The organism is Marinomonas sp. ATLA20 (genome assembly GCF_057180105.1).
In genome coordinates, this window is the sequence record NZ_JBXUKU010000004.1 from 173,015 (window position 1) to 288,357 (window position 115,343).

At 43.1% G+C, this 115,343-nt stretch carries 97 protein-coding genes and 1 pseudogene (2 of these 98 running past the window's edge); 57 read left to right on the top strand and 41 right to left on the bottom strand.

The genetic code is table 11. From position 1 onward, the window contains the following. The 4 genes from AC2A4J_RS08850 to AC2A4J_RS08865 form a co-directional block, all read left to right on the top strand. Positions 1–1,205 carry the 3' portion of a tripartite tricarboxylate transporter permease gene (locus AC2A4J_RS08850; protein ID WP_484175715.1) on the top strand. The gene continues 301 nt to the left of window position 1, outside the view, so only the last 1,205 of its 1,506 coding nucleotides appear in the window; the start codon falls outside the window, past its left edge; its stop codon occupies positions 1,203–1,205. A gap of 159 nt (positions 1,206–1,364) precedes the next feature. Further along, positions 1,365–2,288 carry a LysR family transcriptional regulator gene (locus AC2A4J_RS08855; RefSeq protein ID WP_484175716.1) on the top strand — a complete coding sequence of 308 codons (924 nt, stop codon included), beginning with the start codon at positions 1,365–1,367 and terminating at the stop codon, positions 2,286–2,288. Positions 2,289–2,634: 346 nt separating this feature from the next. Next, positions 2,635–3,981, top strand: coding sequence for a pyridoxal phosphate-dependent decarboxylase family protein (locus tag AC2A4J_RS08860; RefSeq protein WP_484175717.1), 1,347 nt, complete (start codon positions 2,635–2,637; stop codon positions 3,979–3,981). Between the two features lie 180 nt (positions 3,982–4,161). Next, a complete protein-coding gene (locus tag AC2A4J_RS08865) occupies positions 4,162–5,169 on the top strand; it encodes an MsnO8 family LLM class oxidoreductase (RefSeq protein WP_484175718.1) in 1,008 nt (335 codons plus the stop codon). A 105-nt stretch (positions 5,170–5,274) separates the two neighbouring features. On the opposite strand, the gene hpaR is transcribed toward AC2A4J_RS08865, so the two are convergent. The 4 genes from hpaR to AC2A4J_RS08885 all read right to left on the bottom strand — a co-directional run bounded on the left by hpaR (position 5,275) and on the right by AC2A4J_RS08885 (position 9,225). Beyond that, on the bottom strand, positions 5,275–5,697 hold the full coding sequence (hpaR, locus tag AC2A4J_RS08870; protein WP_484175719.1) for a homoprotocatechuate degradation operon regulator HpaR: 423 nt from the start codon (positions 5,695–5,697) through the stop codon (positions 5,275–5,277). An 88-nt stretch (positions 5,698–5,785) separates the two neighbouring features. Further along, positions 5,786–6,940: an MFS transporter gene (locus AC2A4J_RS08875; RefSeq protein ID WP_484175720.1), complete on the bottom strand. Its 1,155-nt coding sequence runs from the start codon at positions 6,938–6,940 to the stop codon at positions 5,786–5,788. A gap of 112 nt (positions 6,941–7,052) precedes the next feature. After that, positions 7,053–7,967 carry a p-hydroxyphenylacetate 3-hydroxylase reductase component gene (locus AC2A4J_RS08880; RefSeq protein WP_484175721.1) on the bottom strand — a complete coding sequence of 305 codons (915 nt, stop codon included), beginning with the start codon at positions 7,965–7,967 and terminating at the stop codon, positions 7,053–7,055. 88 nt (positions 7,968–8,055) lie between these two features. After that, positions 8,056–9,225 carry a p-hydroxyphenylacetate 3-hydroxylase oxygenase component gene (locus tag AC2A4J_RS08885; RefSeq protein WP_484175722.1) on the bottom strand — a complete coding sequence of 390 codons (1,170 nt, stop codon included), beginning with the start codon at positions 9,223–9,225 and terminating at the stop codon, positions 8,056–8,058. A gap of 372 nt (positions 9,226–9,597) precedes the next feature. On the opposite strand from AC2A4J_RS08885, the gene AC2A4J_RS08890 reads away from it, so the two are divergent. The 6 genes and pseudogenes from AC2A4J_RS08890 to AC2A4J_RS08915 form a co-directional block, all read left to right on the top strand. Then, positions 9,598–10,554 (top strand): tripartite tricarboxylate transporter substrate binding protein, encoded by a 957-nt coding sequence (locus AC2A4J_RS08890; protein WP_484175723.1) that lies wholly within the window; start codon positions 9,598–9,600, stop codon positions 10,552–10,554. A gap of 52 nt (positions 10,555–10,606) precedes the next feature. Further along, positions 10,607–11,965, top strand: coding sequence for an aldehyde dehydrogenase family protein (locus AC2A4J_RS08895; protein ID WP_484175724.1), 1,359 nt, complete (start codon positions 10,607–10,609; stop codon positions 11,963–11,965). A gap of 245 nt (positions 11,966–12,210) precedes the next feature. Beyond that, positions 12,211–12,723, top strand: coding sequence for a universal stress protein (locus AC2A4J_RS08900; RefSeq protein WP_255825701.1), 513 nt, complete (start codon positions 12,211–12,213; stop codon positions 12,721–12,723). Next, a complete protein-coding gene (locus AC2A4J_RS08905) occupies positions 12,713–13,240 on the top strand; it encodes a hypothetical protein (protein ID WP_255825700.1) in 528 nt (175 codons plus the stop codon). Before AC2A4J_RS08900 ends, AC2A4J_RS08905 begins: the two co-directional genes overlap by 11 nt. 8 nt (positions 13,241–13,248) lie before the next feature. Then, entirely contained in the window at positions 13,249–14,733 is a 1,485-nt protein-coding gene (locus AC2A4J_RS08910) for a tripartite tricarboxylate transporter permease (protein ID WP_255825699.1), read from the top strand. Between the two features lie 465 nt (positions 14,734–15,198). Continuing rightward, positions 15,199–15,912 (top strand): annotated as a pseudogene (locus tag AC2A4J_RS08915) (methyl-accepting chemotaxis protein); the annotation flags it as partial. A 7-nt stretch (positions 15,913–15,919) separates the two neighbouring features. Here AC2A4J_RS08915 and AC2A4J_RS08920 read toward each other — a convergent pair. The 8 genes from AC2A4J_RS08920 to AC2A4J_RS08955 all read right to left on the bottom strand — a co-directional run bounded on the left by AC2A4J_RS08920 (position 15,920) and on the right by AC2A4J_RS08955 (position 23,069). Further along, positions 15,920–17,098, bottom strand: coding sequence for a multidrug effflux MFS transporter (locus tag AC2A4J_RS08920; RefSeq protein WP_484175725.1), 1,179 nt, complete (start codon positions 17,096–17,098; stop codon positions 15,920–15,922). 30 nt (positions 17,099–17,128) lie between these two features. Beyond that, on the bottom strand, positions 17,129–17,545 hold the full coding sequence (locus AC2A4J_RS08925) for a GlcG/HbpS family heme-binding protein (RefSeq protein WP_484175726.1): 417 nt from the start codon (positions 17,543–17,545) through the stop codon (positions 17,129–17,131). Positions 17,546–17,977: 432 nt separating this feature from the next. Next, entirely contained in the window at positions 17,978–18,880 is a 903-nt protein-coding gene (locus tag AC2A4J_RS08930; RefSeq protein WP_484175727.1) for a helix-turn-helix domain-containing protein, read from the bottom strand. 218 nt (positions 18,881–19,098) lie between these two features. After that, complete coding sequence (hpaI, locus tag AC2A4J_RS08935; RefSeq protein WP_255825668.1) at positions 19,099–19,905, bottom strand: 4-hydroxy-2-oxoheptanedioate aldolase; 807 nt, start codon at positions 19,903–19,905, stop codon at positions 19,099–19,101. A gap of 9 nt (positions 19,906–19,914) precedes the next feature. Next, entirely contained in the window at positions 19,915–20,718 is an 804-nt protein-coding gene (hpaH, locus tag AC2A4J_RS08940) for a 2-oxo-hept-4-ene-1,7-dioate hydratase (protein WP_255825667.1), read from the bottom strand. Between the two features lie 13 nt (positions 20,719–20,731). Further along, entirely contained in the window at positions 20,732–21,493 is a 762-nt protein-coding gene (locus AC2A4J_RS08945; protein WP_255825666.1) for a fumarylacetoacetate hydrolase family protein, read from the bottom strand. 9 nt (positions 21,494–21,502) lie between these two features. Continuing rightward, positions 21,503–22,267 (bottom strand): fumarylacetoacetate hydrolase family protein, encoded by a 765-nt coding sequence (locus AC2A4J_RS08950; protein ID WP_484175728.1) that lies wholly within the window; start codon positions 22,265–22,267, stop codon positions 21,503–21,505. Between the two features lie 49 nt (positions 22,268–22,316). After that, complete coding sequence (locus AC2A4J_RS08955) at positions 22,317–23,069, bottom strand: LuxR C-terminal-related transcriptional regulator (RefSeq protein ID WP_484175729.1); 753 nt, start codon at positions 23,067–23,069, stop codon at positions 22,317–22,319. 250 nt (positions 23,070–23,319) lie between these two features. Here AC2A4J_RS08955 and hpaE point away from each other — a divergent pair, with 250 nt between their 5' ends. From hpaE to mdoH, 11 genes are all read left to right on the top strand, one after another. Next, positions 23,320–24,783, top strand: coding sequence for a 5-carboxymethyl-2-hydroxymuconate semialdehyde dehydrogenase (gene hpaE / locus AC2A4J_RS08960; protein WP_255825663.1), 1,464 nt, complete (start codon positions 23,320–23,322; stop codon positions 24,781–24,783). A 50-nt stretch (positions 24,784–24,833) separates the two neighbouring features. Next, positions 24,834–25,214, top strand: a complete 381-nt coding sequence (locus tag AC2A4J_RS08965) for a 5-carboxymethyl-2-hydroxymuconate Delta-isomerase (RefSeq protein WP_110573270.1) — start codon at positions 24,834–24,836, stop codon at positions 25,212–25,214. Between the two features lie 54 nt (positions 25,215–25,268). After that, positions 25,269–26,291, top strand: coding sequence for a TRAP transporter substrate-binding protein (locus AC2A4J_RS08970; protein ID WP_484175730.1), 1,023 nt, complete (start codon positions 25,269–25,271; stop codon positions 26,289–26,291). 2 nt (positions 26,292–26,293) lie between these two features. Further along, positions 26,294–26,815, top strand: a complete 522-nt coding sequence (locus AC2A4J_RS08975; protein ID WP_484175731.1) for a TRAP transporter small permease — start codon at positions 26,294–26,296, stop codon at positions 26,813–26,815. Then, positions 26,812–28,140, top strand: coding sequence for a TRAP transporter large permease (locus AC2A4J_RS08980; RefSeq protein ID WP_484175732.1), 1,329 nt, complete (start codon positions 26,812–26,814; stop codon positions 28,138–28,140). The genes AC2A4J_RS08975 and AC2A4J_RS08980 overlap by 4 nt, the downstream gene beginning before the upstream one ends. 21 nt (positions 28,141–28,161) lie before the next feature. Beyond that, entirely contained in the window at positions 28,162–29,091 is a 930-nt protein-coding gene (hpaD, locus tag AC2A4J_RS08985) for a 3,4-dihydroxyphenylacetate 2,3-dioxygenase (RefSeq protein ID WP_255825658.1), read from the top strand. 409 nt (positions 29,092–29,500) lie between these two features. After that, complete coding sequence (locus AC2A4J_RS08990) at positions 29,501–30,640, top strand: ornithine cyclodeaminase family protein (RefSeq protein WP_255825657.1); 1,140 nt, start codon at positions 29,501–29,503, stop codon at positions 30,638–30,640. Between the two features lie 43 nt (positions 30,641–30,683). Beyond that, on the top strand, positions 30,684–31,103 hold the full coding sequence (locus AC2A4J_RS08995) for a Rid family hydrolase (RefSeq protein WP_255825656.1): 420 nt from the start codon (positions 30,684–30,686) through the stop codon (positions 31,101–31,103). Positions 31,104–31,165: 62 nt separating this feature from the next. Continuing rightward, positions 31,166–32,458: an NAD(P)/FAD-dependent oxidoreductase gene (locus AC2A4J_RS09000; RefSeq protein WP_484175733.1), complete on the top strand. Its 1,293-nt coding sequence runs from the start codon at positions 31,166–31,168 to the stop codon at positions 32,456–32,458. A gap of 685 nt (positions 32,459–33,143) precedes the next feature. After that, positions 33,144–34,751 carry a glucan biosynthesis protein G gene (locus tag AC2A4J_RS09005; RefSeq protein ID WP_484175734.1) on the top strand — a complete coding sequence of 536 codons (1,608 nt, stop codon included), beginning with the start codon at positions 33,144–33,146 and terminating at the stop codon, positions 34,749–34,751. Between the two features lie 2 nt (positions 34,752–34,753). Next, positions 34,754–36,907: a glucans biosynthesis glucosyltransferase MdoH gene (gene mdoH / locus AC2A4J_RS09010; protein WP_484175735.1), complete on the top strand. Its 2,154-nt coding sequence runs from the start codon at positions 34,754–34,756 to the stop codon at positions 36,905–36,907. A 1-nt stretch (position 36,908) separates the two neighbouring features. Here mdoH and AC2A4J_RS09015 read toward each other — a convergent pair whose 3' ends face one another. The 5 genes from AC2A4J_RS09015 to AC2A4J_RS09035 form a co-directional block, all read right to left on the bottom strand. Further along, a complete protein-coding gene (locus AC2A4J_RS09015; RefSeq protein WP_484175736.1) occupies positions 36,909–37,610 on the bottom strand; it encodes a phosphoglycolate phosphatase in 702 nt (233 codons plus the stop codon). A gap of 96 nt (positions 37,611–37,706) precedes the next feature. Further along, positions 37,707–38,825 carry an iron-containing alcohol dehydrogenase gene (locus AC2A4J_RS09020; RefSeq protein ID WP_484175737.1) on the bottom strand — a complete coding sequence of 373 codons (1,119 nt, stop codon included), beginning with the start codon at positions 38,823–38,825 and terminating at the stop codon, positions 37,707–37,709. Positions 38,826–38,848: 23 nt separating this feature from the next. Beyond that, the gene (locus AC2A4J_RS09025; RefSeq protein WP_484175738.1) at positions 38,849–39,754 is read right to left on the bottom strand and encodes a dihydrodipicolinate synthase family protein; all 906 of its coding nucleotides are present in this window, start codon (positions 39,752–39,754) and stop codon (positions 38,849–38,851) included. Then, positions 39,751–40,695, bottom strand: coding sequence for a 4-hydroxythreonine-4-phosphate dehydrogenase PdxA (gene pdxA, locus AC2A4J_RS09030; RefSeq protein ID WP_484175739.1), 945 nt, complete (start codon positions 40,693–40,695; stop codon positions 39,751–39,753). The genes AC2A4J_RS09025 and pdxA overlap by 4 nt, the downstream gene beginning before the upstream one ends. Further along, on the bottom strand, positions 40,692–41,831 hold the full coding sequence (locus AC2A4J_RS09035; protein WP_484175740.1) for a sialidase family protein: 1,140 nt from the start codon (positions 41,829–41,831) through the stop codon (positions 40,692–40,694). Before AC2A4J_RS09035 ends, pdxA begins: the two co-directional genes overlap by 4 nt. A 330-nt stretch (positions 41,832–42,161) precedes the next feature. Here AC2A4J_RS09035 and AC2A4J_RS09040 point away from each other — a divergent pair, with 330 nt between their 5' ends. The 8 genes from AC2A4J_RS09040 to AC2A4J_RS09075 all read left to right on the top strand — a co-directional run bounded on the left by AC2A4J_RS09040 (position 42,162) and on the right by AC2A4J_RS09075 (position 50,845). Further along, complete coding sequence (locus tag AC2A4J_RS09040; protein ID WP_484175741.1) at positions 42,162–43,676, top strand: ABC transporter substrate-binding protein; 1,515 nt, start codon at positions 42,162–42,164, stop codon at positions 43,674–43,676. Positions 43,677–43,758: 82 nt separating this feature from the next. Further along, on the top strand, positions 43,759–44,673 hold the full coding sequence (locus tag AC2A4J_RS09045) for an ABC transporter permease (protein WP_484175742.1): 915 nt from the start codon (positions 43,759–43,761) through the stop codon (positions 44,671–44,673). A 10-nt stretch (positions 44,674–44,683) separates the two neighbouring features. Beyond that, positions 44,684–45,622 carry an ABC transporter permease gene (locus tag AC2A4J_RS09050; protein ID WP_484175743.1) on the top strand — a complete coding sequence of 313 codons (939 nt, stop codon included), beginning with the start codon at positions 44,684–44,686 and terminating at the stop codon, positions 45,620–45,622. Next, a complete protein-coding gene (locus tag AC2A4J_RS09055; RefSeq protein ID WP_484175744.1) occupies positions 45,615–47,237 on the top strand; it encodes an ABC transporter ATP-binding protein in 1,623 nt (540 codons plus the stop codon). The genes AC2A4J_RS09050 and AC2A4J_RS09055 overlap by 8 nt, the downstream gene beginning before the upstream one ends. A gap of 28 nt (positions 47,238–47,265) precedes the next feature. Further along, positions 47,266–47,946, top strand: coding sequence for an SDR family NAD(P)-dependent oxidoreductase (locus AC2A4J_RS09060; RefSeq protein WP_484175745.1), 681 nt, complete (start codon positions 47,266–47,268; stop codon positions 47,944–47,946). A 54-nt stretch (positions 47,947–48,000) separates the two neighbouring features. Then, on the top strand, positions 48,001–48,996 hold the full coding sequence (locus AC2A4J_RS09065; protein WP_484175746.1) for a four-carbon acid sugar kinase family protein: 996 nt from the start codon (positions 48,001–48,003) through the stop codon (positions 48,994–48,996). Positions 48,997–49,019: 23 nt separating this feature from the next. Then, positions 49,020–49,727: a FadR/GntR family transcriptional regulator gene (locus AC2A4J_RS09070; RefSeq protein ID WP_484175747.1), complete on the top strand. Its 708-nt coding sequence runs from the start codon at positions 49,020–49,022 to the stop codon at positions 49,725–49,727. Positions 49,728–49,876: 149 nt separating this feature from the next. After that, on the top strand, positions 49,877–50,845 hold the full coding sequence (locus AC2A4J_RS09075) for a calcium/sodium antiporter (RefSeq protein ID WP_484175748.1): 969 nt from the start codon (positions 49,877–49,879) through the stop codon (positions 50,843–50,845). Between the two features lie 97 nt (positions 50,846–50,942). Here the strand turns inward: AC2A4J_RS09075 and AC2A4J_RS09080 are convergent, their stop codons facing one another. Continuing rightward, positions 50,943–51,359, bottom strand: coding sequence for a VF530 family protein (locus tag AC2A4J_RS09080; protein ID WP_484175749.1), 417 nt, complete (start codon positions 51,357–51,359; stop codon positions 50,943–50,945). A 290-nt stretch (positions 51,360–51,649) separates the two neighbouring features. Between AC2A4J_RS09080 and AC2A4J_RS09085 the strand changes: the two genes are divergently transcribed. After that, complete coding sequence (locus AC2A4J_RS09085; RefSeq protein WP_484175750.1) at positions 51,650–52,423, top strand: cupin domain-containing protein; 774 nt, start codon at positions 51,650–51,652, stop codon at positions 52,421–52,423. A 66-nt stretch (positions 52,424–52,489) separates the two neighbouring features. Here AC2A4J_RS09085 and AC2A4J_RS09090 read toward each other — a convergent pair whose 3' ends face one another. Both AC2A4J_RS09090 and AC2A4J_RS09095 read right to left on the bottom strand, forming a co-directional pair. Beyond that, a complete protein-coding gene (locus AC2A4J_RS09090) occupies positions 52,490–53,353 on the bottom strand; it encodes a GNAT family N-acetyltransferase (RefSeq protein ID WP_484175751.1) in 864 nt (287 codons plus the stop codon). A 317-nt stretch (positions 53,354–53,670) separates the two neighbouring features. Continuing rightward, complete coding sequence (locus tag AC2A4J_RS09095; RefSeq protein WP_484175752.1) at positions 53,671–54,549, bottom strand: GNAT family N-acetyltransferase; 879 nt, start codon at positions 54,547–54,549, stop codon at positions 53,671–53,673. Positions 54,550–54,871: 322 nt separating this feature from the next. On the opposite strand from AC2A4J_RS09095, the gene AC2A4J_RS09100 reads away from it, so the two are divergent. The 8 genes from AC2A4J_RS09100 (at position 54,872) to AC2A4J_RS09135 (ending at position 64,549) form a co-directional block, all read left to right on the top strand. After that, positions 54,872–56,350, top strand: a complete 1,479-nt coding sequence (locus tag AC2A4J_RS09100) for an aldehyde dehydrogenase family protein (protein ID WP_484175753.1) — start codon at positions 54,872–54,874, stop codon at positions 56,348–56,350. Positions 56,351–56,604: 254 nt separating this feature from the next. After that, positions 56,605–57,273: a haloacid dehalogenase type II gene (locus AC2A4J_RS09105; protein ID WP_484175754.1), complete on the top strand. Its 669-nt coding sequence runs from the start codon at positions 56,605–56,607 to the stop codon at positions 57,271–57,273. Between the two features lie 36 nt (positions 57,274–57,309). Continuing rightward, entirely contained in the window at positions 57,310–58,587 is a 1,278-nt protein-coding gene (locus AC2A4J_RS09110; RefSeq protein WP_484175755.1) for an NAD(P)/FAD-dependent oxidoreductase, read from the top strand. A 150-nt stretch (positions 58,588–58,737) separates the two neighbouring features. After that, on the top strand, positions 58,738–60,348 hold the full coding sequence (locus AC2A4J_RS09115) for an ABC transporter substrate-binding protein (protein ID WP_484175756.1): 1,611 nt from the start codon (positions 58,738–58,740) through the stop codon (positions 60,346–60,348). 77 nt (positions 60,349–60,425) lie between these two features. Further along, positions 60,426–61,379, top strand: a complete 954-nt coding sequence (locus AC2A4J_RS09120) for an ABC transporter permease (RefSeq protein WP_484175757.1) — start codon at positions 60,426–60,428, stop codon at positions 61,377–61,379. Next, complete coding sequence (locus tag AC2A4J_RS09125) at positions 61,376–62,245, top strand: ABC transporter permease (protein WP_484175758.1); 870 nt, start codon at positions 61,376–61,378, stop codon at positions 62,243–62,245. The genes AC2A4J_RS09120 and AC2A4J_RS09125 overlap by 4 nt, the downstream gene beginning before the upstream one ends. 11 nt (positions 62,246–62,256) lie before the next feature. Continuing rightward, the gene (locus tag AC2A4J_RS09130; RefSeq protein WP_484175759.1) at positions 62,257–64,095 is read left to right on the top strand and encodes an ABC transporter ATP-binding protein; all 1,839 of its coding nucleotides are present in this window, start codon (positions 62,257–62,259) and stop codon (positions 64,093–64,095) included. Between the two features lie 55 nt (positions 64,096–64,150). Beyond that, positions 64,151–64,549: a helix-turn-helix domain-containing protein gene (locus AC2A4J_RS09135; protein WP_484175760.1), complete on the top strand. Its 399-nt coding sequence runs from the start codon at positions 64,151–64,153 to the stop codon at positions 64,547–64,549. A gap of 144 nt (positions 64,550–64,693) precedes the next feature. On the opposite strand, the gene AC2A4J_RS09140 is transcribed toward AC2A4J_RS09135, so the two are convergent. The 5 genes from AC2A4J_RS09140 to AC2A4J_RS09160 all read right to left on the bottom strand — a co-directional run bounded on the left by AC2A4J_RS09140 (position 64,694) and on the right by AC2A4J_RS09160 (position 70,756). Beyond that, positions 64,694–66,019, bottom strand: a complete 1,326-nt coding sequence (locus tag AC2A4J_RS09140) for an NAD(P)/FAD-dependent oxidoreductase (RefSeq protein ID WP_484175761.1) — start codon at positions 66,017–66,019, stop codon at positions 64,694–64,696. A 77-nt stretch (positions 66,020–66,096) separates the two neighbouring features. Then, positions 66,097–67,089: a M14 family metallopeptidase gene (locus tag AC2A4J_RS09145; protein WP_484175762.1), complete on the bottom strand. Its 993-nt coding sequence runs from the start codon at positions 67,087–67,089 to the stop codon at positions 66,097–66,099. A 17-nt stretch (positions 67,090–67,106) separates the two neighbouring features. Next, on the bottom strand, positions 67,107–68,588 hold the full coding sequence (locus tag AC2A4J_RS09150) for an NAD-dependent succinate-semialdehyde dehydrogenase (protein WP_484175763.1): 1,482 nt from the start codon (positions 68,586–68,588) through the stop codon (positions 67,107–67,109). A 168-nt stretch (positions 68,589–68,756) separates the two neighbouring features. After that, positions 68,757–69,251, bottom strand: a complete 495-nt coding sequence (locus AC2A4J_RS09155; protein ID WP_484175764.1) for an Lrp/AsnC family transcriptional regulator — start codon at positions 69,249–69,251, stop codon at positions 68,757–68,759. Positions 69,252–69,373: 122 nt separating this feature from the next. Then, positions 69,374–70,756, bottom strand: coding sequence for an aminotransferase class III-fold pyridoxal phosphate-dependent enzyme (locus AC2A4J_RS09160; RefSeq protein WP_484175765.1), 1,383 nt, complete (start codon positions 70,754–70,756; stop codon positions 69,374–69,376). Positions 70,757–71,020: 264 nt separating this feature from the next. Between AC2A4J_RS09160 and AC2A4J_RS09165 the strand changes: the two genes are divergently transcribed. Then, complete coding sequence (locus AC2A4J_RS09165) at positions 71,021–71,953, top strand: 2-hydroxyacid dehydrogenase (protein WP_484175766.1); 933 nt, start codon at positions 71,021–71,023, stop codon at positions 71,951–71,953. Positions 71,954–71,989: 36 nt separating this feature from the next. Further along, positions 71,990–73,546 (top strand): NAD(P)H-hydrate dehydratase, encoded by a 1,557-nt coding sequence (locus AC2A4J_RS09170; protein ID WP_484175767.1) that lies wholly within the window; start codon positions 71,990–71,992, stop codon positions 73,544–73,546. 106 nt (positions 73,547–73,652) lie between these two features. Here AC2A4J_RS09170 and fdhA read toward each other — a convergent pair whose 3' ends face one another. Both fdhA and AC2A4J_RS09180 read right to left on the bottom strand, forming a co-directional pair. Then, positions 73,653–74,846, bottom strand: coding sequence for a formaldehyde dehydrogenase, glutathione-independent (fdhA, locus tag AC2A4J_RS09175; RefSeq protein WP_484175768.1), 1,194 nt, complete (start codon positions 74,844–74,846; stop codon positions 73,653–73,655). Positions 74,847–75,072: 226 nt separating this feature from the next. Then, positions 75,073–75,987, bottom strand: coding sequence for a LysR family transcriptional regulator (locus AC2A4J_RS09180; protein ID WP_110571614.1), 915 nt, complete (start codon positions 75,985–75,987; stop codon positions 75,073–75,075). 213 nt (positions 75,988–76,200) lie between these two features. On the opposite strand from AC2A4J_RS09180, the gene AC2A4J_RS09185 reads away from it, so the two are divergent. From AC2A4J_RS09185 to AC2A4J_RS09215, 7 genes are all read left to right on the top strand, one after another. Continuing rightward, the gene (locus AC2A4J_RS09185; RefSeq protein ID WP_484175769.1) at positions 76,201–76,350 is read left to right on the top strand and encodes a hypothetical protein; all 150 of its coding nucleotides are present in this window, start codon (positions 76,201–76,203) and stop codon (positions 76,348–76,350) included. A gap of 144 nt (positions 76,351–76,494) precedes the next feature. After that, on the top strand, positions 76,495–77,652 hold the full coding sequence (locus AC2A4J_RS09190; protein ID WP_484175770.1) for an alpha/beta hydrolase family protein: 1,158 nt from the start codon (positions 76,495–76,497) through the stop codon (positions 77,650–77,652). A gap of 21 nt (positions 77,653–77,673) precedes the next feature. Next, positions 77,674–78,627, top strand: coding sequence for a VOC family protein (locus AC2A4J_RS09195; protein WP_484175771.1), 954 nt, complete (start codon positions 77,674–77,676; stop codon positions 78,625–78,627). Positions 78,628–78,872: 245 nt separating this feature from the next. Continuing rightward, on the top strand, positions 78,873–80,027 hold the full coding sequence (locus tag AC2A4J_RS09200; RefSeq protein WP_484175772.1) for an MFS transporter: 1,155 nt from the start codon (positions 78,873–78,875) through the stop codon (positions 80,025–80,027). Between the two features lie 43 nt (positions 80,028–80,070). Continuing rightward, complete coding sequence (locus AC2A4J_RS09205; RefSeq protein ID WP_484175773.1) at positions 80,071–80,445, top strand: Rieske (2Fe-2S) protein; 375 nt, start codon at positions 80,071–80,073, stop codon at positions 80,443–80,445. Positions 80,446–80,480: 35 nt separating this feature from the next. Continuing rightward, positions 80,481–81,611: an FAD-dependent oxidoreductase gene (locus AC2A4J_RS09210; RefSeq protein WP_484175774.1), complete on the top strand. Its 1,131-nt coding sequence runs from the start codon at positions 80,481–80,483 to the stop codon at positions 81,609–81,611. 113 nt (positions 81,612–81,724) lie between these two features. Then, entirely contained in the window at positions 81,725–82,720 is a 996-nt protein-coding gene (locus AC2A4J_RS09215; RefSeq protein ID WP_484175775.1) for a fumarylacetoacetate hydrolase family protein, read from the top strand. An 89-nt stretch (positions 82,721–82,809) separates the two neighbouring features. On the opposite strand, the gene AC2A4J_RS09220 is transcribed toward AC2A4J_RS09215, so the two are convergent. The 3 genes from AC2A4J_RS09220 to AC2A4J_RS09230 form a co-directional block, all read right to left on the bottom strand. After that, positions 82,810–83,595 carry a cyclase family protein gene (locus tag AC2A4J_RS09220; protein ID WP_484175776.1) on the bottom strand — a complete coding sequence of 262 codons (786 nt, stop codon included), beginning with the start codon at positions 83,593–83,595 and terminating at the stop codon, positions 82,810–82,812. A 247-nt stretch (positions 83,596–83,842) separates the two neighbouring features. Continuing rightward, complete coding sequence (locus AC2A4J_RS09225) at positions 83,843–86,107, bottom strand: glycoside hydrolase family 3 protein (protein ID WP_484175777.1); 2,265 nt, start codon at positions 86,105–86,107, stop codon at positions 83,843–83,845. Positions 86,108–86,142: 35 nt separating this feature from the next. Continuing rightward, complete coding sequence (locus AC2A4J_RS09230) at positions 86,143–87,438, bottom strand: hypothetical protein (RefSeq protein ID WP_484175778.1); 1,296 nt, start codon at positions 87,436–87,438, stop codon at positions 86,143–86,145. A gap of 509 nt (positions 87,439–87,947) precedes the next feature. Between AC2A4J_RS09230 and AC2A4J_RS09235 the strand changes: the two genes are divergently transcribed. Continuing rightward, a complete protein-coding gene (locus AC2A4J_RS09235; RefSeq protein ID WP_484175779.1) occupies positions 87,948–88,853 on the top strand; it encodes a LysR family transcriptional regulator in 906 nt (301 codons plus the stop codon). 497 nt (positions 88,854–89,350) lie between these two features. Continuing rightward, a complete protein-coding gene (locus AC2A4J_RS09240) occupies positions 89,351–92,041 on the top strand; it encodes a glycoside hydrolase family 2 protein (RefSeq protein ID WP_484175780.1) in 2,691 nt (896 codons plus the stop codon). 112 nt (positions 92,042–92,153) lie between these two features. On the opposite strand, the gene AC2A4J_RS09245 is transcribed toward AC2A4J_RS09240, so the two are convergent. After that, positions 92,154–93,065: a LysR family transcriptional regulator gene (locus tag AC2A4J_RS09245; protein ID WP_484175781.1), complete on the bottom strand. Its 912-nt coding sequence runs from the start codon at positions 93,063–93,065 to the stop codon at positions 92,154–92,156. A gap of 126 nt (positions 93,066–93,191) precedes the next feature. Here AC2A4J_RS09245 and AC2A4J_RS09250 point away from each other — a divergent pair, with 126 nt between their 5' ends. The 5 genes from AC2A4J_RS09250 (at position 93,192) to AC2A4J_RS09270 (ending at position 98,557) form a co-directional block, all read left to right on the top strand. Further along, the gene (locus AC2A4J_RS09250) at positions 93,192–93,896 is read left to right on the top strand and encodes a CoA transferase subunit A (protein WP_484175782.1); all 705 of its coding nucleotides are present in this window, start codon (positions 93,192–93,194) and stop codon (positions 93,894–93,896) included. A 17-nt stretch (positions 93,897–93,913) separates the two neighbouring features. After that, positions 93,914–94,573 (top strand): CoA transferase subunit B, encoded by a 660-nt coding sequence (locus tag AC2A4J_RS09255; protein ID WP_484175783.1) that lies wholly within the window; start codon positions 93,914–93,916, stop codon positions 94,571–94,573. 21 nt (positions 94,574–94,594) lie between these two features. After that, entirely contained in the window at positions 94,595–95,770 is a 1,176-nt protein-coding gene (locus tag AC2A4J_RS09260; RefSeq protein ID WP_484175784.1) for an acetyl-CoA C-acetyltransferase, read from the top strand. A gap of 123 nt (positions 95,771–95,893) precedes the next feature. Beyond that, positions 95,894–97,267, top strand: coding sequence for a short-chain fatty acid transporter (locus AC2A4J_RS09265; protein WP_484175785.1), 1,374 nt, complete (start codon positions 95,894–95,896; stop codon positions 97,265–97,267). A 231-nt stretch (positions 97,268–97,498) separates the two neighbouring features. Then, complete coding sequence (locus AC2A4J_RS09270; protein WP_484175786.1) at positions 97,499–98,557, top strand: lipid A deacylase LpxR family protein; 1,059 nt, start codon at positions 97,499–97,501, stop codon at positions 98,555–98,557. A gap of 68 nt (positions 98,558–98,625) precedes the next feature. On the opposite strand, the gene AC2A4J_RS09275 is transcribed toward AC2A4J_RS09270, so the two are convergent. Together AC2A4J_RS09275 and AC2A4J_RS09280 are read right to left on the bottom strand one after the other, a co-directional pair. Next, positions 98,626–99,246, bottom strand: coding sequence for a DsbA family protein (locus AC2A4J_RS09275; RefSeq protein WP_484175787.1), 621 nt, complete (start codon positions 99,244–99,246; stop codon positions 98,626–98,628). Next, entirely contained in the window at positions 99,240–100,106 is an 867-nt protein-coding gene (locus tag AC2A4J_RS09280; protein ID WP_484175788.1) for an MBL fold metallo-hydrolase, read from the bottom strand. Before AC2A4J_RS09280 ends, AC2A4J_RS09275 begins: the two co-directional genes overlap by 7 nt. Before the next feature lie 120 nt (positions 100,107–100,226). On the opposite strand from AC2A4J_RS09280, the gene AC2A4J_RS09285 reads away from it, so the two are divergent. After that, positions 100,227–101,126, top strand: a complete 900-nt coding sequence (locus AC2A4J_RS09285) for a LysR family transcriptional regulator (RefSeq protein ID WP_484175789.1) — start codon at positions 100,227–100,229, stop codon at positions 101,124–101,126. Between the two features lie 299 nt (positions 101,127–101,425). On the opposite strand, the gene AC2A4J_RS09290 is transcribed toward AC2A4J_RS09285, so the two are convergent. The 6 genes from AC2A4J_RS09290 to maiA all read right to left on the bottom strand — a co-directional run bounded on the left by AC2A4J_RS09290 (position 101,426) and on the right by maiA (position 106,743). Next, on the bottom strand, positions 101,426–102,694 hold the full coding sequence (locus AC2A4J_RS09290; RefSeq protein ID WP_484175790.1) for a TRAP transporter large permease: 1,269 nt from the start codon (positions 102,692–102,694) through the stop codon (positions 101,426–101,428). Beyond that, positions 102,688–103,212 carry a TRAP transporter small permease gene (locus AC2A4J_RS09295; RefSeq protein WP_484175791.1) on the bottom strand — a complete coding sequence of 175 codons (525 nt, stop codon included), beginning with the start codon at positions 103,210–103,212 and terminating at the stop codon, positions 102,688–102,690. Before AC2A4J_RS09295 ends, AC2A4J_RS09290 begins: the two co-directional genes overlap by 7 nt. A gap of 64 nt (positions 103,213–103,276) precedes the next feature. After that, on the bottom strand, positions 103,277–104,263 hold the full coding sequence (locus AC2A4J_RS09300) for a TRAP transporter substrate-binding protein (protein ID WP_484175792.1): 987 nt from the start codon (positions 104,261–104,263) through the stop codon (positions 103,277–103,279). Between the two features lie 35 nt (positions 104,264–104,298). Further along, positions 104,299–104,997 (bottom strand): fumarylacetoacetate hydrolase family protein, encoded by a 699-nt coding sequence (locus AC2A4J_RS09305; RefSeq protein ID WP_484175793.1) that lies wholly within the window; start codon positions 104,995–104,997, stop codon positions 104,299–104,301. 30 nt (positions 104,998–105,027) lie between these two features. Further along, the gene (locus tag AC2A4J_RS09310) at positions 105,028–106,074 is read right to left on the bottom strand and encodes a cupin domain-containing protein (protein ID WP_484175794.1); all 1,047 of its coding nucleotides are present in this window, start codon (positions 106,072–106,074) and stop codon (positions 105,028–105,030) included. A gap of 27 nt (positions 106,075–106,101) precedes the next feature. Then, positions 106,102–106,743: a maleylacetoacetate isomerase gene (maiA, locus tag AC2A4J_RS09315; protein WP_484175795.1), complete on the bottom strand. Its 642-nt coding sequence runs from the start codon at positions 106,741–106,743 to the stop codon at positions 106,102–106,104. 142 nt (positions 106,744–106,885) lie between these two features. On the opposite strand from maiA, the gene AC2A4J_RS09320 reads away from it, so the two are divergent. After that, entirely contained in the window at positions 106,886–107,818 is a 933-nt protein-coding gene (locus AC2A4J_RS09320; RefSeq protein ID WP_484175796.1) for a LysR family transcriptional regulator, read from the top strand. Between the two features lie 104 nt (positions 107,819–107,922). Here the strand turns inward: AC2A4J_RS09320 and AC2A4J_RS09325 are convergent, their stop codons facing one another. Together AC2A4J_RS09325 and AC2A4J_RS09330 are read right to left on the bottom strand one after the other, a co-directional pair. Beyond that, positions 107,923–108,777: an inositol monophosphatase family protein gene (locus AC2A4J_RS09325; RefSeq protein ID WP_484175797.1), complete on the bottom strand. Its 855-nt coding sequence runs from the start codon at positions 108,775–108,777 to the stop codon at positions 107,923–107,925. Positions 108,778–108,879: 102 nt separating this feature from the next. Continuing rightward, positions 108,880–110,001: a LuxR family transcriptional regulator gene (locus AC2A4J_RS09330; RefSeq protein ID WP_484175798.1), complete on the bottom strand. Its 1,122-nt coding sequence runs from the start codon at positions 109,999–110,001 to the stop codon at positions 108,880–108,882. A gap of 142 nt (positions 110,002–110,143) precedes the next feature. On the opposite strand from AC2A4J_RS09330, the gene AC2A4J_RS09335 reads away from it, so the two are divergent. Then, positions 110,144–115,343, top strand: the start of a protein-coding gene (locus AC2A4J_RS09335; RefSeq protein ID WP_484175799.1) for a beta strand repeat-containing protein. Its footprint extends 6,401 nt past the window's final position; only the first 5,200 of its 11,601 coding nucleotides appear in the window; the start codon lies at positions 110,144–110,146; its stop codon lies off the right edge, out of view.

The following is a 115,343-nucleotide window of genomic DNA, read 5'->3' on the forward strand; positions in this document are numbered from 1 at the left end:
CGAAAAAGGGGAAGCCACTTAAAGCGTTAAAAATGTCGCTCTATTCCTCGGTTAGCGGTGATACGCTGAGTGATCTGGTTTTGATTACCGTGGCAGCGCCGTTGGCGGTTGTCGCATTAAAGATGGGGCCAGTTGAGATTTTTGCGCTGATAATTATGGCTTTTGCGCTGATCTCTGGACTGATTGGTGCATCGGTGACAAAGGGCATCATTGCGACCGCTTTGGGGTTGCTTGTCTCGACGGTTGGTCTTGACCCAGAGCACTCGACACCTCGATTCTTGTTTGGCTTTACTGATTTGTATGGCGGTTTTCCTATTTCATCGGTTGCGATTGGGTCGTTGGCGGTATCTGTCATTATCGCTCGCCTTGCTGGAATGTCTGGTGGAATGCGGCCCGCATTGCATATTCCCCGAAATCAGACCGATGATCAAAAACGGGTGAGTTTGGCTGAATATTTATCTTGTCGTTTTGTGTTGTTGCGTGGCGCACTGATAGGAATCTGTATCGGCATTGTACCGGGGATTGGGTCGACCGCGGCCGCTTTTATGAGCTATGCCTCGACGAAACAAGCGGCTAAAGATCCTGAAAGCTTTGGTAAAGGGGATCTTCGCGGTATTGCAGCGACAGAGTCGGCCAATTCGGCTGTTGGTGGCGCCAGTTTGATCCCATTACTAACGCTGGGTATACCGGGGAGCGTCTCGGCTGCTTTGCTTATCGGTGCCTTTATGATTCAAGGATTACAGCCTGGGCCGTTATTGTTCGAAGAGCAGGGGCAACTCGTCTACGGATTATTTGGCGCCATGATGATAGCTAACGTTTGTAACCTTATTTTTGGATTATTTGGACTGCGCTTATGGGCAAAATTGATTACGGCCCCTGAGTCGATAGTGTTTTCAAGTGGGCTTGTGCTATGCATGGTTGGGGTTTATCTGTCTACTGGTGGTATGTTCGGTGTCTATGTCATGCTGATGTTTGCCGCAATAGGTATGATAATGAACGCATTGAACTATCCGATCGTCATTTTTGTCATTGCCTATTTTCTCGGACCGCGGTTTGAACTTGCCTTAGGCCAAACTGCGACTATTCTTCGTGGGGATATCACGAATCTCATTAATCATCCGATTGCTGCTGCCTTGTTGCTTATGTCAGTTTTTTCAATTTACTGGTTAGGAATTAGATCCTCAGTTAAGAGTGGGAAGCAATAAGAAGACAATAAAAGCTAAAATTGAGTTTAATCGGAATTGAAGTTCAGGGTACTTTCTATCAGTGTAAAAGGCGTTTTTAATGTGTTTTGGTATCAAGTGGTTTCGCTATAGGCAAAGTGATATTGTTAAGCCTTATTTCTTTTTCGGAAAGAGAGTTTTATGGAGCGCTTAAACCTCAACCTGTTGCGAGCTTTAGCCGTATTGTTAGAACAGCGTAATGTGACGGGCGCTGCAAAAACCTTACATCTGACACAGTCTGCCATTAGTCGACAATTAGCTCAGTTACGGGAGTATTTTGGCGACCCACTGTTGGTAAGAGAAGGCAATGACTATTTGCTCACGGCGAGAGCTCAGCAACTCAAGCCGAGATTGCAAGACCTTCTTAATCAGATTGATAATTTACGTCAACAGGAAGCCTTTGACCCTTCTTTGTGCCAGCGACGTTTTACGTTTGCTTGTACAGATTATGTGGCTAATTTCATTTTTCCCGACATCTTGTCTTCTTTGCATCAACAACCTAATCAAATCGATTTAACCTTTAAAACGTGGCAATCCGATTGGTTAGACAGTCTAGGATCAAAACCAATTGATTTTGTCGCTACCATGATTAATCAAGTACCGGATAATCTTTATGGTATTCATTTAGGCCGAGACGAACCTGCTTTGTTGCTGCGTAAAGATCACCCATTATTACAAAAAAGTGATCTTAGTCTAGAACAGCTGCTAGCGTATCCGTTTGTTAGTATTACCATTGGTGGCGATAAGGATAGTTTCTTTGATATAGAGCTAAGTCGCTTGCATAAACAAAGGCGCATTGCGTTTGAAGTGCCTTTTTATACGTCCGCTTTTAAGGTGATCGCAAGTACGGATATGTTGTTGGTCGCACCTAAGCACATAGCGTTAAGGGCTGGTGAAATTTATGACTTAACCCATTTAAGTTTGCCAATGGATAATATCCCTGAGCATAATTACTACGTGCTATGGCATAGTATTCACCAACATGACAGTGCTCACCGATGGCTGAGAGAAATTATTGCGGATCAGTTATCTCGCTCTATTTACTCCCCTAGAGGCATGTCCTAATTTTGACTTATTGACCTCTCAATAAGTTATTCTCTTTTCTTTCATACCAAACTGATTGTCGGCGTTGCCTTTCCATTACACTGCCATTTCTCAAAGCTCGGTTTTTAAGTCTGTGAGATTAAAAAAAACCGATAGCAAACTCGACTAATAGTTTGATTTCTATAAAACCTTATTAATGTCTATGGGGTATGATTTTTCTGCATAGAACGCTTGAGCATGACTCATTTCTCAGATGACCCGCACAGACTTACCCTTAATATTCTTCCTCATCATACCTGGTCGTTTGACCTTTCAATATGGCAGATACTGCACCTGCTAGTATCGCAACAAGATTATAGGGAACAACATGACGATAGAAACTAACAGTATTGGGCTATTAGAAAAAGCGGTGCATAAATTAGCTGAGGGCTACACCGACTTGCCGGAATTCCAGACGGAGTATGACCAAAAACGTGCAGAAGATGTTTTGTTATTGGCAGCAGAGAAAATGTGGGATAACTATCCTTACCCGCATCCACTTTATGCAGGACAAATGCTGAAGCCTCCTCATCCTGTTGCGCGCATGGCTTACATGATGGCCATGTGGATCAATCCAAATAATCATGCCTTAGATGGCGGTAAAGCCAGTTCGGCAATGGAGAAGGAAGCCGTTGCTGGGATCGCCAAGATGTTTGGTTGGCAAGACTATATAGGGCATCTCACTGGCGGTGGTACGCTGGCTAACTTAGAAGCGTTATGGGTGGCTAATCAGATACATCCAGGTAAGAAAATTGTTGCTTCACAACAGGCGCACTATACCCATAATCGTATTTGTGGCGTACTACAAATTCCTTTCGAGGCGATCGCAGTAGACGACAAAGCTCGTATGGATGTTGTCGCTCTCGAGAAAAAGCTAAAACAGGGAGATATTGGTACCGTTGTAGTGACGCTAGGTACCACGGCAGTGGGTTCGGTTGATCCGCTACCAGAAATACTGGCATTACAAGATAAGTACGACTTTAGAATACATATTGATTCGGCTTACGGCGGTTATTACAAGCTGGTGGATACCTTGCCGTCTAATGTGTGTGATGCGTTTGCACTTACTCATTGTGTTGATTCTATTGTGATTGATCCTCATAAACATGGGCTTCAGCCTTATGGGTGTGGTTGTGTCATATTCAAAGACCCAGAGGTGGGACGTTTTTATAAACACGATTCACCTTATACTTACTTTAGTTCAGACGAACTTCATTTAGGTGAAATCAGTCTCGAATGTTCTCGTGCAGGTGCTTCAGCTGTTGCATTATGGACAACCATGCAAATGTTTCCACTGCAGGCTGGTAGTGAGTTTGCTAATGGTTTGGCGAGTTGTCGTCGCGCTGCGGAGGCGCTTTTTTCTCGCTTAGCACAGGATGATCGCTTCATTACGCCGCTTGTACCAGATATGGATATTGTGATGTGGGCACCAAAAGCGATGAGTACGAGTGAAATATCACGCTTATCTGATCAGACATTTCATGCCGCAGAAAAACAGCACTTGTATTTGGCTACTTTTAGTTTTCCATCTTATTTGATAAAAAAAGCATACCCAGATGTGGTTGTTGATAGTGAATATACGACTTGTCTACGTTCCTCTTTGATGAAACCTGAGCATGAGGATTGGTTAGATCTAATTTGGTCTATTCTAGATAAAGTTCAGAACGAACTATAACCTGCAAAATAGGTTTAAATGGCGTACAGGTGGCTGTGCTTTTAAGCATAGTCACCATCTTTAATCAGCAGGTAGCCTGCAGCTTGAAATACAGCTCGGCATTTAGTTACCAACAAATCTTCATCGATTAAAATAAATAAGTTAACATGTTAATTATATTCTTAATGATGAGAGCGACCTATGAAGATAAAATTATCGGTTGTGGACCAAACGCCAGTCCACGGTTCCCATAGCAAAAGTGACGCCCCTTTACTAACGGTCGAGTTGGCAAAATTATGTGATGAGTTGAATTATCACCGTTACTGGGTAGCAGAACATCATGACAGTGTGCACTTTGCAAATCCTTGCCCTGAAATTTTAGTCGCGCATTTGGCCAGTATCACGCAGCGAATGAAGATAGGTAGCGGTGGCGTGATGCTGTCTAATTACAGTCCGTTAAAAGTGGCTGAGTGCTTTTCTATGCTGGCATCACTTTTTCCTGGTCGTATAGATCTTGGTGTTGGGCGTGCTCCTGGTGGTTCCGCTATAACATCGGCCGCTTTAGCTTTTCCTAATAAAGCCTCTAATGGTCAGTTTTATGCAGAACAAGCGGATTTACTAGAAAGTTTTATTCATGGTTCTTTTAAGGAGGGGCATCCTTTTAGCACGATACATGTAATGCCCGAAGTGCAAGATGTACCAGATTTATGGATGCTAGGATCAAGTGGCGGTAGTGCTGAGTTGGCAGGGCAATTAGGCTATCATTTGGCTTTGGCACGATTTATTGATTCTGAAAACTGTCATCCACGTATTTTTGACGCTCATCAGAAAGCATGGCAACAGGCAGGGCATGAGCGAGCATTACAAAGGATGTTGGCCATTGCTTGTATTTGTGCAGAAACAGAAGAGGAAGCAAAACTTCGAGCAGGCACCGCCGTGTATCGTAAATTTGCTACTCAAATCGGCGAGCGGGAAGACTTTTTAACACCAGCTCAAGTGCGAGATAGATATCATGCCATGCCCGCTTCTCATCAAGCTATGTTTGATCATATTGAGGCCAGTTATACGATAGGCACATCAGAGCAGTGTTGGGCCGAAATGGAATCTCTGGCTGAGACATTTAACACTGATGAAATTTCTCTTGTTACCGTGACACATAGTCAAGCGGATCGTTTAGATAGTTACCGATTATTATCGAAGAATTTGTAAGCTTTAACACTCAAAAGGCAGTGCAAATGAAATAGGCTGAGAGATTGCCTATTTCATTGCGATTGAAGATCTATGTCACCATAAGCGTATGCTGAATAAAAAATATTAACTCTCTAAAGCAATAATATCGCTCAACAACCGACTGAGTTCTTTAAGCTTATCTTCTCCCAGTTTGTCTTTGAGCCGTTGGTAAGCCGCATCCACTTCAGGGCGGAATTCTTTGACAACTTTGTTGGCTTTAGGGGTTAGCGAAAGCAAGGATATGCGCTGATCAGTAGGGGATTTTTTGCGTTTTATAAAACCATCATCTTCAAAGCGCGTAATAATGCGCGTCAAACTAGGGCTAAGAATACAGCACAAATGCGCCAGTTGTTTTGCTTCTAATTCTTCATGATCATTTAAAACACGTAAGACTCGCCATTGTTGCTCAGTAAAGCCTGCTTTTTGGAGCACAGGCCTAAAAAAAGTCATGGATGATTCACGTGCTCTTAATAATTGCAGTGTCAGAGAGTCTTCTAATCTTTTCATGTAATCTCATTCATTCCTAAAAATATTATCTTAAAGTATCAAATGCGCTTTCTAAATAGAATGCTAGCGCATGGCGCCGAGGCTATTGCTATTTCATGGTTCTGGTATTGTTATGGGTAACGGTTGCTAAAAGTGTACAGCCTAAGATGGCAAAGGCAATCATATGGGGATGCAGGTCAATCAACAGAGGAACGACTTGAGCAAAGATTGCCCCAAAACTTAATTGAAGAAATCCAAGTAATCCTGCCGCCATACCAGCTAATTCATTCGCTGTTCCTATCGCCGCACTTTGGTAGCTTGGCTGGCTTATACCACGACCTAATGTAATGACAGACATGGGTAAAAAAAGCGTCGCAAAACTCATTGGTAAGCTTATTTGCAGTACCAATAGAGTACCCGCTCCAAAAATACATAGGCTGTTTCCAAGTAGGATTGATTTATCCAATGAAAGCGGTTTATTTAATAATGTACTTAGATAGCCGCCGAGCATAAAGGCGCCCGATACCAGCATGAACCAATAGCCATAAGCTAGGCTATTTTCGCTCAAATCTTTGGTTAGATAGGGGGAGGCACTGATGAATAGATAAAAACAAAGTGCGATAAGTGTGTTGGCAATGGCGTAACGGTTAAATGTTGGCTGACGAATTAGGCTCATATAATGATGGAGCATCATTGTAAGCGGTAGCTTTGTTGGCTTTTGGAGCTCTGGTTTAATTAATTTGAGGCTAAGTAGTAATAAAACAGTACCTTGAATAGCTGAAAATGCAAAGATCGCTTGCCAGCCTATATGAGTATTTAATGAGCTACCAATTAATGGCGCAATACTTTGCGATAACGCTATGGCCATTACCACATAGCCCATTTGCTGCGAAGCGAGCTTCTCTCCTGAACTGGCAACGAGTAACGCTCTTGCCATCGCCATGCTAAATGCGCCGCCAATACCTTGTAAAACCCGCCCAAGCAGCATAAAAAATAACTGGTCTGTTGCTAATGCAATCAATCCACCCACAACAAAGGTGCATATTCCTAATAGTATGGTAGATCGGTTTCCCAGCCTGGCAATGACGGCGCCCACTGAGAATTGCCCTAAAGCAAGGGCGGCTAGATAGAGTGAGTAATTTAATTGTACTGTTGATGAGTCAATGTCAAGTTGCTGCGCAATGGCAGGTAAAGCCGGCAACATAGCGTTAAGTGCGATAGGGCTGCACATGGCCAATAAAATAAAATAGGGGATGGGAATCATTGGTACAATTAATAACTTAACTTGTTAAATAAAAAGTTATTATACATACATAAAAAAATCCCACGAGGGGATTTTTTCACATTTGCCTTAAAGGTCAATGAACTCTAGTTAATTAAGACAGTTTTTTTAGTAATTGATGTAACTGAAGTTTAAAACTGTTTAATTCGTCTTCTTTCAGGTTGGCAAAGATATCGGCTTGTTGTTGGTCTGATATCGCCCACAAGCGCTCAGCCATCTCTTGGCCTTTTTTAGTAAGTTCAAGGTCGCTGTTAATCAGCTCAAAGCCTTTTAGGCTTTCAACACCGTCGATGACATCAACCGATGGAATAGTTACCAAGTTAGTTAAATCATCAATGGTGATTCCGGCCGTGTCACTTAAGACAAGTAGCAATCGAGCTTCACTGGTGCTTAGTCCTGTTGAAGATTGCTTTGGCAGATAGTTCTCTTGGACTTTTTGCAGCACTTTGTGCATCAGATAAATAGCACTGTCATGCAAACGCGCCAGTGTTTTATCTGATGCGACATTTTGAGCCGGTGTTTTAGCCCCTGTAAAAGGAATCGCACCAGCATAACTGCCTTGTACGTAAAGTAACGGTGCGCGGCCAAAGTTTTCAAACGCAACGACTTTACCAATCATGATCCAATGATCACCACCGTCGACAACTTGGTATTTTTCACATTGAAAGTTAGCCGCTGTGTTTGTTAGCAGTGGTGCACCACCGATACCATCTAGTGTCTTAATATTGGCAAATTTATCGTCGCTTGGTTTGGCGAAATTATTGGATAAATCAATTTGATCTGCCGCTAAAATATTGACAGAAAAATGGTCTGCATTTTCAAATATGGCATAACTGCTTGATGTTTTAACGATGCTCCATAGCACAAGAGGAGGATCAAGGGAGACAGAATTAAAACTGTTAGCCGTTACGCCAACTTGTGTTCCATCAGAGGATTTTGCGGTAATCACTGTCACGCCTGTGGCAAAATTGCCAAGGCAGCGGCGGAATTCTTTAGGGTCGAAGCTCATAATATTCTCTCTTATTCTTATGTGTATTACTGGGCTAGTCATGAATCTCCATGGCTAGCACCTTTTATCTATATATTGAGGCGATTTGTTACAGTAGAGATGGATCGGGTTCTAGGCCCATCAATTCACGTCCAAAGATTTGCGCACAAACGTCGTAATCGGTGTAAGCGTGGGCGCCTGTGATGTGACTATCGCGGAATAGACGCTGCGCTTCTTTATCCAGATACCAATGACTCGCGCCCATGCTGCTGAATAAACGATCTACTGCATCAATACACATTTTCACCACATAGGCTTGGTTGGTTCGCCATTCTGCTAATTTTGCTCGATCAGGGTATTGATGAGCTTCAGCGTATTCGGCATGTTCATCCCATGTTTTTTCCAGAAAAGCTCGAGCTGCCATGACTTGATGAGTCGATTCAGCAATTCGTAGTAGCGCTGGTGTCGCTGTACCCACTTTGGCGCCTGTATAGGCACGAATTCGACCTTGAGTTGCTTCTTTAAATGCTTCTAGCATGCGCTCTGCGATACCTAAGCTGATCGCAGAGAAGCCAGATGCAAAGTATGGTCGGTAAGGGGCGTAAAAAATCTTACTATCTGGGTATAAGCCAAAGCCGCCAGACTTTCCTTCCATCATGTCTTTGGCTTTTTGAATTCTGTGTTCTGGTACAAATTTGTCACGTATAACGAGTGTTTTAGTGCCGCTGCCCTTCATTGCGGCGGCATACCAATCATCGTCGATACTGTAGTCAGTCGCAGGAATTAGTGCAAAGCAATGGTCCTTTTTGCCTTCTTTGTTTTCTCTTAGAAAGCCACAAAGCGCCCATTGGGCGTGTTCACAGCCGCTGCTCCAACGCATATCCCCCGTAAAAATAACACCGCCATCAGTTTCTTGATATTTGCCAAAAGGGGCAATGCTGCTACTGGCCAACATATCGGGATCGTCTTGCCAAACATCGTCTTGTGCCTGTTTAGGAAACAAGGCAATTTGATGGCTGTGAGTGCAAAGTAAGCTAAACGCCCAAGCCGTGCTCGCGCACGCCCCAGCAAGTGCCGCAATACAGTCGCCAAACTCTGGTAAGGAGTTCTCATAACCACCATAGACTTTAGGCAGAAAGGCTTTGTGTAATCCTACTTTTTTGAGCAGTTCAATATTTTCAGTAGGTACTTTTCTAAGATCTTCCGCTTTGTCTGCATTGCTAGCGATTTCAGGAAGTACTTTTTTTAGCTCTTCCAATAATGGATTTTGACGTTTCATGTGATGTGTCCTCTTATTTTTTTTGTATCGAGTTTTTACAGTATTGATATTTGATGTTTTTTAAGGAATGTGTTTTTCAGGCAAAACTTAGGACTTTTCTAGAAAAAGGGGAAAGAGGGCTTTTATAGTGATTCATAAAAAGTGCAATAAATAATTAAAAAACACTTGAATTTAGTGAACATGTTAACTAATTTAGAGGTAGAGCAAGGTCACAAAATAATGAATATACGACTAAGCTAAGTTGTTCACGTTTCAATGCAAGGCCTGCTTAAATTGTTAAACGATAGGGATAAAAATATCCCTATCGGGACATAGAAGGTGCTTGCTTGAGGGTGTAGGTTTGATCTGTATTACTAAAAAGGAACGATAAAAATGAAAAAACAAATATATTTTGCTCTAAAAGCGCTAGTCGCTTCAACCTTAGTTATTTCTTCATTGGCAAGTACGGCGACGTTCGCGGCAGACTACCCGAATCGACCGGTTAAATTCATCGTTCCATTTCCTCCTGGTGATTTGGAAGATGTTTTGACACGCGTTATTGCTGAAGAAATGTCGAAAGAAACTGGCGTACCAGCGACTGTGGTTAACAAACCGGGTGGCGGTGGCGTACTTGGTGCAACAACAGTGGCACAATCTCGTCCTGATGGTAGTGTGATTGGTTCTTTTGTGGTGGATCTAGTAACAAGCCAAGTCGTAGGTGGGAATGCTCCGTACGCTGCTGATGCGTTTGTTCCAGTTGGGATTTTTCTAGATTATCCATTTGTTCTAGCCGTTAAATCGGATGCGCCATACAGCACATTGCCGGAGTTGGCTGAGTATGCCAAAACACATGATGTGTCTTTAGGCCACTTTGGTTATGAAGCGACGCCAACGGCTGTTACTTTTCAAGCTGCGAAAAAATTAGGGTTTAAATTTGCCTCCGATTCAGCCTTTGATGCATTAGATTGTTCTGCATTAGCCAATGGCGATGCTGATGTTATCAATACAACGACACAACAAATTCTTCCTTGCTTGGATTCAAAAGACGTGAAGGTTTTAACTTCTTTCACATTCCAACGTCTGTCTATTTTACCAGATGTACCAACTTTGAATGAAGTAGCGGGTATTTCTCAAACCCTATGGAATGGTTTGTTTGTGAAAAAAGGCACTCCGCAACCTATTATCGACAAAATTGCGGCTATTGCCGAGACGGCTCTTCAGTCACCTGAAGTGCTGAAACTGCAAGAAAATACAGGTGCGAGTGTGTACTGGACAAATGCGAAAAACGCACAAAAATTGATCGAACTTGACTTCGAAAATGCGAAAAAATTAATAGCCGAGAATAAATAGTTATTAATTTATTGCACATCGTATTGCTCAAAATAAAAAGAATGGTGGAAACATGGCTTTAGATATTATTAATCCAGCGACTAAGCAAACGTATAAGTCTATTCAGACTTCAACGGCAGATGACGTAAACAGTGCTGTTGAAAACGCTAAGATTGCTTTTAAGCAGTGGAGTGCGAAATCTCACGAAGAGCGTACAGCAGCCTTACATAATGTTGCTAATGCCATTGAGGCGGCAGCGCCTGAGCTGGCTGCAATCATTACAGCAGAGCAAGGAAAGCCATTGTTTCTTGCTCAGTTTGAAGTGGGCGGTGCTGTGGGATGGACTCACTACAACGCAGATTTAACACTCGAACCAGAAGTGCTGGAAGACAGTGAAGAGCGTCGTGTTGAGGTGCATCGTATGCCCGTTGGTGTCGTTGCCTCCATCACGCCTTGGAACTGGCCTTTAATGATTGCCATTTGGCATATCATGCCAGCCCTTCGTGCGGGCAATAGCGTGGTGATTAAGCCTTCTTCTTTGACGCCCATTAATACACTTCGTTTAGTCGATATTATTAATGAGCACACAATACCAAACTTAGTACAGTGTGTTATCGGTGAAAGAGAAGTTGGCGAACCTTTGGTATCGCATCCTGATGTTAAAAAAGTGGTCTTTACTGGTTCAACACCGGTAGGTAAGCGTATTGCTTCTTTGGTTGCCGGTGACCTGAAAAAGGTAACACTGGAACTGGGTGGTAATGATGCTGGGATTGTTTTAGAAAATGCCAATGTTGAGAAGATTGCTGAAAAGATTTTCATGACTTCTTTTGTCAATATGGGGCAAACATGCGCTTGTTTAAAACGCCTCTATGTCCACCGTTCTAAATATGAAGCTTTATGCGATGCTTTAGTAAAAATAGCCGCGGCGCAAGTTGTTGGTGATGGTACGCAAGAAGGCGTGACTTTTGGGCCTGTGCAAAACGTAAATCAGTATGAAAAGGTGAAAGCTATGATTGCTGATGCACGTGAATCTGGGGCTGAGGTTATTGCCGCAGATTTACCGTCTGGCTTAGATGGGTATTTTATTGCGCCTACCATTATTAAAGACCCACAACACAGTATTGATGTGGTTTGTCATGAACAATTTGGTCCGGTGCTTCCTGTTATTCCTTACGATGATCTTAACGAGGTTATGTCAAAAGCTATTCACGAAGAGTTTGCTTTAGGTGGCTCTGTGTGGGGGGAGCCTTGCGCTGAACTAGATTGGGTTGTTGATCAGCTTGATTCAGGGACGGTATGGGTAAATAACCATGCAGAAGTGCTACCTCACGTCCCTTTTGGTGGTAATAAATCATCTGGATTGGGCGTCGAGTTTGGTATGGAGGGGTTGTTAGAGAACACGGTTCGTAAGGTTGTTAACCGAGCGAAGTAAGTTCTTACGCTGAAATATAGCCATGGTTTAGATGGCTATATTTCGGAAGACCTTTGCATGACTACAGCGCTCACCAATACTTTGTTAAAAACAGACTTTAGATGTGTATTGATAAATCATGAACTCGGCCTCGGCTATCTGCGTCGCCTTAATAACTATATTCATGTAGTTATCTGCTTTTTCGTCTGTTTTATCTCTTCTTGGTTATGCTCGTGACATTGTGAAAGGCCTCTTGGAGTCCATAAATGCGAAATATTTTATATGCATCTGATTTAGAACAAGGGAGTCGAGTCGTACTGCGCGCAGCGTTAGAACAGGCTGCTTGCTCTAACGGCAAGATCTTTTTCCTGCATGTTTCTGATCAGTTTCACCGTGGTAATGATGACTCTTTTGTGGGGTTCAAATTAAAGAAAGCGCATGATGCGCATTTGGAATCGTTGAAAGACGAGATACGAACTTATATGAAGCTGCGAATCCATAATTTCGTTGCTGAAGAGTTGAGTGATATTGAATTCAGTGAAGACAGCATTGACGTTGTGGTTCGTTTTGGCGACCCAGCTAAAAAAATTGTCGACACGATAAAAGATGTTGAGGCGAGCATGGTTGTAATGGGGGATCGTCGTGTCAATGCTTTGTCTCGTATGTTCCTAGGCTCAACGGCGCAAAAAGTTATTCATAATACGACCGTGCCTGTTTTGATCGTGCCTATCTCTAATACTGTTGTTAGTAAAAAAGAGGGGGGTAAAAATGGAATATGAGCACCGTAAATCCAAACTGTTTTTTCTGGTCATAACCATCGTTAGTGTCTATTTAATTTTTACTTATCAAAGCCATACTCTCGAAATTAAACGTGATCATGGTTGGTATACCCAGCCGTATGTCGCACCTTTATTTGGCTTGGGCATATTAGCTTTCTTTTCTTTTATCAAACTCATGTTGGTGATTAGGCCGATAGAGGGAGAAAAAAGCTTGCTGGAAAGCTTTGTAGAAAGCCTAAGCTATTACCGTATGGTTGTTATTACTGGCATTCTTTTCTTTGTTTATGTCAACGCTATTACGATCCTTGGCTTTACTCTATCAACTCTGTTGTTTGTTTTGTCTATTGTTTGGCTTAGTCGTCTAATGTCGCGAATTTGGGTGCTGAACACCTTTATTGCTGTCGCATTAATTGTCCTAATCTTTAGAGTTGGGGTAAATATCTGGATTCCAGACGTGCTTTTGTATGAAACGCTATTCAGCGGTGAAACCCTTTGGTTTATGAATAAATACTTTTAGAGATTTTTATGGATTTAATAGCATTAGGTATCAATGAAGTATTTGGTAACGGCGTCATATGGGCTGTTATTATCGGTGCCCTTATTGGTGTCACTATCGGCTCCATTCCCGGGCTAGAACCCGCTGGTGTAATGGCGATATTGTTGCCTTTAACTTTTACAATGGAGCCATTGTTTGGTGTGACATTATTGTTAGGGGTTTATGGTGGTGCTTGGTATGGCGGCGCTATCCCTGCCATATTAATGAATACACCAGGAACGCCGGTGGCTGTTCTTACCACTTATGATGGTTATCCCATGGCCAAACGTGGGGAAGGCAAAAAGGCGTTATCGATTGCCTATACGTCTTCATTTTTTGGTGGAATCGTCAGTGTTCTATCGTTAGTGTTTTTTGCACCGACTTTGTCTCAGGTCGCGACGCTATTTGGTAGCGCAGAATTTGCCATGCTGGCATTACTTGGGATGGTGTTTGTCGTGCTAGCGCACAATAAATATGCCCTTGAAGCTGCCGCTATGATTGGTCTTGGTATGTTTTTAGGTTCGGTTGGTATTGATCGATCTTTTAATACTCAAGTTTACACTTTTGATCAACCTTGGCTGTTAGCTGGGGTGCCATTAGTCCCCGCAGTGATTGGCCTTTTTGCTATGTCGCAAGCGTATGTACTGATTTCTGCAAAAGGTAATGACTCTTTCAAAACGAAATTAGAGGGATCTGGGCGTTTTGAAGGCTTTTTTGTTTTGATGCGCAATAAAGTGACGGCAATACGTTCGGCAATTTTAGGGGTCGTGATGGGGCTATTGCCAGGCGTTGGCGAATTTGGATCCCAGTTCTTTTCCTATACTTTGGCACAGAAGTTTTCGAAGAATCCTGATGAATTCGGTAAAGGCGCTGAGGCAGGCATCGTCGCTTCAGAAACGTCAAATAATGCGGTAACAGCGTCTGTCTTGGTGCCTTTGTTAGCATTTGGTATTCCTGCTGATGCTTTAATGGCGATGCTACTGTCGGTATTTATGGTTCATAACTATACGCCAGGTCCAAGATTATTTACTGAACACCCTGAATTTATTTCCGGTCTGTATGTGGCTTTGTTCGTGATGAATATTTTTATCTTCATCTACTTAACTTTTGCTTCGAGGTTTATCGTAAATATTACTCGGATTCGTGGCCGTTTTATTGGTGCACTGATTTTTGTTCTCGGTTTCCTAGGGGCTTACAGTCAGAATTATCAGTTTACAGATGCCTTTATTGCACTCGGGTTCTCAGTGATTGGTTATATTATGAAAAGAAATAATATCCCTGCTGTGCCTATTATTTTAGGTTTGGTGTTGGGGCCAGTGTTCTTAAATCGCATGCGTCAGGCTTTAGGTGTATCTAATGGCAGTTTTGATGTCTTTTTAGATCGTCCAATTGCATTGACTTTATTTAGTGTGACTCTTTTATCTATTTTTGTATTTACTTATAGCAAAATTAGAGAAAAGCGTCGTGTAGCTTGATCATTAATATTCATAGGGTTTCAATTTAGGTTGAGGCCCTTTTTTATGGAAGTGGTTATGTTTGCTTTTAAAAATTCGAAAATAATAACAGAACAAAAGAACATCATTTTCTCATTAGAAAATAAAAACCAGCAACTTCAGTCACTAATGGATCAGCAGGACGCTAAAATAACGTTATTGGAAGAACAGTTATCTTCTCAAGGAAATACAGGGAATGGCTTAGACTTTACTACAAATTTATTAAGTGGAATGAGTGGGCTTTTAGTGCCTATTACGCAAATAGTGAATCAGGTATCTGAAGAGCTATTTGAACCAATGAGTAAAGTTGAAGAAGTCAAAAGTGAAAATCAAAAGAGTAATTTAGAGCTGAATAAACTTTGTGAAGCAACCAAGCTTATGTCTGAAGACGCAGAAAAAAGCTTAGTCGAAGTGCTAACCTTGCGAAGTTTAGCGACTGAGATCGATAGTTTTGCAGAGGTGATTAATAAAATATCTCAACAGACTAACTTGTTAGCACTGAATGCGGCTATTGAAGCGGCTCGCGCTGGTGAATATGGTCGCGGCTTTGCCGTCGTAGCTGATGAAGTGAGAGGATTGGCGAGTCGTGCAAGAGAGTCCAGCGATGAAATTTCGACACTGGTGCAGCGTATTCAAACCACAACCGCAGAAGTCGATCGACGAATTCAGGTGTTAAATGAAGGCATTAATTTACACCATGAGCATTCCGTTAATATCCAGTCAAACATGGCCAAAACCAATACTACTTCTGAGCTCATTATTTCGGCGGCTTACAAAGCGATGCTGTACGGGCATGGATCGACTTCATTGTTTGAATTAGTAAATTTAAAAGATGCTTGGATTTCATCGTGGTTAAATGGGCAGCAAGTTAATAGTGATGTACTTGATATAAATAAAACCGTCTTCGCTGAGTGGTATATACATGGCGACGATGATGATTTTAATTATCGAAGTCATGACGCCTTTAAAGCCATTGAAGCTCCGTTATTTCGCCTATTTGAACTTGGTGAAAACTTACTGAAGAACACCTCGAGACAAGACTATGAGGCTGCAGAACCGCTTATTGATGAGATAAATAGCGCCATTCAAGAAATTGAAGTGGGCTTAGTAAAGGTTCAGCGTCATCTCTTAAGCTGCATCGAAAATCTATTGGATGCATAGCACAGTATTAACGGCTTATTTTGGTGCTCAAATACAGTAGTGTGCAAAGGGTGCCACAGCAGGCCATGATGATTAAAAGGCTTGCTGGCGTTCCATTGAATAATAAGCTTGCCACATAACTAATGAAGCTTCCCATCGCAAATTGAGCAGCTATTAATAGCCCAGATACTGTACCTGCTTTTTCTGGTAGTAATTCAAATAAGGTGGCTAAGCTGTTTGCACCAATCGCGCCTGTGACACTGATATAAAGCATGGTAGCGATGACAAATAAGAGAATGGATGCCCCATTAAAGCCATACATTCCCCAAATGATCAGTGTCGCCATAAAAGAGATAGCAACCGCTACGTTTAATGCGACGCTGACACTATAACGTTTACTGAGATATGAGTTGAGTAAAGTGGCGATAATGATAGCGACAATATTGGCGGAAAATAACATCGCATAATGGGTTTCTGAAAGGTGAAAGTACTCGATATACACAAAAGCGGATGTTGCGATGAAGGCAAACATTCCCGCGAATGAAAAAGCGTTGGTCAGTACATATTGGACCAACAATGGTGCGCGCAGGCAGTCAATGTAGTTGTTACAATAATGACGCAAACTTGGCTTTATCGTTGAGCTGTGCTTTGTTTCTGGTAATAACAACGCGCTGCCAATAAAGGCGATCATTGAGAACAAGGCTAAGAAATAAAAGATCCAACGCCATTCAAAATAGCTAACAATGTAAGCTCCGAGTATGGGCGATACCAGCATGACCATCATTGAAATGATATGCATGTGTGAAAGGATATTGGCTGCTCGCTTTAATTCATACAAGTCTCTCACTAACGCTCTACCCAGAACGGCCGCTGCCGCTCCTCCTAATGATTGTAAGAAACGAAACAAAATCAGGCTCTCGCCTGTCGATGCCATGGCGCAACCAATACTACTCAAAAAATAAAACCCTATCCCAATTAAGAGTAAGCGTTTTCGGCCTAGCATATCGGATAAAGGGCCAAAAATGAGCATGCCGATTGCCATTCCAAGTAAAAATACCGTGATCGTTGTTTGTATTAGTTGATCTGTAGTGCCTAAGTTATTAGCGATAGTTGGTAAACTTGGTAAATACATATCGATAGAAAGCGGCCCAAACGCGACCAAATAGCCAAGCAATGGGATGGTTAATTTACTCAACGCTGAGGTCATGGAAGCTCCTATTTAAATAAGCTTTTTTGGCTAGTTTAGGTTGGTGATTGCTGCGTTCGCACAGTCAATATCTTGCTGTTCACTGCCACCCGAAATCCCAATAGCACCAACCAGACAACCATCAAGTAAAATAGGTAATCCGCCACCTAAAAAGGTGAAATTTGGCTCGCTTTGTAAGGCAAGTAAGGTGTTATTTCTCTGTGCGAGTCGGGTTTGCCATTCTTTGGTTGGTATGCCAAATGAAACAGAAGTGATGGCTTTTTTATGGGAAATGTCTTGCGATAAAAGCGGTGCTTTGTTCATGGCGACACTCGCTAGGCTACGACCTGAAGTGTCGACAACAGTGATGCAAATATGGATATCAATTTGCTCCGCATGATCGATGGCAGCACGACAAAGCTGCAGTGTTGCGAGAGTGGTTAAATCCTGTTTTGTAATAGTGTTCATGATCATCTGCCTACCTAGTAGAAAATATGACTTATAGCAGCCTTGTTGCTAAGCATAGGAATAAGATTAATTATTAACATGTTAAGTATTTTTATTGAATGTTTCTAGCTGTTTTTTATAAATATCACACTAATGATTTTTATATATGGCTTGTTGTTGCTTGGGTCTAGGGAAGGTGCGAATAAGTCTACTAAGCCTCAGTCTTTCAGAGAAATCGTCAAATAAGGCGCGACTCTGAAGGAATGTAGGTACCTTTCAAAGAGTCGCAACGACATGTGGTGTTTGCTCTGAAAGACCCGAAGGGCATGCTCTAAAAGCCTGTATTCTTTGTTGAGCACCTCGAAAATAGAACCACTATTCACATTCGGCACTCGCCTCGAACAACAGGCTTTTATCCACATGCTGAGACAAGAGGACTTGTTCGCACCTTCCCTAGGTTGCTTTTCTGTATTGCTTTCGAAAATCCGAAGGGCTCAGACCAGTATTTTTTAAAAAGAATCGAGAGAAATAAGAAGGATCGATATAACCTAAAGTGTACGCTATTTCAGTGAGGTTTTTATTCGTGTGAGTCAATAAACGTTTGGCTTCTAGCAATACGCGGCCGTTGATCATTTTCTTGGGGCTTAGTTTGGTTATTTTGTTACACAAGTAATTCAGCCTACTTTCATTGATTTGTAAGGATTGGCAATAGAACTGAATGTTTTTTTCCGTTAAAAAATGGTGTTCGAGTAATGTGCTGAACTCTCTAAAACAGAGTATTTCAGATTGGTTGTGTTGCTTTTGCGGTTGCTCAGTACCTGAGAGTCTAAGCATACAGATCAGAATTAGCTTAACAATGGCTTCGATACTGTCCCGTTGATATAGCGCAGATCGACTCCATTCTAACTTCAGTATTTCAAACAGGTTTAACAATTGTTCCCAATGTCGCAGCTCGGGTTTAATGTCTTTTTGCTGATCGATATGAAAGGGCATCAGTAGTGAGTTGTGATTACTGTATGCGTTGAGTTCAGCCATGATTTTTTGTAGGTGGGTATTGTGAATCGTGATGACATAGCCAGGAGCTGTTGGCTCTGTTAGAAACGCATGCGGTGTTGCTGGAGGCGTATAGAAGGCGGCGCAGCCTTTTGTCTCATAAACATTTTGATCAATATTAAACAAAGTATTGCCGGAGCGAATTAGGTGTATTTGGCAATATTCTGCGTGCAGATGCATGGGCATATCGCGCCCAAAAAAGTCAGCCATTTTGCCAAGAACATCAAAATGGATAGTGGCGTCCTTGTAGGCGACATCATAGTCTTGGCCAATCGTGATATTGGGGATCCACTCTTCTTTCATTGAGTTAGGTTCTTTGTTGTTTGTGAGCGATTGGAGTTTCTTCAGCTGTTAATGTTTTAAAGCATACATTGAAATATTAAAAGAGAGCGTTATGCGATGTCACGATAAAAAAAGCCCGACATGTGAGTAGACATCATGCCGGGCAAAGTTAGGGTGACCAAAGATAAAACTTCTAAACTAACAGGCATAAAAGCACTAGTTTAGATTACAAGCAGCATTTAATAGACGGATGCTGTTGTTTCTTCATGGGAATGTTGTTCAGGTTTGAACTCATTCACCAAAGCTTTAGTACTGTTCATTAATAAACCAGTATCACTGCCAACGGCGACAAATAAAGCACCAAGCGATAGATAGCGTTTCGCTTGTTGTTTGTCCGCCATTAAAATGCCTGGGGCTTTTCCTGCCGCAATGATTTTTGCAATGCTCTGCTCGATCACTTTAACCACTTCAGGGTGGTTAGGCTGACCAATATAGCCAAGCGATGCACTAAGGTCGGCAGGTCCAATAAAGACACCGTCTACCCCATCTACAGCAAGAATATTATCCAGTTCTTCGATAGCTCGAAGTGACTCGATTTGAACCAGTACGCAAATTTCATCGTTCGCTGTCGTCAAATAGTCGGGCGTTCTATTGAACTGCGAGGCACGTGCTAATGCACTGCCAACACCACGAATACCGGCGGGTGGATAGCGTGTTGCTTTGACTATCTCCAGCGCTTGCTCAGCATTATCTACCATAGGTGCTAGGACAGTTTGCACACCAAGATCAAGTATTTGCTTAAGCGCGACATGATCCGCCCATGCAGGACGAACAATTGGGTGGCTGGCAAATGGCGCTATGGCTTGCAGTTGCCCAACCATAGTTTGCAAGGTGTTTGGTGCGTGCTCTCCGTCGATCAATAGCCAATCAAATCCTGCGCTCGCAATAAGTTCTGCGGTGTAGTTGTTGGCTAAGCCAAGCCATAGACCAATCTGTGGCTGTTGGCTTTTGAGGGCCGCTTTAAAAGTGTTTTTAGGGGCAGACATGTCTATCTCCTAAGCAAAATGACAAGACACTGAACCAAGTGGACCATAGTCCACGTTAAATGTATCGCCTTTACGTGCTGCAATCGGGCGAGTAAAAGAGCCGCCAAGGATGATTTGTCCTGGCTCAAGTTCAACATCAAACGGCGCGAGTTTATTGGCTAACCATGCGACGCCATTAGCTGGGTGATTGAGTACACCTGCAGCCACACCTGTTTCCTCAATAATGCCGTTACGTTGCATAATGGCTGACGCCCAACGTAAATCCATTTCATCTATTTTGATCGGGCGTCCACCTAAGATAATCGCAGCGTTGGCGGCATTATCGGCAATGGTGTCGAAGACTTTGCGTGGGCGTTTGCTTTCTGGGTCGATAGATTGACTACGTGCATCAATCAGCTCAAGTGCAGGAATAACATAATCTGTTGCGTTATAAACATCGAAAATCGTGCAGTTTGGTCCTTTCAAAGGCTTTTTTAAAACGAAGGCTAATTCGACTTCAATACGCGGTACAATAAACTTGTCCGTTTCAATTTCACAGCCATCGTAATACAGCATGTCATCAAGCAAGGTGCCGTAATCTGGCTCATCAATTTGTGAGCTCATTTGCATCGCACGAGATGTTAAGCCAATCTTATGACCAATTATCTTGCGACCTTCATTTAATTTCATTTGTACCCATTCGCGTTGAATGGCGTACGCATCATCAAATGTTATATCTGGATAATCTAGTGATATTTGACGAATTTGAACGCGTTCTTTTTCAGCCTGATTAAGCTTGTTAGCACAAGCCGTAATAATATCGTTTGAAAGCATGCTACACCCTTATTTAAATTGTTTTTAGGTATTCTGATTCAGAAATAATGGTGTTTTTTAGAACACCAACGCCTTCTACTTCTGTGGTTACAACGTCACCAGGCTTTACATCGGCTAGACCTTCCGGTGTCCCTGTGAAGATCATATCGCCTGGGGTTAATGTCATAATGTCGCTTAAGTAAGCAATCAGATGAGGAATATTAAATACTAAATCCTTGGTGTTCCCTTCTTGCTTCAGCTCACCATTAATATAAGTGCGCAGCATCAAGTTATGAGGGTCTTTAATGTCTTTGGCATCAACGAGATATGGCCCAATTGGTGTGCAAGTGTCACGACTTTTTACGCGCAGGTTAGGGCGGTAGTAATTTTCTAAATAGTCGCGAATAGCGTAGTCGTTACCTACTGTGTAACCGCCAACGTAGTCCATGGCGTCTTCTTTGGAGACGTTTTTGGCTTCTTTGCCGATGACGACAACCAATTCACATTCATAGTGCATGTAATCGACGTTATCAGGACGGTAGGTGTTTTGATCGTGGCCAATTAGCGAGTTTTTATTTTTCAAAAAGACTAAAGGTTCTTCTGGTGCTTTGAAGGAGAGTTCAGCAGCATGGTCGGCATAGTTGATGGCCAAAACGAACATTTTACCTTCGCAAGGTGGTAACCATGTAAATGAACCATCTGCCAAAACGTCACCTTGTTGAGTAACGACTTGATCTTGTTCGTTGATGGTGACATCTAATGTTTTATTGTTAAAAAGTATACGCGCGCTTTTCATGACTGCTTCCTATTCTTGTTCCACTGGATTGGCTAGACGGCCGACGCCTTCGATATCTATCATGACACTGTCACCAGGCTTGATTTCTAATTCCGGTGTGCGCTCGGGCGTACCCGCGATGATGATATCTCCCGCTTCCAGCGTCATAAAACTGCTGATATAGCTCACTATCTCTTCAACCGAATGGATCAATTGATCGGTATTTGTCTCGTGCACTAACGCGTCATTCACAAAGGTCTTGATACTTAAATTATTAGGATGACTGACCGCTGTTTTGTCTACTGTCCATGGACCCATAGGGCAGAAAGTATCGCGGCATTTTGCTTTTACCGCGGGGCGATAGAAGGAGGTTTCAGCCAAGCTCACTTCGTTAACAACGGTAAAACCTTGAACAAAATCTAGAGAGTCACTGGCATTGACGCGAGTTGCTGTCTTGCCAATGACGATACCTAACGAAGGGCCAGCATAGATAGCGCCTTTGTCAGTGGGAACCTTGATGCTGCTTGCATATCCGATATGAGTATTATCGGTTTTAATGTGTAAAACAGGCGTTTTAGGAGGGTGAATATGTGGCTTTTCGTTGAACGCTTGCTCCAAAGACTTGGCTAGCGCTTTATTGTTTAGAGCGACGCCTATTACACTGCCAGATGTTGGTGGGAGTATGGTGTCATCTAATCTAATTTCAAAGCTGGCATTCGCTGTTTTGGATACCACTTCATTTGATTCTTTTTGTCTGTAATGAAACATTTTTTTCTTACCAAATGTAGTTAACATGTTAACTATAGTTCCGTAAAAAACATTCCTTGTCAATACACTGTCGATTTTATTGGATGAATTTTCGGAATAGCTCGGCTTGAGATTTGATTTTGAGTTTACGATAGATGTTCTTGCGATGGTTCTTAACCGTTCCTTCCGAAACAAAGCATTTGTCCGCAATAGAAGCCGAAGATAGCCCGGTTAAAATAAGCTCAACGATCTCTTTTTCTCGTTTGGTGAGGTTGTGATATTCAAACATAGAGCGGCGAGTATCTAGGTTTTCATGTTCAATCGCTTGGTTTTGTTGTAACTGTCTCCCAACTCGCTCATGGGTCAAAATAGCCGCTTTAATAGAGTTAATGCAAGGGATTAGCTCTCGGTTGACCGCTTGAATGGAAGAGCCGTTGTCTTTTGTTGAATAGACGATGCAGATTTTTGTGTCATCGTTTGTGCCGATCACAATGTTCGTCTCATTGCACCAACCTAATCGTTGATAAAACGTATCGTAGTAAATGGAGTCACGAAAATCATCGTTAACAAGACTGTCTAATGTAAAGAGTTCGGTTGGATCTTTATCACCGCAGATCATGTCATAGACAGGATCTAGTAAGTACGCTGACTGACAATACACTTCGTCAATTTCTGACATTGGATAGCCACCTAAGAAAACAGGGTGATGTGTTTTCGAATAACTAACAATTCTGATGTTAGATATGGGGTCTAGCGCTTTGATTGAATAGGCGACTTGATCATAGAAGTGATGCTGACCAATGCCATTGATAAGAGAAGGCAAAGTGTCATAAAGGCTTGAATTTAGCATGTTATGCGCTCCCGTTTATTGTCAGTTATTTGATAGGGCACAGAAGGATAATTCCACATCTGTACTAAAAGTCAATTGATGCAAAAGATATTCCACATGTACCTATCTCTGTCTTTTTTTAATTAAATGCCTTTCATTGTTGGTAAGTGTGCTTGACATACTATACATGTTAAGTTTAATTTATTTAACATGTTAACTAAATCGATGTCGAGACATTCTCGTTCGGTTCCTTATCAGAAGAGAGAAAAAAATGATTAAGAACTTGATAAACGGCAAATGGGTTGAGAGTAAAGAAACTTTTCAGACTTTTAATCCAGCTACAGGTGAAGTATTGGCTGAAGTAGCTCACGCATCCGATGAGCAGGTGGCTGAAGCGGTTCAAGCAGCCAAAGATGCCTTTCCAGCTTGGGCGGCTATGCCCATTGCAAAGCGCTCAAAAATCATTGAAAAGTTAGGCGACCTTATTGCTGAAAACGTAGAAGAAATCGCTCGACTCGAAACAGCAGACACTGGTTTACCTCTATACCAGACGCTAAATGCATTGATTCCACGTTCATCGAATAACTTCTATTTCTTCGCTGATAAAGCTAAGCAGATGAATGGTCATACGTACCCAGTTGACGACCAAATGTTGAACTACACCTTATATCAACCAACCGGTGTGTGTGCGTTGATTTCGCCATGGAACGTACCTTTCATGACGGGAACATGGAAAACAGCGCCTGCCCTAGCGTTAGGTAACACAGTGGTAATGAAGCAGTCTGAATTGTCTCCGTTGACAACAGACTTCCTAGGCCGTTTGTCCATCGAAGCAGGCGTGCCACCAGGTGTTTTCAATATTGTGCACGGTATGGGTGCAACCACAGGTAACGCCATCATCACCAACGACGATGTGGATGCGATTTCTTTCACTGGTGGAACGTCAACAGGCAAACATATCATAGCTAATGCTGGCCTAAAGAAATTCTCTATGGAGTTGGGTGGCAAATCGCCGGTGATGATCTTTGAAGATTGTGACTACGAACGTGCTATGGACGCAGCGGTATTTGGCATTTTCTCGATCAATGGCGAGCGTTGCACAGCAGGTTCTCGTATTTTCGTACAAAAAGGCATTTACGATAAGTTCGCGACGGAGTTTGCTGAGCGAGCTAGCAAAATCAGAGTCGGCGATCCGACGGATCTGAATACGCAAGTAGGTTCTTTGATCAGCCAACAACACTTTGACAAGGTGACAGGCTACATTCGTATCGGTATGGAAGAGGGGGCGACATTGATCGCAGGTGGTCCAGATAAGCCTGTGGATGAGTTACCAGATCATCTGAAAGGTGGACACTTTGTCCGCCCAACCGTATTCCGTGATGTGACCAATGACATGCGAATCGCACGTGAAGAAATTTTTGGACCGGTTGCTGTATTGATTCCGTTTGAAGATGAAGCCGATGTGGTCGCTATGGCGAACGACAACGAATACGGTCTAGCGTCTTATCTATGGACGCAAGATGTTGGCAAGGTTCATCGTATCGCGCAAAAAGTAGACGCAGGCATGATGTTTGTGAATTCGCAAAACGTACGTGATCTTCGCACTCCATTTGGTGGTAAGAAAGCGTCAGGTACAGGCCGCGAAGGTGGTGATTACAGCTTCGAAGTCTTCTGCGAACCGAAGAATGTTTGTATCAGTATGGGCTCACACCACATTCCAAAATGGGGTGTGTAGTTTAAACATCGGCGGGGGCGCGATGCCCTCGCACTTGTTGGAGCATTCTTATGCCACATTTTGTTTTTGAATATTCAGCCAATCTCGAAGAGCGTTTAGATTTTCAGCCAGTGTTTAAAGCACTGCATGAATACATTGTTTCAACTGGGCACTTTCCTCTTGGTGGTGTGCGTAGTCGAGCGATTTGTTGTGATCACTTTCGTGTAGCGGATGGTCGAGACGATTTCGCCTTGATCAATTTAAATTTAAAAATAGGTCACGGACGCAGTATGGAAGTGCGTCAAGAAGTGGCAGAAAAGGTATTTGCTATCTTTTGCGAATGGATGAAACCGATCACGGATAACAGTTATTGCCAGATCTCTTTTGAACTGACGGAACTGGATCCGGTTCTTAAATTTAATAAGAACAATATTCATGCTCTTTTTAAGTAGAGCGTGATTGAGTAAATAACGATTTCAAATAATTATAAATAGAGGGTAATCGTGATGAGCCTTAAAAAGATTTTTTCTATTGCTGTAGCGGCCACTTTGTCCAGTATGACGTTTGCGGAAACGATCCGTGTTGCTAGCTGGCTTCCGCCGACTAATCCAATGAACCAAGTGGTTATTCCTGCTTGGGGAAAAGCCATTTCTGATGCCACTGACGGACGTATCAATGTCGAAATCGTCTATGGCCTAGGTCACCCTAAAACAATGTGGAATTTGGTTGAAGACGGAATAGTGGATGCGAGTTATAGCTACCATGGTTACGTTCCAGGGCGTTTTGAATTACCACAAGTTGTAGAGCAACCAGGGTTAGGCACTAATGCAGAGGCAGCTTCTTATGCATTGTGGACGACTTATGAAACGTTTTTTTCTGAATCTCATGAGTTTGATGGTCTGAAACTACTGGCCTTATTTACTCATGGCCCGGGTCAAATTCACTCAAATTTTCCGGTCAATTCCATTGATGATCTTAAAGATAAAAAGATCCGTATCGGTGGCGGTGTGCAAAGTATTATTGCTGAAAAATTTCATGTGACGCCAGTCGGTGCGCCTGCACCAAAAGTTTACGAGATGATGCAACAGGGTGTCATTGATGGTGCATTTTTACCTGCTGTAGAGCAAAAAGTGCTGCGTCTATCCGAAGTGACTAAGTATTTGACCATTTTCCCTGATGGTCTCTACATGGGCAGCTTTTCTATGTTCATGAACCCAGATGTGTTTGAAGATTTAGATAAAGAAGATCAAAAAGCAATTAATGATGCGTCAGGTGAAGTCTTATCTGTGCTAGCGGGTAAAGCGTGGGATGCAAGTGATGCGGCAGGGGTAGAATCGGCGCGTGAAAATGGCGTTACAGTCACTACTTTGTCTCCCAATGATAAGCTTGTGAAAGATGTTCAAGCCACTTTGTCTGATGCTAGTGCGAGCTGGATAAAAACCGCTGATGACAAAGGTTATAACGGCAGTAACGCGTTGAAATACCTTCGTGATACAGCTCATCAGTACGCAGCTAAGCATGGAGAATAGCCATGTGGTTATCTGCGATGGTTAATAAACACCATAGAGAATTCGGGCTGGTTAAATGGCTGGCTTTTGCTCTTGAAGTGGTATCGTCATTGGTATTACTAGCTTTGATGTTATTGACTTGTTCTGACGTGATTGGACGTTACGTATTTAACAACTCTATAAATGGTACAACAGAGCTAACTGAGTTGGCTCTTTGTATTATTGTGTTTTGTCAGCTGCCTATCGTAACGCTTACTAGTGCTCATGTGGTGGTGGATATTCTGGATCGTATATTACCGGCAATATTTATGAGAATAAGCGGTTTAGCTATTAATTTAGCGATTGCAGCAGGTTTTTTCTTTGTGGCAGAGCGTGTCTGGTTTCAAGCTGCTAGGTCATTACGTCGCGGTGTGATGACGGAATTTTTGCATATCCCTGTGGCGTATTTTATCCAGTTTATTTCTATCATGATGTTTGTGACTGCCGTGATTCTTATGCTGAAAGCTTTTTATACTGTGTTTTCAAAAGTGGAGGTGTCTGAGTGATTATTTCTGCTTTTGGTTTTGCCATTCTGCTTGTGCTCATTCTCATTTTTAGAATGCCTATCGCCTTTGCTATGGGAACGGTTGGCATTGTTGGGTTTGGTTATTTGCAAGGTTTGAGTTTCGATAATCTGTTTGATTTTCGTTGGACCGGAGCTTTAGCCCTTGCGACAAACCGTATTATCGATACTTCACAAGAATATGGGTTGTCTGTCATACCGCTGTTCATCTTGATGGGCAACTTTGTGACGAAAGCAAACTTATCGGGTGAATTATATAAAGCGTCCAATGCGTTTTTGGGGCATCGTAAGGGTGGTCTAGCAATGGCAACGATTGTGGCTTGCGGTGGTTTTTCGGCGATTTGTGGTTCGAGTTTAGCAACATCAGCAACTATGGCAAAAGTCGCTATGCCGCCGATGAGAAAATATGGCTACAGTGACGGCTTAGCCAGCGCTTCTATTGCAGCGGGTTCTACACTCGGTATTTTGATTCCGCCTAGTGTTATTTTGTTGATGTATGGGTTGTTAACCGAGACCAGTATTCGAGAGCTATTTGCCGCTGGTTTTTTACCAGGAATACTTGGGATTTTGTTGTATTTGGTTGCGGTAAGGTATGTGGTTTGGCGTCACCCAGAAAAAGGGCCGAGTGCTGAGCGTACCGGTCTTGCTGAACGTATTCAGGCGTTAAAAAATGTCTGGGGCGTTTTAGTCTTATTCTTGGTTGTAATGGGTGGGATTTATCTTGGTGTCTTCACGCCTTCAGAAGCGGCAGGTGTTGGCGCAGGAGGGGCTTTTTTAATTGCTCTAATGCGCAAATCACTGACTGTAGAGGCGATTTTTCATGCCTTAATTGATACAGGTAGAACCACAGCCATGTTGTTTTCGGTATTAATCGGCGCCTTAATCTTTTCTGATTTTATTACCATTGCCGGTTTGCCCGCAGAATTACTGGCCTTTGTACAAAGTTTTAACCTTTCTGCATTTGGTGTCATTTTAATTATTATCGCTATTTATTTAGTACTGGGAATGGTGTTTGAAAGTTTATCAATGATTCTTTTGACGGTTCCTATTTTTTATCCTTTGGTACAAAGCCTAGGTTTTGATTTGGTCTGGTTTGGCATCGTGGTGGTTGTGGTGACAGAAATCAGTCTTATTACGCCGCCAGTAGGGATGAATGTATTTGTGTTGAGCGCTGTATTAAAAGATGTAAAAGCCGGAACGATCTTTAAAGGCATTACGCCATTTTGGTGTGCCGATATGGTCCGACTTGGCTTAATTGTGGTCTTTTCATCTGTCGCTCTTTTCCTACCAGAACTGTTATATAGATAAACACTATTTTGGAGATTTACTATGGGTAAGTTAGCTCTTGCTGCAAAAATAACACATGTGCCATCTATGTATCTTTCGGAGCTTGATGGCCCTCAAAAAGGCTTTCGTCAGGCCGCTATAGACGGTCACCTTGAAATTTCAAAGCGCTGTCGTGAACTTGGAGTGGATACCATTGTTGTATTTGATACACATTGGTTGGTTAATGCGAACTATCACATTAACTGTGCGCCACACTGGGAAGGGGTTTATACCAGTAATGAACTGCCACACTTCATTAATAATATGCCATACAGCCTCGATGGTAACCCAGAGTTAGGTCGTATCATTGCTAAGGTGTGTAATGAACAGGGTGTTGAAACCATGGCGCACGATGCGACGACATTAGCGCCTGAATACGGCGCGCTAGTGCCAATGCGTTATATGAATCCAGACCAGCATTTCAAGTGTATATCCGTCTCGGCGTTATTAACGGTTCATTACTTAAATGATTCGGCGCGTTTGGGATGGGCTATCCGTGAGGCGATTGAAAAACACTACGACGGTACTGTCGCTATTTTGGCCAGTGGCTCGTTATCCCATCGTTTTGCTCAAAACGGTCAAGCGCCAGGTTTCTCTACCAAAGTATGGAGCCCATTTCTTGAGAGCCTAGATCACCGAGTCGTTGAAATGTGGGAAAACGCAGAGTGGAAAACATTCTGTGAGATGCTTCCTGAATACGCGGCAAAAGGCCATGGAGAAGGATTCATGCATGATACGGCTATGTTGCTAGGGGCGCTCGGTTGGTCGGATTACGATCAAAAAGTGGAGGTTATCACGCCTTACTTTGGTAGCTCTGGCACGGGACAAATTAACGCTATTTTCCCTGTGTCTCCGCAAACTGGCGATGCAGTCCCAAAACCTCAAGCTTCTGTGGAAAATGGTACTTTTGTTTATGGCGCTAGCCGTCTGTAAGAAAAATCCGCTTTAAATGGCTGAATCGAAGTGTCGATCAGCCATTTTTTTGCTGTGGAGCGTATCGTTATTCTAAAGAGCATCGTGGTATTCGTGAAATCGACTCAAATGTCCCTAAGGGGATATATAAACAGTGTTTTTTTGTAGATACGATAAAAATGTTTCGTTTTATCTTCTTTCAGGAGAAGGCGTTTAAATAACCCAAGATAGATAATGCTAGGTAAGGTTTGGTGTTTATTTAAAAGGGAGTTGACGCCATATTAATAATAAATTCTGTCGTGCGATGTAATCTTAATATTGTGGTGATAAGTGGACGCATTTATTTAGTTTAATCACTCGATCTATTTATTCTTCGAAGACGTCATTATTAATATAAAAAATATAAACCATTTTTAGAGTAGGCAGCACTATGAGCGAGAATACTAAAATCGATTTTATTTATCTTTCTGAACCAGACATGATTAAAGCTGGCGTAACGGATATGCCGAGTTGCGTGGATACCATGGAGGAGATGTTTGGACTTTTGTATACGGGCGATTACCGTATGGCAGGCCCCAATAATGATTCGCATGGTGCGATGATTACGTTTCCTGATGAATCCCCTTTTCCTACTATGCCAAAACCAACGGCTGATCGTCGTTTGATGGCGATGCCTGCTTATCTTGGCGGAAATTTTCAGACCTCTGGTGTTAAGTGGTATGGATCAAACATCGCCAATCGAGAGAAAGGTTTACCTCGTTCTATCTTGATGATGATTTTGAATGATATCGATACTGGGGCGCCTTTGGCTTACATGTCCGCTAACTTGCTGTCTGCTTACCGAACGGGGGCTATTCCTGGTGTGGGTGCGCGTTATCTTGCTCGTAAAGATTCAAAAGTCATTGGCTTACTGGGTCCTGGTGTTATGGGTAAGACCACAGTGGCGGCTTTTATCGCCGCGTGTCCTCAAGTTGATACGATTAAAGTGAAAGGTCGTGGGCAGAAAAATCTAGATAGCTTTATTAATTGGGTCAAAGACACCTTCCCTCAGGTCACAACGATTCAAGTAGTGGACAGTGTTGAAGCGGTGGTTCGTGATTCAGACTTGGTTACTTACTGTAATTCTGGCGAAGTGGGTGATCCGTCAACGTACCCAATTGTTAAGCGTGAATGGGTTAAACCAGGGGCTTTTTTAGCGATGCCAGCGAGCTGTAGTTTAGATGATGGCATGGAGCAAAAAGATGTTCGTAAAGTCCTTGATAACACCGGCTTGTATGAGGCGTGGTACGAAGAAGTTCCGAAACCGGCTCATCATGTTATTCCGCTTGTTGGCGTGCGCTGTATGGACATGATTGCTGAAGGCAAGCTGACGCATGATGATATTGAAGACCTTGGCAAAATTGTATATGGCGACTCTCCAGCTCGTCAGAATGATGAAGAGATCATTGTTTTATCTGTTGGCGGTATGCCGGTAGAAGACGTGGCTTGGGCAACCGTGGTTTATCGTAATGCTATCGAAAAAGGCATTGGGGTTTCACTGAACCTTTGGGATGTTCCAGCATTACGTTAATCGGAAATATTTTATTCTCAGTTTAAATATTAGGTAAGACAAAATGGTTAAAATTATTAAAGCAAAGACAGACTCCATATTCGAAGAAAAAGCGAGTTATTCTCGTGTTGTGTCGGTAGATAATTGGATTTATGTGTCGAATAGCGCGGGTCGAAATCCTCAAACAAAAGAAATTCCCGAAGATGTGCTTGATCAGTTAGATCAGGTTTTTAGCAACATCGAATTAGCCTTGAAAGCCGTTGATTCTTGCCTTGAGGACATTGTTGTTTCTCGTGTCTTTATCCAAGACCCAGCAGACACTCCAAAGGTTATGGATGCCATTGGACAAAAATTCAAAGGGGTGAATCCAGCTTCGACTGTGACCTGTCCTCCTCTGGGTTCAACGGTATATAAAGTGGAGCTAGAAGTTACTGCTTATCGCGGTGCGTCCACTGCCAATGTTGAAAACATTACTATCGGTTAATAAATGTGCATTAGGGGGATAGAAAAAAACATCTATCTTCCCTAAATCTTCAGGAAAAAATCATGACAAAAACACTCGAAAGGGTTGAGACTCAAGATCAGCTACCGGACTCAACCAGCGTTGTCATTATCGGAGGTGGCATTGTTGGTCTGACCGCTGCTCTGGCTTTGGCGGAGCGCAATATTCCTGTTGTACTTTTGGAAAAAGGGCATGTGGCTGGTGAACAATCTTCACGAAATTTAGGCTGGATTCGTAAAACCAATCGTCATTTACATGATGTTCCATTAGCGCAAGCCGCGGATCGACTTTGGGCAGAGATGCCAAGCCGAGTAGGGCAGGATGTTGGCTACAAACAAGCCGGTATTATGTTTCTGGCAAAAACAGCAGCGCAGCTTGCCATGCACCAAGGTTGGTTAAAGTCGGTTGAGTCGCTTTCGTTAGATTCTAGGATGGTCAGCCCTGAAGAAATCGAAGAGCTGGTTCCTGGTGGTAAAGGGAGCTGGCTTGGTGGTATTTACACGCCTTCTGATGGTAACGCTGAACCTTCTATTGCTGCTTCGGCTATCGCTAAAGCTGCGATTAAAAAAGGCGCGATAATCGTTCAACAATGCGCAGTACGAACCTTGTCGACTGACGGTGGAAAAGTAACGGGCGTAGTAACAGAAAAAGGGGCGATTCGCTGCGAGCAAGTGCTGCTAGCGGGCGGTGCTTGGTCTCGACGCTTCTTAGGTAATCTTGGTATTTCATTTCCGACACTGCCTTTAATTTGTTCTGTGTTACTAACGAAACCTATGGACGGGCCAACGGATATTGCGGTGGGCGGGCCAGATTTTTCTTTCCGAAAACACCAAGATGGCGGCTATATCATTACGCAGCGAGGCAAACTTGATGCTCCGGTGACACTTGATCATCTGTTAATTGGTCATAAATATCTTGATCAACTTCGTACTCAACGTAGTTTTTTAAATATTTCTATGGGAAGTTATTTCTTTAAAGACTTGGGCTTATCTCGTCGTTGGAATGCAAAAAATCGCACACCTTTCGAAAAAGTCAGAACCAATGACCCAGAATTTAATGCGGACTTGAATCAGCAAGCTTTAAATAATCTTAGACAGGCTTGGCCCATTTTTGAAAAAGCAGAAATTGCCGAAGCATGGGCTGGAATTATTGATGTCACACCAGATTCTAATCCGGTGATTGATCAGGTTAAATCTATTCCTGGCTTAACCGTCGCAACGGGCTTTTCAGGGCATGGATTTGGCACTGGGCCAGCGGCTGGACAATTAGCGGCCGATTTAATGTCAGGCGTAGAACCTATTATCGATCCAAGCCCTTATCGGTTTGATCGACTTTAGACAGAATACGTTCAGCGTCCGTCTCTTTTATAAATTGTCATTATAAAAAATGGAATGCTCTATACTGAGCATTCCATTTTTTTATGATCTAATCTAACTTCTAGTTAATCAAAAATAGCGACAGCGCTATAAAACCATTTCAGGTAAGTTTCCGAGATATTTTTTGTCAATTCCGTGTTTGTCATAGAGTGAGCTTCCCTCGACAATAGCGCTGTAGATTTTCTTGTGATTTTTTAAGCTATAGTGGCTTTTGACGCTGGTAAAGGTGGATTGATGTATGAAAGTGCATGAGTTAATTCAGCGCTTTATGTAGACACTGAATGAGCCTGTCTTGAACTTTGGCTTTGATTTACCTGCTTTTTCCTCACATTCACCGAATTTTGAATAGCCATCTCTCGCTATTGAATTCGAACATATTGATAGTACGTTGTTCAATAACAGTTAGGACTTTCGAATTCAATGAAGTGTACTTTTATTGCTCTATAATTGGGTAAAAGGCTATCTTTAATGGTAATGAGTCACATTAAACTTCCCTAAGCACAATCTCTCCTTAATTCTTATGAATTCCTCCGACTTTGTAGGCTTAATCTCTCGTGAGTTTACTTATATTATTAGTGTCAAATTTATGACGTCATCCTTATGTTGAGGATTGGTTGAATCCAATTAAGCAACGAGAGAGCTTCTTTTGAAACTATTTTTTACTTCTTTATCTCATGTGCGTGCCAATTCCTTTTGGCTGATAAAACAATCTTTATTTGCGTCTCTATTAATTAACTTAATGGGGTATGCACAAGCGGAAGAGTCGGATGTTAAGATCGATTCTGTTCCTGTGGCTGAAAGCGTTCAATTGGAGCAAGAGTCAAAAGGGTATGCTTTTTCAAATCAGACGGTTATTGAGCTGGCGGAAAAATTGGCCCAATCCCCAATGAAGCCAGCCGAGAAAGCGCCGCCAGCGTTGACAGATATGGATTACCCAACTTATCGACAAATTAATTTCCAGCAAAACCAAGCTGTGTGGGGAAACACGCCAACAAAATTTTCCGTCCAACTGTTCGCTCCCGGTTTTATCTTTAAAGATTTGGTCTCTATTGATGTGGTGGAAAACGGCCGTGCTTTTCCTTTGAATGTGTCGTCGGATTCCTTTACTACACCTAATGCCGAGATTAGTAAGTTGATATCTCAGGTTGGTAAATACGCAGGTTTACGTTTGCACTACCCGATTAATAACGCAGATACCAATGATGAATTTGTTGTTTTTCAAGGGGCGAGCTATTTCCGTGCGATTTCCAAAGGTCAGTCTTATGGTTTGTCGGCCCGTGGTTTGGCGGTAGATGTTGCCCAACCTAAAGGTGAAGAGTTCCCAATGTTCAAACAGTTTTGGATTGAGCGCCCATCTTCAAGCCAAGATGCCATTGTTGTTCATGCACTACTAGACAGTAAAAGCGTTACAGGGGCTTATCGTTTCGGTATTTATCCTGGAAAGCCAACTCATATCGATGTAAAAGCTACCTTGTTTCCGCGAGTAGATTTGAACAATGTCGGTATTGCTCCTCTAACGTCTATGTTCATGTACAACAGTTCGTTGGATGCTTCTGATATACCGGATTATCGTACTGCGGTTCATGATTCGGATGGATTACAGATTTTAACAGGCAAAGATGAGATGCTTTGGCGTCCTCTGAATAACCCAAAATCGCTACAAATAAGCGCTTTTAGCGATACCTCTCCAAAAGGTTTTGGCCTGATTCAGCGTCATCGTAAGTTCGAGGATTATCAAGATCTAGAAGCCAGCTACCACACTCGTCCTTCTGCTTGGATTAAACCAATGAATGACTGGGGCGCTGGGCATGTAGAACTGGTGGAAATTCCGTCTAACGCCGAGACCAATGACAATATTGTTGCTTATTGGCAGCCTAAAGAGGGGCTTAAGAAGGGCGAATCATACACTTATAAATATTTGATGACTTGGTCTAACGATACGCCTGTGTCATTGGATTACCCTCGTGTGGTCCGTAGCGCCAAAGGGGTGAAGTTGTTCAAGACAAACCCAGAGGTGGTGATTGATTTCAATAAAATGCCGGATGTTAATGTCGATGATCTGACAATTGATGCCAGTATTAGCAAAGGAAAAATTCTCGAAGCGATAGCTGTCAAAAATCCTCATAAAAAAGGTGTCCGTGTTTACGTCTCTTTTGATCCTCAAGATACGGATTTGGCTGAGTTAAGAGTTCAACTTAAACAGGGAGATACCGCCGTTGCACCGACTTGGCTGTATCGTTGGATGAAGGAATAATCATGTTATTAAAGGATAGCGCTACAAAATTGGCATTGCCGCAAACTTCACCGTTGGATATGCCTCGTCATACTGTTGATGAAGCCCCTCAAGTTCGTAAAAAAAGACTGCAAGGGTTTGCAATAACAACGCTGCTTTCGCGCTTGTTTGTTTTAGTGATAACTGCTGGATTGTCTTGGTATGGCGCCACTGAAATGTACAGTGTGCTGAATACCAATGCGATTGCGGGTCTACAGTGGGCGTTCTTGGTATTATTTTGTATCAACTTTACGTGGATTTCCTTTGCGTTTTCCCAAGCGACACTGGGGTTGCTTTTTCAGCTATGGCCCTTTTCACACACTCGAAAAGAGCAAGAGGTAGAAGGCGTTACGGCTATTTTATTGCCTGTCTATAACGAAGATCCTTTGCGTATTCGTGCCAATATCCAAGCCATGCAAGAAGACCTGATGAAACAGGCTCCAGGCAAATTTGCATTCTTTATTTTAAGTGATACTAACAGAGCGGATGCTTGGATTGCGGAGGAGCAAGCGTTTCGTCCTTTGCTAAATGATGATGCGGCGGCTTGTCCTATTTATTATCGTCGTCGTTATAACAATGCTGAACGTAAGGCAGGTAACATTGCAGAATGGGTGACCGGTTACGGCGGTGATTATGAATGCATGATAGTGCTGGACGCGGATAGTTTGATGGGCGCGGATTGCTTGATCTCACTGACCCGTCGGATGGCGGCAGAACCAGGTTTGGGTTTAATTCAAACTTTACCAACCATCATTCGTGCCAACACATTATATAGTCGTATTCAGCAGTTTGCTAACCATTGCTTTGGTCCTATTTATGCCTCTGGTTTAGCGGCTTGGCATGGTTACTCTTCTAACTTCTGGGGACATAACGCCATTATTCGCACCAAAGCCTTTGCCGATGCGTGTGGTTTGCCTGTTTTAGAAGGCAAAGCGCCTTTCGGTGGTCATGTAATGAGTCATGACTTTATGGAGGCGGCATTATTGCGTCGTGCGGGTTGGGGCGTGCGTTTTGATACCGACTTAAAAGCGTCTTATGAAGAAGCGCCACCATCGCTGGTGGATGTGATAGTGCGTGATCGTCGCTGGTGTCAGGGTAACTTGCAGCACAAAGCCTTTGTATTCGCGAGAGGCTTCCACTTTGCAACTCGCTTGCATTTGATGTCCGGCATCATGTCTTACCTAAGCGCCGTTTTTTGGCTGATGTTGATAGTGGTTGGTTTTGCCTTGGCGGTTCAGGCCTATTTTGTTCGCCCTGAGTATTTTGCTAATCCATCCTTGTTTCCAACTTGGCCGGTATTTGATTTTGAAAAAGCGCGGTCTTTGTTTGTTTTGTCTATGGCCTTGGTGCTAGCCCCTAAAGTGTATGGTTGGTTAGCGGCCATGTTGAACTTCCGTCGTTGCATGCAATTTGGCGGGCCCATATTACTGACTTTCAGTACTTTGATAGAAACCGTGTTGTCGGCGTTGTATGCGCCGATTCTGATGTTGTCTCAATTCCAAGTTGTCTATGATGTCTTTAAAGGCCGCGACAGTGGTTGGAAACCTCAATCTCGTGACGATGGCGCAACGTCTTGGAAAGTCGCTGCTCGAGCGCACTGCAGCCATACTTTGCTGGGTATTGGGCTTGCTGGTGGTGCTTTATTCTTAAGTAAGGAGCTTTTTTACTGGTCCTTGCCAATTAGTTTTGGCTTAATCTTGTCTATTCCTTTGTCATGGTTAAGTGGTGGTGCAAAACGCGGTAATGTGATTCATCACCTAGGCTTGATGCGTGCACCGGAAGAGAAACGTCCTCACCCAATTATTGATATGCAAAGTCGCTATGATGCCTCACAAAGTGAATTAAGCTTTGATAGCGCTGCATCTTCTCTAAAGCGATTGTCATCTGATTCGGCGTTGTTTTACTGGCATTTAGCTCAAATGCCAGAAGATGAACCAAACAAAGAATTTTGCCGCGCATGGATATGTGCCGAATGGCAGATCATCAACAGCGACAACATTCAAAGCTTGCTAGATCATCTTAATGAAAAAGAGTGTCTTGCTATCTTGCAACACCGAGAGCTGATGGCAGCAATGGAAAAATACTTGCCAGAAGATAAGCAGCTAAGCGAACAGACAGAAGAGTTGGTGTTGGCTTAGGCTAGGTTGGTGCTTTTTTGTTTAAGACCAACTCTGCTAAATCGTCAATAAGTAGGTAAGCGCCAAGCTCTTCTAAGTTTGTATTGTGGTTATAGCCGTATGTTACTAGTGCGCTTTTAATACCAGCGGAGCTGGCGGCTTGAAAGTCAGTAATGGAGTCTCCAACCATTAAGGCGTTGTCTGGATGGACATTAAAATAGTCTAAACAGTGATTGATTGGCATAGGTGAGGGCTTCTTTTCTGTGAGTGTATCGCCCCCTACCATAAGATGAAAGTAATGGGATAGACCAAAATGATCCATGAGTGGTTTTACAAAAGCACTTGGTTTATTGGTGATTAGAGCAAGGTAGATATTTTGTTCATTAAGCGTTTTTAGGATGTATTCAACGTTAGAGTAAAGTGTAGCGTTAATGGCAAAGTTGTCTTCGTAGTGCTTTAAAAAAGCCTCATACAGTGGCTTGTATTTTGTATCTTCTAATTTAGCCCATTCTTGTGTTTTTTTTACTAGATGACTAGAACCTAATCCAATCCAACGCCTAACTTGATCTAACCCCGCTGGCTTGGTGTTGAATTCTTTTAGACTGCTATCTATGGCGTGAGCGATAGAGGGGGCGCTGTCCACCAGTGTCCCATCTAGATCAAAACAAACAAGCTGAGGCGGTTTGCCATTGCAGAGGGTTTCTATTAGGAGGTGGTTGTTCATTGGAAAGTGTTCCTGGGTAAGGCTGAAGATAGATAAGAAAACATAAAAACTTCAGGAAAAAATGCTTTTGGCTGAAGTTTTTATGTATTTGGTTATTTAAAAAGCCGCTTTGTAAATTTCCAGAATATTATCCGGTGTCATGGCTTTAGGGTTGTTATCCATTAAACGTCTTATTGCATAGGCTTCTTCTGCGTAGTTGAATAGTGATTCAGCTAGAGCGCCATGTTTTGATAGGCGCATTTCAATGCCCAGGTCAGTGCAGAAATCATAAGTCGCTTGTAAAACAGCGTTGGGGGTATTGGATTGCTGTAGTCCTAAGGCCGCTAATATTTCCGCTGTTTTCTCCGGTTTTACATCAGTATTAAATGCAAGTACATGTGGAAAAATGATCGCATTCGCTAATCCATGAGGTAAATGAAGTTGGGTAGATAGCGGGTATGCTAAAGCGTGTCCAGCAGCCGTGTTAACGGGTCCTAAACAGATGCCGCCATAATAGCTAGCAAGCATCATTCCTTCTCTGGCTTGTGTATCTTTGCCATCATTGACGGCTCGTTTTAGATATTGACCTACCAGTTTTATTCCCATGCGAGCGTAGTCATCTATCATGTTGTGGGAGTGAATATTGGTGAATGCCTCAACACAATGAGCCATGGCGTCTACTCCAGTTGCTGCTGTGACAGCTGGTGGAACGGAATAGGTAAGAGTGGGGTCAAGAATAGCTATGTCAGCTCTCATATGTCCGCTTTCAACCGCCATTTTTGCGTTTGTTTTTGAGTTTGTCACTAAGGCTCTAATGCCTGATTCCGACCCTGTGCCCGCGGTGGTAGGGATTTGGATTAATGTCGATAGTTTTTTGTTAACTTTATTGGGGCCAACCACTTCTTCTAAGGTTTGTTTTCTATCCCAAAGAACCGCAGCTAGTTTTGCTAAGTCCATGACTGAGCCACCACCAAGGCCAATGATGACGTCTGGTTTTAATTCAGCGGCAAGATCTAAAATAGCGTTTAAAGCCAATTCATTTGGTTCTGCTGGTGTGTCTTCAAAGACAGTTAGTGCCCCTTTTATACCTAATCGAGAGGTGTGATTGACTATAGGTTTGGCAGTTATGACTAATACGCTTTTGTTTCCAATCCAGTCGCCCACTTGAGTGATGGTGTCTGCGCCAACTTCAAGGCGAGAGGGCTGATGTATCGTGATTGTTCTTGATATATTCATGTCGGATTCCTCTAGATGGGTTGTTAGCTATCTAGCTTTGCCATCTGTTCCCATATATGTGCTTGTTGTTGTTTTGTTAGTGGTACCAAGGGGGCGCGTACATTGAGCCAGTCAAGGTTGTCTCTTGCCTTGGCAACCATGGTTTTTATTGTTGGCAATTGGACATAGCTATTTGACAGGGTTCGCCATTGATTAATTCGTTCTTGGGCTGCTTCAACCACAGCCGTTGCTGAAGCGTCAGACCAATTGTCGAAGACGACTCGTAAAGAGTCGGAGCGAAGGTTGGATGTTGCAGTGATACTGCCAGCACCGCCGGCTTCAAGTAGTGGTTTTAGTAATGGGTCGGCACCTGCTAAAACAGAGAAGTTATCAAATCGATTGACCATGGCCTTCATGTTCTCGATGTCACCAGAGCTGTCTTTTATGCCAAGAATGGTGTCGCCGAATTCCGCAATAAGTCTTTCAATAAGATCATGAGAGAGCGGAATTTGAGTGACTTGAGGAATGTGGTAAAGGATGACTTTAAGTTTTGGGTCATTTACACCTTCAATGACATCGCTATAAAAACGAAAAAGTCCTTCGTCAGAAACGCCTTTGTAATAGTAAGGGGGCAGTAAAACGCATGCCTTCGCACCAGCGTCGACAGCGTGAGAGGTTAGCTCTATAGTTTCAGGAACTGAGCATGCAGAAGTTCCTGGTAAGAGCTGGTTTCCAGTAATGCCTGCGTCCCTTACCGCGTCAACAAGTGCCATACGCTCTTTTGCAGAATAGTTATTGGCTTCGCCTGTGGTACCTAGAATGGCAACACCATGGGCACCTTCGCTAATAAGGGCTTTACAATGTTCTGCAAAAAGATCAAGGCGTACTTTGCCTGATGCATTTATTGGCGTTGTTGCGGCGCAGTATACGCCAGTAATTGGGTGTTTCATTGTTTTCCTCCTGCAACGAGCTTTCTTGCGTAAGCAATAGCAGATAATAGATTCTCGTGATTGGCGATGCCTTTTCCTGCTATATCGAAAGCCGTGCCGTGATCGACGGACGTTCTGTCAATGGGAAGACCGACAGATACGTTTACTGCAGTGTCAAAAGCGACGAGTTTAACGGGGATGTGCCCTTGGTCATGATAATTGGCAACGACGAGGTCAAAGGCGCCACTGTAAGCTCGGAAAAAAACGGAGTCTGCTGGAATTGGACCAGAAACATCCATGCCTTCTTCTCGTGCTTTCATTATGCCCGGGAGAATGATTTCTTCGTCTTCTTTACCAAAGAGACCACCTTCACCACAGTGCGGATTGAGACCTGCAACAGCAATTCTTGGTTTAGATATACCAATACGCTGAAGATGTTCATAGCCAGCTTTTATCGTGTCATAAACGCGTTCTGAAGTTGTCTTGTTGATTGCGTCTTGCAATGAAACATGAGTTGAGGTGTGAATGACTTTTAGTCTATCTGAGGCCAAAATCATCCAGGCTTTCCCTTTGGTTAAGTGGGCAAGTAATCCTGTGTGGCCATCATGGTGGTGGCCAGCCATATTTAGTGCGGCTTTGTTTATGGGTGCGGTTACAATGCAGCCAATTTCTTTGGCTCCTGAATCTTTTACCGCTCGTTCTATGAAGCGATATGCCGCTTCCCCGGCTCTTGCATCTAGTTTCCCTAATTCAAGAGGGGCGCCGTCAAAGTCGATATCAACGACTGTCATGTCTTTTTCTGGATCAATTGGGCTGGAGATAATCCTTGCTACATTTTTAAGAGTAGCAAGGTTGCCGTATACGCGAGTAGCTTGGCGCTCTTCAGTGCTCATGTCTTCAAAGGCTTTTAGAATGATTTCTGGTCCGACGCCAGCCGGATCTCCCATAGTGATACCAATCATTTTTGTGCTCCAATTTGGTTGGGGGTGAGTCGAACATGGGCAATTGCTCGGCGATGTAAAGTGAAGGCGACATCGATGCCACCCTCGGGGTTTTCTATTATTGCTGGGTAAGACAGTTCTTGGTTTTGTCCATCGATGCTGTCGTTGCTTAAACATTTTCCTGTGCTGTTTGCTACAGTGATTTGGATAGGGAAGCTGTCGCCATTGTCTTCAGATATTGCAACTATTAATGGGGCTCTAGGGACTCCCCATACGACTTCACATCCACCTTCAGCTTCTGGCCGAGCATCGTCACCAAGTTCATCATATAAAGATTCGCGTCGATCTGAGGACATATTCTTGTTTATGGGGTTGCAACATATTGCGAGTCGCCTGTCTTTTAAGCGGATGGCAGCGATAGAGGAGTTATTGTTTGGTAAATCGGTCGCAACAGGGATAGACCAGCTTTCTCCACCGTCCTTACTTTCAGTGCGATAAATGTAATCGGCTTGCCTACGTCTGAAAAAAGCAATGAAATGATCAATATGTTCAGTAGGAACAATGGTCATGTGAACGCAACCGATGGAATCTGGTACTGGAACTATGCGCCAGTTAGCACCGTTGTTTGAGCTAATCGCGACAGACGCTGTGTCGTGTCGACCTGTCCATTTTGCTCCATTTTTTGGGGTGCAATGAAATAAAGGAAGGAGCCAGGCGCCATCTTTTCGGATGACTGGCGTTGCGCGAACAAATGTTCCTTTTGGAAGGGATAGTTCGTTTGGTTCTTGTCCTATTTCACGCATCTGGACAGCGCATTGATCTTGGTTTCCGCCAGGTTGTGCCGTGTGAATGAGTAAGGTGCTTTGTTTGTTTGGTCGGAATATTATTGGGTTTTGCTCAGATCTATCAGGATCGTTCGTTAAAGCTTCGGCATCAGACCATTTGTTTTTTTCTAAAGTGCTTCTATAAATCACAATGTCGGATTTGCCTTCTAAACTTCCTCCAAACCAGACGCATTCAAGATCACCCTTATTGTCATGGCTTAAAAAGGCTGCATGGTTTTGAATGGCTGGGGAGTGCAGGATGGCTTGTGTACCATCAAATTCTCCTGTCATGGCTCTTTCTATTTCGCTGGGGCTGGTAGGGAAAACGCTCATTGAATGTCTCCAGATTTGTTTTTGTTTGATCGCAATAATTTACTTTGTTTTTATTGTTGTCAAGTTGTTAGTTTTTTGTATTTTGTGTGTTGTAAATTAATATTTATTTTAAGTTGTTGTTTTTTATTTGATTATTAATATATTTTTTCAACTTTATTTTTTATTTAAAAAATATAATTGACAACTTAAGTTGCTATCTGTAGCTTTTTTACCACTTGATGCCATTCTATTTTGAAGGCCGAGTAAAGTTTAGGTAGCCCCAGAGTTCTGGGGGTACATGTCAATCTCCTCTTATGCAGGCATTAGGGGGGGGAACAGTAGGAGAATAAGATGAAAAAAATAACAACATCTCTGCTAGTGACGGGTACTGTCTCGATTGCAACCATGATGGCTGGATATGCTCACGCAGCAAATACAGATATAAAAATTGTGTTGAATGAAGAGCTGGAGCTTGTAGAGCCCTGTATGGCCTCTCAATCAAATATTGGTCGTGTAATACTTCAGAATGTGTCTGAAACATTGGCAACGGTTAATCCTGGGTATGGTACTTTGGAGCCGCGTTTGGCGACATCTTGGGAAGACCTTGGTGATGGTAAATGGCGCTTTAACCTTCGTAAAGGAGTGACTTTTTCGGATGGTACAAGTTTTAATGCGGCGGATGTGAAGCATTCTCTTGATCGTACTTTATCAGATAAACTTTCTTGTGAGTTGAAGGCTCGTTATTTCGGTAATATGGATTTAACCGCGAACATAGTAGATGACTACACTGTTGATTTCACGGCTGAGCCTGCGCAACCTATCCTGCCACTTCTTTTATCTGCTTTAACTATTGTCCCAGAAGAAACGCCTATCGAATTTACTCGTAAGCCAATCGGTACTGGGGCTTATGTTTTATCTGAATGGAATGTTGGTCAAAGCATTGTTCTTAAGCGTCGTGATGATTACTGGGGAAAAATGCCAGAAGTGACTAAAGCGACTTATTTGTTCCGTTCCGATGATGCAGTTCGGGCTGCTATGGTTGAAACGGGGGAGGCTGATATTGTGCCTCAAATGTCTGAAGAGTTGGTTAACAATGCAGAAACAGATTTTGCTTATTTGAATTCAGAAACGACATATTTGCGTATTGACCAATTTGTTGCTCCATTGGGGGATGTACGTGTTCGCAAAGCGCTAAACTTAGCGATTGACCGAGAAGCTTTTTTGGGAACGTTGGTGCCAGAAAAAGCAGTCATCGCAACGCATATAGTACCGCCTTCAACTTTAGGTTGGAACCGTGATTTGAAACCTTGGCCATTTGACCCAGAAGAAGCTCGTCGTCTTGTAAAAGAGGCTAAAGCTGATGGTGTTGATGTCGATAGACAAATTACCTTGATCGGCCGTACAAATAACTTCCCTCATGCAACTGAAATTAACGAAGCATTGACGCAAATGTTTAACGACGTTGGTTTGAACGTTAAGCTTGAAATGCATGAAGTTGCTGAATGGATTGGTTTTTATTCAAAGCCATTTGCGGAAGATCGTGGCCCTCGTATGGTGATGGCGCAGCATGATAATAGCCGCGGTGACCCAGTATTCTCTATGGTTTGGAAATATACTTGCGACGGTGGTCAATCAGGTCTATGCGACAAAAATTTAGATGCCATGATTGCAAAAGCGGCAGCAGCAAGTGGCTCAGAGCGAGCTAAATTATGGAAGCCTGTCTTTGCTAAAGTTCATAATGATTTGGTTGCGGATGTTTTCTTATTTCATATGGTTGGATTCTCCCGTGTTTCAAAACGTTTGAATTACGAGCCAAATATTACTACTAACTCTGAATTACCACTTGAACAGATCAGCTTCAGATAATTATTGAAGTTGATTGGGCCTGACGCATGCACGATTGGGTGCGTCAGTGTGGATTTTCATAACACTGCTTAGTGGATGTAATATGGAAAGGTTTATAATAAAAAGAGCTTTGTCCTCTTTGATTTCTTTGGCTTTTTTAGTCGTAGCTGTATTCTTTTTATCCCGGTTAACGGGAGACCCTACTGATTTGTATTTGCCTCTGGATGCTAGTCTTGAGTCTAGGAGTCAGTTCAGGGCTCTACATGGCTTAGATCAACCGTTGATGGTTCAATTTTTTGAATATTTAAAGAATTTGGCTGTGCTGGATTTTGGCGAGTCTATTCGTCGTGCTCAGCCTGCTTTGGATGTTGTTGTGGCTGCATTTCAGTGGACGTTACAGCTAGCCTTGATTACGATCGCAATTGTTTCTGTTGCAGCTATTGTGTTCGGCTCTCTTGCTGCCTTCAATGTTGGTAAAATATTTGATCGCTTTGCTACTTTTTTCTCGCTCATTGGTTCTTCTGTACCAGAGTTTTGGGTTGCAATTGTTGCAATAGTCGTTTTTTCTGTTCAATTGGGGTGGTTACCAACCTCAGGAACTGGCACTTTTTTGCATTGGGTGCTTCCTGTTGCCATCTTATTTATTCGTCCATTTGGGTTAATCGTTCAGGTTGTCCGTAGCTCAATGATTAATGCTTTAAGTTCTGCTTATGTAAAAACAGCAAAAGCGAAAGGTGTAAAAGCTAAGACTATTATTTTTGTTCATGCTCTTCGAAATGCACTTTTGCCTGTCATTACTGTTATTGGTGATCAGGCTGCGGGCATGTTAAACGGTGCAGTGATAGTAGAAACCATTTTTGGTTTTCCGGGTGTCGGAAAGTTAATGATTGATAGTATTCTTCAGCGTGATTTCGCTGTGGTCATTGCGGCAGTAGTTGTCACTGCTTTTGCAATTTTTATCATGAACTTAATTATTGATTTACTCTACGCGTTGCTCGATCCGCGCATACGTTATTGAGGCGAATGATATGTTTAACTCTATTTCTTTTATGAAAAAAACATCTAATAGTGCAGAGCCTTATAGCACACGATTAATGTGCCCAATCAAATTGCTCTGGGCAGATAAATTCGCTTTTTTTGCCGTCATATTTTTATTAGGGGTATTAATTTGTGCTTTGATTGGTCCAGCTTTATTGGAATATGAGGCGACTCGTCAAAACCTCAGAGGAAGAAACTCGATTCCTTTTGATCTAGCGAAAGACTGGTTATATTTTTTGGGTGGAGATCAACTAGGTCGACCTTTATTAGCAAGAATTATAGTAGCAGCTCAAAATACCATGATGGTTGCTGCCGGAGCAGTGCTTATTTCCATGGTTGTAGGTGCAACACTTGGTTTGATATCTGGTTACTCACGCGGACGCTTAGGGCAAATTATTCCTAGGTTAGCAGATGTCATTATGTCTTTTCCGTCCTTACTTTTGGCTGTGATTGTATTGTATATGCTGGATCCATCGGTTTCTAACATTATCATTGTGCTGGCTATTACAAGGATCCCGTTGTACCTACGAACGACTCGAGCAGAAATACTTGAAGTTCGTGAGCGTATGTTTGTTCAAGCTGCGAAGGTCATTGGTGCTTCAGATTTACGGATCATTTTCCGCCACATGTTACCTGTCATTTTTCCCACTATTATGACGATTGCTACATTGGATTTCGGATTTGTCATGCTTGCTGAGAGTGCTTTGTCTTTTCTTGGTATTGGTATTCAGGCACCTGAAATTACGTGGGGATTAATGGTATCTCAAGGCCGCCCATACTTAATGACCGCGTGGTGGCTATCATTTTGGCCTGGCTTAGCCATTGTTTTGACAACATTAAGTTTGAACCTTTTGTCTAATTGGCTGCGTGTCGTTTTAGACCCTCAACAGCGCTGGCGTCTAGAAATAGGAGGCAAAAAAAATGGGTAATCATTTATTAGAAGTTAAGGACTTATCAGTCACTTTTCATACGGCGAAAGGACCGGTAGACGCAGTTAAAAATGTGAGTTGGTACCTCGATCGAGGTGAGGTCTTGGCTATTCTTGGTGAAAGTGGCTCAGGTAAATCAGTATCGGCTTCTACTATCATGGATCTGTTGGATATGCCGCCAGCAGAAATTGTTAGTGGTGAAATATTGTTCGATGGACAAGATTTGCTAAAAGCAAGCCCAGAGGTTCGCCGTCAAATCAATGGCAAACGAATTGCTATGATATTCCAAGATCCTTTAGGTCATTTAAACCCCGTTTATACGGTGGGATGGCAAATTGAAGAGGCTATGATTATTCATGGGACAGCAAAGGAAGAAGCAAAGAGCAAAACGATAGAGCTGCTCAAAAAAGTGGGTATGCCAATGCCTGAGCAATCAGTTAAAAAATACCCACATCAGTTTTCCGGAGGGCAGCGTCAGCGTTTAATGATTGCAATGGCGTTGGCTTTGCGCCCTGATGTACTTATTGCAGATGAACCAACAACCGCCTTGGATGTCACCGTTCAAGCACAGATTTTAGAGTTATTGGAGATCTTACGTAAAGAAACCGGAATGGGCTTGCTGATTATCACTCATGACTTGGGGGTAGTTGCAGATATTGCGGATCGAGTTGTTGTAATGAATAACGGTTGCGTTGTGGAGGCTGGTTGTGTTGATCAGGTTTATCATTCTCCTCAGCATGCGTACACGAAAAAACTTATTTCAGCTGCTCCAGGTAATGGGGTAATGAGTGCTAGTGACATATCTGCTAAGTCAATTTTAAAAATACAGAATATATCGAAAGAATATGATGGGTGTAAGGCTTTAGATTCGGTGAGTTTTGACTTGTTGGAAGGTGAGTCTATTGCCATTGTAGGGGAAAGTGGCTCAGGGAAATCGACAACAGCAAAACTTTTAATGGGGTTGGAAGAGGCTTCTGGTGGTCGTGCGATTTACATGGGAAAAGATATTTTCACCATGTCTAAAAAAGAAATGAAAAGTATTAGACGTGATATTCAGATGGTATTTCAGGATCCTTCTCAGTCGTTAAACCCACGCATGTCAATATTTCAAATTATCTCCGAACCATGGGTTATTCATCCAGAAATCTTACCTAAAAAGAAGTGGGAAGAGCGTGTTATTGGACTCTTGGAGCAGGTAGGTTTATGTGCTGAGCATCGACATCGTTACCCTCATCAGTTTTCAGGCGGTCAAAGGCAGCGTATCGCGATTGCTAGAGCGCTGGCGGTAGAGCCAAAAATTATTGTATGCGATGAGGCTGTGTCAGCGCTGGATGTTTCTATTCAAGCTCAAGTTATTGATCTACTTGCAAACCTACAGAAAGAATTGAAAATTAGCTTTATTTTTATCGCTCATGATTTACCTGTAGTGAAAGATTTTGCTGATCGTGTGGTCGTTATGCAACTTGGGAAAATAGTTGAGATAGGTACTGTTCGACAGATCTTCGAAAATCCTCAGCAACCTTACACTCAGGCTTTATTGAAAGCGTCATTGGATCCAGACCCAAGAGTACAATCTTTAAGAAGAGCTGAACGTATAGTTTTGGCGGCTTCATAGATGGATATTTTAGAGCGAGAATACTGAAATGAGAAACAAAGTTGCGGTTGTAACTGGATGTAGCTCCGGAATAGGTTTTCATATTACAGATCACCTATTATCGATAGGTTGGGCTGTTATTGGAATTAGCCGTCGTCGACCCGAAGGACTTGGTAATGACTTCACTCACTTAGCTGCAGACCTTGGTGAAATAGAAGTTCTCTCCAGTGTTTTGCAAGGCATTGGGCAAGTGGATGCAATTATTCATGCCGCGGGTTTATTGCGAGTTGGTTCTTATGACCAAATGAATTTAGAAGACGGCGCTATGATGTGGCAGGTTCACGTTAACGCTGCTGCTGCAATCGTCCAAAGCCTTGCGCCTCGGATGGAAGATGGCGGCCGTATTGTATTGATTGGTAGTCGAGTGTCGTCCGGTGCGGCAAATAAAAGTTTATATGCTGCTTCTAAATCAGCTTATATCGGCTTTTCTCGTTCAATAGCGGCTGAACTTGCTAATCGAGCTATAACTGTGAACGTTATTTCGCCAGCCGCAACTGATACACCCATGTTGCATGACCCAAAGCGTGTGGGTAGTGCACCTGTTTTGCCACCGTTTGGTCGGTATGTAAAGCCTGAAGAGATTGCTGGTACGGTGGCTTTTTTATTGTCCGACGCTGCTGCGGCGATGACCGGTCAACAGCTTATAGTGTGCGCTGGGTCTTCTTTATAGCAGCAAAGAAGAGCTCATTCAGTAAAGAGGTTGTATAAGGTGACGCAGAAGATAATGAAAAAAATTTTAATCATTGCTGATGATTTAACTGGCGCGTTAGATGGTGCCGCCGCTTTTTGTTCGGCTACGACTCTGGTGGTCGTTGCAATTTCTCTTGATTCACTGGATTCAGCATTAAATAGTAAAGCAGACGTAGTCGCTGTTTCTACTCAATCAAGAGAAGTGTCACCGGAAGAGGCATTTCATCGTGTACAGGACGTTATTGATAATTATCAAGATAGAGTTATCTTCAAAAAAATTGATTCTCGAATGAAAGGAAATATTGTTGCAGAGCTGAGCGCCTTGCCAAAGCGTTCCTTGCTGGTGGCGCCTGCGCTACCTTCATTTGGTCGTTATGTTGAATCTGGATGCGTTATTGGTTTTGGTGTGGAATATCCTATAAATATTAAAGGAGCCTTAGAGCACCATGCAGATCTAGCTGTCATTCCCGACTGTCATTCAGATGAACAATTGGATCTTGCTTTGGAACAGGCGCCTGAAAATGCGATTTTGGTCGGAGCACGAGGTTTGGCTTTTGCATTAGCTCGTAAACTGGGAATTACACCTTCAGAGCCATCCAAGTTACATGGCTCAATTGGCATAGTAATCGGATCAACAGACCCCATTACTCTTGATCAGGTTTATCAGCTCCCAGCTAAATTAGTCGATCATATTGAGGCACCATCTGGGATTTTTGAGGGAAGCTACTCTAATAAATCCGTTATATTGTTGCAAGCTACACCAGGTTTGAAAATGACTAAGGATCAAGTTAGCAAGAATCTTGCCCATAGTTTTAGGCCGATCGCTGAAAAATGTGAGAACATTGTTTTGTCAGGCGGTGCAACCGCTGAAGCTGTATTATCTGAGTTGGGTGTCACTGTTCTGTTTCTGGAAGGGGAGTTGCTTTCAGGTATTCCGGTATCCCATGCTAATGGATGGCGAATTGTCACTAAATCCGGTGGTTTTGGTGACTCATCCTCTCTTTTTAATATTGTTACTGGTAATAGATGACTTTTTAGGTGAATTAGAAAAATATGCTAAAGCGCAATACAAAAGAGACTCGAGTAGAGCGTAAATCTCTTTCTGACATGGTTTTTAATCAAATGTATCGAGCGATCAAATCTGGTTCTTATGCATCTGATGAACGTCTGCCGACAGAAACCGATCTGGCTGCAGAATTTGAAGTTTCGAGACCTATTGTTCGGGAGGCATTAAAAAAGTTACGTGATCAAAATTTGATTTATTCTCGTCAAGGGGTAGGTAGCTTTGTTCGCCAAAATGGCATTAAAGATCCTCTTGGTTTTAGTCCTGTGGAAAATTTGTCTGATTTACGCAAGTGTTATGAGTTTCGAGAGGTTTTAGAGCCTGCTTGTGCTCAAGCAGCCGCAGAAAGGCGAACTGATGCTGACCTTAAAGCGATAGAGAAAGCGTTAACTTTGTTAAAAGATGCAACGACTCAGCGTCGCCATAGAGCGGATGCAGACTATGATTTTCATTTATCTATTGCTCGAGCATCTGGCAATCCATATTTTCAAACTGCTATGGAATCGTTAAAAGATCACATCGCGGTCGGTATGAAATACCATGGTATTTCATTAAAGCAATCTATGGGTGGGTTAGATGATGTTTTTTCTGAGCATGAAAAAATATACCAAGCAATAAAAGCAAAAAATAAAGAAGATGCTTTTTTATTGATGGAAAAACATATCACAGGTTCTCGCGGTCGATTATTTGACGAATAAAAAACGTTAATACCCCATTCTTTATTAATTATACGGTAAGTCATTTTTAAAATGGCTTAGGGTTTTTTTGCTCAAAATTCGAGTTTTCGTGTTTCTATAGTTGGTTTTATGAGTTTTTTTCTTTAGATATTTTTATGAAAGGTTGAATTATGCTGTTATCTGTTTTAGCAATTTGCATTGGATTAGTCGTGTTGTTATGGAGTGCTGATAGGTTTGTAGATGGTGCAGCGGTAATGGCTCGTCATTATGGTATGCCACCACTTTTGATCGGTATGTTGGTCATTGGGTTTGGCACATCAGCACCTGAAATAGTCGTCTCTGGATTAGCTTCATGGCAAGGGAATCCAGGACTGGCTTTAGGTAATGGCTTCGGCTCGAATATTGCTAACGTGGCTTTAATTCTTGGTTTTACTGCAGTGTTAAGTCCAATAGCTGTTCATTCTCAAGTGTTAAAAAAAGAGTTACCACTTTTAGTCGTTGCCACACTTGTCGTTGGATATTTGATGATTGATCTTGAAATATCACGGCTCGATGGTTGGTTAATGCTTGTGGTTTTTTTTCTAATAATTGGCTTTGCTATTTATCAAGCATTAAAAAAATCGAAAGATGATGAATATACCGCTGAAATCGAAGCTGAATTGGCTGAAAAAGAGATGACGATTTTAAAGGCTATTCTATGGGTGGTTATTGGACTGATATTATTAACGATTAGTTCTCGCTTTTTAGTATGGGGAGCAGTTAATGTTGCTGAGTTTTTTAATGTTAGTGACCTTGTTATTGGTTTGACTATAATCGCTTTAGGAACATCGTTGCCAGAACTTGCAGCTTCAATAAGTGCGGTAAGAAAAAATGAACATGATCTTGCTATTGGTAATGTGATTGGCTCTAACTTATTCAATACGCTTGTCGTTATTGGCTTAGCTGGAGCAATTCATCCAATGCAAGTTGAAAGTTTTGTATTATATCGTGACTGGGTTGTTATGTTTGCACTAACCTTGTCTCTTTTTGTTTTAGGTTATGGTGTTTTAGGGCGCCGTCGTATTAATCGTATTGAGGGCGGTTTGTTATTAGTTGTTTATTTTGTATATGGTTTTTATCTTTATGTTAGTGTTTTATAAAAAATACTTTCAAATTAAACGCGGTAACTCCTCTTATAAAGAAAGTCGCAAGGGAGTCGAGACCCTGACAAGGGGAGTACTAGCCAGATAATGTTTACTAATATCTATCAGGCTTACCTTTTCCATATCTTTTTGTCTTACCATGCTCTGCGGCTTTCTTTGCCTGCTTTTCTCGTACTCGCTCCGCATCTTCAAAACTCAATTCTGCTGGTTCGCGGGGTGTTTGGCCTTCTGGAATGATACGCTTTCGCGGTGGCAGTTCGAACTGCTCAGAGGATACTCGGGGTAAGTTTTTAAATTTATATAGATAGAAAACTTCTACCTTTTCCCGTGCCCATTCCGTTTTTTTGAGAAATTTTACACTGGATTCAATACTAGGGTTAGTGTTGAAGCAGTTGATGTTCAGGTAAGCGTATAGGATCTCAAAACCGTAGTGATCAACTAGTTGGGTGAGCAGTTCTTGTAACCCTAGGCCGTGTAGTGGATTGTTTTCGTAGTTGATCTCGTCGTTCATAAAAAGTGTCCGGTAATAAGTCGAAAAGTCTAAAATATTTCATTGTGTGCCATCATACCTGTGACAGCCTAGACAATATAGTAAAGAGGGAATTAAGTAGCGTTTACATGCTTAATTTTCAGAGACTGTGAGACGAGTTTTTAGGTTTTTGAGTAGAGCATGCTTCATCACATTATGCTGTTTTATTTACTAAAAAAGCGAATGTGGTTGGTCTTGAGTTAGGAAACCACGATTATCGTTTTCTCTGGATGTTTATACTTTTGTTGGTATTTAATCATCTAGAGGTTTTTATGTCTCAGGCTACTTTTCTAAATTCAATATCAGAGCAAGCGTCTCTTGTTGACTCGGGTTCCGTCCCTTCGTTTGTTGATCTTAAAGGGTTTGCTGAAGAACCGTTTGATACAAGTGTATTGGTTAGTAACCTTGATCAGGATCCATTCTTAAGGCAACGAAGAATGTTGCCTTTACCAGAAGGGCCAGTTGAAATCGGTGTTATTCAGTTATTGCCAGGGAGCGGGGCTGTTACTTCGCTAGCAGCAGATGAGTTTATTTTTATCATTAAAGGAAAGTTAACATTGATTCAAGATGAGCCAATGACTTTAGACAAATCATCCAGTTTAGTGTTGTTGCATGGTTGTTCTTTTTCATGGGGATGTGATGAAACAACGACAGTAATTTATATGCGTTACAAGCAAAGTACGCTAAGTGATAATAAGATAGTATCAATAGATACCGACGCTGCGCTTGAGTCTTCTGGCACTCCGCTCGTGGAGCTATTGGTGGGTCCTACGCCAAGCTGTCGTAATCACACAGACTATTTGTCTGCCGATAACCAGTTCGTCTGTGGTAGCTGGGATTCCACTCCTTATCATCGTATCGCAATGAAATATAAACACTATGAATTTATGTATTTACTCGATGGTAGTGTGACATTTGTGGATGAGTTAGGCCGAAAAGGCACGTTTGTTAAAGGTGATGTGTTTTTGGTCGAGCAAGGGGCGCAATGCAGCTGGGAAAGCCTTGAGTACGTTAAAAAAGTCTATGCGATTTTTAGACCTAACTAGACTGAATGATATGATAAAAAGGGCGACTTGCTAGTAGCGAGTCGCCCTTTTTATCTGTCAAAACGCCTAACCTAGAGCTTGGCTAATTAATGCGTATTGACGCATTCCCTTGTCTCTTTGCGGTATTTCGCCGCGTACCATTTCAACGACTGTATCCACTTGAGGTAAGCCAATTTCTGCTAGCCAAGGGCTTAGCTCGCTGCTTTCTGGTATGTCGATGCGTACAAAATCACCAACTTGATTATTGATCAAACATTGAATCATGACTTTGGCTTGTTCCTGTGATGATGCGATAACCGGCCCTATAGCATAACCACGACCAAATTCACGTATCAGTGCAAAGCCTGTAATTTCACCTTGTGTTTCTATAACGATGCCAGAAGCAGATTTTAGTATTTCATTCAGTGTTGTTGCTCGTGCAAGACCACAGGATGTTTCGGCTAATTTTGCGATAGTGGTATAGTCTGCTTGAGTAATTGTTCGCAAACCTTCAGTCACGCTTGCTTCAATAGCCGTTGTATTCTGAATGATGGCTTGGTGCTGATAGACAGTGCCAGATGCTTTGAAACCAAAGCTTTCATAAAGTGGTTGTCCGGATGGCGTGGCGAATAAGAGTACATTTTTTTGCTCTCCAATCTCGTCTAATATTTGATTCATTAGTTTTCGTCCAATGCCGTTCCCTTGTTTATCAGGAGAAACGATTACCAGACCAAGTGATGAATAACTTTCACCATGATCCCAGCATAAAATAGTGCCAATAGGTTGGCCATCAAGATCAGCAACAAAACCTGTGCCGAGGTTATACATCAATTCCCAGTCTTCGATACGATGTGGCCATTTTACTGCTTGAGAAAGTGAGTAGGCAGTATCTATGTCTGTTTCCGTCATGGAGCGGTATGCAATGGGTAGTGGGGTTTTAGTCGCAGTCATGATTGTCTCCTTTAAATATAAAAGATATTTTGTCGTGTGGTATGTGGAAATACTAGGATGTTCTTGCCATAAAATTGGCTTGGGATGAAATTCGGTAGTAAGCACCGATACTGGTGTTGTAGACGCTATAAATCTACTGAAAATGAATTTCATTACGGCATAATATAGTTTCGGGAGAGCATATGATGGAAGGCGATTTAGTCAAAAATTCTGCCATGCATACTTTGATGACGGAGCGTGGTTAGGTATAAGTACAAAAAAACATCATTAATGTGAAGTAAGTTGCTCACAACAGCCTAAGAAAAGCGCACTTTGACTTAGGCTAGAGTATGGCTGACTAAGGCAAAGCTGTGAAATTCGCTATCTAGTTTGTTGAACGATGGACTTCTCATCGAGGTAACAGTATCAAATTCATTCATACCGGCTTTGTTCAAAAAGTCTTTAAATGTGTTGTCTTGTTCCGTGGTATCTATGCGCAAAAAGTGCCCTGTATGTTTGTTGATATGAGGCGTAATCAACGACATAGCTTGCGCAAAGTTTTGTGCAATAACAGGCCCAATAACGTGACCACGACCAAATTTCCGGCACAATGCCAAACCAATAATGCGACCATCTTGCTCTAAGACGAAACCTTGTGACTTTTCTAACACCGCTTCAATTATATTGCCTCTATTTGCACCAAAAGCACTTTTATCGAGTTGAAGGATGCTTTCTTTATCATCCATTGTCATTTCTCGAATACCTTCTTTAATCGAAAGACTCGATAGGTCAACCGTTATAGCTATGCCTTGATGCTGAAAAACAGGGGCGATAGTTTGAAATTCGAGGGATTGATAGAGACGGTACCCTGCTCGAGTCGAGGTTAATAGTATCTCACGACCTTCACATTGAGCCATAATGTGCTTCATTATCCAGCGCCCACCACCTAATGCCTGTAAGCGAGGGGAGGTAATAACCATACCGATTGTGGCGCAATGATCACCTATTGGAAACCACATGCCAGAAGCGACGATTCGTCCAATTGGATCGCAGCCGACAACTCCTTCCCCCAGTTTTAATAACATACGCCAATCTTTAGGTCGATGTGGCCATTGCACGGTTATTGAAAGCTCATGAAGCTTATCTATATCGTCAAGCGTCATGTCTCTAATGGTGAGTTCGTATGTTTCTAATCTCTTGGATGTTTCGCTAGGCACGTGCACTACCCCTATTTTACAAAGACTGCGAATCGTAAATACAAATCTTAGTTTGTCATTGCGTGGCGTTAAATACTAGGACGTTCTTGCCCATTAGTTCTGTTATATCAAGGCTATAGGTTTGAATTGATGATTCAGCATCAATGACTTGATCATCTTGTCATAAAGGTAGCTTTATATCGTCCTCTGACTTTTTAACGGCATAAAAAGCTTCTTCTACGCGCTTAAAATAGATAAAGCAGCGAATTATATGTTTTCGATGACTGAGTTTGTTCCAAGTAAGTCTGCTTAATTCCTATGTAAGAGAGAAGAAGGTAAATATATGACATCTTTTAATCCAGTGGACGTACTGGTTCCTAATAGCCATTTTATTGGCGGAAAGTCCGTAAATAGTGGTGAGAAAATGGACGTTATTCGGCCATCGGATGGTCAGGCTTATGCCGCTATTTCGGTTGCGGATTTTGATTTGGTTGATCGTGCCGTAGAAAATTCATGGCAGGCTTTTAAACAAAGTGATTGGGCGACTCGATCACCGCGCGATAGAGCAAAAGCGATGAAGCGCTGGGCAGACCTAATTGAAGCGGATGTGGATGTACTTGCGCCCCTAGAGGCAGTTGGCTCTACTCGTCCTATTGCAGCCGCGACGCAATGGGATATTCCATTCTGCGCAGAGGGAATTCGCTTTTTTGCAGAGTATGCAGATAAGTGTGGTGGTGAGGTGATCCCGACAGCGAATGGTAGTTTGGGTATGACGATCACTGAGCCATATGGTGTGATTGGCGCGATTGCGCCTTGGAATTTCCCTTTGGTGATGGCGTCTTGGAAAATTGCACCAGCCATGGCAGCAGGAAATGCGGTTGTATTAAAACCTTCAGAGATGACCCCATTCAGTGTTGTTCGTTTAGCCGAGTTGGCTATAGAAGCCGGTATTCCTCCTGGTATTTTTAATGTAGTACAAGGTGATGGTCGTGTTGGTGATGCCATTTGTCGTCATCCACGCATTTCAAAAGTCACCTTTACTGGGTCGACCAAGACTGGTGCTCTTATTATGACGGCCTGTGCGCAAACAGGTACAAAACCCGTCACGCTCGAATTAGGTGGAAAGAGCCCGCAATTGGTATTCGACGATATTAAAAATATTGACAAAGTAGCGGGACGAATTGCTGGTGCGATTACCACCAATGCGGGCCAAGTGTGCGTGGCAGGTTCTCGTCTCTTGGTGCAAAAGGGTATTGCTGATCAGCTGGTAGCTCGCATTTCAGACATTTTTTCTGAAATGGTGTCAGGTCCCACTTGGCAAAATGAGACAAGCATGTCACCGATTATTTCATCGCGAGAATTGGATCGTATTGACGGCATCGTAAAACGTACGGTTCAGCAGGGCGGTAAGGTTTTGGCAGGTGGGTGCCCTTTAAATGAGGACAGCAGAGCATTTTATACGCCGACGATCTTGACCGATGTAGACATGAGCATGGAAGGGGTTCGGGACGAGATATTTGGTCCTGTCTTGTGCGTGGAAACTTTTGAGACCGATGATGATGCGTTGCAATTAGCCTCTCACCCTTCTTATGGATTATCTGCAGGAGTTCATACAGCTGACTTAAACCGCGCAATGAAAATGGTCAATGAATTGGAGGCAGGCACAGTCTGGGTCAATCGTTATGGGCGTAGTTGGGATTTTGCTATTCCAACCGGAGGCTTTAAAAGTTCAGGTATTGGCAAAGATCTGGGGCGTTTTGCCTATGAAGCGAATCAAAAAACCAAAAGCGTATTGATCGATTTTACAGGTGATGAAGAGTGATTCTACTTATTACATCAAAAGCTGCCTGTTAACGACATTCTGTTTTGATGCAGTAGATTGTGCCGAGATAAGGGGGCAATTCCGCTGAAAATGCGTTGCAGCAAAACGAAATCGAGCCAAACAGGCTTTGTTTTAATGGTGTAATAAATTCATCGAGTATTTTTCATACAACGAAATTTAAAAATCTTTAATGGATGGTTGTTTTTGATGGTATCAAAAATACAACTTACCAAATGGCTAAATGGAGAAAAAACATGTCTACCCTGAATCCAAAGTACATTACGTTCGATTGCTATGGCACTTTAGTTTATTTCCAAATGGGACCTACTGCACGTCGTATCTTTGCAGACCGTATCGAAGAGAAAGATATGGATCAGTTCGTAAAAGACTTTGCGGCATATCGCTTAGATGAGGTTCTCGGTGATTGGAAACCTTATGACCAAGTGGTTTGTAATGCTGTTAAACGTACCTGCAAACGCTGGGGGATAGAATATCGTGACAACGAAGGCATGACTTTTTATAACGCGGTACCAACTTGGGGTCCTCATCCTGATGTGCCTGAAGCATTGGCGCGTTTGGCAACGAAATTTAAGTTGGTGGGTTTGACCAATGCTATGGATGAGCAAATTCCTCACAACATTGAGAAATTAGGCGCGCCTTTTCATGCTGTATTCACGGCTGAGCAAGTGCAAGCTTATAAGCCACATCTAAAAGGTTTTGAATACATGCTGGATAAACTGGGCTGTGGTCCAGAAGATATACTGCACGTATCTTCTAGTTTACGTTATGACCTAATGTCCGCTCACGACATGGGGATCGAAAATAAGGTGTTTGTTAACCGTGGTCATGAACCTTCCACTCCTTTCTACGGATATCACGAAGTGAGTGATTTAAGTGGTCTAGCGGATTTGCTGGGCGTTTAATCTGTCACTCCAAAGGTATCGTTAGAAGGAATTATCATGAAGCTAGAATCCTATTGGCTCGACACAATGCCCGGTTTTACAAAAGGTGCTCAAGGCTCCGCATCAGGTCATTACGATGTGGCGATTGTTGGTGGTGGATTCACAGGGTTATCAGCAGCTATTGAACTTGCCAAGCAAGGTCTGTCGGTGGTTTTGTTTGAAGCTGATCGTATGATCGGTGAGGCATCAGGTCGTAACGGTGGGCAGTGTAATGCAGGTTTAGCTCATGATTATGCATCACTTGCGCAGCGTATAGGAACGGATAAAGCGCGTGCGTTTTATCACTCTTATATGGCTGCGGTAGATACTGTGGCGCAGTTTGTCACTGAAGAAGGCATTGACTGTGATTTCACCCGTAATGGTCGCCTCAAATTAGCGGCTAAGCCTGCGCATTACGATAAGTTATCCCGTGCTCATGAGATATTGGTCAACGAGGTTGACCCTAACGTGGTCATGCTTAACGCGGATCAAGTACGTGACGAGCTAGGGTCCGGCCAATTTTATGGCGGTATATTGCAAACTACCAGTGCTCAAATGCACATGGGGAAATTTGGGTTAGGTTTGGCAGAAGCAGCGGTAAAGTATGGCGCGACGCTTTATGAATCGGCTGCAGTGACTGGGATTGATCGACTTGCTGGTGACCGTTATCAAGTTACCTGCAGCCGTGGAACAGTTGTTGCTGATAAAGTTTTTTTGGCGACTGGCAGTTCGGCAAAAGGACCTTTTAGTTATTTTCGTCGACGTTTGGTCTCGGTAGGTAGTTTTATCGTTGTTACTGAACCGTTGTCGCCTGACTTATTGTCACGTCTTTTGATCGAAAGACGCAGTTATGTGACCTCCAAAAATATCGGTAATTACTTTCGAGTGACACCGGATAATCGTTTGTTATTTGGTGGTCGTGCGCGCTTTGCGATGTCGAATTCTCGTTCAGATGAAAAGAGTGGCCATATTTTACGAGCGTCAATGGCAGAGGTGTTCCCAGAACTTAGCCGGGTTCGTATTGATTATTGTTGGGGAGGGATGGTTGATATGACAGCAGATCGCCTTCCTAGAGCGGGTCAGAACGATGGCATGTATTACTCTCTCGGTTACAGCGGACACGGTGTTCAAATGTCAACGCACATGGGCAAGGTAATGGCTCAGGTTATGATGGGTAACGAGATGGCAAACCCATGGCGAGAGCTTGATTGGCCGCCTGTCCCTGGTCACTTCGGTAAGCCTTGGTTCCTACCTTTTGTAGGTGCTTATTACCGTTTTCAAGACTTTATTCACTAACAACAGGAACAGACTTAGAGCTGTAAGGCCGACTTGTATCTTTTAGTCTGAAGCGGCTTTTAAAGGTAGTTACTCGGCCTTTATACAAAACAATAAATAAATTTATAAAAGCGACACACAAAAGACAAAACTCATAAAAGGAACCATAAAATGAAAGATGACAAAACACGTTCGTTGGAGGATCAAAAGAGTTCAAATTTAATTACGCAGGGCGTTTCCCGACGTCAAGTTCTACGTGGCATGATGACGAGTGGAATGGTTGCGGCTGGCTCCGGTGTTTTGGTGCCAGGGTCTTCTTTAGCATTGGCTGAAGAAGCGCAAGGAATACGCGGCGGTAAGTTGAAAGTGGCCAGTCAATCAGGCTCCACGGCCGATACTCTCGATCCTGCAAAAGGATCAGGTTCAACTGACTATACTCGCCAATATATGTTTTATAACGGTCTAACTGTGTTAGATGAAAGCCTAGCTCCACAAATGGTGTTGGCCGAATCTTTTGATACTCAAGATGCTCAAAATTGGGTTATTAAACTGCGTAAAGGTATCAATTTTCATGATGGAAAACCGTTTACTTCGGCCGATGTTGTGTACAGCTTAAATCGCCATAAAGACCCTAAAACCAGTTCAAAGGTTGAAACTGTTGCCAAGCAAATGGTTGACATTAAGGCTGTGGGCGTGGACGAAGTTCACATTAAATTAGAGACAAAAAATGCCGATTTACCTGCGATTCTAGCGGTGTCTCATTTCCTTATTGTGCGTGATGGAACCACAGATTTTAATAAAGCAAATGGCACAGGACCGTTTATTTGCAAAGAGTTTCAGCCAGGCATCCGTTCTATTGGTACACGCAATCCAGACTATTGGAAAAAAGGACTGCCTTATTTAGATGAAGTCGAACTTTTCTCTATTCCAGATGAGCCAGCTCGTGTCAATGCGCTGTTGTCAGGTGATGTTCATCTCATTAATTCGGTGAATCCACGTTCTATTAGTACGTTAATGGCTAGTCCGTTAGCACGAGTTATACAATCTGATTCTGGTGGCTATACCAATTTGGTGATGCGAGATCAGCTTGGTCCAGTGCAAAACCCTGATTTTGTTATGGGAATGAAATCAATTTTAAATCGTCAGCAAATTTTAAATATTGCCTGCCGTGGCTTTGGCACAATTGCTAATGACCAACCAATACCGAAAGGTCACCGCTATTATGCGAGTGGATTAGCACAGCGCGAATACGACCCAGAAAAAGCCAAATATCATTTCAAAAAAGCGGGAGTATTAGGGAAAAGTTTCCCTATGGTAGCTTCATCTGCGGCTGATAATTCGGTTGAAATGGCTCAATTAGTTCAATTATCAGCTCAGCAAGCGGGACTGAAATTGGATATTAAACGAGTGCCGGCTGATGGTTATTGGTCTAACCATTGGATGAAAGACTCGTTAGGGTTTGCAAATATTAACCCGCGTCCAACGGCCGATTTGATCTTTAGTTTGTTTTATCAATCTACCGCAAACTGGAATGAGTCTGGTTGGAAAAATGAACAATTCGATCAGTTATTAATTGCTGCTCGGGGCGAAATGAATGAAAGCAAGCGTAAGCAGATGTATGGCGACATGCAGGTTCTAGTTCATGATCATTGTGGTATTGGTATTCCTACATTCAGTAGTATCAACGATGCTTGTAATAGCAAATTAGGTGGTTATAAACCTCATCCTCTTGGTGGTTTTATGGGTTACATGTTTGCAGAAAAAGTTTGGCTTGAAGCGTAAGCCACATTTCCTTGTTAATAATGTCAGCGTTGTGGATGTTTTGTGTTCCACAGCGCTTTATCCCCAATAGGTGAACCATGAATCAAACTATTTCACGGCTTATTATTAATCGAATAGGGTTGGGTGTATTGACCCTATGGATTGTTTCTTTGGTGATTTTTATCATCACTAATTTACTACCAGGTGATGCCGCTCAAGCATTACTAGGTCAGTCTGCTACCCCCGAAAATTTAGCCGCGCTTAGGTCTCAGTTAGGGTTAGATCTACCCATTTATACCCGTTATATCCATTGGCTTGGCGGCTTACTGGTAGGGGATGCTGGCAATTCCATGGTAAACGGTATGTCGATCATGCAGTTAATATGGAGTCGCTTGCCTAATACGTTAAGTTTGGCAGCGTTTGCGACTATTGTGTCTGTGCCTGTCGCTTTGTCCATTGGTATTTTTTCTGCGATGTACCGCGGTTCTAAGTTTGACCGTTATAGCAATATGTTGGCTGTGTTTGCTGTCTCTGTTCCTGAATTTTTAATCGCGACCATTGCAGTATTAATTTTTGCCGTAAAGCTTGGTTGGTTGTCGGCGCTATCGCATATTGAAAGCGCCAATACTTTCGGTGAGACGCTTAAAGTGTACGCTATGCCGGTCTTAACTCTGTGTAGTGTGCTTGTGGCGCAAATGGCTCGAATGACGCGAGCAGCTGTCATCGATCAATTGAGCTCCCCTTATGTAGAGATGGCATTGTTAAAAGGTGCTAGTCCTATTCGTATTATACTCATTCACGTATTGCCTAACGCACTTGGCCCGATCGCCAATGCAATTGCATTGAGTCTATCGTATTTGCTGGGAGGCGTGATCATAGTTGAGTCAATTTTTAATTACCCTGGTATCGCAACATTAATGCTCAATGCTGTAAGTACAAGGGATATGCCCTTAGTTCAAGGTTGTGCCATGTTGTTTTGTTTTGGTTATCTCATTTTAGTTTTAATGGCTGACATATGTGAGATTGTATCTAATCCGAGGTTACGAAAATGAGTATGAAAACGTCTTCTGTCGCACCGACCGTCTCTGGTCATAATGCCTCTTTTTTCTCTCGCTTACATATTCGCTCTGTTGGTGGTGTGGTAGGTGGTGCCTTAATTGCTTTTTGGTTGGTTATGGCTGTATTAGGTCCAATGGTGGCGCCTTATGGTGCCAATGACTTTGTGAGCTACGACGTTTTTGGTCCTGTGAGTGCTGAATACTGGATGGGAACAGATTACCTAGGGCGAGATATTTTTAGCCGAGTTTTAAATGGCACGCCTTATACCATTGGTGTTGCTTTGGCCGCCACCGTTGCGGCTTGTACTGCTGGTGTTGTTTCGGGGCTTGTTGCTGCGGCCGCATCAGGTTGGACAGATGCGGCGATTAGCCGAGCTCAAGACGCCTTGATTTCTATTCCCAGCAAAATGTTCGCTTTGATTATGGTGGCATCGTTTGGTTCTTCTGTGCCATTACTAATTATCATGGCTGCCATTGCTTACATGCCGGGGAGCTTTCGTATTGCGCGTTCTTTAGCGGTCAATGTAATGACGTTGGATTATGTGCAAGTGGCGCGCCTTCGAGGTGAGTCTATGCCCTATATCATTTTCAAAGAAGTTCTACCTAATATGTTTCGACCAGTATTAACCGATTTTGGTCTGCGCTTCGTATTTATTGTGCTGCTATTGAGCTCCATGAGCTTTTTAGGACTAGGGGTTCAGCCACCCGATGCAGATTGGGGGTCTTTAGTTCGTGAGAATATTTCAGGTTTGGGGGCGGGGGCACCGGCCGTGATTGCACCCGCTATTGCCATTGCATCTTTGACAATCGGCGTGAATTTACTGATCGACAGTATTGGCAGTAAGTCGGCACAGCATTAAGGAGAACAAAGATGACAGAACTTGTAAAAGTGAGTGGCTTGCGTGTTGCCGTACGCTCGGGTGGAGTGGAAATTCCTATCGTACACGATGCTGATTTCAGTTTGCAAAAAGGTGAAGTGCTGGCCTTAATTGGTGAGTCTGGCTCTGGTAAAACGACTATTGCCTTATCTTTAATGGGTTATGCTCGCAGTGGTTGTCATATCGTGGGTGGTTCTGTGCAAGTTGCTGGGGTAGACGTACTGAAATTGTCTGCAGCGCAATTGACGAAAGTCCGAGGTCGCACTGTGTCATATATCGCACAAAGTGCGGCGGCCGCGTTTAATCCGTCGAAAACCATTATGGATCAGGTCATTGAAAGTGCCATGATTCACAAAACCTGCAGCCGTAAAGAAGCACAAGAAAAAGCGATTGGCTTGTTCGGCGAGCTGGCTTTGCCTAACCCTGAAAGCATTGGGGAGCGATATCCTCATCAGGTATCAGGTGGACAGCTGCAACGTTTGATGGCAGCTATGGCGCTAATCACTGACCCAGCCTTGGTTATATTAGATGAGCCAACGACAGCACTCGATGTGACAACGCAAATCGAAGTATTGAGAGCCTTTAAAAAAGTCGTACGCGAGCGAAATACGACAGCGGTTTATGTCTCCCATGATTTGGCCGTTGTCGCGCAAATGGCCGATCGTATAGTGGTGCTCAAAAACGGTGAAATTCAAGAAAATAATGTAACGAAAGATATTTTAGAAGCTCCTCAACATGAGTATACGCAGAGTCTATTGTCGGCTATGAAGCCCGATACTCGTCAAGATACAGTCGAGCAAAAAACAATGGATCTCGATACGGACACTCCATTATTAGAAGTGCGTGATTTAGAGGTATGTTTTGGTGGTAAGAAAGTACTCCAGGATATTGATTTGAAAATCCGTCGTGGGGCAACGGTGGGTGTCATTGGGGAATCGGGTTCAGGTAAGACCACGTTAGCAAGAACCATTGTTGGCTTAGTTCAATCAAGTGCCGGAAATGTCTATCTTGATGGTCTGCCTCTAGATGCGTCCACTTCAAACCGTACACGCGAGCAACTAAGGCGCGTTCAATATGTTTTTCAAAATGCTGATACCGCATTGAATCCACTGCATACCGTCGAAGAAATTCTTGCCCGGCCACTACGCTTTTATCATGGAATGAAAGGGAAGAAGCAACATAATCGCGTCTCGGAATTGCTCAGTTTGGTGCATTTGCCGGCAAGTATTGCTAAGCGCCGTCCGACGGAATTATCAGGAGGGCAAAAGCAGAGAATTAATTTAGCCAGAGCGCTAGCTGCCGAGCCTGATATTATTTTGTGCGATGAAGTGACTTCAGCATTAGACACGGTGGTTGGTGCAGCCATTCTCGAATTAATGGCAGATCTACGGAAGAAGCTTAATGTTTCCTATCTTTTTATTAGCCATGATATCAGTATGGTTCAAGCCATCTGTGACGAAGTCGTTGTTCTTTACTCTGGCTTCAAAGTCGAGCAGGGGGCAGGGGAATCTTTTCAGCGACCACCGTATCACCCTTATACAAAATTATTGATCGATTCTGTTCCAGAGATGCAGCAAGGCTGGCTTGAATCGACGAAAGCCAATCATGAACTATTACCTGAGATTAGTGCCGCTAAATCGGAAGTTGAACTTTGTCCTTTTTTAGATCGATGTTCAGTCCGTGAAGAGGGTAAGTGCAATCGTATTATTCCTTCTCGTATTAAACTTAAAAAAGGTAATCAAATACTTTGTCATCATGCGTTTGTTGAGGATGAGTTGAGCGATCATTATCAAAAGAACCAGCCTATCGATGTTATGGCAGAAAGCTTTTAAAGCAATACAGGTTAAAGATGGGTCTTTTACATTGAAGATCAGTGGGGTGCGAAGGATGGAAAATCAAGGAGGTATATTAGCTAGTGAGCAAGGGCTAAGAATCGAGGCTGCTCCTTTATTTGTGAGTCATTCCGCACCTCCAGATCCCATTGCTGTAGCGAAAGCTTATATTGAACAACATTATAAGGAGTCTATAAATCTTGATTGCCTGGCTGCTTTAGCGGGACTAACTCGGTTTAGTTTCGCTAAGCAGTTTCGCCAGTTTGTTGGTGTTTCTCCCTATCAGTATGTTTGTCGAGTACGTATTCGCCATGCTTTGTATTTAATTGAACAAGGAGAGCGGCCTACAGATATTGCTGGAGCGGTAGGTTTTTTTGATCAGAGTCACTTAGCAAAGCACTTTAAGCGACTATGTGGCATTACGCCTAGTCAATACAGAGGACGTTTTTGTTAAGCTTAGATGATTATCTTTAAGCCTTATTTTGGCTTTTTGCTTTGTATGTTTTTGCTGTTATTTATCCTCATGTAAAAGGCCCCATGACAACTAAATGTCATGGGGCCTTTTACATTTGATATTCAGTGTAGTGCTTCGTGATGCTCAAAATTCAGACACTTTACCCCATGCACTTTTGTGTAATCGAGCAAGTTGATATTGTTTGTGTTCTACAAAGGTTTCTTTGCCAGCAATCATTTCGGCAATAAGTTTGCCAGCACCAGGCCCAATGCCAAAACCATGACCGGAAAAGCCAGCGGCGATCATAAATCCAGATAAGTTTGTTGCATGGTCGATGACAGGTACGCCATCTGGTGTGCTATCAATGTAGCCTCCCCAAGCGGCTTGGACTGGTATATGCCCTAGTTCTGGGAGCATGCGACGTGCATTAGACAGCGTTTTATCAATGAGTTTTTGTGACGGCTTTGGGTCTAGTATGCGGTTGCGTTCCATCGGCGTAGGCTTATCTAGTGCCCATTTAGTTCTTGTTTCATGGCCCGCTAGCCAAGCCTGTAACCCGCCGGGTGATAGTACTTTCCAACGTTTAGCAAACATAGGTAAAAAATCTGTCGCAAAACGCAATTGTTGGGGAGTGATATCTACATTGGCTGTACCTGAGATAGCAAGCGTATAGCCACCATCTCCACGCTTCGTTACCGATATATCAGAAGTATGCATCGCATCTGGAATGTTTATGGCTCCAGGCATGACAGAAAGAATAGATGAGCGAACAGCGGATTGTGGGAATCGAATGTCTAATTGTTTACAGAAAGACGATGCCCATGCGCCACCTGCCATAACGACTTGCGATGTTTTAATAACGCCTTTCTCTGTGATAACACCAGACACTTTTCCAGCATGGGTTTCAATACCACGCGCCGCGCAGAACTGGTGGATACTTCCACCATGTTTTAATACACCTTTAGCAATGAGAGGGGCTGCTTTAGAGGGATCTGCAATACCATCGGAAGGGGAGAATACGCCACCAAGCCATGGCTTGTTCGTTGCTTTTCCACGTTCGGCGGCTTCACTTGCACTCAGCATGTGTGTGATGACATCTTCACCTTTAGCAAAATCACGCCATTTGGCCCAACCATCTAGTTCGGCTTGATTATCAGATAAATAGAGAAGCCCACAGCGACGGAACCCTAGGTCTTCATTGATATCTGCAGTGATTTCCTCCCAAAGGTCGAGGCTTTTCGTGGCAAGTGGCAATTCACGGGCATCACGGTTTTGTTGACGGCACCAGCCCCAATTTCGGCTTGATTGCTCGGCGCCAACTCGGCCTTTTTCAATCAGTGCTACTTTCATTCCTTGGCGCGCTATAAAATACGCTGCGCACACACCGACTATTCCACCGCCGATAACAACGGCATCGGCGTTTTCAGGTAGCTCTGGTGTCGATGAAATACTCATTAATGGAGCTGGCATTTTGTTCTCCTAACCCGTTATCACTTTGTTTTTCAGTGTCTAAATTGTGGTGTTTTCGGACTGCTGCTGGTCGATTATTACAAACTTTGTAGCTCGCCAAGTCGCACTACTGTGACCCCTGGACGCAGTTGACGAACAGATGGCATCACTAAAACGCAATTTGCATAAGGCGTTGTGACCTGTTTGCCATCACGCCACGCGATGGCACTGCCAGCATCAGAAAAGGTTTCAAGGCCGGTGTAATTATCGACAAAATGAAAGTCCATACTGGTCGCGACAACCGGCTCAGTGACTTTAACAATATTCATTTTAGGCTCAAGTGCTTGGAACCAATGACAAGGCAGGTCCTCGTTTTGGATAATACCGTGTAGCGCCAAGAAACGTGCTGTAACATCACGAGCAACGGTAACAGCGGAAGCTTCCCAGTGTTGGCCACACTCTACTAGCAGGGCATTTTTGGGACTTTTTGGATCACCAAATTCTGCATAGTCACGCATACGGCAGCCTTCAGGATGACCTTCATCGCGAATAACCCAAGCAGGTGATTGTTGTTTACGAGCAAGGTCTAAGCCTTTTTCTAGTGGTCCGCATACGCACAGTGGTGGGCACTTTTCATGCATTGAATGCAAATCCAATAGAAAGTCGACCTCGTCGATGATTGGCTGTAATTGACGAGCGCGTTGCAATTCTGAAGACTCTTTACTTAGATCGCCAAGGATTTCACTTGTCCAAACGCGGTTAAGGTCTTGATCCACAAATCGTGATGCGTCAGGAGAAGTAGGGTCGAACCTTAAATAGGCAGCTACATTGGCGAAAGCCAAAGTTAGGCGACCGTTGCGTGGTTTAATACCAAGATCGATGAGCTCTTTTACAACAATGGCACCACACACTTCATTACCATGAGTAATGGCGTTAATCATCACATGAGGTCCTGGGGCGCCGCTATCAAAATGATATAGATAAGGGATGTCGCCATTGCCTTTTTCGTAAGGAGTAATGTCTGGGAAATCTATCTCGATTGGGTAATCGGGTAGAGATACATTATTCGGTGTCGAATCTTTTTCCATCATGGTCATGCTCTCCAGTATTAAGCCAAGTTGCCTTGGCAAAGGTATTTCGTATCCATGTAATCCTCTAAGCCGTAGCGAGATCCTTCGCGTCCATAACCCGATTCTTTTACACCACCAAAAGGCGCAGTCTCTGAGGCAATCGCCCCTTCATTGATGCCGACAATACCGGTTTGCATTTTGCTCGATATGCGCCAAACGCGTTTGATGTCATTTGAATAAAAATACCCTGCTAAGCCAAATGGTGTGTTATTGGCTGCATCAATGACATCTTGCTCATTAGAGAAACGAAAGAGTGGCGCCACAGGCCCAAAGGTTTCTTCGTGCGCTAGTTTCATTTGATTATTGGCGTTAGTAATCACCGTGGGAGCAAAGTAATTCGGGCCGCAGGCAATCGTATTTTTAATGCGCGCACCGCCTGTTAGCAGAGTCGCTCCATGTTCAAGGGCATCTTGAACATGGCTTTCAATTTTATCAATGGCCTTACTGTTAATCATTGGGCCGATTTGACTGTCATCTTGATTCCATGGACCTACTTTTAAGGCTGATACACGTGCTGTTAATTTGTCTGCAAACACGTCATAAACACTATCATGGACATAAATTCGATTTGGGGAAACGCAAGTTTGTCCGCCGTTACGAAATTTAGCGGCTATTAATCCTTCTACAGCAGCGTCTAAATCCGCATCTTCAAAGACAATAAAAGGCGCATTTCCACCCAGCTCTAAAGAAAGGTGCTTGAGTGTCGCTGCGGCTTCCCTAGCCAGAGTTTTACCAACAGCCGTCGATCCTGTGAAAGTAATTTTCCGGACTCGAGAGTCGGTTAACCAAGCACCTACTACATCAGGTACTCGGTCGCGAGATGAGGTGATGACATTCAGAACACCAGGGGGTAAGCCGGCTTCTTCTGCTAAAACGGCGAGCGCAAGCGCAGTTAGCGGTGTGTCTTCTGCTGGCTTTGCAACCACAGTACAGCCAGCAGCCAGTGCAGGAGCAATTTTACGAGCAATCATGGCAAGTGGAAAATTCCATGGTGTTATGGCGGCAACGACACCGACAGGCTCTTTAACCACCATAAGTTTTTTGCCATGAACCGCCTCGGGGATGATATCGCCGTAGGTACGAAGGGCTTCTGCAGCAAACCAATCGACATAAGAGGCGCCATAAGCTACCTCGCCACGGGCTTCAGCAAGCGGTTTGCCTTGTTCAAAAGACATGATACGAGCTAAGTCTTCAGTATTCTCAACAATCAATTTATGCCAGCGAATTAGGAACTGGGAGCGGACTTTCGCTGGCTGAGTGCGCCAACCTTCAAACGCATCATAAGCTGCGTCCGTAGCGCGTTTGGCATCATCGACAGTGCTGTTTGCTGCTTGAGCGAATACAGAATCGGTTGCTGGGTTGCTAACAGGATATTGTTCGTTCTGTTTGCTTGTTTGCCATTGTCCGTTAATGAAATTACCAGAACGAATTAGATCAGATCGAGTCAGTGTTAAAGTCATGAAATCGCAGCCCTTCAAATAAAATGATTATTTAGATGGTTACTATTTTAGCGAGAAAGAGACGCGATAACGTGCGTTATGTCGATACCAAATCGCAGGATTACATGTTTTTAGAGGGGGGATTCAGAAGCTTATGCTGTTACCTGTTTTGGACAGGCTTTTCTGTTGCTATTCATCAGCAGAAAATAATTTATCAATAGGGTAAAACTTCTTAACGATGGGAGACTTTATAACGATGTAACTGAAATATTTATCAATAAAAATATTCTGGTCTAAAAGGGCTTCCATCACTTCTTGATAATGGACGACATTGCGAGTTAGAAAAGTTAATTGGTAGTCAAATCCTCCACTAACGAGGTGGCATTCTTGCACTTCGTCAACCTTACGAATATAGGCTTCAAACTGTGCAAAATGATCAGGTCTATGATCTTTTAGTGTGATTTGTGTGAAAACACGCTGAATAGTTCCGAGTTTTTCTAACTGGATGTGAGCGCCATAATCTATGATGAATCCCGATTTTTCGAGGCGTTTAACCCGAGTTAGGCAAGGGCTAGGGGAGAGGCCAACAGCGTCAGCTAAGTTAACATTGGAAATACGACCGTTGCGCTGTAGATGGCTTAAGATACGAATGTCAAGTCGATCCAGTTTCGGCGCACCGTTCATAAAATCTCCTGTAATTCTAAGCAGTTATGTTCCCTTGATACTAACAGCAAACATTGCGATACGTCACCTATTGATGAGTCGCAATGTTCGCTTACCAGAAAAAAGCTTAATTTAGGTTGGGTTTACTTAGTCAAAGCAAGGCGCACTTCAGGTTGTTCCAAGACTTCATCAAGGGTGCTCTTCAAACGCTCAAACAAAAGGTTAAAGTCTTCTTTTGTATAGCATAGGGCGGGAGCAAAGCCAAGAATGTTGTCGCCAAAGGCTCGGAAGATTAAGCCGTGTTTATAGGCACATTCAGAAATACGTTCAGGCAATTTCAATTCAGCATTAAAACGTGTTTTGTGCTCTTTATCTGCAACCAATTCGAGTGCACCCAGTAAACCTCGGCTACGAGCTTCACCCACGAGAGGGTGGCTTGTTAGAGCCGCTAGACCTTGTTCAAAATAGGGTGCAAGTGTTTGACCATTTTTAAGCAAACCGCCGTCTTCGTATAAACGAATGACTTCCAGCGCAATGGCGGCACTGACGGGATGAGCTGAATAGGTGTAGCCATGACCTACTGGCGCGTCCGGACCGCAACCATCGGCAATGCCTTGATAAATAGTATCATTCATCATGACGGCTCCCATTGGCGCATAACCAGCAGTGAGACCTTTTGCCATCGTCATTAAGTCAGGCGTGACGTCTTCTGCTAGGCTGGCAAACATAGGGCCTGTTCTGCCAAATCCAGTGATGACCTCATCGACAACGAATAAGACTCCCAGCTCATTGCAGCAGTTTTGCATGGCTTTTAACCAGCCTTTAGGAGGTACAATGACGCCGCCTGAACCAATGACGGGTTCGCAGAAAAAAGCGGCCACATTATCCACTCCAAGCGAGTTAACTTTCTCTGTTAGAGCGGCAACGGAATTGCTAATAATATCTTCATCAGAAAGCTTTTCTTCGCTTCTATACGCGTAAGGACAGGGGATTCTGTGCTGATTCGGCTGAGGTAAGTCAAAGTGACGATGAAAAGCCGGTAATGCGGTTAATCCAGCCCCTTGAGATGACGAGCCATGGTAGCCACGTTCAATACTGATAAAGTGTTTTTTATCGTGTTTTCCAATGGAGTTGAAATAATTAACAATAAAGCGAATCGCGGAATCGACAGCATCGGAACCGCCTAATGTAAAAAACACGTGTTGTAACGAGCTGGGTGTGATTTCGACCAGTTTTGCCGCCAATTTTATAGCGGGCTCAGAACCAAAATGAAAATAGCCTGTAGCATAAGGTAGCAAACGCATTTGTGCTTCGGCTGCTTGTACAATGCTGTCTTGACCGTAACCTACGTTGACGCACCAAAGCCCCGAAAAAGCATCTAAAAGTACTTTTCCCGACATGTCGGTTAAATAAGCCCCTTTGCCTGATTTCAATATCGTGGCACCGCGTTGTTCGTGAACACGATAGTTTGTAACTGGATGTAGAAGATGTTGTTTATCTAGAGATACTAAAGAATCGTCATGCATGATAGCTCCGCCATTTATCGTTAAAAAAGTAACTCTTATGGTAGTCTCAAAAAGGCGGTGTATTCTGTTGAGTCGAATAGTCGCAACAAGGCAGATGTAATGTATTCGAAGCAGATTCGGAATATTATTTGGTTTGTTGTTTTTGAACGTTTTATCGAACAACATCCCTTTTAAAGAGACTGTTTGAAGGATATCTTGTTGGAGTTATCGCTATTAAGTCAAAAATGACAGTTTTTAATATGTACATTACAAAGAGAGAGATTCATGACGGCCGCTATTTTATTTGTCACCAATTCCCCTGCGTATTCCAACAAATTAATTAATCTTTGCCGCGAGCTTTACCCTGACATAGAGGCGTTTTTGCCCGGTGATATTGGTGCAGAAAAAGCTCGGTTAGCAGCGTGTTGGGCACCGCAGCAGGATTTACTGACACAGTATCCAAATATTGAGTTAATTCATTCAGTAGCGGCCGGTGTTGATCATCTTGGTACGGACTTACTTTCTGCCGAAGTGCCAATTTGTCGAGTGGTAGATGATGGTCAGAAAGTGGGGATGTTTGAATATATTCTGTGGGGCATATTAAACGTACAGCGTAACTTCGACAAAGCAGCTGTTGAGCAAGATTCGCAAAACTGGCAAAGGTACCCAATTCGTAAAAGAGAAGAAATGCGAGTTGGTATTTTAGGGTTAGGTGAATTAGGTGGGTATGTCGCCACTCAATTGGCCGCATTTGGGTATTGTGTATCAGGCTGGTCGCGAACGGAAAAAACGTTAGTGGATGTGCAATGTTTTCATGGCTCTGAAGGGGTGAAGGAGCTAGTCAGTCAGTCAGATATTCTGGTGAACATGTTGCCGTTAAATGCTCATACTAATGAGATCCTGAATGCGGATCTGATGAATCAATTACCTCAAGGCGCCTATTTAATGAATTGTGGGCGAGGTGGTCATTTAGTTGCAGATGACTTGATCCAAGCACTTAATAGTGGTCATTTACGGGGGGCTTTATTGGATGTTTTTAATGTTGAACCGCTTCCTGCCGATGACCCTTTATGGACAACCAAAGGGGTATTTATTACGCCACATGTGGCTTCTGATGCATCAAAGCCTGAAATTATTCATCAATTAGCGAGTAACGCTAGAAAGCTCGCGGCGGGTCAAGTTCTTAATAATCAGATTGATCCAGCGCTAGGGTATTGATGATTAGAAACAATTTAAAACAAGATAAGGTAGCGTATGTTACAGACATCAAGTACTCAATTCCTTCTAACCGCAACTGAAATGGGAGAGGCCGATAAAGCGGCGGTTCAGGCTGGTGTTCCTGCTATGGAACTGATGGCGGAGGCAGGAAAGGCGGTTGCTGATGCTGTGCTCTATCGCTGGTCTAGGTGTTCTGTCTTGGTGCTTTGTGGGCCGGGTAATAATGGCGGTGATGGTTTTGTTGTCGCTCAACTTTTGCGGTCTGTTGGCTGGCCAGTGCGTCTGGCGTTTATAGGTTCTGTTGAAAAATTATCGCCAGAAGCTGCGCATTTTTACTATGCTTGGCAAGGCGAGGTTGAAGCGTATTCTGTTGATTTATTAGAGCAAACTGATTTGGTTATCGACGCTATGTTTGGTGCGGGTTTGACACGTTTTTTAGAAGGCAAAGCCCGTGATATGGTCGATGGCATCATCGAGCGTAAAATTCCTGTGTGTGCGATTGATGTTCCTAGTGGTGTGGATGGCACAACCGGCGCGGCGCTTGGCAAGGTTGCTTCTGCTGAATTAACGGTGACTTTTTTTCGTAAAAAACCGGGCCATTTATTGTTTCCAGGTCGTGGTTTGTGCGGCAAGCTTGTTGTTGCTGATATTGGAATTCCTGTTTCTGTGTTGGACGAATTGAATATGCAAACTTGGGAAAATAGCCCTGAGCTTTGGTGTCGAGAATACCCTTGGCCTCGCTTAGATGGACACAAATTTCATCGTGGACACGCTGTTGTGTTTGGCGGTGAAAATATGACAGGAGCGAGTCGTCTAACGGCTCGTGCTGCTATGAGAATGGGTGCGGGTCTAGTTACGCTGGCCGTGCCAATTAAAGTGTGGGCAATATATGCCACAGCGATGACCAGCGTGATGGTGACTAAGTTAGAGCAGAGTCAAGAAGCGGAAGACTTTGAAGAGTTATTACTCGATCCGCGTCACAATGCCATTGTTGTTGGGCCCGGTGCTGGCTTGGCTGGGTTTGAAAGAATACGTACACGCAAAATTGTTCTGGCAGCGCTGGCGACTAATCGTCTTACCGTGTTGGATGCTGATGCCCTCAGTGCATTTGCAGATGATCCAAAAACGCTTTTTGATGCGATTAATGGGCCTTGTGTAATGACGCCCCATGAAGGAGAGTTCGCGCGTCTGTTTCCTACTCTTAATGAAAGCGCTGATATTAATAAAAGCCCTGATATTAATGAACAATGCGTGGCTGACAAATTAACGCGAACTCGACTTGCCGCCAAATTAAGTGGTGCAGTGGTGGTATTGAAAGGAGCAGACACCGTCATTGCATCGCCTGATGGCCGAGCGATTATCAACTCAAACGCGCCTGCGTATCTTGCAACCGGTGGCTCTGGGGATGTGTTGGCGGGCTTTATTGTCGGATTACTTGCTCAAGGCATGTTGCCATTTGACGCCGCTGCGGCTGCTGTTTGGTTACATAGTGAAGTGGGCAATGAAGTTGGTGCTGGATTGATTGCAGAAGACTTACCGGATCACCTTCCTAAAGTGCTGGCGGCTTTTAAGGGGCAACACTTCAGCGATTAAACATAATTTTTTAGATAAAACAAAAAAGGCCTTGTTCTGCTCTCGTTATTTAAACGTTTGCGGGACAAGGCCTTTTTTAATCTAGCGTTCTAAATTGGTAGCTGAATTAGCTTACCATTTTGTGAGGGTCGATAACGAATTTCTTCGCTGCGCCGCCATCGAAATCAGCATAACCTTGTGGTGCTTGGTCAAGTGAAATCATTTGTACGTTAACCGCTTTAGCAATGTCGATCTTATCAAACAAGATAGCTTGCATTAGTTGGCGATGGTACTTCATAACAGGGCACTGGCCAGTATGGAACGAGTGAGACTTAGCCCAACCTAGACCGAAGCGCATGCTTAGGCTGCCTAGTTTTGCCGCTTCGTCAGTGGCACCTGGATCTTCTGTTACATACAAACCAGGAATACCAATCTGTCCACCAGCACGTGTCATTTGCATTGCAGAGTTCAAAACGACTGCAGGAGATTCTTGTTTGTGGTTACAACCACAAGCGTGTGCTTCAAAGCCTACACAATCCACAAATGCATCGACTTCACGATCACCAAGAATTGCTTCGATTTTGTCTTGGATATCGCCTTCTTCAGTAAGGTCGATTGTTTCACAGCCGAAAGAACGTGCTTGGTTAAGACGATCTTCCACCATGTCACCGACGATGACACAAGCTGCACCAAGTAAGTGAGCGGATGCCGCAGCGGCTAGACCAACAGGGCCTGCGCCAGCAATATAAACAGTAGAGCCTGGGCCTACACCAGCTGTAATACAGCCATGGTAACCAGTAGGAAGGATGTCAGATAGTAAGGTTAGGCCTTGGATCTTTTCCAATGCCTGGTCTCTATCAGGGAATTTTAGCAGGTTAAAGTCTGCGTATGGCACCATAACGTAGTCAGCTTGTCCGCCAACCCAGCCGCCCATATCTACGTAACCGTATGCTGCACCTGGGCGAGCTGGGTTTACGTTCAAACAAATGCCTGTTTTACCTTCTTTACAGTTGCGGCAACGACCACAAGCAATGTTGAAAGGAACAGAAACTAAGTCGCCGACTTTGATGAATTCAACATCGCGACCACATTCGATAACTTCACCGGTGATTTCATGGCCAAGAACTAGGCCTTTCTCTGCAGTTGTTCGACCTCGAACCATGTGTTGGTCACTACCACAAATGTTAGTGGTAACCACTTTTAGAATAACGCCATGATCACATCGGCGCTTGCCAATAGAAAGTTCAGGGAAGGGGATTGCTTCTACTTCGACAGTGCCGTTACCTTGATAAATAACACCGCGGTTTGCATGATTACTCATATCGACATCCTTTTTTTCTGTTGTTTTTGTTGTGCGCACGACTGGCTATTCTGTCACCAGTGAAAATAAAGAGTAGCCCTTAGAGCGACATAAAAACATGCTGAAAACGACGTAAACGCACACTTCCTTATTTTGTTCCCGATATGAACAAGATCTCGTGCATAAGTATCAATTAACACATCAAGCATCCTTGCAGCTGCCATAGAAAGTGGGGGATGTTTAAAAATCATTCATTATCCATGTTGATCGCGGCTTGTTTTAATGTGTTTCTAAGCCAAATCAAGCCTTCATCGTTGTTACGATATTGATGCCATTGCATGCACTGTTGCATTGGAGGAACAGCAAAGGGCAGAGGTAGAATTTTCAGTGGCCATACTTTAGCCATTTTTTTGGCCAGTCTTGCATGTATGGTGGCAATATTTTCTGATCCAATTACCAAGGCTGGTAGAGATGCAAAACTGAATGTTGTCGCGATCAGACGTCGTTTTATGCCATATTTTTGCGCGAAAATCGTCTCAAAGAAATCTTTTTTAATGCCTGCAGGGCGCATCAAAACATGACCCGCTTCTGCGTACTTTTCTATGCTTAATTCACCTTGTGCAATCTGGCTATGAGCCCAAACGACACAGACAAACTCCTCCTCATAAAGGACTTCACTCGGATGTTCTGTAGACATGAAATCAGACGGGATAATAAGTAAGTCGGCTTTGCCTTGTTCGAGTTGAGCGTGTGGGTTATCGACTTGTGCTAAAAACTGAAAGCGTGCGCTGCTTTTTTCTTTACCGACAATTTCTAAGGCATGAGGGACAAGTACGGTTTGAGTGTAGTCCGAGCAAAAGAAACTAAAAATACGGTCTGTAGCTTGGGCATTGAAGCTGGGCTGAACCAAGATTGTGCTTTCAATGTTATTTAAAGCATTACGAACTTGAACCTTTAAATTTTCTCCCAACGGCGTAATGACCATTTTACGTCCAATCTGGGTTAACAAATCATCCTGAAAATATTCTCGTAAACGTGACAAGGAATTACTAAGAGCTGATGGGCTCATATTGAGCTTTTCCGCTCCTCTAGTAATGCTTTGCTCTATCAACAATGTATCCAGCGCAACTAATAAATTTAAATCCAGTTTCTTAAAACGCATGAGTTACCCCTTTAAATTATTTTTATTGTTTTAGACCCTCATATTAGCCGCTTTGTTAGCCTGAGTGATGCGCACAATTTTGTGAACAGGTCTTAATTGATTGTTCGATGATATCGAATGGTTGATTTAGTTTAAAGGGTTTTTCTGAAAGGTTGCACTCATTTACATTGTTTCTGTTCTCAGGATAAAAATAAACTAAATGAGGAAAAATCAATGTCTGCACTTCATTCCATCCAGTATCAAAATGTCGATGCTTTTCAATCTATCGGCATGAATCTCCCAATACGATTCAAAGTGTTTCGGTTTCACATGGCTGCTTCTCTTGACGCTTTATCCCCCGAAATTTGTGATTGCCTGATTTAGTTAAACAGCCCTTCGTTAATTTTTTTGCAGCAGAGCGTTGATGACGACCTCGTGAATTTTTGTCCTTAGATATCTGTTTTTACAAAGATTATTTAAACAATAAACCTTAGCCGGCTGGCTTATATAGAACAATTTGGAGAACTTATGTTTCGTTATTTCCCTACCAATTATCCATGGGATCTTTCTATCAATCTTGCGCTAGAAATGGGCGCACGGATTGGTGAAATTGAAGAAATGTGTGCACCACTGCAAGAAGCAGCAAAAGCGAAAGATGCGGCTGGCTCTAAAGCTTTCCGTGAAAGCTGGGAGCGCATGGCGGACAAATTGTGTGAGCTAGCAAAAGAAGATGAGGCACGTGGCCGCCTGATCTCTGCCGGCGACAAATACGGTCGCGCAGCAACCTATTACTCAACAGCAGAACGTCTTCAGGGTCACGGTTCAGAAGGACGTATGGCGTTATATCAACGTTTTTTAGAGGTGTTTAACCTTGGGCTGAAATTGGCTAATGAAAATTGTGAACGCGTTGAGATTCCATATGAAGGCAAGCACCTTTCTGCTTTATATGTACGAGCTGAAGGTGTGCAAGGTAAAGCGCCAGTGCTTGTACAAGTGAATGGCTTGGACTCCACAAAAGAAATGAAATACCGCGTTGGATTGCCCCGCTGGTTAGCGCAACGTGGTGTGTCGTCTTTGATCGTTGATCAACCAGGTACAGGTGAGGCGATTCGTCTACAAGGTTTTACGGCTCGTTATGACAGCGAACATTGGGCTAGCCGAGTTGTAGATTGGTTAGAAAATCGCGAAGAAATTGATGCAAAACGAATTGGTATGGAAGGTGTGTCACTAGGTGGCTATTACTGTCCTCGTGCGGTTGCATTCGAGCCAAGGTTTGCTTGTGGTGTGGTCTGGGGGGCGAACCATGACTGGCGAGATGTACAAAAACGTCGTTTAGAAAAAGAAGGCAGTTTTCCTGTCCCTCATTATTGGGAGCACGTTCGCTGGGTTTGGGGTGCCAAAGACATGGATGAGTTTATGGAGATCGCTGAGAAGGTTCATTTAGATGGTGTACTGGATCGTATCAAGGTGCCATTCCTTGTCACTCACGGTGAAAAAGACTCACAAATTCCATTGAAATGGGCGCACCGTACGTATGAGCAATTGGTCAACAGTCCGAATCGCGAATTGAAAATTTTTACTGAACGTGAAGGTGGTGTTCAGCATTCGAGTTTTGATAATTCTGCCAATGCGGGGGCGTATATCGCCGACTGGGTTGCAGAAACACTTCATGGTCATACGGCCTAAGCCTTTTTAGGGAGAATAATAATGAAAATAATAGGTTTAGAAACCATTGTTTTTGGCGTTGAAGACATTGCTGCTTGTTCAACATTTTTAACGGATTACGGCTTGTTCCCAGAGGACGTAACGGAAACAGGTGGACGTTTTGAAGCGTTGGATGGCACTGCGGTTGTTTTGGCGCATGCGTCAGATGACAGCCTTCCAGCCAGTATCGGTAATGGTTGTATGATGCGTAAAACGGTTATGGGGGTTGCCGATGCCGAGACTATTCAAGCGATTACTGAAGAATTAAGCAAAGACCGTGAGGTCAAAACCTTAGCAGATGGTTCAATCGAATCTACGGATGACTCTGGTTTTGTTATTGGTTTCCAAGTAACAAAACGCAAGACGATCAATCTTGCAGGAGAGATTTCTAACGTTCCAGGGTCGCCTTTCCAGCGACCAGTTAATCACAGAGCAGTAGATGTTGACGCTGAGAAGATTCGCCCACGTACCTTGTCTCATATTGTGTATTTTGTGCCGGACCCTGTGAAGGCTGAGGCGTTTTATGTGGAGCGTTTGGGCTTTCGCTGTACCGATCGATTTGAAGGCGTGGGTCCATTTCTACAACCAGCAGGAACACTTGATCACCACACTCATTTCCTTATTGGTGCGCCACCATTTATGCAAGGTGTTGAGCATTTCACTTTCCATTTTGGTGGACCAACAGAAGTGATGCAAAACGGTTCTCGCTTTATTGAAAAAGGCTATCAAGCCTTTTGGGGGCCTGGTCGTCATATCTTAGGATCAAATTGGTTTTGGTATTTTAATAGTCCTTTTGCTTGCCATATCGAAATGGATGCAGACATGGATTTGCATGATAAAAATTGGGAGCCTCGCGTTTCTCCAATGGGAGCAGATGCATCACAGGCTTTCTTACTGCGATACAGAAATAAATGGTCTCCGGGCAAAGATACGACTGAAAACGGTGATTATGAATAGAATCTTTGCTGTCTAAAATCATGGCAGCCAAGTGTTCTTGAATGCTAAAAAAAAGCGCATTTTGGGGTGTTTGCAGAAGATAACTAGCACCCTAAAGTGTTGCTAACAAAGCGGTTTAAGCCGCTCCCACGATATAAAAATAAGCAAAGTGGATGGTGCAAAAATATGTTGAAAATTTATTTAGTAAAAGGGATTTGCATCCTAGCGAATCGACGAGAACTAGCATCTTTCGTTGGAGGTGTAAAATGAGCCAACGTTTTGGTGTTAAAGGTAATATTGCATTAATGGTTTCCCATTGTGCTGGGATGTTGGATCTTGTCGCATTGCCTTTATGGATTGGTATTTTGGTAGCGACGTATCATTTTGATACTCAGCAAGCTGGCGGTCTAGTGACCTTGTTCTTGTGTGGTGCTGTGTGTGCCAGTGTTTTAATTGCCCCTCGCTTTAAAAAGGTCAATCGTCGGTTAGTGGCAAGCGTTGGCTTTTTGATCTCAGGCTTATGCTTCTTTGCGGCGTCTCAAACTTCAGAATATTTTCAATTGGCGCTATTGCATCTTGTTGCCGGTTTAAGTGCGAGTGCCGCGCTGAGCATGGCTCATGGAACTTTCGCTCGTGGTGAAAACCCTCATCGTTTGTTTGCGATTGCTGGTTTTACCTTAGGCATATTAGGTTTTGTGTTTATGGGTGCCACACCAAACATAACCAAAGCGGCGGGTGGTGAAGCCTTGTTTCTTATTTTTGGCGGCATTATGACCATCGCAGCTGTGGTGTGTGCGTTGGCCTTTCCCTCCGTCGTATTGGATAAGGATGAAGGCGTAAAAGCCAAAGAAGTCATTCCGTCCAGTGTTTGGTTCGGGATCGTAGGCATCAGTTTAATGGCAGTCACTCAAGCCATGGCCTTCAGCTTTATGGAGCGTGTTGGTAACGAGCGCGGTTTTGATCCCGATTCTATTACCTTGGTTTTGGTCGCTCTTGCTTTGATTAATATTGTTGCAGCGGCGCTGGCGGGTATTTTTCAAAAACGTTTTTCCACTAAGTTTGTCTTGTTTGCTGGTCCTGTTCTACAAATTGTCTTATCAAATATCATGATGAACAGCAGTGGCTTCATCTTGTATGCGGTATCAGCGTCCTGCTTTGTTTCCTTGATGATTTTTACTCATACCTTTGTGTTTGGCTTATTGGCTCGCTTAGATACCTCTGGCCGAGCCATGGCAGCAACGCCTGCGATGTTGATGATTGGTGCAGCGATCGGTCCTGTCCTTGGTGGGACGATAGTGAAATTTTTTGGCTACCACGGCATTGGTATTGCGGCGTTAGTCTTCGGCTTGATTTCCCTATTTTGTTTTATCAATGTTTTCCGAACTCGTGCTTTGATTGCTAAGGCTGAATCTGTGTCATGAGTAGGCTAATCGATTCTATTGATTTAAAGATGGATAACACAATATGGCCGAACTAAATAAAAAGCTGAATGAAAATATGTACCTTTGCCACATTGATGATATCGAAGAGGGGGCGTCGAAAGGTTTTTTAAGCGATGAATCGGGAAGTGATTTGTTCTTTATTGTTAAACAAGAAGGGCAATTGTTTGGTTGGCGTAATGCTTGTCCTCATGTTGATGGTGCGGCAATGGCGTGGCGAAAAAACGCTTACATGAATTCTCAGCACACCTTTATTAGTTGCCATGCGCATGGGGCGTTATTTGAGCCAAATACAGGCTTATGTGTCCAAGGTCCTTGTCTTGGCAAGAGCTTAAAACCGGTTCCTGTTTATGTAAATCAAGCGGGAAAAGTCTCTATTTTATTAACGGATATCCGCTAATTATTAGTAATAAAAAAATAAGAAGGAGTAGTTTTATGGCTGCTGTAAATAAAGTGTTGGTTGTCGGCGGTGGTTTCTCTGGTATGGCGGCCGCCATTAAAATGCGCCGCAATGGTATTGAGGTGGATTTGGTAGAGATTGACCCTGAATGGTGTGAACTAGGTGCCGGTATCACCATTAATGGTGCGTCTATGCGCGCATTAGAGAGCCTTGGTTTGTACGAACAAGTGGTTGAACAAGGCTGTGTGACCGATGGTGTCGCCATTCATTTGGCTCATGGTCCTCTAGTTATGGAATTACCCACGCCAAGCCCTGTGGGTTCAAAGGTTGGCGGCAGTGGCGGTATTTTTCGTCCGACATTGGCAAGAATCATGTCGAATGCAACGATTGATTCTGGAGTGAACGTTCGTTTGGGTTGTACTTATACGGAAATTAAGCAATCAGAAACCTGCGCAAGTGTGGCTTTCACCGACGGCACGACGAAAGACTACGATTTGGTAGTGGGTGCTGACGGCGTTCATTCTACATTGCGTAAAGAGTTTTTTCCTGAAGTTCCTGAACCAGAATACATTGGCCAAGGTGTTTGGCGTGCCATTATGCCTCGTCCAGCGGAGATTAATCGTGTAACTATGTGGATGGGCAGTCATCTGAAATTGGGAGTCAATCCTGTCTCAGAAACCCATATGTACATGTTTATTACTGAAGATCGTCCAACCAAAGAGCACATTGATAAAGCCACTTGGCCTAAAGTATTTGCAGGCTTGATGGAAAACTTCCCTAATCCAATTGTAAAAGCCTTGATTCCTCATGCTTTAAAAGAAGAAGCGAATATCGATTATCGTCCGCTTGCTAATTTGTTGGTGAAAACTCCTTGGAATAAAGGTCGTTTAGTGATGATAGGTGATACGGTTGCCGCAACCACACCACATCTTGCATCTGGTGCAGGTATTGGTATTGAGAGCGGTATTGTATTGGCTGACGAGTTAGCCGCGAACAACTCTGTTGAAGAAGCATTAGAACATTTTCATGAGCGTCGCTGGGATCGTTGTCGAATGGTTGTTGAAAATTCAGCTCGCTTATGTGATATCGAAATCAATGGTGGTGACAAAGCTGAACATTCTAAAATTATGGGGCAATCATTGATGGCATTGAGCCAACCTATTTAAGTCATTTTAGTTAATTCCCCCCTTTGAGCAGCGTGAGGGTGATTTCTGAGCGCTGCTTTCTTTCGTTATATCGACTCAACATAAAACAGATAATCCGTTTAAGGAGTAATCTCATGAAGTTCGCAACCTTACCTAATGGGACATTAGATGGCCATTTAGTGGTGGTATCAAAAGATTTGAGCAAAGCAGTGGATGCTAGCGCGATTGCGCCTAATTTATTATCAGCGGTACAGAATTGGCACAAAAATGAGTCTGAGTTACAGGCTTTATATGAGCAGCTTAATGCTGGAAAACGACAAGATGCGTTTGATTTTGTTCCAAGTCGTTGTTGTGCGCCATTACCAAGAAGTCCTCAATGGTTGGACGCGTCTGCTTTTTTAAACCACGGTAAGCTGATGGAAGAAGCCTTTAATACTGATCCAATCGCTGATGCGGAAACTATTCCCGTTATGTACCAAGGCGCTAGCGATGATTTTCAAGGTCCTGCAGTCGATATTCCTATGCCCAAAGAAGCCGATGGCATCGACTTTGAAGGGGAGTTTGGCGTTGTGATGACGGAAGTGCCTATGTCGGCTTCTGTTGAAGAAGCTGTCAAAGCCATTCGTCTTATTGTGCAGATTAACGATTGGAGTCTGCGTGCTCTTGGTCCTCGCGAAATGAATTCTGGCTTTGGCTTTTTGCAGGCGAAACCGTCTTCCAGCTTTGCACCTGTGGCTGTCACACCGGATGAATTAGGGGAGGCATGGAAAAACGGTAGAGTGAATATGTCTTTGCATGTTACGTGGAATGGCCAGCGTTTTGGTGAGCCACACGGTAGTGAAATGAATTTTTCGTTTCCTGAGTTAATGGCGCATGCTGCTCGAAGTCGTAAATTAACCGCTGGTTGTATCTTGGGCTCAGGAACAGTTTCTAACAAGTCTCGAGATGCCGGTTCTGCTTGCATTGCTGAACGTCGAGTCATTGAAAAAATCGATCTTGGTGAAATCCAAACTCAGTTTATGAAGTTTGGTGACAGGATGCGAATGGAAGCGATGTTTGATGATGGTAGTGTAGGGCCGTTTGGTGTCATTGAACAAAAAGTAGTGGCTAATTTAGTGAAATCTCAATAATACAAGTCAATGTAGCGGAAAGTGAAAGAAGAAAGAAAAGGCGATTTATCTGCATAAATCGCCTTTTATTTTCTAAGTAAGTAAGTCAGTTAATCAAAAATAGCGACGGCACGAATAAAGCCAGCGGAACCATTTTTGATCTTATAGGGGAAGCAAGACACCATAAAACCATCAGCTGGTAGGCTTTCTAAGTTGGAAAGCTTTTCCATTTGTCCGTAACCAATATCACGTCCTGCTTTATGGCCCTCCCATATAATAGAAGCATCACCAGATTCAGCGAATTTTTCTCGAGTGTATTTGAATGGTGCGTCCCAACTCCACGCATCGGTTCCGACAACTCGAACACCGCGCTCTAACAAATACATGGTTGCTTCTCGTCCCATGCCTACGCCAGCTTCCAAATAGCCAGGCTCGCCATAAATGCTACCAGCGCGAGTATTTACCAACACAATATCCAAAGGCTCAAGTGTATGGTTAATACGTTTTAGCTCGGCTTCTACTTCTGCTGCCGTAATAATGTGACCATCAGGGAAGTTACGAAAGTCCAGTTTTACACCCGGCTGCAAGCACCAATCTAATGGCAATTCATCTATACCGTAGGCAGGTTTACCGCCGTCAGTGGTAGATGCGTAGTGCCAAGGTGCATCCATGTGTGTTCCGTTGTGCGCGCTCATGACCATTTTTTCGACGGCCCACGCTTCGTTTCCTGGCATGTCTTCTTTGTTTAAGCCTGGGAACATACTTGCCATTTCAGGCCAGCCTTCTTGATGATCTGTGTAATCTATTTTAGGTAAAAGTGGCGGTGGATCTGTGTATGGGTTGTTATCTAGGGCGACGGACAAATCGACAATTCGTCTTGTTTGGGATGGTTTCATTTAGTTACCTCTTTTTATTATTGTGCCTTTTATACATGGCAGTCGAATCAATCATAGAGAAAAGAAAGATTCAGTTTAAGTTGATAATAACCACATGACCTGTTGATGATATCAACTTGACTTTTGTTTGTTTAAATCCCAGAAGGCACTATTGGAATGGTCGGAAGAAAGAAAAATGGCGCTGATACTAAAGCGCCATTTTTAGTGTAATCCTTTAGTGAAGTATCTTGATTAGTCTATGTTTTACTTAGTAAGTTAAGCCAAAGTTGTAATCAAATAAGGTGTCTTCTTTTGGATATCCAGGTGCGTCTGGTGCATTGTCAATGACAGCTTTTAAGCTGTTCGGAAGAGCAAAAGGCATTTTGCCTTGTGGCGCAAAGCGTCCAGAAATAACGTCCATGAGCGCTTTGTTGTTGACTCCAAAACCAGCCAAAATAGCACCAGCGTTTTTCAAGCTACTTGCCTCATCAAGCACATAAGGGTTACGGAAATAAATGTTAAGAATGGTGTTTTCAGCACCGACTTCGTTCATTACGGCTTGAATTTCCTCTAGAGAAGGCGAGATTTTCCATGACTCCGACGCCGCCATGCTAGTAAAGGAAAGGTTGTTGACTTCCCATGGCACGGCCCCCCCAAATATCAACCCTAGTCCAAACATATCATCAACACATAAGCGGTTAACCTGTGGAAACATATTGCATGGGTCTTCTGACCCCCATGTTTTATTCGTTAATGGATTGATATGTTTTGGGTTATTGCCTGTCGCAGCATCTTTTGTGCGATAGCTACGCAACAGCGGGCTGGCGTTTTTTACTTCGACTCTTATTAGTGCATAGTCACTGCCTTTTGCACTGGGTCTTGGTAAGGCTTTGCCATTCTTGTCAGTTGGTTCACCATTCACAATTTTATAGCCGTAGGGCGCAATGTCTTTTGGTGCCATTCCTATGACATAAAGGTGAGCACCTTGTTTAAGCGGTAGCACTTTTGTATTGTCCGCTTGGGTCTTGTTTTGCAATAAGACAATGGACTTTTGCATAATGTCCATGGCTTTTTTCTGATGGCTTTCATTGCCAATGATGTGCTCAGCCGTACCGTCATTCACATAAGGGTTCTCAAATAGGCCTAAGTCAAACATAGGCGATAACAGACGTTTTGCGGATTCATTGATACGCGCTTCTGTCAGTAGCTTTTGATCGACCAAGTCGGTAATGGTTTTCGCATCGTGGAAGCCTGAAATAGTATCAGCTCCGGTTTGGATAGATTGTGCGACGCGTTCTGGAACGGTTTTGTCTTCCAGTCCCCATGCTCTGGCATCGACGATTCCGGTGTCGGTATTCACATAGCCTTTAAAGCCCATTTCGCCACGCAACAAGTCGGTAACAATTTGTTTAGAGAAAGATGAGCCCAATTGCTCGTACTTCACACCATTATGGGTAACGTCAATTGGGACGCCGTAGTAAGGCATGATGGAAGAAACACCGGCATCAATCGCTGCTTGAAAGGGCTTAAGGTGTTGTTCAAATTGACCAGCCGGGTAGACTTGATTTTTACCAAAGGAATAGTGGGGATCAAGTCCCATTTCTTGCGGCCCACCTCCGGGAAAATGCTTAAGCGTAAGGGCAATATTCGTATCTGGATTGACCGGCCCACCTTGTAGACCTTTTACCAATCCGGTCATGATGCTTGCATCTAGGTCGGCATTTTCAGTGAAGGTTTCGTGGAAACGGTGCCAGCGAGGTTCAGTGCCAAGGTCTGCCATGTAGCCATACATACCGCGCAAGCCAATGGAGCGCCATTCGCTTCCTATAACCTCTGAAAAGGTTTTGATTACTTCCATACCTTGTCCTGGGTGAAGGGCTTCTTCACCCAACACGGCGGCGGCTAAACCTGGTTCTTTTGGGAACTGGGTAAAGGCGCCTGCTGCTTCGTTAATGCCGACTTTCGGATCTTTATCGAAATGGTTTCGTGCATTGGACTTCTGTAAGACAGGGATACCCAAACGGCTATTTTCCGCCATTTCTTGGATTTGGTTCATATAATGAGCGGATTCTGCAGGCGTGAGTGATGAGCCTGCAAAAATGCCTCGATCGGGTCCGCATCGAGTGTCATTAGTGACCACGTTACGGAAAATGAAACGACGCATATTTTGGTTTTTTATGTAATGTTGCGCCGTATCCTGTGGCAAGCCTTCACAGCCGCTGTTGAGCGTATCAATCAACATTAAACCAGCTTTTTCTTGTAGCGTCATTTGCTTAACTAGGTTGTCTACACGAAGCGGAGTTGGTAGACGCCAATCTTCATATGGGTCAAGTTGACCGTTTTGATTGAGATCTTTAAATGATAAGCCATCAATAGATAATATTGGTTTTATTTTGCTTACCAAGTTGGCTTGCTTGGTTGTAACGTCTTCAGTGAAATTGCCTTGAGGGCTGGCGCTGCAGCCTGCCAGTAGTGCAATAGCACTGCTTAGGGTCAACAAACGCTCCACAGATCTTATTGTTTTTTTAGCCATATTATTCTCATTTTAATCATGCAATATAAAGAATTTTAGAATTCGTAGCTTACTTTGGCCATGACTGTTGTTCCATCAAAGTTGCTCGTTTTTCCATTACTATCTAGGTAAGGTGTATTGTCGCTTCTGCCGCGACGGAAAGAGGAATTTGGTCCACCTTTAAGACTGAGTTCAAGTCCAGGAACTGCGGTGGGGGTATAGAAAATCGCCCCACCAAATTCATACTCGTATAAATCTTGCCCTTCATATTCGAAGTTGAAACCATAACGAGCGATCATCCCCAGCTTTACTTCTTGACTGTATCGATGGAAGTAACTCATTAATATCACGTTTTCTTGATCGTTATAAAAGTCTTTACTTAAGCCACTCGCGAGATTGCTGTCTTCACCATATGAATTATTTGAAAGGCTGTTTTCAAATCGGCCTAAGCTGCTGTCTCTTTTCGCCGATACGTAAGCGTAACCGAGGGAGAAAATACCAGAGGATAAAAAGAAATCAGTCTTTATTTCTGCGATATAGGCATTGTCATCGAAGAAACGATTTCGATCAGATAGGGCTTTGTATTTGGATAGTGCATCGACATAAACTAGTTTTGCTGAGACTTTTTTTCCTGTCAGCTTTTTACTGTAACTAAAGGACTGACTTCTTAAGTAGTCTTGGCCTTCACCGATGTAGTACTGGAAAGATTGACCATCGTTGTTGTAATCAGCTGCTACGGTATAGATGAAATCTATTGGTTTATTGCTTTTTGTTAGTAACTCTTCTGTATCTGAGTCATTAGGTGAGCTGTACTCTGTTAAATAACCTGCTTTGAAATTCCAATTCTCTGAATCTACCTCTGTTGTAATACCATAATAGGCACTAGAAGTAACACTACCTTCACGTGATACCGCGCCAAAATTATTAAGTACACGAAGACCTTCATAAAAATTGACATTAATATTGTCATCTGTTGTGAACTTTTGTTTTAGAAATACTTCAGTGATTTTGTTAAAACCTTCAGCGCTCCTTTTACCTTTATCGTTTACTTTCACCTGAGCAATACTTTTGGCGAAAAATATATCACCATAGTCAATCGGCTCAACAGCAAGTAAGCCTATATTAAAACCATAGTGGTCATCCACATACACTGAATCAAAATTATACGAAGCAGATTGTACCCAGTTTAATATATCTGAATTTCCAGTTTTATCGTAACGTCCACTTTGGACATTATCATAAAAATTTATAAGACCAATCTTATGATCACTTTCTGTTAAAAAATCGATGGCATTGGCGTTAACACAAGTGATAGGCGATAAAATACATAATGCGATAGCTGTTTTTTTCATAGGTTTCTCTCTTATTATTTTTATATTTTTGCGTTTTTTTAAAACAGAGTACCCACATAAATTTAGTTCAATAAAGCAGCAAATTGATGCTTTATGTTCACTGTGACAGTAGCGGTTTGTGGGGCTGTTTCGTTTAGATTAATGCTGCATTAATCAGCATTCGCTAAGTCGAGATACTGGCTTGGGTTGTTGGTGTGCTTGTATAGAATGGTTGGCGTTTTTGCCATTGGCGGAAAAGTAGATTTATCATATTCACTCCAGATTATTATTTTTATCGTGGTTCAACTAGATTGCTTGGCTGCTCATAAATTTGACGGTTAAGCAAGTCATCACATCTGATGAAAATCATGGTAGTGAAAAAAAATATATTCTTTAAATGAATAATATTTCTATTAAGTATCTATGGTATCGATTTGACCATTGTGATAAATACAAGGCAGATTAAAAGGCAAGGAGTGTTATGTCACACCTTGTTGGCGCTTTTTAGTACGAAAAAGAGAATAAAAACAATGCATTTTCGAAAACTTGATCTGAATTTATTGGTGGCGTTAGATGCTCTGATCCGTAATCAGAATGTGAGTCTAGCAGCCGAAGAGTTACACCTAAGTCAATCGGCTATGAGTAGCTCATTGTCTCGATTGCGTCGATATTTTAACGATGATCTGTTAATTCAAACGGGGCGAAGAATGACGTTAAGCCCTTTAGCAGAGCAATTAGAGCAGCCAATTCGTGACATCTTGGTAAAAATAGACGCCTCTATAATGCTCAAGCCGGGTTTTGATCCAACTACTTCAGACCGAGAGTTTCGTATCTGCGTATCAGATTACATGCTTCATACGCTTATTCCTTATGTGATAGAGATGACTCAAGCGCAAGGTTGTACAGTGAAGTTGAACTTTTTGCCTCAGGTGAGTGATCCAAAGAAAGAGCTGGATCGTGGTGAGGCGGATTTGCTGATCATGCCAGATATTTTTTGTTCCGATTTTCACCTTAGTGAGCCTTTAATCACCGATGAATTTGCTTGTGTGGTTTGGGATCAAAGTGATCTGGGTAAAGATCAGATGACGCTGGAGAGCTTTATGTCGGCGGGGCATATTTGTATGCAACCGCCTAATTCCAATCCATCTTTTGAAACTCATGCTTATGAATCACAAGGTATTTCACGTCGGGTTGATGTGCGGACATTTAGTTTCTCCTGCATTCCAAATTTAATCATTGGTACTAATTTAATCGCCACTTTACAGAGGCGGTTGATCGATAAATCCATTACACAAGGGATGCCCTTAAAGTCCTTCGCTACTCCTGTAGCCTTGCCCACGTTGTGTGAAAGCATGCAATGGCACAAATATCAGAATGCTGATCTTGGTATTATTTGGTTACGGGAAGTATTTAAAGAAGCGGTTAGTCGGCTTTAAACTGATCGACTATAGCTGATGTGCGATGCAGAGATTGTCGAGAAAATGGGAGGGTGCAGTCTAACGAAGAGACGGCTTATACAGATGAAATATTTCCACTTTCTTCTTAACACTGGATGACGTCGTTCTGATGATTCAGTATCAGTAATACATGGTATTAATTTATTCGATATGTATCCATATTAAAAATACATTAGCATGGAAAGATAGATGGGGTGGATGGGATGAACAGATTGTTTTATGGTTTTTTCTCAAGGTTGTCACATCAATTTTAGAAAAAATAATGGAAAAAATGTTTTTTTATATATATTTTCTCACCCTGTTTTATTTATATTTTAGAAAGTAAGTGCTAATAGAATTCCGTTTTAAAGTCTTTCTAAATAAATTATTTATAATAGTGCTGTTATTTTTTATCTTAAAAATAACAGCACTATTATGGGGCAAAAGCCTTATCAGGTTTATAAATTTTTAATCTAATTTTCGAATGAGATAATGATATGAGAATTATAAAAATAATTAATCGAATCGTCTTGTCTGTTGTATTGTCTACTTTGTCAATAAATACCTTGGCTGAATCTCCTCGTGAACAATTAAAATTGGGCAAGGGGTGGAAATTTCTTTTTTCTGAAAAAGGAGATGAAGCAGTAGAGCCAATCTTGCAGGCTGATTATAACGATAGTGTATGGCAAACAGTTAGTGTTCCACATACTTGGAACAATGTAGGTTATTATCAAAATGACACGACGCCTCACATCAATACTGAAAATAATACCAACAAGCAATATGGCATAGGTTGGTATCGACTAAATTTCAATGTTTCCCCTACAAATAAAAAACAGCAAACATGGATAGAGTTTGATGCAGCAAGCCGAGTAGCTGAAGTGTGGCTGAATGGTGTGCGTCTTGGGCAACATCGTGGCGGTTTTACGCGTTTTCGTTTTGATGCGACTCAGGCCATTCTGGTAGGTCAGCCCAATATACTTGTTGTCAAAACAGATAATACTAAACCGACAGGGGAGTCATCGACGGCAGATACCTTGCCTATTGCAGGTGACTTCTTTGTGCATGGTGGCCTTTATCGCCCTGTTCGACTAGTGTTCACCGATTCAATGCATTTTGATATGTTGGATTATGGTGGTTCCGGTGTCTATGCGACTACGGATTTAAGTGAGTCGAAAAAGGCGCGCGTAACGGTGAGCGGTCGTGTAAGAAATGACACTAATCAGTCTAAAAATGTACAAATGATCTCCCAGCTTGTAGATGCCAAGGGAAAAATAGTGGCTAAGGCTGAGCAAGCATTTTCAATTGAATCTAAAGCATTGGTGACGATAGAGCAGAAATTAGTCGTTACTAATCCTATCTTATGGCAAGGGCTAGAAAACCCATATTTATATACGTTACGAACAGACATTGTAGGATCAAACAATAAGCTTCTTGATACCTTGGAGCAAAATTATGGGCTGCGTACTTTTGTCGTTTCGCCAGATGAGGGTTTTATCCTCAATGGTAAGCCTTTGCGCTTAAAAGGCGTCTCTTATCACCAAGATAAAGAGGGGCTTGGCTGGGCAGTGGCGCCAGAGGATGTTAAACAGGATGTGGATTTACTGGTGGAAATGGGGGCGAATACAATGCGCCTTGCTCACTACCCTCATGGTCAACCGGTGCACGATTTAGCTGACAAATATGGATTGATTTTGTGGGATGAAATTCCCTTAGTAACAAGTTGGACATATGGTGAAAAGTATCAAGTTGCGAATGATGGACTGATTCGAAATGCAGAATTGCAGTTAAAAGAAATGATCAAACAAAATTACAATCATCCATCAGTAGCCTTTTGGGGCGTGGCGAATGAAGTAGACTTTGGTGTGGTTGTTCCTGCTTTTCTGGGGGCTACTCGTGGCAATACTCCGGATCCTATTCCTGTTTTGCAGTCCTTGGCGGACATGGTAAAACAGCTAGACCCTAGTCGAGCCTCAACGCTTGCTAATTGCTGTGAAGCCAGGGAGGAAGTCAAAGACATCGACATTCCTAAAACATCACCAGTGGCGGATACTGTAGGACTTAATCGCTATTATGGCTGGTATTATGGGGATGCTGATGATCTTGGGGCACACCTAGATTCCTTACATGCGCAATATCCAAAAGTACCTATGTCGGTGAGTGAGTATGGTGCAGGTGGCGCAGTGTCTTTGCATACAGATAATTACTTAGGTGCTCCGGTCGACTCCCGAGGTCACAATCAACCTGAAGAATACATGTCTTATGTGCATGAGGAGAATTGGCGTGATATCGAAAGTAAGTCCTACCTGTTTGCAAGCTGGATCTGGAATGCGTTTGATTTTGCTACCACGGTGCGAACAGAAGGCGATTCACACGATATTAATACTAAAGGCTTGATTACCTACGATAGAGCGATAAAGAAAGACGCTTACTACTTTTATCAAGCCAATTGGGCGACTAAACCGATGGTGCATGTAACCTCAAGCCGATACGTACAGCGTCGCTATCAGGTGTCCGACGTTAAAGTTTACTCCAACCTTGATCGTACCGAATTGTGGTTGAATGGTAAGTCTTTGGGAGTTAAAACTGATTGCTCATTAAAGATTTGCGTGTGGCCAAATGTCAGCCTTAAGGCTGGTGATAATACAGTGGTTGCTAAAGGTGTTGGCAAACAATCATCGGTTCAGGATGAAACCCATTGGCATTTAAATGAGAGCCAGAGCAACAGCTACTTTATTGATGCTGGTGCGTTAGTTGCAGCATCAACACAAGAACATGCTTTTGGCTCAGATAACTTTTTTATTGGTGGTAAGGCGGCATCATTTGATAAATTAGGTGGCTGGGGGCGACCGCCAGTGAAGCCTGAGATTAATCAAACACGAGATCGTGATTTGGCAGCGAATTACCGTCGAGGGCGTTTTCATTATGAATTGCCACTAAGCAACGGTCGCTATAAAGTCGTCTTGCTGACGGTTGCTCCTTCGGATGCAGCAACATCGCGCTTTGTTGTTGAAGCAAATGGAAACAAAATTGTTGAAGTAGATGCGTCAACCGTAGAATCTGCTGCGAACCCAACCGCTGAGTACCACACTGCTGAAGTTGAAGTGGTAGACGGGCGGTTAAATCTTAAGTTTGCCCCAGTTCAAGGAGATGCATTTGTATCGGCTATCGAAGTTACGCCAATCTAATGTTTATGTAGAACAATAGAATGCAAAAACACCGAGGCATTGTCGTCACAATGTCTCGGCTTTTGTGCTTTTATCCTCTGAATGAACAAACGACCAAAGAAAAACGACGGGCTTATCTTGGCTTTGCTTCTCCTATGTCGATTGAATGATAAGACTCTATCAAGACATCAAGCATCGCAGCGGCAGCAATAGATAGGTGTGACCTTGGTTGGCAAATCACGCCGACGCGTCGGCGAATTTCCGGTTCTATGACTGGTCGGCAGGTGGCCCCTTGTTCTATGGCTTGTTGTCGGCACAACGCAGGGACAACAGCGACGCCCATGCCTTCGCTAACCATGCGGCCCACAGTGGCAAGTTGGTGAGCATCAAACGCTACATTGAGTTCTATGCCTGCCTTATGGAGCGTACTTTCAATCATGGTTCGAACACTGGAAGGGCGCTGCAAGGTGATGAAATCGTATTCCAGAAGTGCTTGCCAAGAAATAGTGTCTTGTTCTTCTAAAGGGTGATTCTTCGGTAAAATCGCGATGAACCTGTCTTCATAAAGGGGATAGAAAGACAAATCCACAAGATTGCTGGGTTCGAAGGAGATGCCTAATTCCACTTGGTTGTTACGCACCATTTCCACCACCACATCAGATAAGACATCATCTATGGCGACCTGAATATTGGGGTACGATGCATGATAATTACGAATCGCTTTTGGCAATAATGACGCTGCAAAAGAAGGCATAGAGGCGATAGTAATTTTGCCAAGTTGTAAGGCAAAGCGTTGTTTCATCTCGTCTTCGGCATTTTCCCATTGGGCCAACAATCGTCTCGCTATAGACACTAGAGCTTCGCCTTCTGGAGTTAAGGCGATATGACGTGTCGTACGAGTGAATAATTTCCCACCCAAATTGTCTTCTAGGCTTTTAATTGACAAGCTTAGGGCCGGTTGTGATAAGTGTAATTGCGTCGCTGCGCTGGCAAAACTCATGGACTCGGCGACAGCGAGAAAAGCTCGAACTTGTTTGACGTTCATTTAAGAATACTTCTATAGGATTATTGTTTTGAAAAATTTATTAATAAATAGAAAAAACAAATTTAATTAATTTATCTGCTTGGGTCAAACTGAAGGGAAATTAAGAATAAAAAACAGGAGAATAAAATGGCCGGTTTTGACAAAGTCGTCGCTTCTTATGAAGAAGCCATGATCGGGCTAGAAGATAATATGACGGTGCTTGCAGGTGGTTTTGGTCTGTGTGGTATCCCAGAAAACTTGATTGCTGAAATTAAACGCAAAGGCACAAAAGGTTTAACTGTTGTGTCGAATAACTGCGGTGTTGATGGTTTTGGCTTGGGCATTCTGCTGGAAGACAAGCAGGTGCGCAAAATGGTGTCGTCTTATGTGGGCGAAAATGCCTTGTTCGAAAAGCAATTATTGAATGGCGAATTAGAAGTTGAGCTCACTCCACAAGGTACGCTGGCTGAAAAAATGCGTGCTGGTGGTGCTGGAATCCCCGCTTTTTACACCGCTACTGGTGTCGGTACGCCTGTTGCGGAAGGCAAGGAAACCAAAGAGTTTAATGGCAGAGAGTACTTACTAGAAGAGTCTATCGTCGGCGACTTCGCTATTGTAAAAGGCTGGAAAGCAGACCGTTACGGCAATGTTATTTATCGCCACACTGCACAGAACTTCAATCCTTTGGCCGCAACCGCCGGCAAAATTACCGTTGTAGAAGTCGAAGAGATCGTTGAAGTCGGCGAGCTTGACCCCGCACAAATTCATACCCCAGGCATTTATGTTAATCGAGTTGTTCTTGGAACATTCGAAAAACGCATCGAAAAAAGAACGGTCAAGTCAACAGAATAAGAAAAAGAGGTTCTAATATGTCACTTACTAGAGAGCAAATGGCACAACGTGTTGCTCAAGAGCTACAAGACGGATTTTACGTCAATCTTGGCATTGGCATTCCTACCTTAGTCGCCAATTACATTCCAAAAGGCATGGAAGTCATGTTGCAGTCTGAGAATGGCTTGCTGGGCATGGGGGAGTTTCCTACGGAAGCAACCATTGATGCCGATATGATAAACGCCGGCAAACAAACGGTGACCACAGTCAAAGGTGCGTCGATTTTTTCCTCGGCAGAATCGTTTGCCATGATCCGAGGTGGCCATGTGGATTTGACCGTATTGGGTGCTTTTGAGGTCGATGTGAATGGCAATATTGCATCTTGGATGATCCCCAAAAAGCTGATTAAAGGCATGGGCGGTGCGATGGATTTAGTGGCAGGTGCCGAGAACATTATCGTCACAATGACTCATGCTTCCAAAGATGGTGAATCTAAACTCTTGTCTAATTGTTCCCTTCCATTAACTGGCAAAGGTTGTATCAAAAAAGTCCTGACAGATTTAGCTTGGCTAGAAATTGAAGAGGGTGCTTTTGTGTTAAAAGAAAGAGCACCGGGTGTTTCGGTAGAAGAAATTATTGAAAAAACACAGGGTAAACTTATCGTGCCGGATCATGTGCCAGAAATGGCATTTGCTTAATAACAATTAAAGGGGTTTCTTATGAAAGCCGTCATCGTTGCAGCTGCCAGAACACCGATTGGTTCTTTTAACGGCGCTTTATCTTCGCTGAGTGCTGTGCAATTAGGTACTCAACTATTGTCTGGCATGCTAGCCAAACAACCTATTTTGAAAGATCACATTGAAGAAGTGATTTTAGGTCAAGTTCTGGCCGCAGGCTGTGGGCAAAACCCCGCTCGCCAAACCGCTGTTCATGCAGGGCTACCAAAACATGTGTCTTCCATGACGATTAATAAAGTCTGCGGCTCTGGCTTGAAAGCCGTGCAACTGGCAGCACAAGCTGTACTGAATGGTGATGCCAATATGGTGGTTGCCGGCGGGCAAGAAAGCATGAGTCAAGCAGCTCACGTATTACCCAATAGCCGATCAGGCAAAAAAATGGGCAACTGGGAGTTGTTGGACTCCATGGTGACCGATGGTCTGTGGGATGCGTTTAATGATTACCACATGGGACAAACAGCGGAAAATATTGCCAATCGTTGGGATATTAGCCGTGCAGAGCAAGATGCCTTTGCTGCAAGCTCTCAGCAAAAAGCGGCCGAAGCGCAAGCTGCAGGGCGTTTTATTGAAGAAATTTTGCCGATCTCCATTCCTCAGCGTAAAGGTGATCTTATTCTCGTCGATGCCGATGAGCAAATTCGTCCGGATACCACCGCAGAGTCCCTAACCAAGTTACGTCCTGCCTTTGCAAAAGAGGGCACTGTCACTGCTGGTAATGCATCTACCTTGAATGATGGTGCGGCCATGGTGATTGTGACATCGGATGTGGAAGCCAAACGTTTGGGCTTGCCGATTTTAGCCGTCATTGAAGCGGCAAGCGGCGCGGGTGTTGATCCTGAAATTATGGGGACTGGACCGATTGCTGCGACACAAAAAGTACTTAACAAAGCTAAGTGGCAAGTAGCTGATCTGGATCTTATCGAAGCGAACGAAGCTTTTGCTGTGCAGGCACTTTGTGTGAATAAAGAGCTTGGCTTAGATGCAGGCAAGGTAAATGTAAACGGTGGTGCGGTTGCCTTGGGACATCCGATTGGAGCGTCTGGTTGCCGAATTTTGGTGACATTGCTTCATGAAATGCAACGTCAAGATCTTAAAAAAGGCTTAGCGACCTTGTGTATTGGAGGCGGCATGGGCGTTGCCATGTTGGTGTCTCGCTAATAAGTCATATTAAAAAGAACGAATAAATAAACGTAATAAAGTGAGTTAGCAGAAAAGGATCTATTCTTTTCTGTTTTTGCTTTTGTCGTCCAATAAAAAATATAAAAAAACAGGATAAAACTGATGAATACTCTCGAACAAAAGCAAACGGGTTTACAAAAAGTAAGTCAATTCTTCGTTACCTTGTTACAGCGTTACCTTCCTGATCCTTTTATTTTCGCCATAGTTTTAACGTTTGCCGTGTTTTTATTGGTTATGCCGAGTACTGATCAAGGGCCAATGCAGGTAGTTAATGCGTGGGCAGGTGGTTTTTGGAACTTACTTAGCTTCTCTATGCAAATGGCGATGGTGGTTGTAACTGGCCATGCGATGGCGAGTGCGCCCGCATTTAAACGCAAGCTAGCTATGTTAGCAGACGTTGCGAAAACACCTGGGCAAGCGATTATCTTAGTAACGGCTATCAGTGCGATGGCGTGCTGGGTTAACTGGGGATTCGGTTTGGTGGTGGGAGCGATCTTCGCCAAAGAAATTGCGGCTCGTGTTCAAGGTGTCGATTACCGTTTATTAATAGCTTCTGCTTATAGTGGCTTTTTGTTCTGGCACGCTGGACTGTCTGGCTCTATTCCTCTGTCTATTGCGGGCGGTGCGAATATAGAAAAGGTCACGAATGGCGCCGTGACCGCTGCGATTCCAACCTCTGAGACAATTTTCTCAACGATGAACTTAACCATTTTGGCTGTGATGTTTGTCACTATCCCGTTATTAAATCGTTTGATGCACCCCGCACCACAGGATACGGTTACGATTGATGCAGAATTGTTAAAAGAGCAAAACGTCGAGACGCCAAATAAAGCAGACATGACACCAGCTGAGCGCCTTGAAAACAGTCGTGTTTTATCCGTGCTGTTAGGTGTGATGGGCTTTGCTTACGTGATTTACTATTTTGTGAATAACGGTTTCGCATTGAACCTGAATATAGTGAATTTTACCTTCTTGTTTTCCGCTGTTTTGCTTCATGGAACACCAAAAAGTTTGTTGAACTCGGTTTCTCAAGGAGCACGTAACTGTTCTGGTATTTTGCTGCAATTCCCATTCTACGCAGGGATTATGGGCATGATGACAGCAACGGGAGATTCTGGTGCGTCTTTGGCTGGTGTGATTTCACAGGCGTTTGTGTCTATTTCTAATGAAACGACTTTCCCTTTATTCACCTTTTTGAGCGCGGGTATTGTTAACTTCTTTGTGCCTTCTGGTGGCGGTCAATGGGCGGTACAAGCGCCAATAATGATGCCAGCAGGTGCTGCATTGGGTGTGGATGCGGCTAAAACCGCCATGGCGATTGCTTGGGGTGATGCATGGACAAATATGATTCAACCATTTTGGGCGTTGCCAGCACTGGCCATTGCAGGTCTTGGTGCAAAAGATGTGATGGGCTATTGCTTGATGGCTTTGATCGGCTCTGGTGTAATTATTTCGTTAGGTTTTTTGATTTTCTAATCTAGAACGCCAAACAGGGCGGTCACGGCTTAAAGGTTTTAGCCAAGTTCGCCCTGTTTTCCTATTTAGTGCACATAGTGAAATATTCTTGAAAATTATATGTAATCCTACCGCTTATTTCCTTAAAGTTATAACTCTTAGTCGTCCTCTCCAGCATAATTTCTCTTTATAATACTTACTAACTTAATAATTTGAAGACACAATGTGCGTACGTAGGCGGGGGGAGTTCTTATGCGACAGGGAATAGACGGAGACGATCAAAAAGGAGTGGTTAGAGGTAAAGGCGAAGTCGTTGAAAGTAGCCTGAATCTAGTTAAATATTCTTTAATTAGCTTGTCTCTCCTGTTTGGAGTGTCTGCGTATGCCAATGAGAGTTGGGTGTCTGCAACCTTAGATAATGATTTTTTTGTCAATGAAGATAATGGCTATACTAACGGTCTGTATGTAACCTTTTATGACGTCAATGAGTCTGGTAATGATTCACACTGGCCAGACTTCTGGGTCAAGCCGCTAATGTGGACTATGTCAGATGCTCCAGTAAAGACCTCGGCAAATGTTTATAGTGTTGGCCAAACCTTAAACACAGCTGAAGATCTAACGTTAGCAAATCCTCCCCAAGGCTCATTCCCATATTCTGCAATGATTAGTATCAATAATACTTATATCACGACACGTGATGATCATGCCGATCGTGTGAGTACGACTATTGGTATTGTCGGGCCATGGGCGTTAGGTAAAGAAACCCAGAAAGCCGTCCATAAAGTAATTAGCGCCCAAGACCCAAAAGGCTGGAATACTCAGCTTCATAATGAGTTGGTGTTTGAATTATCCAGAAGCCGAGTATGGCGCTCATGGGTTTCTGAAGCAGACACCATGGACGTACTAACCGGTTTTGATGTGAGTGCAGGGACACTGAAAAGTGCGACGAGTACAGGTGTTATGTTTCGCTATGGGCGTAATCTAGAAAGTTCATATGCCACCACGTTATTAGCCGAGAATCGCATGTCCAACCCAACGGCAATAGGTAATGGTTGGTTTGTCTACGCAGGTGTCAAAGTGGGCTATACTTTTAACCAAATTTTTACAGACGGTAATACCTTCCGAAATAGTCGGTCTATCGATTATGACCACAATTCAAGCGTATTATCCACCGGTGTGAGCTATGCATGGGATGACATTGCCATTGCCTTTGCCATTAACTCACCATTCACTATTAATGGCGATAAACATGATAGAGAAATTGATCGTTTTACTCGCTACGGAACAATGACTTTTGCTTGGCAGATTTAAAGAGAAGCGATTTGTTGATTGATTATAAAAAGAGCCTTCTCTGTTGATTCAGAGAAGGCTCTTTAGGTTTAAGCTAATTCAGCTAAATAGCGTTCCCACTCAGCGGTTCTGCCATAGTACTTGCTGTGTTCTAACCAAGTTAACTGGTCATTTCTTTCAATAATCATGGTTGGATAGCCACTGATTCTTAATTTCCCCATCAAGCGATGACTTTCCTCCACTTGATTCAGCATGCTCGCTTCAGAGTCGGCCATTTTTTCGTTCCAAGTAGCTTTATCTAATCCCATAGATACAGCCAGTTCTGCTAAGGCATCTAACTCGTCTAGATGCTTACCATCTTGATAGTGCGCTTTTTGAATGGCGGCGAGCATGACATGTGCTTCGATGCCCATTTCTTGACCAACAAGAAAGGCACGAGTTGTCGAGTAAGAATCCACGATAAAATCGCCTGCACCCGCCACTCTTGCTTTATATACATCGCCAAAGTGTACTTTTGTCATGGCCGCGATTTGACCATCTGCTTGCAAAATATGCTGCCTAAACGAAGGATCAATTGCCCGTTTCGGAATCATGCCACCAGGGTGATAAATGATCTCAAATTCCGGCATGTCGGCCAACACACTGATCAGAGATGATGCCCCGTAACACCAGCCACACATAGGGTCGAAGAAGTAATGAACTTTTACCATGACATTTCACCTTTATGGACTTTAGCTGCGATATCTAAGCTTAAAGCACCTTGAGCATCTGGATATTTTGCTGACATGGCTTTAATAAGTTCAGCACTGTTTTTGGTCTCTTTCTTCGCTTTCTGAAAGGCTGTGATGTAATTCAGCGAGTTTGAAATCGTACTTGAATCAAGTTCTGTACCTAGTGCCATGTGACCAGGAATAACAACCTTTGGTTTTAATGCCAACATTTCTTCTAATTGGGCAGTCCAGGCGGCTTGAGCGGCATCAGATTGCGCATCTGCCATCCATAGATGCATGTTTCCGTATACCGCTACGTTGCCTAAAATAGCTTTATTCTCTGGAATCCAAAGGTAAGGGCGATGTGCAAATGCACCTTCAGTGCCACGAATATCAATAGTATGGCCGTCTACCATCAAAGTAGGTTTATCGTAAGCCGTTGGAATAACTGGATTGACTGGTGCGTTGTTGCCCATTTTTGGTCCCCAAAAAGCTAATTTCCCCGCCAGCTTTTCTTCAATGACCTTTTTAACTGCAGGAGTCGTGATAATGTCGGCTTTTGGGAAAATGGTGTGCAGTGTCTCGGCACCAAAGTAATAATCAGGGTCTGCTTGGCTAATGAAAATAGTTTTTAGCTCTTTATTGGAATCGAGCACTTTGGCCGCAATACGCAATGCATCAGCTTTGGTAAAACCAGTATCGATAAGCATAGCTTCCGTTTCACCATATACCAAAGTAGAGGTCACATTAAAGCTATTAGCATCTGCATTATATACATCTAACATTAACGGTTTTGTGTCTGCTGCAACTGCAGAATGAGCGATAAGTGCAGAAGCAACGAAGGTAATCAGTTTTTTCATCTTTATCTCCAAAGAGTGATTGTGTAATTCATGTGGCCATCATAGAGAATTGACGTGCTCGGAAAAATACACAAAAATGAACATGATTGTTTCTTTTATCGTGCAAGTGAAAGGTAGGTTATGGATAGAGTGATAGCAGCGAAAGTTTTTATCGATGTTGCCCAATCGCGGAGTTTTTCCCGCACGGCAGAGCGTTTAAATATGTCGCGCCCCATGGTGACGCGTTATATAGAAGCCATGGAAGATTGGTTAAAGATTCGTTTGTTGCATCGAACGACACGGAAAATATCACTTACTAGCGCAGGTGAAGCCTGTTTAAAAGACGTGGAACAGTGGTTGGAGCAAGCTGATAATATTATTTCCTTGGTGAATACCAGTGATGAGTTGTCAGGTTTGGTGCGAATCACATCCAGCATGTCGTTTGGTTTTTCTCAACTGATGCCAGCCATTCAAGACTTCATGCAGAAACATCCCAAAGTTCATATTGATATCGATCTAGAAGACAGCGCTGCAGATTTAACAGAGAAAAGCATCGACCTTGCTATACGCATTGCTTCGAATCCGGATCCATCGTTAATCGGCAAACCCATTGCCGTGTGTGAATCCGTGCTGGTAGCGTCTCCTGCGTATCTTGAAAAAGTACGACATACGATAGGCGAGATCCAGCATCCGCAAGACCTAATTCATCACGATTGCTTGGGCTATAAAAATCTAGTACGCCATATTTGGCACCTATCTCAGCATGACCAATTTGAATCTGTCTCTTTGGATTGTCGTTTAAGCATCAATGAAGCCACAGCACTTTTGCATACTACATTGAATGGAATGGGGGTTTGTCTTCAGCCTACTTATTTAGCGAATCGCTACATTAACGATGGTAGCTTGTGCCATGTCTTGCCTGACTGGAAACCCAAAGACCTGATTATCTACGCGCTTTATTCTTCTCGAAAACATTTATCACCCAATGTTCGAGCCCTGATTGATCATTTAGAGCGTTACTTTGCCGAGCATCCTTGGTAGCGATGTACTCAATAACACGGATAAGGAAACTAACTAACTGCTCAAACGCATCGCCTTTGCTCGCTCCGAAAGGGAAGCGCTTGCTAAGATCGCGAAGAAGGTTGGGGAGAAGCTGAAAGGAGTAAAACATATGCTTATTCTATGCTCTCATTAAGTTGAAATGTTTAAACTTATTGAGAGCATGTCTGCTCACTTATTACATTGACTACTTAATAAGTAGGTTTGAAAACGAATCATCTTTTGTTTAGGAGCATTGGATGATTCGTTTTTATATGCGTACTTAATGACAGAGTATGGCTTTAAGTAAGTGTTGGAAGCCAAGTGGAAAGAGCCGGTACAGCTGCGATGATGATCATACTTATTAGCATCGCAATTAAAAAAGGCATCATAGCCCTAAATAGTCGCATCATAGGTAGATCTGCTACAGCCATCGCGATGTAAAGTCCAGGACCAACTGGAGGTGTTACCAGTCCAATTAAAGTTGCAAGACTTATCATCACGCCAAAGTGAATCGGGTCTATACCGAATGAGATGGCTGCAGGCAAAATAATAGGTACGAGTACAATCATAACCGCGATACTTTCTAGAAACATACCTAGAATGATTACTAGGCAGTATACCAACATCAAGAAAAGAAAAGGTGAGTTAGTAAGTCCTGATATCCAGTCTACTAACATATCAGGTATTCCCTCAAAAGCGAGAGCCCAGCCAAACACACTTGCTACTGCGATTAGCCCTGTAATGATCGCGGTATTGCATGAGACACTGGTAAAAATCCCTGCAAGGTCTGAGAACTTGATAGATTTGTAAACCAGCGCACCGATTAAAAATGCCATTAACGATGCGATGGCGCCAGCTTCAGTCGGAGTCATTACACCTGTAATAATGCATACAATAACGACTACCGGAATTGAGCTGGGTAATAGGCCTCCTATTAAATCCCTGGCAATATTTTTATTTTTGATAGATTGGCCTTTTGGTAAGCCTGTAATAATCCCAGTGAGAAAAATAACGGCAGCAAACATCACAATAATAAGTAGTCCCGGTAATATACCTGCTATGAATAGATCTGCTATTGGCTGATAAGCTATCACGCCATAGATAATCATGAGCATTGAAGGTGGAATTATTGGGCCTAGTAGACCACCAGCCATGGTTACCGCAGCAGAAAACTCTTTTTTGTATCCTTTATCTACCATTGATGGAATCATCAAGCTGCTCATTACAGAGATTTGGGCCGTTGCAGAACCTAAAATAGACGCAGCCATGGCATTGGTTATTAAGTTTACATAGGCCAGGCCACCACGAAACCCACCTACAAATAAATCAGCAGAATTCATTAGTCGACGCGTTAAGCCTCCTTTATTCATCAGTTCACCAACTAATATAAACAACGGAATCGCTAATAAACCATTTTGACTTAGGGCACCATAAAGTTGGATTGGTAATGAACTAGTCAGTGTTATCAGGTCTGTTTCATATAGAAAGACCAGCGTACTGAATATTAAGGTAATAAATATTGGTAGACCGATTAATAAAGTTATCAAAAATAGACTGAGCGTTAGCATGATTTGTCTGCCTTTTCTGCAGTGGGTTGGTGGTTATTCTCATCCTTTTCGGGAGATATGACTTTAATTAGTTGATGAAATGTCATGCAATAAAATGAGAAAACCAAAATTGAGTAATTATACCAACGTGGAATTTGAGTGGTCGGCGAGACATCACTACGAATCTCAGGGCGCATAATCCAATCAGTAGCCACGTAACAAAGAAAGCCTAAAGTAGTTAAAGCCAAGAGGTTTAAGACGCGAAGCAACCAATTACGATAATTAGCAGGTAAACTTAGAACTAACAAATCAACACGGACCAGTTTGTTTAAATAGATTAAATAGCTGGTACCGATAAAGGAAATGATGATCAAAAGTTGAACAGCAACGTCTTCAGCCCAGAATAAAGGGCTATTGAAAAAGTAGCGCAAAACTACCTGAGCACAAAGGATACCGATTAGCCCTGATGTTAGTAGTACCATTAATACGCGCTCGGTTGCTCCCAAGCAGCGGTTGAGTTGTTCTAGTAAGTTGGCCATACTTTCCTCAGTAGAATTAAACGGCTAGCTTCATACGAAGAAGCCGTTTAATTTGGTCAGGTTTTTATTGTTTATTTTCTTCGTAGAATGCTTTAATACTAGAATTGCTTTGAGTGTACTTTTGCACTATTTTTTCCATTACTGGTTTTAGCGAACTGGTGTCGAAATTCACCACGTTTACTCCCGCTTTTTTTAGCTTCTCTAAGTTTGTTATTTCGGCTGCTGCTTGTTGCTTAAACCCCCACTTTTCAGCGTCTTTGAATGATGACATCACTCTTTTTTGTTCGCTTTCTGTTAGGTTGTCCCACCAAGGTTTAGAGGCTACGACTATTCCAGGAAACGCCATATGATTGGTCAATGTTAGGTAAGGTGCGTTTTGGTACATTTTCATACCCACAACAACATCTAAATCCACATCAACTGCATCTAATAGATTAGTATTAAGTGCTGGAGTGACTTCAGAAAGCGGCATTGCCGTTGGTGCTGCATCTAAAGCATTCCACCAGTCGTTAAATACTTTATTTGGAAAGGAACGGATCTTTTTATTAGTAAAAGAATCTAGCGAATCCATTGTGCTTAAGGACAGTACATGACGCATACCTGCGAGAGTGTATCCTAAGCCAATTAGTTTATGTTTTTCCAACTTATTCAGCATGTTCTCCGCTTCTATACTTTGAGTAGCAATCGCAGCGTCTTCGACATTATCAAACATCCCGGGAATAAACCAAGCTGAAATAGAGTCTTCACGATTTGATAGCGCCCCAGCAGTTAACACGGCCATTTGTATGCCACCAGACTGCAAAAGGTCGATCATTTGTTGCTCACCGCCTAGTTTTCCAAGCGGGAAAATTCTTACGCGCGTGCTTCCTTCTGTCGCTTCTGCCATATTGTCTTTAAAGCGCTCGGAGACTTTATTCCAGATGTGTGATGGTGGAGTAACCATACCCATTCGAAGAGTGTCAGCTTGCGCATTAAAGGTGTATAGACTTGCTGCACCAATTAGAGCTGTGGTCGTTAGTTTTTTGAGAAATATATTGAGCTTTATTGTCATTTTTTTGCCCTCTTTTTTTCTGATAAATAGAATTTCTAAACGATACTTAATTCAATAGTCCCGATTTTCTCGATAGATCCCTGAATTTTATCTCCTGACACAACAGGGCCTACGCCTTCTGGTGTGCCTGTATAGATCAAATCGCCTGGTTGTAGGTGATAGAATTTAGAAAGGTGTGCAATGAGCTCTTTGACATTCCAAATTAATAAATTCAAGTCTGAAGACTGCTTATTTTCTTTGCCTACGCGAAGCTCTATTTTTCCTTCTGATATAACACCAACTTGTTCTTTAGGGTGAATAGGAGAAATGACGGCAGACTCTTCAAAATTTTTGCCTAGATCCCAAGGGCGACCTGTTTCACGTGCTTTTAGTTGCAGGTCTCGACGTGTCATATCTAAGCCACATGCATATCCAAAAATAATGTCATCGGCATTTTCTTCAGTAACTTGGTACCCATCTTTACCAATCGCAACAACAAACTCCATTTCATAATGATAGTTATCAGTCATCGGTGGATACTTAATGGTTGATCCTGATGCAATTAGGTTGCAAGTATCTTTCATAAAATAGAATGGTTCTTGTGTCGTTTTATCGACGGCAACTCCCATTTCGGTTGCATGCGCTAGATAATTTCGACCTACACAAAAAATACGATTAACAGGGAAGCGTTTATCGCTACCGAATATTTCAGTTGTGATTGTTGGTTTTGTAGGGAATATTAGATTGTTGCTCATTTATAATCTCTCTTAATTGATAATGAATTTTTAGAAAATACCTAAGTATTGGTGAAGTGGTTCTTCATCGGCTGTAATAAGGAATACGGGTTCAGTTTTGGAGGTATTGGTTAGAGTAATATTGGTATAGCCAGGTGCGCTGAGAGTATCTTTACTACTAAATGGAATTGGGCTTCCATCGGTTGAGGAATGTCCAAGTACGGCAAGAGATCCTTCACCTTCAATAATATGGAATATTACTGGTGTTGTTCGTTTTGGAAGCTTTTGTTTGTCACCTGGGCGTAACATAATTGCGCCAAAACCAATGCTTGGAAATAAGCTACGGCCGTTTTCAGGATTGACGTAACTGATACGCAGTAATCCTTCAGTGTAGTCTAAAGCCATCTGTTCTAAGCAGGATCGAGTTTTTTTCCAAGGATAGCGTAACTGCGGAGTATTCTTACTGCCGCGCTCAAAGTTAATATTGGGCACAACCCCAGATGAGTTGTAGTCAGCGTAAGATTTATCTCTAGTACGAGCAGTTTCTTGTAAAGGGCCTTCTACCGCCCAAGAGCTGTCCATTCGATACAGCAAGGGCAAATCGAGCACGTCTAACCAAACAATGGGGTCTTGACCTTTATGATGATGCTCATGCCACTTCCCTGCAGGAGTTAATATTAAGTCACCTCTCTCCATTTTGCAGGGCTCGCCATCTACAGTGGTAAATGCGCCTTGGCCTTCAACAATAATGCGTACAGCATTCGGAGTGTGGCGGTGATTTGGTGCTGTTTCACCTGGAAGTATTAGTTGCATGCCCAGATAGATATTTGGTGTTGCTTGTAAATTGTGTAGGCCATGTCCAGGGTTGGCTAATATTAGGACACGGCGTTCAGCTTTTTCTATTGGTGTTAATTGACCTGCTTCTATCAGCAGAGGACGTACGTCAAGGTATTTCCAATTCATGGCGTCAGTATTGCGGTTAGGTACTTTATGCGGAAGTACAGAGCGCATTGCTGGCCATAGTGGTACTAGGTTACGCTCGGTAAGAGCATCTCGATATTTAGGTGGAAGGTCTTCAAGTGTTCCCAGTTTATTCATATTATTATCCTCGGAATTTGTATGGTTTTAGTTGATAAAATCTGGTTGATTGGTTGGTTCTGCTGCGATGAATGCAGGCTGCACTATACAGTGCTGATAAACTTTCATTAATTGCTTATATGGCTCTAGTTCACACCCAAAGCGCTGGGCATTTGCGATCTGAGGTACAAGGCAAATGTCTGCCAAAGTTGGTGTTTCACCGAAACAATAAGGTCCACTACCGTATTTGTTTAGTAAGGTTTCAGCCGCAGTAAGACCTTCATCTACCCAGTGTTTGTACCAAGTTTTCTTTTCTTCTTCGCTGACATTAAAGTTTTGAGTTAAATATTTAAGTACGCGAAGATTGTTAACAGGATGTATATCGCATGCTATAAGATTGGCAAATTCCATTATACGGGCGCGTGTTAACCCGTTGCTTGGTAGTAATGACGATTTTGGGAAGTCTTTCTCTAAATAGTCAATGATTGCTAATGATTGACTAAGAGCTGTACCGTCTTCAGTTATTAATACTGGTACACCTTTGGCTGGGTTTACTTGTATGTGAGAAGTAGAGGTTTGATCTCCCAAACGAATATTGACTCCATTGTAGCTGTATTCGATACCTTTTAGCGCTAAAGCGATACGAACTCGATAAGAAGTTGAACTGTTGAAGAAACTTAGTAATTGCATTTTATGGCTCCGGTTCACTGCAAGCTGCTGTATTTATCATTTTTTTGATTATTCAATATGTAGGCTTATATGAATAATGATACTTTATGATAAGCGTATAACTTTTTTTATATACCTATGAAGCCTAAAGAAGAGATAAGCTATGAGCTGGACCCGAAAATTACGTATAAAACACTTAAAGTTATTAATAGAACTATCTGAAAGTGGGAGTTTGAGTGATACAGCTAGAATTACTCATACTACGCAGCCTGGTTTGTCTAAATGGCTAAAAGAGTTAGAAGAGGATATTGGCGCGCCTTTGTTTGATCGTCATGCAAGAGGGTTAAGGCCAACAGTAATAGGAGATCTTTTGATTCAATATGCGCATCGAATGCTTTCCGAAAGTGATCGTGCTCAGGAAAATATTGCATCGATCATTCAGGGAGGGGCAAGAATTATTTACGTAGGGACATCACCTGCGACAGCACCGAGTTTTGTACCTGCGGCACTATTAACATTTTTAGAAAAATACCCGAATGTTACACTGAGTATTCAAGAGGGGACTATGAATGAGATGCTTGAGAGATTAGAACTTGGAAAACTAGATTTGGTTGTTGGTCGAATGGATAACTACCGCCCGAGAGACCCACTTGTTAGTACTATTTTGTATAGTGAAAAATTAGCTGTAGTTGCTCGTCCTGATCATCCTCTTGTCGGGCGAAAAGGCCTAAAGTGGTCTGACCTTTATTTATATGAGTGGATCATATGGCCTAAAGATACGCCTATTCGGTCCAAGCTCGACCACGCGCTTACTGCCGACGGGTTGAAGCCTGCTCCTCTACGTATAGAATCCTCCTCTCAGGTTGCAAATATATGGTTGATTAAAAATAGCGATATGATTTCAATTAGTTCGGAACGTGTAGCAACACACTTTGCCGATAGCGGCCTTATTGCACCTTTAGATATAACTTTAGAAAACTCAGGGGGAGCTGTTGGCATGTGTTGGCGGGACACTTCTGAAAATGATCCTGTTTTAAATGTATTGCTAGACTGTTTTCGGGATGAAGCTGAAGTTGTAAAAAATAATCAGGCATGACATTAATTTACAACTTTGTGCTGATTAGAAAGTTGATGGTTCTACTGAGGTATTTTTTAATAGCAGACTGGACTTCCCAGACTATTTAGAGTGTAGAGTATCTTCTAAGTTCTAAACCACTCTGCCAATTCCTGCCATTGTTGTTCTGATTGAGCGGCGAGCATTTCGCCGTCTAGCATGGCTGGGTTGTATTCTTGGCCGTCGAGTGTTCGGCATATGCCGCCCGCTTCGGTGTGAACCAGTACGCCTGCGGCGTGATCCCATGGCAGCATTTTGTAGGTGAGGCTGAAGTGAAAGTGACCTTGGGCGATTTGTCGATAAGCAGGGCAAGAAGGCAAGTTGTTAATGCGAACAAAGCGGCTCGCTTTAAGGGCGAAATCTTGTTTTTTCTGGCCGGTATACGAGTTAACCGACATGATGCCGATGAGTTTATCTAGGTCTGGTTCAGCGGTGAAAGCGAGAGCCAGTGGCGATTGCTTAGGCGTTTGATGTTTGCCTTTTTCGTCCATAGCGGTGCGTTGGAAAAAGGCGCCTTCGCCTAGGTTTGCATACAACCAGTCGTCGTTGACTGGGTCGTAAAGTAAGCCAAAGCGCGTAATTCCTTTTACAGCGACGGCGAGTATGATGCCAAATTCTGACAATCCATGGGCGTAGTTCCATGTGCCATCGATTGGGTCGATGATGACACAGGTGTCGGCGGTGGCAATTTTGTCTGTTGTGGATGAGTCTTCTGCGACGGCTTCTTCGCCGACGATTTCCCAATCTGGAAAAGCGGCCTGAATTTCTTCTGTGATAAAAGCTTCACTGGCTTTATCGGCAATGGTAACAAGGTCCGTTAAGCTGCTTTTGGTCTCTACGTCGGCAGCGCTAAGTTGACGAAAGTTTGGCATAACGATCTCTTGGCCTGCTCGACGGACAATGTTTATTAGTCTTGCTTGAGTTGGTTTATCGAGGTTCATCTTTCGTCACTCCTTTTGTATTTTCCAGTGGTCAGAAATTATACGCGATCAGCGTGACGAATGGTTTATTGTCTAGAGGATTATTTTTCAAACAGTTGTCTATCAAGATACCAGATTGATAGAGCTTGTGATCAATTTCCGGACTAGTTCTGCCTGAGACTTAACTTGTACCTTATTGAAAATAACTTTTAATTGGCTTCTAACCGTTTGAATGCTTAAGTGTTTAAAATCTGCATAACTTTGTAAAGTTAAGCCATTGGTTAATGCTAAAGCTAATTGAGCTTCTGATTTGGTCAGTTTAAACACATTCTGAAGTGTTTCAGGGGATATGTAAGAGCAAAGGTCAGAATGCGATAGATATATTAGTGAAATGTTAGACTGACTGTTGGTAGGGAATACATCGACATCGGTTTTTTTTGAGTGAGTTACAGTGATGGATAGTGGTTCTTTCTCGAAGTCGTTATCTATTCTTACGACACGTGCGTTAGTGTCTCCATTTAGTATTTTTATAATGGCTGACTTTATTAAGCTGCGATCTGAGTGGTTTTCTATGTGTAAATGATCATTTTCAATAGTAACGCCTAGTTTCTGCTGGACTATTAATTGCGCTACATCATTAACAAAATGAATCTTCATTGTTGAGTCTACAGCAATTAGTCCAAGTGGAATTTTTTCTAATGCCGAACTTAGTATTTCTTCCTTTTCTTGTAATTTCTCTAGTATATCTGAAAAGTTAAATACTCTTTTGAAATGAGGATACAGTTGTCTCAGAACTTCAAGTTCATCATCGTTCAGTTGTGACTCATTCATTCTTCGATGAATGCCAAGGCCAACAAAGTATTTTTCATTGTTGCAAATGTTTAAAGCGCTTATAAAGCCTACGTCATTGGGTAAAAGTAGGTTCTGGTAAAAGTCTGGGTATTTAGTTTTCGCTATTTTGTAGTCTATTGCTCCAAGAGCAGTACCTTCAGGAAGTGTTTTCATTACTGTTGCTGTGGCGTCTTGAACTCCGAGTTGTTGTTGGTAAATAGGTGAAAAGTCTGAAGGAAGACCATATTCACCAAGTACACGGTAAGTCTGATTTTTGAAATCGATGAAAAATAATCCAGCACTTCTAGTCTTAATTAAAGAGCAAAGGTTTTCTAATACACTGTTCCAATCCTTATGCTCAAAGCCACGATCGTAGATAAGGTTGACCAGATCCATTAGTGGATACTTTCCCATATATTTACCTTGGTAAATTCGTATCGATTTAGTGAATATACCCTATATGTGGTATGACGGAAATTTAGATTGCTCCTATATTAGTGTAATTGTGTTAATAAAGTGAAAAAAAAATTAACATTTCCTTACATTAGGTGTGCCCATGAAAAACTCAATTTTAATCATTAAAAAGTCATCTGGCGTTCAACCACAGCAAATGGAGTTAGTTGGAGATCTTAGTATCACGGCTGAATCGGGTGCTGCTTACTCTCTAGTAGATTCTGCTACTGGAATATACCCAGAGGGCGTTGTTCTACAAAAAGAAAATGAAGCTTTGCAGGTGATTGTTAACGGTGAAGTATTGTTGGTTATTAATGATTACTTTGAGGAAGGAAAAGACGTTTCTTTTGATGAGTTTGGAGCACATTTATCTGCAACAGATTTTATTGCTGCACAGGAAGATAGCGCTAGCCTTGATAGTCCAGTTTGGGATGCTGAAATAGATACGGTTGTGACCCTAGACGATAAGGAAGGCGAGATTGATGCAACGCTTCCTTCCGATATGCGTCCTCAGGAAGACAGCATAGCTCAAGGTGGAGCGATGGACGCCAATCTAAAAGAGCAACCCGAAGAACAGCCAGTGCCAGATAATCAAGGCGTGGAAGGTGAAATGGGATGGGGGTGGTACGCTGCAGCAGCATTAGGCTTAGGAGCTTTAGCTGGAGGCGGTGGTTCAGGTGGTGGGTCTAGTTCTAGTGGATCCGCGTCGTCATCAACTACTATTTCCAGCGCCGCTGGTATTTTCTTTTCTACGGTGCAAATCGATCTATATGACGCTTCAGGTAACTTAATCAGCTCTGTGGAACACGATTACTCTACCGGAGATTATGTTTATACCGGCAGTTATTCCGGGCCGATGCTTGTAGAAATTATAGATATTAACGACACGGCAACGGACTACACTGATGAAACAACCGGCGAAGCAAAAAGCTTAGGTACCTCCTTACGAGCCATGACAACGACGGATGGCTCAACAGATAAAGCCATCAGCGTAACGCCACTTACCGAATTAGCTACACAGATTGCAGGCGTAACGTCTGAAAATCGTGCTGTGACAGAGGATAATGTCGCCGTTAACAGTAAGGTAGCAACCTTGTTTGGGCTAGATGACATTCTAGACAAGCCAGCGGTAGTGACCGAAGACACCAGCTCTGCCGATGAGGCATCCATCAAATACGGTCAAGCTTTGGCGATTCTGTCTGGTGCTGATTCTGAAGCAGGTAATGCTAGTGCTGCGGAAACCATTGCTACCATCGCGGACTCACTAAAAGAAGCAAATAGCGATACAGATGCTCCATTAAAACTCACGTCTGAAGTGGCGGATATTTTGACTAAAGGCCTAGAAGCCTTTAACGATGGCCCAACGGGTCGAGATAACGCCATTTCAACGACCTTTACCTTTAGTAGCGTACCGGTATTAGTGGATGGTGATGGCAATGTATTAAAAGCAATCAATGCCGAGAAAATAGATTCCACGATAGAGGTTAAAATTAAAGGAGTATCCGCTGATGGCGTAGTGACCTTGACTGTTGGCGAAAACACCACAGATTACACTGTGTTAGCGGGTGATGTTGCTGATGGCTATGCCTATGTTCCTATTTCTAGTGATTGGTTTTCAGCAGCGGACGGCAATTACGATGTCGTGGTGACGGTGAATGAGGTTGATTCAACCACGACTATCAAAGTCGACACTACTGCGCCAGGAGCCCCCACTTTTAAATTGCATCAAGACACTGGAGAGTCTGACAGTGATGGCATTACCAGTGATACAACCGTCGACGTGACTCTGGCGGATGGTGTCACCAATTGGCAGTATTCTTTGGATGGCGGATCAACTTGGATCTCGCGAACATCAGGGGCCAGCTTTGAATTAAAAAGTGAAACCACTTATGCGGCGGGAGACATACAGGTTAAGCAGATTGATAAAGCGGGTAATGAAAGTGAGGTTACCAGCAATACTTCTGTGATCGAAACGCTAGAAACGCTTGCACCGGATCTAAGTGTCACTGATACGGGAAGCAGTGATAGTGACGGCATCACCAGCAACACAACGGTTTCTGTAACTTTTGACGAAGGCGTTGATTTAGCCTCTTGGCAGTACAGTTTAAACGCAGGCTCTACATGGACGGATGGAACGGGCACTTCGTTTGAATTGACCGCCAACAAAACCTATCAAGCCGACACCATTCAAGTGAAGCAGATTGATACGGAAGGCAATGAAGAGCTGTCTGCTTTGTCGTCTAAGGTTGTCACAGATACCACAGCAACAACCCCCGTTATCTTTCTTGCAACCGACAGCGGCCAGAGCCAAAGTGACGGCATTACCAATGACACGACTTATCGAGTGAAGTTAGCCAAAGACACAGAAAGTTGGGAATACAGCGTTGATAGCGGGGCGAATTGGGTTAAAGGATCTGGAACCAGCTTCGAATTGGCCGAAAACCAAACTTATGCGATTGGCAGCATTCAAGTTCGCCAAACCGATGTGGCTGGTAACGTTACTATTGAGCCTAAATCTAATAGCATGGTGATTACCACAGACACCATCTCGCCAGATGCACCAAGCGCTTCATTGCACGATGATACAGGCGCAAGCGACGAAGATGGCATAACGAACGACACCACAGTCGATGTTACCTTAGCCGACGATGCCGTTAGCTGGCAATACAGTTTAGATGGCGGTACAACTTGGTCAGCTTCTCAAGCGGCTTCCGTAACCACTTTTGAGTTAGCGGATAATACCACATATCAAGCGGGTGATTTGCAAATTCGCCAATATGACGCAGCGGGCAATGTGAGTGCTGTGGATTCGAACAGTGATCAAGCCGTTACCACAGACAGCCTTGTCTCTGAACCAGAGCTGACTTTTTCTCTTACTTCAAATGAGCTGACTAGCACCACAGTGACCGTGACGCTAGCAGACGATGTTGCTTCATGGGAATACAGTCTTGATGGTGGTGCAACGTGGAATGAGGGGTCCGGTGAACGCTTCAGTTTAGAGCCGTTAACCTCTTATGACGCCAATGCCATTCAAGTTCGTCAGACCGATATCGCAGGCAACGTCAGTGATATAGCCATTAATGAATCTTTAGAAACGGATGTAGCGATTGATCCGCCAAGTTTTGAATTAGCTTCTGATACGGGTGTTTCGGATGAAGATTTCATCACATCGTCTGCGACCGTGAACGTCACTTTACTGGGAGGTGATGAAGGTGCCGTTAGCTGGAACTACAGTGTAGATGGCGGGGAAACTTGGTCCGCTGATCAAGACATTTCAACAACCAGCTTTGATCTAGCAGAGAATACCACTTACCAATCAGGTGACATTTTAGTCACCCAAACTGATGCCGAAGGCAACACCAGTGCCTTCGCGGCGAATGACAGCGCTGTAATCGTCGACTCTTTAGTCGATGCACCTGAGTTTGGCTTAAATGCGGATACGGGAAGTTCCGTTTCTGATGGCATTACCAATGATTTAGTTATCAATGTGGATCTGGCCGATGACGTTTCGACGTGGCAATACAGTTTAGATAATGGCGCAAACTGGTTGGATGGCGAAGCTACAAGTTTTGAACTGGATGCAAACACGTCCTATGCAGCGGGCGCTATTCAAGTTAAACAAATCGATTTAGCCGGTAATGAAAGTCTTGCCTATCAAAATAGCAGCACTATTACGACTGATACGCTGCCTCTGGATGCGCCAACCTTTAGCCTGAATAGCGACTCAGGATCCAGCGCCGTCGATAATATTACCAATGATCCGACAATAAATGTGGTGCTCTCTGAAGACGCCGTTGCTTGGCAATATAGTACTGACGCCGGTTTGACTTGGCAAGATGGCACAGAAACGAGCTTTGAATTGGCTGCGGATACGTCTTATTTGGCAGGAGATATTCAGGTTCAACAAATAGATGTAGCAGGTAATATAAGTGCTTCTGCCAGTAACGAAGATACGATTGAAATAGATACTTCTGCAATCACACCTACTTTTGCCTTAAACCTAGATTCTGGTTTGAGTGATTCAGATGGCGTCACTAATGATGTCGTAGTGAATTTTGATTCTAATGGCGAGACAAGCGCACAAAGCTGGTCTTATAGCTTAGATAATGGCTCGACCTGGATAGAGGGAACAGGCTCCAGTTTCTCACTTGCCGACAATACCACCTATGCAATTGGCGCCATTCAAGTGAAGCAAGTTGATACGGCGGGTAATGAATCGCTGGCTGGTTCTAATGATTCGGTAATTGTGACCGATTCTATCCCATTGGATGCGCCAAGTTTTGTCTTGCATGCTGACACGGGCGACTCTGACAGTGACTTTATCACTAGCGACACGACCATTGATGTGACCTTGAACGAAAATGCCGCAAGTTGGCAGTACAGCATGGATGGCGGTGTTACCTGGTCAGCATCACAGGCCTCTACCGTAACCACTTTTGAGTTAGCGGATAATACCACATATCAAGCGGGTGATTTGCAAATTCGCCAATATGACGCAGCGGGCAATGTGAGTGCTGTGGATTCGAACAGTGATCAAGCCGTTACCACAGACAGCCTTGTCTCTGAACCAGAGCTGACTTTTTCTCTTACTTCAAATGAGCTGACTAGCACCACAGTGACCGTGACGCTAGCAGACGATGTTGCTTCATGGGAATACAGTCTTGATGGTGGTGCAACGTGGAATGAGGGTTCCGGTGAACGCTTCAGTTTAGAGCCGTTAACCTCTTATGGCGCCAATGCCATTCAAGTTCGTCAGACCGATATCGCAGGCAACGTCAGTGATACAGCCATTAATGAATCTTTAGAAACGGATGTAGCGATTGATCCACCAAGCTTTGAATTGGCTTCTGATACTGGTGTTTCGGATGAAGATTTCATCACATCCGCAACGACGGTGAACGTCATTTTACTGGAAGGCGACGAAGGAGCAGTGAGCTGGAATTACAGCCTAGATGGTGGTGAGACTTGGTCAGCAGATCAAGGCATTTCAACGACCAGCTTTGAGTTAATGGGCAACACTACCTACGATATTGGGCGAATTGTGGTTACTCAGACAGACGCGGAAGGCAATACCAGCGCTTACGCAGTCAATGATGACACGGTTATTATTGACTCTTTAGTCGATGCACCTGAGTTTGACTTAAATGCGGATACGGGAAGTTCTGCTTCTGATGGCATTACCAATTATTTGGTTATCAATGTGGATCCGGCCGAAGACGTAGCGACCTGGCAATACAGCTTAGATAATGGCGCAAACTGGTTGGATGGCGAAGCTACAAGTTTTGAACTGGATGCGAACACCA

What these genes read in the sequence shown, in the direction of transcription:
- AC2A4J_RS09330 (WP_484175798.1), bottom strand. Translation starts at nt 110,001, where the DNA reads ATGGGAAAGTATCCACTAATGGATCTGGTCAACCTTATCTACGATCGT.
- AC2A4J_RS08890 (WP_484175723.1), top strand. Translation starts at nt 9,598, where the DNA reads ATGAAAAAACAAATATATTTTGCTCTAAAAGCGCTAGTCGCTTCAACC.
- AC2A4J_RS08925 (WP_484175726.1), bottom strand. Translation starts at nt 17,545, where the DNA reads ATGAACACTATTACAAAACAGGATTTAACCACTCTCGCAACACTGCAG.
- AC2A4J_RS09275 (WP_484175787.1), bottom strand. Translation starts at nt 99,246, where the DNA reads ATGGTAAAAGTTCATTACTTCTTCGACCCTATGTGTGGCTGGTGTTAC.
- AC2A4J_RS09065 (WP_484175746.1), top strand. Translation starts at nt 48,001, where the DNA reads ATGAAAAAAATTTTAATCATTGCTGATGATTTAACTGGCGCGTTAGAT.
- hpaI (WP_255825668.1), bottom strand. Translation starts at nt 19,905, where the DNA reads ATGTCTGCCCCTAAAAACACTTTTAAAGCGGCCCTCAAAAGCCAACAG.
- AC2A4J_RS08995 (WP_255825656.1), top strand. Translation starts at nt 30,684, where the DNA reads ATGGTTAAAATTATTAAAGCAAAGACAGACTCCATATTCGAAGAAAAA.
- AC2A4J_RS09190 (WP_484175770.1), top strand. Translation starts at nt 76,495, where the DNA reads ATGTTTCGTTATTTCCCTACCAATTATCCATGGGATCTTTCTATCAAT.
- AC2A4J_RS09150 (WP_484175763.1), bottom strand. Translation starts at nt 68,588, where the DNA reads ATGACTTTAACACTGACTCGATCTGATCTAATTCGTTCTGGTAATTTC.
- hpaD (WP_255825658.1), top strand. Translation starts at nt 28,162, where the DNA reads ATGGGTAAGTTAGCTCTTGCTGCAAAAATAACACATGTGCCATCTATG.
- AC2A4J_RS09210 (WP_484175774.1), top strand. Translation starts at nt 80,481, where the DNA reads ATGGCTGCTGTAAATAAAGTGTTGGTTGTCGGCGGTGGTTTCTCTGGT.
- AC2A4J_RS09225 (WP_484175777.1), bottom strand. Translation starts at nt 86,107, where the DNA reads ATGGCTAAAAAAACAATAAGATCTGTGGAGCGTTTGTTGACCCTAAGC.
- AC2A4J_RS09000 (WP_484175733.1), top strand. Translation starts at nt 31,166, where the DNA reads ATGACAAAAACACTCGAAAGGGTTGAGACTCAAGATCAGCTACCGGAC.
- AC2A4J_RS09300 (WP_484175792.1), bottom strand. Translation starts at nt 104,263, where the DNA reads ATGACAATAAAGCTCAATATATTTCTCAAAAAACTAACGACCACAGCT.
- AC2A4J_RS09220 (WP_484175776.1), bottom strand. Translation starts at nt 83,595, where the DNA reads ATGAAACCATCCCAAACAAGACGAATTGTCGATTTGTCCGTCGCCCTA.
- hpaR (WP_484175719.1), bottom strand. Translation starts at nt 5,697, where the DNA reads ATGAAAAGATTAGAAGACTCTCTGACACTGCAATTATTAAGAGCACGT.
- AC2A4J_RS09260 (WP_484175784.1), top strand. Translation starts at nt 94,595, where the DNA reads ATGAAAGCCGTCATCGTTGCAGCTGCCAGAACACCGATTGGTTCTTTT.
- AC2A4J_RS09130 (WP_484175759.1), top strand. Translation starts at nt 62,257, where the DNA reads ATGACAGAACTTGTAAAAGTGAGTGGCTTGCGTGTTGCCGTACGCTCG.
- AC2A4J_RS09090 (WP_484175751.1), bottom strand. Translation starts at nt 53,353, where the DNA reads ATGACTGCGACTAAAACCCCACTACCCATTGCATACCGCTCCATGACG.
- AC2A4J_RS09280 (WP_484175788.1), bottom strand. Translation starts at nt 100,106, where the DNA reads ATGAAAAAACTGATTACCTTCGTTGCTTCTGCACTTATCGCTCATTCT.
- AC2A4J_RS08860 (WP_484175717.1), top strand. Translation starts at nt 2,635, where the DNA reads ATGACGATAGAAACTAACAGTATTGGGCTATTAGAAAAAGCGGTGCAT.
- AC2A4J_RS09040 (WP_484175741.1), top strand. Translation starts at nt 42,162, where the DNA reads ATGAAAAAAATAACAACATCTCTGCTAGTGACGGGTACTGTCTCGATT.
- AC2A4J_RS09050 (WP_484175743.1), top strand. Translation starts at nt 44,684, where the DNA reads ATGTTTAACTCTATTTCTTTTATGAAAAAAACATCTAATAGTGCAGAG.
- AC2A4J_RS09270 (WP_484175786.1), top strand. Translation starts at nt 97,499, where the DNA reads ATGCGACAGGGAATAGACGGAGACGATCAAAAAGGAGTGGTTAGAGGT.
- AC2A4J_RS08875 (WP_484175720.1), bottom strand. Translation starts at nt 6,940, where the DNA reads ATGATTCCCATCCCCTATTTTATTTTATTGGCCATGTGCAGCCCTATC.
- AC2A4J_RS08945 (WP_255825666.1), bottom strand. Translation starts at nt 21,493, where the DNA reads ATGAAAAGCGCGCGTATACTTTTTAACAATAAAACATTAGATGTCACC.
- AC2A4J_RS08885 (WP_484175722.1), bottom strand. Translation starts at nt 9,225, where the DNA reads ATGAAACGTCAAAATCCATTATTGGAAGAGCTAAAAAAAGTACTTCCT.
- AC2A4J_RS09245 (WP_484175781.1), bottom strand. Translation starts at nt 93,065, where the DNA reads ATGAACGTCAAACAAGTTCGAGCTTTTCTCGCTGTCGCCGAGTCCATG.
- AC2A4J_RS09140 (WP_484175761.1), bottom strand. Translation starts at nt 66,019, where the DNA reads ATGCCAGCTCCATTAATGAGTATTTCATCGACACCAGAGCTACCTGAA.
- AC2A4J_RS09285 (WP_484175789.1), top strand. Translation starts at nt 100,227, where the DNA reads ATGGATAGAGTGATAGCAGCGAAAGTTTTTATCGATGTTGCCCAATCG.
- AC2A4J_RS09320 (WP_484175796.1), top strand. Translation starts at nt 106,886, where the DNA reads ATGAGCTGGACCCGAAAATTACGTATAAAACACTTAAAGTTATTAATA.
- AC2A4J_RS09230 (WP_484175778.1), bottom strand. Translation starts at nt 87,438, where the DNA reads ATGAAAAAAACAGCTATCGCATTATGTATTTTATCGCCTATCACTTGT.
- AC2A4J_RS09070 (WP_484175747.1), top strand. Translation starts at nt 49,020, where the DNA reads ATGCTAAAGCGCAATACAAAAGAGACTCGAGTAGAGCGTAAATCTCTT.
- maiA (WP_484175795.1), bottom strand. Translation starts at nt 106,743, where the DNA reads ATGCAATTACTAAGTTTCTTCAACAGTTCAACTTCTTATCGAGTTCGT.
- AC2A4J_RS08865 (WP_484175718.1), top strand. Translation starts at nt 4,162, where the DNA reads ATGAAGATAAAATTATCGGTTGTGGACCAAACGCCAGTCCACGGTTCC.
- hpaH (WP_255825667.1), bottom strand. Translation starts at nt 20,718, where the DNA reads ATGCTTTCAAACGATATTATTACGGCTTGTGCTAACAAGCTTAATCAG.
- AC2A4J_RS09195 (WP_484175771.1), top strand. Translation starts at nt 77,674, where the DNA reads ATGAAAATAATAGGTTTAGAAACCATTGTTTTTGGCGTTGAAGACATT.
- AC2A4J_RS08855 (WP_484175716.1), top strand. Translation starts at nt 1,365, where the DNA reads ATGGAGCGCTTAAACCTCAACCTGTTGCGAGCTTTAGCCGTATTGTTA.
- AC2A4J_RS09055 (WP_484175744.1), top strand. Translation starts at nt 45,615, where the DNA reads ATGGGTAATCATTTATTAGAAGTTAAGGACTTATCAGTCACTTTTCAT.
- AC2A4J_RS09305 (WP_484175793.1), bottom strand. Translation starts at nt 104,997, where the DNA reads ATGAGCAACAATCTAATATTCCCTACAAAACCAACAATCACAACTGAA.
- AC2A4J_RS09240 (WP_484175780.1), top strand. Translation starts at nt 89,351, where the DNA reads ATGAGAATTATAAAAATAATTAATCGAATCGTCTTGTCTGTTGTATTG.
- AC2A4J_RS08950 (WP_484175728.1), bottom strand. Translation starts at nt 22,267, where the DNA reads ATGTTAACTACATTTGGTAAGAAAAAAATGTTTCATTACAGACAAAAA.
- AC2A4J_RS09310 (WP_484175794.1), bottom strand. Translation starts at nt 106,074, where the DNA reads ATGAATAAACTGGGAACACTTGAAGACCTTCCACCTAAATATCGAGAT.
- AC2A4J_RS09020 (WP_484175737.1), bottom strand. Translation starts at nt 38,825, where the DNA reads ATGAATATATCAAGAACAATCACGATACATCAGCCCTCTCGCCTTGAA.
- hpaE (WP_255825663.1), top strand. Translation starts at nt 23,320, where the DNA reads ATGATTAAGAACTTGATAAACGGCAAATGGGTTGAGAGTAAAGAAACT.
- AC2A4J_RS09145 (WP_484175762.1), bottom strand. Translation starts at nt 67,089, where the DNA reads ATGATGGAAAAAGATTCGACACCGAATAATGTATCTCTACCCGATTAC.
- AC2A4J_RS09265 (WP_484175785.1), top strand. Translation starts at nt 95,894, where the DNA reads ATGAATACTCTCGAACAAAAGCAAACGGGTTTACAAAAAGTAAGTCAA.
- AC2A4J_RS09105 (WP_484175754.1), top strand. Translation starts at nt 56,605, where the DNA reads ATGTCTACCCTGAATCCAAAGTACATTACGTTCGATTGCTATGGCACT.
- AC2A4J_RS08990 (WP_255825657.1), top strand. Translation starts at nt 29,501, where the DNA reads ATGAGCGAGAATACTAAAATCGATTTTATTTATCTTTCTGAACCAGAC.
- AC2A4J_RS09255 (WP_484175783.1), top strand. Translation starts at nt 93,914, where the DNA reads ATGTCACTTACTAGAGAGCAAATGGCACAACGTGTTGCTCAAGAGCTA.
- AC2A4J_RS09185 (WP_484175769.1), top strand. Translation starts at nt 76,201, where the DNA reads ATGTCTGCACTTCATTCCATCCAGTATCAAAATGTCGATGCTTTTCAA.
- AC2A4J_RS08920 (WP_484175725.1), bottom strand. Translation starts at nt 17,098, where the DNA reads ATGACCTCAGCGTTGAGTAAATTAACCATCCCATTGCTTGGCTATTTG.
- AC2A4J_RS08965 (WP_110573270.1), top strand. Translation starts at nt 24,834, where the DNA reads ATGCCACATTTTGTTTTTGAATATTCAGCCAATCTCGAAGAGCGTTTA.
- AC2A4J_RS09110 (WP_484175755.1), top strand. Translation starts at nt 57,310, where the DNA reads ATGAAGCTAGAATCCTATTGGCTCGACACAATGCCCGGTTTTACAAAA.
- AC2A4J_RS08955 (WP_484175729.1), bottom strand. Translation starts at nt 23,069, where the DNA reads ATGCTAAATTCAAGCCTTTATGACACTTTGCCTTCTCTTATCAATGGC.
- AC2A4J_RS08930 (WP_484175727.1), bottom strand. Translation starts at nt 18,880, where the DNA reads ATGAAAGAAGAGTGGATCCCCAATATCACGATTGGCCAAGACTATGAT.
- AC2A4J_RS09075 (WP_484175748.1), top strand. Translation starts at nt 49,877, where the DNA reads ATGCTGTTATCTGTTTTAGCAATTTGCATTGGATTAGTCGTGTTGTTA.
- AC2A4J_RS09115 (WP_484175756.1), top strand. Translation starts at nt 58,738, where the DNA reads ATGAAAGATGACAAAACACGTTCGTTGGAGGATCAAAAGAGTTCAAAT.
- AC2A4J_RS09200 (WP_484175772.1), top strand. Translation starts at nt 78,873, where the DNA reads ATGAGCCAACGTTTTGGTGTTAAAGGTAATATTGCATTAATGGTTTCC.
- AC2A4J_RS09135 (WP_484175760.1), top strand. Translation starts at nt 64,151, where the DNA reads ATGGAAAATCAAGGAGGTATATTAGCTAGTGAGCAAGGGCTAAGAATC.
- AC2A4J_RS08880 (WP_484175721.1), bottom strand. Translation starts at nt 7,967, where the DNA reads ATGAGCTTCGACCCTAAAGAATTCCGCCGCTGCCTTGGCAATTTTGCC.
- AC2A4J_RS09025 (WP_484175738.1), bottom strand. Translation starts at nt 39,754, where the DNA reads ATGAAACACCCAATTACTGGCGTATACTGCGCCGCAACAACGCCAATA.
- AC2A4J_RS09295 (WP_484175791.1), bottom strand. Translation starts at nt 103,212, where the DNA reads ATGGCCAACTTACTAGAACAACTCAACCGCTGCTTGGGAGCAACCGAG.
- AC2A4J_RS09205 (WP_484175773.1), top strand. Translation starts at nt 80,071, where the DNA reads ATGGCCGAACTAAATAAAAAGCTGAATGAAAATATGTACCTTTGCCAC.
- AC2A4J_RS09080 (WP_484175749.1), bottom strand. Translation starts at nt 51,359, where the DNA reads ATGAACGACGAGATCAACTACGAAAACAATCCACTACACGGCCTAGGG.
- AC2A4J_RS09120 (WP_484175757.1), top strand. Translation starts at nt 60,426, where the DNA reads ATGAATCAAACTATTTCACGGCTTATTATTAATCGAATAGGGTTGGGT.
- AC2A4J_RS09170 (WP_484175767.1), top strand. Translation starts at nt 71,990, where the DNA reads ATGTTACAGACATCAAGTACTCAATTCCTTCTAACCGCAACTGAAATG.
- AC2A4J_RS09035 (WP_484175740.1), bottom strand. Translation starts at nt 41,831, where the DNA reads ATGAGCGTTTTCCCTACCAGCCCCAGCGAAATAGAAAGAGCCATGACA.
- mdoH (WP_484175735.1), top strand. Translation starts at nt 34,754, where the DNA reads ATGTTATTAAAGGATAGCGCTACAAAATTGGCATTGCCGCAAACTTCA.
- AC2A4J_RS09165 (WP_484175766.1), top strand. Translation starts at nt 71,021, where the DNA reads ATGACGGCCGCTATTTTATTTGTCACCAATTCCCCTGCGTATTCCAAC.
- pdxA (WP_484175739.1), bottom strand. Translation starts at nt 40,695, where the DNA reads ATGATTGGTATCACTATGGGAGATCCGGCTGGCGTCGGACCAGAAATC.
- AC2A4J_RS09250 (WP_484175782.1), top strand. Translation starts at nt 93,192, where the DNA reads ATGGCCGGTTTTGACAAAGTCGTCGCTTCTTATGAAGAAGCCATGATC.
- AC2A4J_RS08900 (WP_255825701.1), top strand. Translation starts at nt 12,211, where the DNA reads ATGCGAAATATTTTATATGCATCTGATTTAGAACAAGGGAGTCGAGTC.
- AC2A4J_RS09100 (WP_484175753.1), top strand. Translation starts at nt 54,872, where the DNA reads ATGACATCTTTTAATCCAGTGGACGTACTGGTTCCTAATAGCCATTTT.
- AC2A4J_RS09290 (WP_484175790.1), bottom strand. Translation starts at nt 102,694, where the DNA reads ATGCTAACGCTCAGTCTATTTTTGATAACTTTATTAATCGGTCTACCA.
- AC2A4J_RS09155 (WP_484175764.1), bottom strand. Translation starts at nt 69,251, where the DNA reads ATGAACGGTGCGCCGAAACTGGATCGACTTGACATTCGTATCTTAAGC.
- AC2A4J_RS09125 (WP_484175758.1), top strand. Translation starts at nt 61,376, where the DNA reads ATGAGTATGAAAACGTCTTCTGTCGCACCGACCGTCTCTGGTCATAAT.
- AC2A4J_RS08970 (WP_484175730.1), top strand. Translation starts at nt 25,269, where the DNA reads ATGAGCCTTAAAAAGATTTTTTCTATTGCTGTAGCGGCCACTTTGTCC.
- AC2A4J_RS09325 (WP_484175797.1), bottom strand. Translation starts at nt 108,777, where the DNA reads ATGAACCTCGATAAACCAACTCAAGCAAGACTAATAAACATTGTCCGT.
- AC2A4J_RS09215 (WP_484175775.1), top strand. Translation starts at nt 81,725, where the DNA reads ATGAAGTTCGCAACCTTACCTAATGGGACATTAGATGGCCATTTAGTG.
- AC2A4J_RS09160 (WP_484175765.1), bottom strand. Translation starts at nt 70,756, where the DNA reads ATGCATGACGATTCTTTAGTATCTCTAGATAAACAACATCTTCTACAT.
- AC2A4J_RS09180 (WP_110571614.1), bottom strand. Translation starts at nt 75,987, where the DNA reads ATGCGTTTTAAGAAACTGGATTTAAATTTATTAGTTGCGCTGGATACA.
- AC2A4J_RS09015 (WP_484175736.1), bottom strand. Translation starts at nt 37,610, where the DNA reads ATGAACAACCACCTCCTAATAGAAACCCTCTGCAATGGCAAACCGCCT.
- AC2A4J_RS08975 (WP_484175731.1), top strand. Translation starts at nt 26,294, where the DNA reads ATGTGGTTATCTGCGATGGTTAATAAACACCATAGAGAATTCGGGCTG.
- AC2A4J_RS08910 (WP_255825699.1), top strand. Translation starts at nt 13,249, where the DNA reads ATGGATTTAATAGCATTAGGTATCAATGAAGTATTTGGTAACGGCGTC.
- AC2A4J_RS09060 (WP_484175745.1), top strand. Translation starts at nt 47,266, where the DNA reads ATGAGAAACAAAGTTGCGGTTGTAACTGGATGTAGCTCCGGAATAGGT.
- AC2A4J_RS09235 (WP_484175779.1), top strand. Translation starts at nt 87,948, where the DNA reads ATGCATTTTCGAAAACTTGATCTGAATTTATTGGTGGCGTTAGATGCT.
- AC2A4J_RS08895 (WP_484175724.1), top strand. Translation starts at nt 10,607, where the DNA reads ATGGCTTTAGATATTATTAATCCAGCGACTAAGCAAACGTATAAGTCT.
- fdhA (WP_484175768.1), bottom strand. Translation starts at nt 74,846, where the DNA reads ATGAGTAATCATGCAAACCGCGGTGTTATTTATCAAGGTAACGGCACT.
- AC2A4J_RS09085 (WP_484175750.1), top strand. Translation starts at nt 51,650, where the DNA reads ATGTCTCAGGCTACTTTTCTAAATTCAATATCAGAGCAAGCGTCTCTT.
- AC2A4J_RS09045 (WP_484175742.1), top strand. Translation starts at nt 43,759, where the DNA reads ATGGAAAGGTTTATAATAAAAAGAGCTTTGTCCTCTTTGATTTCTTTG.
- AC2A4J_RS08905 (WP_255825700.1), top strand. Translation starts at nt 12,713, where the DNA reads ATGGAATATGAGCACCGTAAATCCAAACTGTTTTTTCTGGTCATAACC.